This is a genomic window from Streptomyces sp. NPDC018610 (assembly GCF_044391765.1).
Classification (GTDB): domain Bacteria; phylum Actinomycetota; class Actinomycetes; order Streptomycetales; family Streptomycetaceae; genus Streptomyces.
This window is the reverse complement of the sequence record NZ_JBISAL010000010.1, coordinates 169886-284581: the sequence shown is the minus strand read 5'-3', so window position 1 is coordinate 284581 and position 114696 is coordinate 169886. Positions and strand designations below refer to the sequence as shown.

Annotated in this window: 93 protein-coding genes, 13 pseudogenes and 1 riboswitch (1 of these 107 running past the window's edge); of the genes and pseudogenes, 47 read left to right on the top strand and 59 right to left on the bottom strand. The window is 70.3% G+C overall.

Translation table 11 applies throughout. The features are described from left to right. Positions 1 to 371 (top strand): annotated as a pseudogene (locus ACH5A8_RS25885) (LysR family transcriptional regulator) (its annotated part extends 232 nt beyond the left edge of the window); the annotation flags it as partial. A 36-nt stretch (positions 372 to 407) separates the two neighbouring features. Continuing rightward, a complete protein-coding gene (locus ACH5A8_RS25880) occupies positions 408 to 833 on the top strand; it encodes a hypothetical protein (RefSeq protein ID WP_399005962.1) in 426 nt (141 codons plus the stop codon). Positions 834 to 885: 52 nt separating this feature from the next. Here ACH5A8_RS25880 and tpg read toward each other — a convergent pair whose 3' ends face one another. The 3 genes from tpg to ACH5A8_RS25865 are packed head-to-tail and all read right to left on the bottom strand — an operon-like array spanning position 886 to position 4277. Further along, positions 886 to 1443: a telomere-protecting terminal protein Tpg gene (tpg, locus tag ACH5A8_RS25875; RefSeq protein WP_399005730.1), complete on the bottom strand. Its 558-nt coding sequence runs from the start codon at positions 1441 to 1443 to the stop codon at positions 886 to 888. Between the two features lie 21 nt (positions 1444 to 1464). Next, entirely contained in the window at positions 1465 to 3711 is a 2247-nt protein-coding gene (gene tap / locus ACH5A8_RS25870; RefSeq protein ID WP_399005728.1) for a telomere-associated protein Tap, read from the bottom strand. A gap of 38 nt (positions 3712 to 3749) precedes the next feature. Further along, the gene (locus ACH5A8_RS25865) at positions 3750 to 4277 is read right to left on the bottom strand and encodes a hypothetical protein (RefSeq protein WP_399005726.1); all 528 of its coding nucleotides are present in this window, start codon (positions 4275 to 4277) and stop codon (positions 3750 to 3752) included. Between the two features lie 537 nt (positions 4278 to 4814). Between ACH5A8_RS25865 and ACH5A8_RS25860 the strand changes: the two genes are divergently transcribed. Beyond that, positions 4815 to 6023, top strand: coding sequence for a hypothetical protein (locus ACH5A8_RS25860; RefSeq protein WP_399005725.1), 1209 nt, complete (start codon positions 4815 to 4817; stop codon positions 6021 to 6023). Positions 6024 to 6180: 157 nt separating this feature from the next. Here the strand turns inward: ACH5A8_RS25860 and ACH5A8_RS25855 are convergent, their stop codons facing one another. After that, positions 6181 to 6717 (bottom strand): DinB family protein, encoded by a 537-nt coding sequence (locus ACH5A8_RS25855; protein ID WP_399005724.1) that lies wholly within the window; start codon positions 6715 to 6717, stop codon positions 6181 to 6183. 236 nt (positions 6718 to 6953) lie between these two features. Here ACH5A8_RS25855 and ACH5A8_RS25850 point away from each other — a divergent pair, with 236 nt between their 5' ends. Next, on the top strand, positions 6954 to 7118 hold the full coding sequence (locus tag ACH5A8_RS25850) for a hypothetical protein (protein ID WP_399005722.1): 165 nt from the start codon (positions 6954 to 6956) through the stop codon (positions 7116 to 7118). A gap of 127 nt (positions 7119 to 7245) precedes the next feature. Here ACH5A8_RS25850 and ACH5A8_RS25845 read toward each other — a convergent pair whose 3' ends face one another. The 9 genes from ACH5A8_RS25845 to ACH5A8_RS25805 form a co-directional block, all read right to left on the bottom strand. Further along, entirely contained in the window at positions 7246 to 7914 is a 669-nt protein-coding gene (locus ACH5A8_RS25845; RefSeq protein WP_399005720.1) for a response regulator, read from the bottom strand. Then, positions 7911 to 9203 (bottom strand): sensor histidine kinase, encoded by a 1293-nt coding sequence (locus ACH5A8_RS25840; RefSeq protein WP_399005718.1) that lies wholly within the window; start codon positions 9201 to 9203, stop codon positions 7911 to 7913. Before ACH5A8_RS25840 ends, ACH5A8_RS25845 begins: the two co-directional genes overlap by 4 nt. A gap of 35 nt (positions 9204 to 9238) precedes the next feature. Then, positions 9239 to 10090 (bottom strand): ABC transporter permease, encoded by an 852-nt coding sequence (locus tag ACH5A8_RS25835; RefSeq protein ID WP_399005716.1) that lies wholly within the window; start codon positions 10088 to 10090, stop codon positions 9239 to 9241. Next, complete coding sequence (locus ACH5A8_RS25830; RefSeq protein ID WP_399005714.1) at positions 10087 to 11025, bottom strand: ATP-binding cassette domain-containing protein; 939 nt, start codon at positions 11023 to 11025, stop codon at positions 10087 to 10089. The genes ACH5A8_RS25835 and ACH5A8_RS25830 overlap by 4 nt, the downstream gene beginning before the upstream one ends. An 18-nt stretch (positions 11026 to 11043) precedes the next feature. Then, the gene (locus ACH5A8_RS25825) at positions 11044 to 11493 is read right to left on the bottom strand and encodes a hypothetical protein (RefSeq protein ID WP_399005942.1); all 450 of its coding nucleotides are present in this window, start codon (positions 11491 to 11493) and stop codon (positions 11044 to 11046) included. A gap of 248 nt (positions 11494 to 11741) precedes the next feature. Continuing rightward, on the bottom strand, positions 11742 to 12125 hold the full coding sequence (locus ACH5A8_RS25820) for a peptidase inhibitor family I36 protein (protein ID WP_399005712.1): 384 nt from the start codon (positions 12123 to 12125) through the stop codon (positions 11742 to 11744). Between the two features lie 710 nt (positions 12126 to 12835). Further along, the gene (locus ACH5A8_RS25815) at positions 12836 to 13228 is read right to left on the bottom strand and encodes a beta/gamma crystallin domain-containing protein (protein ID WP_399005711.1); all 393 of its coding nucleotides are present in this window, start codon (positions 13226 to 13228) and stop codon (positions 12836 to 12838) included. A gap of 670 nt (positions 13229 to 13898) precedes the next feature. Next, on the bottom strand, positions 13899 to 14696 hold the full coding sequence (fabG, locus tag ACH5A8_RS25810; RefSeq protein WP_399005709.1) for a 3-oxoacyl-ACP reductase FabG: 798 nt from the start codon (positions 14694 to 14696) through the stop codon (positions 13899 to 13901). A gap of 103 nt (positions 14697 to 14799) precedes the next feature. Continuing rightward, positions 14800 to 16140 carry a cation:proton antiporter gene (locus ACH5A8_RS25805; RefSeq protein ID WP_399005707.1) on the bottom strand — a complete coding sequence of 447 codons (1341 nt, stop codon included), beginning with the start codon at positions 16138 to 16140 and terminating at the stop codon, positions 14800 to 14802. A 563-nt stretch (positions 16141 to 16703) separates the two neighbouring features. Between ACH5A8_RS25805 and ACH5A8_RS25800 the strand changes: the two genes are divergently transcribed. The 5 genes from ACH5A8_RS25800 to ACH5A8_RS25780 all read left to right on the top strand — a co-directional run bounded on the left by ACH5A8_RS25800 (position 16704) and on the right by ACH5A8_RS25780 (position 22086). Beyond that, a complete protein-coding gene (locus tag ACH5A8_RS25800) occupies positions 16704 to 17528 on the top strand; it encodes a BTAD domain-containing putative transcriptional regulator (RefSeq protein WP_399005706.1) in 825 nt (274 codons plus the stop codon). Continuing rightward, positions 17480 to 18754, top strand: a complete 1275-nt coding sequence (locus ACH5A8_RS25795) for an MFS transporter (protein ID WP_399005704.1) — start codon at positions 17480 to 17482, stop codon at positions 18752 to 18754. Before ACH5A8_RS25800 ends, ACH5A8_RS25795 begins: the two co-directional genes overlap by 49 nt. Before the next feature lie 113 nt (positions 18755 to 18867). Further along, positions 18868 to 19530: a 4'-phosphopantetheinyl transferase family protein gene (locus tag ACH5A8_RS25790; protein ID WP_399005702.1), complete on the top strand. Its 663-nt coding sequence runs from the start codon at positions 18868 to 18870 to the stop codon at positions 19528 to 19530. Positions 19531 to 19565: 35 nt separating this feature from the next. Then, positions 19566 to 21584, top strand: a complete 2019-nt coding sequence (locus ACH5A8_RS25785) for an acetoacetate--CoA ligase (protein WP_399005700.1) — start codon at positions 19566 to 19568, stop codon at positions 21582 to 21584. Positions 21585 to 21594: 10 nt separating this feature from the next. After that, on the top strand, positions 21595 to 22086 hold the full coding sequence (locus tag ACH5A8_RS25780; RefSeq protein ID WP_399005698.1) for a MaoC family dehydratase: 492 nt from the start codon (positions 21595 to 21597) through the stop codon (positions 22084 to 22086). A gap of 29 nt (positions 22087 to 22115) precedes the next feature. On the opposite strand, the gene ACH5A8_RS25775 is transcribed toward ACH5A8_RS25780, so the two are convergent. From ACH5A8_RS25775 to ACH5A8_RS25760, 4 genes are read right to left on the bottom strand one after another with little or no spacing between them, the layout of a single operon-like run. Next, the gene (locus ACH5A8_RS25775; RefSeq protein ID WP_399005696.1) at positions 22116 to 23132 is read right to left on the bottom strand and encodes a zinc-binding dehydrogenase; all 1017 of its coding nucleotides are present in this window, start codon (positions 23130 to 23132) and stop codon (positions 22116 to 22118) included. 21 nt (positions 23133 to 23153) lie between these two features. Further along, a complete protein-coding gene (locus ACH5A8_RS25770) occupies positions 23154 to 23960 on the bottom strand; it encodes an alpha/beta fold hydrolase (RefSeq protein ID WP_399005694.1) in 807 nt (268 codons plus the stop codon). A gap of 3 nt (positions 23961 to 23963) precedes the next feature. Beyond that, a complete protein-coding gene (locus tag ACH5A8_RS25765; protein WP_399005692.1) occupies positions 23964 to 24245 on the bottom strand; it encodes a phosphopantetheine-binding protein in 282 nt (93 codons plus the stop codon). Positions 24246 to 24305: 60 nt separating this feature from the next. Continuing rightward, positions 24306 to 25748, bottom strand: coding sequence for an NAD(P)/FAD-dependent oxidoreductase (locus ACH5A8_RS25760; protein WP_399005691.1), 1443 nt, complete (start codon positions 25746 to 25748; stop codon positions 24306 to 24308). 200 nt (positions 25749 to 25948) lie between these two features. Here ACH5A8_RS25760 and ACH5A8_RS25755 point away from each other — a divergent pair. Next, positions 25949 to 26262, top strand: a pseudogene (locus ACH5A8_RS25755) (hypothetical protein); the annotation flags it as partial. 705 nt (positions 26263 to 26967) lie between these two features. Continuing rightward, positions 26968 to 27065 (top strand): annotated as a pseudogene (locus tag ACH5A8_RS25750) (IS5/IS1182 family transposase); the annotation flags it as partial. Between the two features lie 7 nt (positions 27066 to 27072). Here the strand turns inward: ACH5A8_RS25750 and ACH5A8_RS25745 are convergent. Both ACH5A8_RS25745 and ACH5A8_RS25740 read right to left on the bottom strand, forming a co-directional pair. Continuing rightward, on the bottom strand, positions 27073 to 27948 hold the full coding sequence (locus ACH5A8_RS25745) for an SDR family oxidoreductase (RefSeq protein ID WP_399005689.1): 876 nt from the start codon (positions 27946 to 27948) through the stop codon (positions 27073 to 27075). Positions 27949 to 28327: 379 nt separating this feature from the next. Next, positions 28328 to 29077 (bottom strand): SDR family NAD(P)-dependent oxidoreductase, encoded by a 750-nt coding sequence (locus ACH5A8_RS25740; RefSeq protein WP_399005687.1) that lies wholly within the window; start codon positions 29075 to 29077, stop codon positions 28328 to 28330. A gap of 123 nt (positions 29078 to 29200) precedes the next feature. On the opposite strand from ACH5A8_RS25740, the gene ACH5A8_RS25735 reads away from it, so the two are divergent. After that, positions 29201 to 29635 (top strand): Rrf2 family transcriptional regulator, encoded by a 435-nt coding sequence (locus ACH5A8_RS25735; protein WP_399005685.1) that lies wholly within the window; start codon positions 29201 to 29203, stop codon positions 29633 to 29635. Between the two features lie 337 nt (positions 29636 to 29972). Here ACH5A8_RS25735 and ACH5A8_RS25730 read toward each other — a convergent pair whose 3' ends face one another. Genes ACH5A8_RS25730 through ACH5A8_RS25715 form a run of 4 tightly spaced genes read right to left on the bottom strand, consistent with a single transcriptional unit; the run spans position 29973 to position 32404 of the window. Beyond that, positions 29973 to 30458: a GNAT family N-acetyltransferase gene (locus ACH5A8_RS25730; RefSeq protein ID WP_399005683.1), complete on the bottom strand. Its 486-nt coding sequence runs from the start codon at positions 30456 to 30458 to the stop codon at positions 29973 to 29975. A 17-nt stretch (positions 30459 to 30475) separates the two neighbouring features. Further along, complete coding sequence (locus ACH5A8_RS25725; RefSeq protein WP_399005681.1) at positions 30476 to 30892, bottom strand: arsenate reductase ArsC; 417 nt, start codon at positions 30890 to 30892, stop codon at positions 30476 to 30478. Continuing rightward, on the bottom strand, positions 30885 to 32009 hold the full coding sequence (gene arsB, locus ACH5A8_RS25720) for an ACR3 family arsenite efflux transporter (protein ID WP_399005679.1): 1125 nt from the start codon (positions 32007 to 32009) through the stop codon (positions 30885 to 30887). Before arsB ends, ACH5A8_RS25725 begins: the two co-directional genes overlap by 8 nt. Continuing rightward, complete coding sequence (locus ACH5A8_RS25715; RefSeq protein WP_399005677.1) at positions 32006 to 32404, bottom strand: ArsR/SmtB family transcription factor; 399 nt, start codon at positions 32402 to 32404, stop codon at positions 32006 to 32008. Before ACH5A8_RS25715 ends, arsB begins: the two co-directional genes overlap by 4 nt. A gap of 80 nt (positions 32405 to 32484) precedes the next feature. On the opposite strand from ACH5A8_RS25715, the gene ACH5A8_RS25710 reads away from it, so the two are divergent. Beyond that, on the top strand, positions 32485 to 32958 hold the full coding sequence (locus ACH5A8_RS25710; protein WP_399005675.1) for an ArsI/CadI family heavy metal resistance metalloenzyme: 474 nt from the start codon (positions 32485 to 32487) through the stop codon (positions 32956 to 32958). 65 nt (positions 32959 to 33023) lie between these two features. On the opposite strand, the pseudogene ACH5A8_RS25705 reads toward ACH5A8_RS25710, so the two are convergent. From ACH5A8_RS25705 to ACH5A8_RS25670, 8 genes and pseudogenes are all read right to left on the bottom strand, one after another. Continuing rightward, positions 33024 to 33452 (bottom strand): annotated as a pseudogene (locus tag ACH5A8_RS25705) (Tn3 family transposase); the annotation flags it as partial. Positions 33453 to 33822: 370 nt separating this feature from the next. Further along, on the bottom strand, positions 33823 to 34701 hold the full coding sequence (locus ACH5A8_RS25700; protein ID WP_399005940.1) for an urease accessory protein UreD: 879 nt from the start codon (positions 34699 to 34701) through the stop codon (positions 33823 to 33825). Positions 34702 to 34760: 59 nt separating this feature from the next. Next, a complete protein-coding gene (gene ureG / locus ACH5A8_RS25695; RefSeq protein ID WP_399005673.1) occupies positions 34761 to 35468 on the bottom strand; it encodes an urease accessory protein UreG in 708 nt (235 codons plus the stop codon). 54 nt (positions 35469 to 35522) lie between these two features. Further along, positions 35523 to 36209: an urease accessory protein UreF gene (locus ACH5A8_RS25690; RefSeq protein WP_399005938.1), complete on the bottom strand. Its 687-nt coding sequence runs from the start codon at positions 36207 to 36209 to the stop codon at positions 35523 to 35525. A gap of 127 nt (positions 36210 to 36336) precedes the next feature. Beyond that, complete coding sequence (ureC, locus tag ACH5A8_RS25685; protein WP_399005671.1) at positions 36337 to 38061, bottom strand: urease subunit alpha; 1725 nt, start codon at positions 38059 to 38061, stop codon at positions 36337 to 36339. Beyond that, positions 38061 to 38489 (bottom strand): urease subunit beta, encoded by a 429-nt coding sequence (locus ACH5A8_RS25680; protein WP_399005669.1) that lies wholly within the window; start codon positions 38487 to 38489, stop codon positions 38061 to 38063. The genes ureC and ACH5A8_RS25680 overlap by 1 nt, the downstream gene beginning before the upstream one ends. 38 nt (positions 38490 to 38527) lie before the next feature. Continuing rightward, on the bottom strand, positions 38528 to 38833 hold the full coding sequence (locus tag ACH5A8_RS25675; RefSeq protein ID WP_399005667.1) for an urease subunit gamma: 306 nt from the start codon (positions 38831 to 38833) through the stop codon (positions 38528 to 38530). Between the two features lie 4 nt (positions 38834 to 38837). After that, entirely contained in the window at positions 38838 to 39788 is a 951-nt protein-coding gene (locus ACH5A8_RS25670) for an urea transporter (protein ID WP_399005665.1), read from the bottom strand. 816 nt (positions 39789 to 40604) lie between these two features. Here ACH5A8_RS25670 and ACH5A8_RS25665 point away from each other — a divergent pair. Then, positions 40605 to 40763 carry a hydrophobic protein gene (locus ACH5A8_RS25665; protein WP_399005936.1) on the top strand — a complete coding sequence of 53 codons (159 nt, stop codon included), beginning with the start codon at positions 40605 to 40607 and terminating at the stop codon, positions 40761 to 40763. A 443-nt stretch (positions 40764 to 41206) separates the two neighbouring features. Here ACH5A8_RS25665 and ACH5A8_RS25660 read toward each other — a convergent pair whose 3' ends face one another. After that, positions 41207 to 41572, bottom strand: coding sequence for an ArsR/SmtB family transcription factor (locus ACH5A8_RS25660; protein WP_399005663.1), 366 nt, complete (start codon positions 41570 to 41572; stop codon positions 41207 to 41209). Positions 41573 to 41652: 80 nt separating this feature from the next. After that, positions 41653 to 41863: riboswitch (cobalamin riboswitch) on the top strand. Between the two features lie 27 nt (positions 41864 to 41890). Here ACH5A8_RS25660 and ACH5A8_RS25655 point away from each other — a divergent pair. Further along, complete coding sequence (locus tag ACH5A8_RS25655; RefSeq protein ID WP_399005661.1) at positions 41891 to 42982, top strand: HoxN/HupN/NixA family nickel/cobalt transporter; 1092 nt, start codon at positions 41891 to 41893, stop codon at positions 42980 to 42982. A 686-nt stretch (positions 42983 to 43668) separates the two neighbouring features. On the opposite strand, the gene ACH5A8_RS25650 is transcribed toward ACH5A8_RS25655, so the two are convergent. Further along, positions 43669 to 44895 (bottom strand): esterase/lipase family protein, encoded by a 1227-nt coding sequence (locus ACH5A8_RS25650; RefSeq protein WP_399005659.1) that lies wholly within the window; start codon positions 44893 to 44895, stop codon positions 43669 to 43671. A 660-nt stretch (positions 44896 to 45555) separates the two neighbouring features. Here ACH5A8_RS25650 and ACH5A8_RS25645 point away from each other — a divergent pair. Then, a complete protein-coding gene (locus ACH5A8_RS25645; RefSeq protein ID WP_399005657.1) occupies positions 45556 to 46053 on the top strand; it encodes a peptidylprolyl isomerase in 498 nt (165 codons plus the stop codon). A gap of 611 nt (positions 46054 to 46664) precedes the next feature. Here ACH5A8_RS25645 and rph read toward each other — a convergent pair. Further along, entirely contained in the window at positions 46665 to 49262 is a 2598-nt protein-coding gene (gene rph / locus ACH5A8_RS25640) for a rifamycin-inactivating phosphotransferase (protein ID WP_399005655.1), read from the bottom strand. Positions 49263 to 50011: 749 nt separating this feature from the next. Here rph and ACH5A8_RS25635 point away from each other — a divergent pair. Continuing rightward, entirely contained in the window at positions 50012 to 50722 is a 711-nt protein-coding gene (locus ACH5A8_RS25635) for a DUF4232 domain-containing protein (protein ID WP_399005654.1), read from the top strand. 859 nt (positions 50723 to 51581) lie between these two features. Beyond that, positions 51582 to 52340, top strand: coding sequence for a MerR family transcriptional regulator (locus tag ACH5A8_RS25630; protein WP_399005652.1), 759 nt, complete (start codon positions 51582 to 51584; stop codon positions 52338 to 52340). A gap of 193 nt (positions 52341 to 52533) precedes the next feature. Here the strand turns inward: ACH5A8_RS25630 and ACH5A8_RS25625 are convergent, their stop codons facing one another. Together ACH5A8_RS25625 and ACH5A8_RS25620 are read right to left on the bottom strand one after the other, a co-directional pair. Continuing rightward, entirely contained in the window at positions 52534 to 52671 is a 138-nt protein-coding gene (locus ACH5A8_RS25625) for a hypothetical protein (RefSeq protein ID WP_399005650.1), read from the bottom strand. A gap of 24 nt (positions 52672 to 52695) precedes the next feature. Beyond that, positions 52696 to 53244: a phosphatase PAP2 family protein gene (locus ACH5A8_RS25620; RefSeq protein ID WP_399005648.1), complete on the bottom strand. Its 549-nt coding sequence runs from the start codon at positions 53242 to 53244 to the stop codon at positions 52696 to 52698. 611 nt (positions 53245 to 53855) lie between these two features. Between ACH5A8_RS25620 and ACH5A8_RS25615 the strand changes: the two genes are divergently transcribed. Further along, positions 53856 to 55013 carry a M23 family metallopeptidase gene (locus ACH5A8_RS25615; protein ID WP_399005934.1) on the top strand — a complete coding sequence of 386 codons (1158 nt, stop codon included), beginning with the start codon at positions 53856 to 53858 and terminating at the stop codon, positions 55011 to 55013. Positions 55014 to 55285: 272 nt separating this feature from the next. Here the strand turns inward: ACH5A8_RS25615 and ACH5A8_RS25610 are convergent, their stop codons facing one another. From ACH5A8_RS25610 to ACH5A8_RS25600, 3 genes and pseudogenes are all read right to left on the bottom strand, one after another. Beyond that, positions 55286 to 58036: an alkaline phosphatase family protein gene (locus tag ACH5A8_RS25610; protein ID WP_399005646.1), complete on the bottom strand. Its 2751-nt coding sequence runs from the start codon at positions 58034 to 58036 to the stop codon at positions 55286 to 55288. Between the two features lie 51 nt (positions 58037 to 58087). Further along, positions 58088 to 59500 carry an ABC transporter permease gene (locus ACH5A8_RS25605; protein ID WP_399005644.1) on the bottom strand — a complete coding sequence of 471 codons (1413 nt, stop codon included), beginning with the start codon at positions 59498 to 59500 and terminating at the stop codon, positions 58088 to 58090. Positions 59501 to 59781: 281 nt separating this feature from the next. Then, positions 59782 to 60708, bottom strand: a pseudogene (locus ACH5A8_RS25600) (ABC transporter ATP-binding protein); the annotation flags it as partial. 791 nt (positions 60709 to 61499) lie between these two features. Here ACH5A8_RS25600 and ACH5A8_RS25595 point away from each other — a divergent pair. After that, a complete protein-coding gene (locus ACH5A8_RS25595) occupies positions 61500 to 61943 on the top strand; it encodes a winged helix-turn-helix transcriptional regulator (protein WP_399005643.1) in 444 nt (147 codons plus the stop codon). Positions 61944 to 62458: 515 nt separating this feature from the next. Here ACH5A8_RS25595 and ACH5A8_RS25590 read toward each other — a convergent pair. The 4 genes from ACH5A8_RS25590 to ACH5A8_RS25575 all read right to left on the bottom strand — a co-directional run bounded on the left by ACH5A8_RS25590 (position 62459) and on the right by ACH5A8_RS25575 (position 66928). Next, positions 62459 to 63331, bottom strand: a complete 873-nt coding sequence (locus ACH5A8_RS25590) for an aldo/keto reductase family oxidoreductase (protein WP_399005641.1) — start codon at positions 63329 to 63331, stop codon at positions 62459 to 62461. A gap of 953 nt (positions 63332 to 64284) precedes the next feature. Beyond that, positions 64285 to 64764 (bottom strand): MarR family winged helix-turn-helix transcriptional regulator, encoded by a 480-nt coding sequence (locus ACH5A8_RS25585; RefSeq protein ID WP_399005639.1) that lies wholly within the window; start codon positions 64762 to 64764, stop codon positions 64285 to 64287. An 8-nt stretch (positions 64765 to 64772) separates the two neighbouring features. Then, positions 64773 to 65858 carry an alkene reductase gene (locus tag ACH5A8_RS25580; protein ID WP_399005637.1) on the bottom strand — a complete coding sequence of 362 codons (1086 nt, stop codon included), beginning with the start codon at positions 65856 to 65858 and terminating at the stop codon, positions 64773 to 64775. A 155-nt stretch (positions 65859 to 66013) separates the two neighbouring features. Continuing rightward, positions 66014 to 66928 carry an NADP-dependent oxidoreductase gene (locus ACH5A8_RS25575; protein WP_399005635.1) on the bottom strand — a complete coding sequence of 305 codons (915 nt, stop codon included), beginning with the start codon at positions 66926 to 66928 and terminating at the stop codon, positions 66014 to 66016. A gap of 123 nt (positions 66929 to 67051) precedes the next feature. On the opposite strand from ACH5A8_RS25575, the pseudogene ACH5A8_RS25570 reads away from it, so the two are divergent. Further along, a pseudogene (locus ACH5A8_RS25570) lies at positions 67052 to 67453 on the top strand (hypothetical protein); the annotation flags it as partial. A gap of 165 nt (positions 67454 to 67618) precedes the next feature. On the opposite strand, the gene ACH5A8_RS25565 reads toward ACH5A8_RS25570, so the two are convergent. Next, positions 67619 to 68500, bottom strand: a complete 882-nt coding sequence (locus ACH5A8_RS25565; protein WP_399005633.1) for a LysR family transcriptional regulator — start codon at positions 68498 to 68500, stop codon at positions 67619 to 67621. Between the two features lie 69 nt (positions 68501 to 68569). On the opposite strand from ACH5A8_RS25565, the gene ACH5A8_RS25560 reads away from it, so the two are divergent. Further along, the gene (locus ACH5A8_RS25560; RefSeq protein WP_399005932.1) at positions 68570 to 68926 is read left to right on the top strand and encodes a DoxX family protein; all 357 of its coding nucleotides are present in this window, start codon (positions 68570 to 68572) and stop codon (positions 68924 to 68926) included. Between the two features lie 22 nt (positions 68927 to 68948). Further along, entirely contained in the window at positions 68949 to 69269 is a 321-nt protein-coding gene (locus ACH5A8_RS25555) for a hypothetical protein (RefSeq protein WP_399005631.1), read from the top strand. 109 nt (positions 69270 to 69378) lie between these two features. Here the strand turns inward: ACH5A8_RS25555 and ACH5A8_RS25550 are convergent, their stop codons facing one another. After that, entirely contained in the window at positions 69379 to 69969 is a 591-nt protein-coding gene (locus ACH5A8_RS25550) for a TetR/AcrR family transcriptional regulator (RefSeq protein WP_399005629.1), read from the bottom strand. A gap of 155 nt (positions 69970 to 70124) precedes the next feature. Between ACH5A8_RS25550 and ACH5A8_RS25545 the strand changes: the two genes are divergently transcribed. Continuing rightward, positions 70125 to 71627: an aldehyde dehydrogenase family protein gene (locus ACH5A8_RS25545; protein ID WP_399005627.1), complete on the top strand. Its 1503-nt coding sequence runs from the start codon at positions 70125 to 70127 to the stop codon at positions 71625 to 71627. A gap of 336 nt (positions 71628 to 71963) precedes the next feature. On the opposite strand, the gene ACH5A8_RS25540 is transcribed toward ACH5A8_RS25545, so the two are convergent. After that, positions 71964 to 72995, bottom strand: coding sequence for a hypothetical protein (locus ACH5A8_RS25540; RefSeq protein ID WP_399005626.1), 1032 nt, complete (start codon positions 72993 to 72995; stop codon positions 71964 to 71966). 340 nt (positions 72996 to 73335) lie between these two features. Here ACH5A8_RS25540 and ACH5A8_RS25535 point away from each other — a divergent pair. The 8 genes and pseudogenes from ACH5A8_RS25535 to ACH5A8_RS25500 form a co-directional block, all read left to right on the top strand. Further along, positions 73336 to 73754, top strand: a pseudogene (locus tag ACH5A8_RS25535) (transposase family protein); the annotation flags it as partial. A gap of 178 nt (positions 73755 to 73932) precedes the next feature. Next, positions 73933 to 74082 carry a hypothetical protein gene (locus ACH5A8_RS25530; protein WP_399005625.1) on the top strand — a complete coding sequence of 50 codons (150 nt, stop codon included), beginning with the start codon at positions 73933 to 73935 and terminating at the stop codon, positions 74080 to 74082. Positions 74083 to 74254: 172 nt separating this feature from the next. Beyond that, positions 74255 to 74433: pseudogene (locus tag ACH5A8_RS25525) on the top strand (IS5/IS1182 family transposase); the annotation flags it as partial. A gap of 469 nt (positions 74434 to 74902) precedes the next feature. Then, a complete protein-coding gene (locus ACH5A8_RS25520; RefSeq protein ID WP_399005624.1) occupies positions 74903 to 76795 on the top strand; it encodes a glycoside hydrolase domain-containing protein in 1893 nt (630 codons plus the stop codon). Between the two features lie 539 nt (positions 76796 to 77334). After that, on the top strand, positions 77335 to 78576 hold the full coding sequence (locus ACH5A8_RS25515; protein WP_399005622.1) for an FAD-binding oxidoreductase: 1242 nt from the start codon (positions 77335 to 77337) through the stop codon (positions 78574 to 78576). A 1209-nt stretch (positions 78577 to 79785) separates the two neighbouring features. Further along, the gene (locus tag ACH5A8_RS25510) at positions 79786 to 80226 is read left to right on the top strand and encodes a MarR family winged helix-turn-helix transcriptional regulator (RefSeq protein ID WP_399005620.1); all 441 of its coding nucleotides are present in this window, start codon (positions 79786 to 79788) and stop codon (positions 80224 to 80226) included. An 82-nt stretch (positions 80227 to 80308) separates the two neighbouring features. Beyond that, positions 80309 to 81199 (top strand): NmrA family NAD(P)-binding protein, encoded by an 891-nt coding sequence (locus tag ACH5A8_RS25505; RefSeq protein WP_399005618.1) that lies wholly within the window; start codon positions 80309 to 80311, stop codon positions 81197 to 81199. Between the two features lie 146 nt (positions 81200 to 81345). After that, positions 81346 to 81957, top strand: coding sequence for a TetR/AcrR family transcriptional regulator (locus tag ACH5A8_RS25500; RefSeq protein ID WP_399005616.1), 612 nt, complete (start codon positions 81346 to 81348; stop codon positions 81955 to 81957). Positions 81958 to 82987: 1030 nt separating this feature from the next. Here the strand turns inward: ACH5A8_RS25500 and ACH5A8_RS25495 are convergent. Beyond that, entirely contained in the window at positions 82988 to 83398 is a 411-nt protein-coding gene (locus ACH5A8_RS25495; RefSeq protein ID WP_399005614.1) for a RidA family protein, read from the bottom strand. A gap of 77 nt (positions 83399 to 83475) precedes the next feature. On the opposite strand from ACH5A8_RS25495, the gene ACH5A8_RS25490 reads away from it, so the two are divergent. From ACH5A8_RS25490 to ACH5A8_RS25480, 3 genes and pseudogenes are all read left to right on the top strand, one after another. Continuing rightward, entirely contained in the window at positions 83476 to 83835 is a 360-nt protein-coding gene (locus tag ACH5A8_RS25490) for a winged helix-turn-helix transcriptional regulator (protein WP_399005612.1), read from the top strand. A gap of 31 nt (positions 83836 to 83866) precedes the next feature. Then, positions 83867 to 84990, top strand: a pseudogene (locus ACH5A8_RS25485) (DNA-processing protein DprA). Further along, positions 84912 to 85226 (top strand): aldo/keto reductase, encoded by a 315-nt coding sequence (locus ACH5A8_RS25480; RefSeq protein WP_399005610.1) that lies wholly within the window; start codon positions 84912 to 84914, stop codon positions 85224 to 85226. Before ACH5A8_RS25485 ends, ACH5A8_RS25480 begins: the two are co-directional and overlap by 79 nt. Positions 85227 to 85426: 200 nt before the next feature. Here the strand turns inward: ACH5A8_RS25480 and ACH5A8_RS25475 are convergent, their stop codons facing one another. Continuing rightward, a complete protein-coding gene (locus ACH5A8_RS25475) occupies positions 85427 to 86809 on the bottom strand; it encodes a bifunctional folylpolyglutamate synthase/dihydrofolate synthase (RefSeq protein WP_399005608.1) in 1383 nt (460 codons plus the stop codon). 87 nt (positions 86810 to 86896) lie between these two features. Here ACH5A8_RS25475 and ACH5A8_RS25470 point away from each other — a divergent pair, with 87 nt between their 5' ends. Both ACH5A8_RS25470 and ACH5A8_RS25465 read left to right on the top strand, forming a co-directional pair. Next, a complete protein-coding gene (locus tag ACH5A8_RS25470; RefSeq protein ID WP_399005606.1) occupies positions 86897 to 87031 on the top strand; it encodes a hypothetical protein in 135 nt (44 codons plus the stop codon). A gap of 1532 nt (positions 87032 to 88563) precedes the next feature. Continuing rightward, the gene (locus ACH5A8_RS25465; protein ID WP_399005604.1) at positions 88564 to 89592 is read left to right on the top strand and encodes a hypothetical protein; all 1029 of its coding nucleotides are present in this window, start codon (positions 88564 to 88566) and stop codon (positions 89590 to 89592) included. Between the two features lie 385 nt (positions 89593 to 89977). Here ACH5A8_RS25465 and ACH5A8_RS25460 read toward each other — a convergent pair. Further along, positions 89978 to 90454, bottom strand: a pseudogene (locus ACH5A8_RS25460) (Tn3 family transposase); the annotation flags it as partial. Positions 90455 to 91022: 568 nt separating this feature from the next. Between ACH5A8_RS25460 and ACH5A8_RS25455 the strand changes: the two are divergent. After that, a complete protein-coding gene (locus tag ACH5A8_RS25455) occupies positions 91023 to 91898 on the top strand; it encodes a hypothetical protein (RefSeq protein WP_399005602.1) in 876 nt (291 codons plus the stop codon). Beyond that, positions 91895 to 96493: a hypothetical protein gene (locus ACH5A8_RS25450; RefSeq protein WP_399005600.1), complete on the top strand. Its 4599-nt coding sequence runs from the start codon at positions 91895 to 91897 to the stop codon at positions 96491 to 96493. The genes ACH5A8_RS25455 and ACH5A8_RS25450 overlap by 4 nt, the downstream gene beginning before the upstream one ends. A 153-nt stretch (positions 96494 to 96646) precedes the next feature. Here the strand turns inward: ACH5A8_RS25450 and ACH5A8_RS25445 are convergent. Next, positions 96647 to 96769: pseudogene (locus ACH5A8_RS25445) on the bottom strand (IS5/IS1182 family transposase); the annotation flags it as partial. 20 nt (positions 96770 to 96789) lie between these two features. Further along, positions 96790 to 97437 carry a dihydrofolate reductase family protein gene (locus tag ACH5A8_RS25440; RefSeq protein WP_399005598.1) on the bottom strand — a complete coding sequence of 216 codons (648 nt, stop codon included), beginning with the start codon at positions 97435 to 97437 and terminating at the stop codon, positions 96790 to 96792. A gap of 617 nt (positions 97438 to 98054) precedes the next feature. Between ACH5A8_RS25440 and ACH5A8_RS25435 the strand changes: the two genes are divergently transcribed. Further along, the gene (locus ACH5A8_RS25435; protein ID WP_399005596.1) at positions 98055 to 99662 is read left to right on the top strand and encodes an alpha-L-arabinofuranosidase B; all 1608 of its coding nucleotides are present in this window, start codon (positions 98055 to 98057) and stop codon (positions 99660 to 99662) included. Positions 99663 to 100148: 486 nt separating this feature from the next. Here the strand turns inward: ACH5A8_RS25435 and ACH5A8_RS25430 are convergent, their stop codons facing one another. Continuing rightward, positions 100149 to 101270 (bottom strand): CapA family protein, encoded by a 1122-nt coding sequence (locus tag ACH5A8_RS25430; protein WP_399005594.1) that lies wholly within the window; start codon positions 101268 to 101270, stop codon positions 100149 to 100151. Positions 101271 to 101768: 498 nt separating this feature from the next. Here ACH5A8_RS25430 and ACH5A8_RS25425 point away from each other — a divergent pair. Next, positions 101769 to 101897: pseudogene (locus ACH5A8_RS25425) on the top strand (universal stress protein); the annotation flags it as partial. A 333-nt stretch (positions 101898 to 102230) separates the two neighbouring features. Here ACH5A8_RS25425 and ACH5A8_RS25420 read toward each other — a convergent pair. After that, complete coding sequence (locus ACH5A8_RS25420) at positions 102231 to 103559, bottom strand: phosphoribosyltransferase family protein (RefSeq protein ID WP_399005592.1); 1329 nt, start codon at positions 103557 to 103559, stop codon at positions 102231 to 102233. A 727-nt stretch (positions 103560 to 104286) separates the two neighbouring features. Here ACH5A8_RS25420 and ACH5A8_RS25415 point away from each other — a divergent pair. Next, positions 104287 to 104628 (top strand): hypothetical protein, encoded by a 342-nt coding sequence (locus ACH5A8_RS25415; protein ID WP_399005590.1) that lies wholly within the window; start codon positions 104287 to 104289, stop codon positions 104626 to 104628. A gap of 340 nt (positions 104629 to 104968) precedes the next feature. Here the strand turns inward: ACH5A8_RS25415 and ACH5A8_RS25410 are convergent, their stop codons facing one another. The 3 genes from ACH5A8_RS25410 to ACH5A8_RS25400 form a co-directional block, all read right to left on the bottom strand. Beyond that, positions 104969 to 105703 (bottom strand): dienelactone hydrolase family protein, encoded by a 735-nt coding sequence (locus ACH5A8_RS25410; protein ID WP_399005588.1) that lies wholly within the window; start codon positions 105701 to 105703, stop codon positions 104969 to 104971. A 132-nt stretch (positions 105704 to 105835) separates the two neighbouring features. Then, entirely contained in the window at positions 105836 to 106222 is a 387-nt protein-coding gene (locus ACH5A8_RS25405) for a hypothetical protein (RefSeq protein ID WP_399005586.1), read from the bottom strand. Positions 106223 to 106571: 349 nt separating this feature from the next. Further along, complete coding sequence (locus ACH5A8_RS25400; RefSeq protein WP_399005584.1) at positions 106572 to 107279, bottom strand: haloacid dehalogenase type II; 708 nt, start codon at positions 107277 to 107279, stop codon at positions 106572 to 106574. Positions 107280 to 107688: 409 nt separating this feature from the next. Here ACH5A8_RS25400 and ACH5A8_RS25395 point away from each other — a divergent pair. Beyond that, positions 107689 to 107980 (top strand): annotated as a pseudogene (locus ACH5A8_RS25395) (transcriptional regulator); the annotation flags it as partial. Between the two features lie 43 nt (positions 107981 to 108023). On the opposite strand, the gene ACH5A8_RS25390 reads toward ACH5A8_RS25395, so the two are convergent. After that, complete coding sequence (locus tag ACH5A8_RS25390) at positions 108024 to 108731, bottom strand: DUF4396 domain-containing protein (protein WP_399005582.1); 708 nt, start codon at positions 108729 to 108731, stop codon at positions 108024 to 108026. A gap of 378 nt (positions 108732 to 109109) precedes the next feature. On the opposite strand from ACH5A8_RS25390, the gene ACH5A8_RS25385 reads away from it, so the two are divergent. From ACH5A8_RS25385 to ACH5A8_RS25370, 4 genes are all read left to right on the top strand, one after another. Further along, positions 109110 to 110828, top strand: a complete 1719-nt coding sequence (locus tag ACH5A8_RS25385) for a chloride channel protein (protein ID WP_399005930.1) — start codon at positions 109110 to 109112, stop codon at positions 110826 to 110828. A gap of 94 nt (positions 110829 to 110922) precedes the next feature. Continuing rightward, the gene (locus tag ACH5A8_RS25380; RefSeq protein WP_399005580.1) at positions 110923 to 111441 is read left to right on the top strand and encodes a MarR family winged helix-turn-helix transcriptional regulator; all 519 of its coding nucleotides are present in this window, start codon (positions 110923 to 110925) and stop codon (positions 111439 to 111441) included. Between the two features lie 254 nt (positions 111442 to 111695). Next, on the top strand, positions 111696 to 112784 hold the full coding sequence (locus ACH5A8_RS25375; RefSeq protein ID WP_399005579.1) for a PP2C family protein-serine/threonine phosphatase: 1089 nt from the start codon (positions 111696 to 111698) through the stop codon (positions 112782 to 112784). A 225-nt stretch (positions 112785 to 113009) separates the two neighbouring features. Next, positions 113010 to 113144, top strand: coding sequence for a hypothetical protein (locus tag ACH5A8_RS25370; RefSeq protein WP_399005577.1), 135 nt, complete (start codon positions 113010 to 113012; stop codon positions 113142 to 113144). A 242-nt stretch (positions 113145 to 113386) separates the two neighbouring features. On the opposite strand, the gene ACH5A8_RS25365 is transcribed toward ACH5A8_RS25370, so the two are convergent. Both ACH5A8_RS25365 and ACH5A8_RS25360 read right to left on the bottom strand, forming a co-directional pair. Next, a complete protein-coding gene (locus ACH5A8_RS25365; protein WP_399005575.1) occupies positions 113387 to 113770 on the bottom strand; it encodes a hypothetical protein in 384 nt (127 codons plus the stop codon). 213 nt (positions 113771 to 113983) lie between these two features. After that, positions 113984 to 114307, bottom strand: a complete 324-nt coding sequence (locus ACH5A8_RS25360) for a hypothetical protein (protein ID WP_399005573.1) — start codon at positions 114305 to 114307, stop codon at positions 113984 to 113986. Between the last annotated feature and the right edge of the window lie 389 nt (positions 114308 to 114696).

The following is a 114696-nucleotide window of genomic DNA, read 5'->3' as shown; positions in this document are numbered from 1 at the left end:
GTCCCACACGGCTCCGGTCTCGGCCCCCACCGCTGGGTCGTCGAGTGGATGATCTCCTGGCTGTACGGCTGCCGATGCCTACGCGTCCGCTGGGGACGACGCCACGACGTCCACGAAGCATTCCTCGGACTTGCCACCTGCCTCGTCACTCACCGACACGTCCAGCGACTTCGTTCAGCACGTGTCCGGACCATGACGAACCGCATCGCCGGCCTCCCCCTCCTGCATATGCTGCTGAAGAGCAGTTGGAATGGAGACATCTCCAAGCTGTCTGTCGGACAGCGGAAGCGGGCAGTCCCGGGCGTGCGGCGGCCCTGCTCGGGGTGTCCCAGCCGGGCCTGTCCGCGCAGCTCCGACGGATCGAACGCGTTACGGGCGGAGAACTGTTCGTCCGTAGCCAACACGGTGTGGAGCCGACGCAACTGGGCCAGTTCGTACTGTCGAAGGCGCGCCGGGTGCTCGGCGAGATGGACGCTCTCGCGGCAGGCGTCCGGGCCGCCGCCCCGCATCCGACCTTGCGGCTCGGCTCCATCCAGCTCGTCCTGACCGACCAGCTGTTCGGGCACCTGGAGCAGGAACTGTCCGGCCACCAGATCGGGGTCAGCGTCGAGCACTCGGTGACCGCCCTCACCCGCACGCTCGGCGACGGACGATACGACGCGATCATGTACCGAGAGGTCGCCGACCATGAGGCACCGCTCCTCGACGGCGCGGCGGCCCACACCACACCCTCATACCCAAGGAGCCGGCTTGCGTGCGCCTGTCGGCCGCCCATCCGCCGGCCGGGCGGGACCAGATCAATCTCGCCGACCTGGCGGAAGAAACCTGGCTGACGATCGTCGAGGACGATGACGGGGGCCCAGAGGCCATGATGCCTCGGACCGGTTACAGCTCGAAGTCGAGGTCGATCAGGTCGGTGAGTTCGACTTCGAGGCCGTGGGCGCGGCGGCCGTTGTCGCGGAAGTAGACCTCCCCCAGGGCCTCCGCCGCGATCTGGCGAAGCCGGTCCTCGGTGAGGCCGGCCTCCTGGGCCTGGAAGAGGCGTGCGGCGTGCTCGGGGGGCAGAGCGAGAGTGAGGTGGCGCGTGCGGGCGTCGTCGGTGCTGCCGGGGGCGGCGGTGTAGCCGAACCGGGCCTGCACATCGATCATGATGCCGCCGGTGGTGGCCGCCGCCTGCTTGGCCTTCGCTCTGATCTGCGGCTGCCAGCGCACGCGTACCTCACGCTCGAGACGGTCGGCGAGCTCCGGCCGTGGCTTCTTGATCTGGTTTTTCACATAGCGTTCGACGGTGCGCTGGCTGATGCCGAGCAGCTCGGCCACCCGCCGGGTGCTGCGCTGGTGCCGGCGGACCAGGTAACGCATCTGTGCCCCGGCGGTCTTCGGGATCGGGCGCGTGAACGCGCCCTGCACCGCCTTGTCGAGTTCTTCGCCGACCGTGACCATCGACCCCTTGCCCCCTTCCTTCTACTCTCCGGTGTCCCTGGCGGTGACCTCGCCGCTCTTGATGTAACGGGCGAGGTTGGCGACATGGCCGTCACCGGCGAGCTTTTCGAGGACGTCGGCTCCCCACAGCACGCTCTGGGTGCCCTCGTGCTTGACCATGCCCGGCGAGACGCCCAGCCGGAACGAGCCCGGCACCGTCTTGCCGTCGGCGTCATAGGGCAACACGTCCAGCGGGCTGGGCCCGTCCGCCGCGTACACGGCGCAGTCCGAGAGGACCGCGACGGGATAACGGCCGGTGGCTGCCGCCAGGTGGAGCATCTTGCGGTGCATGTTGATACGGGCCCGGGAGATGACGGTCGCGCGGATGTCCGGCCGCCATGTCGGGCGGGCGAGCGCGGGCCATGCCTGCCCCGGCTTCCAGCCGCCGCCGCGTGCCTTCTCCTGCAGCTTGCCGATGCCGCCCTTGACGGTCATCTTGATGGCGTCGACGACGATTCCCGCCTTCGCGTCACGGCCCTTGTAGCCGTCCATCGCGGTCAGGAACTCGTCCGGGGGCAACTTCTCGCTCACGCCCAGGTCCGCCATGGTGGCGACGTAGGCGTCGCGCAGCCGCTTGTACCAGCCGTCCAGGAACCGGCCGCTCTCGGAGCGCACCCATGCCTCCGCCGGGGTGACGTCGTAGCCGAGTTCGACGGCGTAGGCCACGGTGGGGGTGGCGTACCAGGCGGGTCCTTCGGGGCGCTGGCCGGTCGGCGTGAACGGGCTGGGCAGGAGGTCGCCGTCGAGGTCGCGCCACTGCTTGCCGACCTTCACCCGGTTCAGGTCGACGTGGGAGAGGTCGACCAGCCACGAGCCGGGCAGCGCCGCATCGAAGGGAGGGTCGGTGACGTGCACGGGCGGCGACGCCAGGCCGACGACGGCGCCGTTGGCGGCCGCACCGAAGGCGAGGTTGACGTCGATGCCGACCAGGTGGCGCTTCATGCACTCCTCGTCGGTGAGATCCCGTGCCCAGTCGTAGGCTTCCTCGAAGAGCCGCTCGCCGGGGCCGCGCACATGGAATCGCGGAAGGTCGGCGAGGACGGGGTGTCCGTCGGTCGCCTCGCACGGCGCCGGATCCATCGGTTCCGTGCCCAGCGAGCCGGGCCGGTGCTCGGAGTGCCGCCTGCCGTCGGCGTCCGGGGCGCCGGCGCGGGTGGGCGGGTTCAGCGCGGTCATCAGCTGCAGTCCGGTGACGGCCGTGGACCCCACCGGTGTCATCACGCGCGTCGCGTACACACCCAGCACCTGCGCCAGCTCCGCCGGCTCCAGCTGCGCGGCATGCCCCCACGCGCGGCCGTCGAGAGCGCGCCAGGAAGGGATGCACAGCTGCACGCACTGCCGCCGCCCGCCGTGGGCGGGGCGGTAGATCCGCGCCCACGGCCCCAGACCCCGCTTGGTCAGCTTCCACTCGGCCCGCTCAAGCTGTTTGATGATCTTGTGCCCCTCCGGGAGCCGTCCGGCGAGCCGCTCCTCGTGTGACAGCTCGGCGGGCAGGCCGTAGCGTTCGCACGCCGCCTCGGTGAGCACCAGCAGCGGGTCGGCGTCCTTGCCCGAGCCGTGCAGCCGCTCCGCCCCGAGCTGCGCCTCGGTCAGCGTCCACTCGACGAGCGCGGGCAGGGACTTGGCGGGTACGTCCACGATCAGGCCGCCGATGCCGTAGCCGGTCACGTGCCGCTCGGCGTCGGCGTCGAGGACGAGCAGCGGACCGTGTGCGTACACGCCACCGGCCGCGGGCGTGTGCGCCGGGGCCGCATTCTTCACGCCCGCGCGGCGTGAGGCCGTCCCTGGCCGGGGGGCGGGCGCGGGCCGGGACGTCGCGGCCCGGGCGGGGGTAGTGGCGGGGGCAGCAGGCGCGGCGGTGTCGGACGTGGCCGGGGGCGCAGCAGCGGGCTCCGGACCGGTGGGCGCAGGCGGCGCCTTCCGCACGGTGGAGGAAGTGGCGGTCTGCGCCGCGGGAGTGTCCTCCTGCGGCGCGCCCGTGCTTTCCGCGGCCGGATAGAGCTGAGCGAGCTGCTCGAGCAGGCGCGCGTAGGCCTCCCGCTGCGGCGGTCGCGGCTCGGTCTTGCCCGACTCCCAGTCGCCGACGGTCGCGCGCCGCACGCCCAGGGCGGCGGCCACTTCGTCGAGGGTGAGCGCGTGTGCCTGGCGCAACCGCCTGCGCTCCGCCGCCGGCGGCAGCGGGGACCGCGACGCGACCAGTGCGTCCACCGCATCGAACAACTCGGACATGAAGCACCTCCGCCCCCACTCTAACGCAAAAACCGAACTCAATCCGGACTTCTTGCGTGCCAAAACCGTGCATTTTGCGTACGAAGGCAAGTTGACCCGTGCCTCAGTGTTGGAGGCCGGTCTCCCTGAAGGACGTGGCAGGCCGGCTCACCCAGCCGGGCCATCAGCGCGTTGTCGATGATCTTCTCGTCGGCCTCCGGCAGTTCGTCCCCGGCACCGTCGGCGGCGGCCCAGCGGCGGGCGAACTCCAGGGCATCGAGCAGGTCCCGGTGGGTGCCGTCGAGGGTCGGCTCCGCACAGGCTGTCGGATCGGCACCGCGTTCCACGCAGAAGCCGGCCATCGTCGCCAGCATCGGGCGCGGACCGGTGGGCGGAAAGGCTGGGAGCAGAGCGGCCAACCTGGGTCCCGCCGCCACACAGTCGGTGCCCGTCGCCGACTGAAGACCACTCATCGCCGCGTTGAATGCACGCTCGGTGCGGCCACCGTCGCGAGCGGCCACTGCCTGCTCCAGTTCCGACATGACGGCCGCCAGGTCCGCGGCCCTGTGCTTTCTTCTGAAGATCACCAGCACACCTTGGGCCCGTGGTCTGACATGTCGCCGTAGAGCGCGAGGACGACGGCGACGAACAGGACCGCAACGTGTCCGTGTCAGCTGTCACGACGACGACGTCGCCCCCGAGGAAGCCGCCGCCAAAGCCGCCCACATCTTTGTGTGCGCGTGGGCGAGGCGGAAGGCGCGTTGCCGCGTGATACCCCACCCGGCCCTGCGGCTGCACCCAGATGAGCCTGGTCGGCTTCATCGCCGGCGACGTGGTCGCATTCGAGAGCACCGCACGCGAGACGCACGCACGCTCCCACAAGGGCGACTCGTTCGTCGCTCCTTCCAGACCCGCGGTGGCCGACGGGAGCAGTATCTCGCCGTGGGTGGCCGCGTACGCGTGGGCCATGGCCAGGCCTTCCTCCTCGGCGGTGTCCCGCGCCGACCCCACTTTGCCGAGGCAGGTGCATCCCGGTGCCAAGCCGATCGCCGGCGTGCTCAGGCGAACTGCCCCGTGCTGTCGGAGGCTCGGGTTACCCTGCCGACCGGAGTGAAGGGGTTGTGGTGTCTGGCGAAATCGAGCTTGTCAGCGATGGCGATGGCGTCGTGGTGATCGGTCGGCGATCGGCAATTGAGAGATATCTTGACCACGCGGGGTTGCTGCCGGAGGCCGACGAGTTCGCTCTGGGAAGACTCAGCAACGTGCTCAAGGCCGGTGCCGATGTCGCGAAGACAGCATCAGGAATCGCGGAGCAGTCCGCGCGCTACCTGAAGTTGACGCCGGAGTCCGCCAAACGTCTCCGGGACGCCGGCGGACTGATGAAGACCAAGACCGAGGGCATCAGTCACGCGATGCTCGGAGAGACCGGAACCAAGTCGCTCAAGTGGCTTCAGGTCGAAGACGGACCGGCGTCTCTGCTGACGAACCCGGCGGTGCTCTCCGGTATCGGTGGCCTCATGAGTCAGTGTGCCCAGCGGCGAGAGGCACATGAGCTCAAGGCACTTCTCGTCCGCATGGACGAGAAGCTGGATGACGTGCGCAGGAGACAACGCGACGCAGTGCTCGCGAAGATGGATCGTGCGGCAGCAGCGATCGAAGACGCGATGACCATCCATCGACACGGGGGTGACCCGTCCACCCTCTGGACGAAGGTCAGCGCGGAGGCCGGGACGATCCTGGAGGTTCAGAGCGTTGCCTTGCGTGAGCTCAGTGCACTGGCCGAGAAGGTCGAAGGCAAGAGCAGGACCGGGGAGCTCAAGAGAGCCGCACAAGAAACCGAGCGTGAGACAGCCATCCAGCTTTCGATTCTGGCTCGCTGTTTCGAACTTCAAGACGAGTTTCGCGTCGTTGAGCTCGACCACGTGCTCGCCACAGCGCCGATGAACCTGGAGGGTCACCGGCTCGGTCTTGCCGAAGCACGTCAGGCACGTCACGCGGCCGTGCTCGAACGCACGCAAGGGCTTCTCCAGCAGATGAATGCCGCTGGGGGAATCGTGAACGCGAACATCGTGCTCCACGCGCGAGCGGCACGAGCCGTGATCGAATCCCTGAACTCAACAGCGGCGATCGTGGAGGACTTCCATGCCTCGCTCGGATTCCAATTCAGCCGAGGATCACTCAGTATGATCCCTTGGGGTGATGCGATACGTGACCCCCGGCAGTTGAAGAGGGCAGGAATCGAGGTCAGCCAGAAGGCCGTGGCCGGCGGCGCGGCGGCGGCGACCGTTGTGGCAATCGGGAAGTTGAGTTCGAAGATCATCCCGAAAGGATGAGTCGGTCGGTTCCTCGACGCTGCCTTCGATTGGGGCTGAAGAGGGGGCCGGTGCAGAATCCGGTGGCGACTGACAGGACCGTGACTGCCGGCGCCGCGACCTTGCGGCGCCGGCAACCGTCGACGATGAGACATGCCCCGTGGGGCGCGGCGGTAGGCTACTCGCCAGTAACTCCATCGATGGCCTCACGGAGAAGATCCGCGTGGCCGACGTGGCGGGCGTACTCCTCGATCACGTGCTCAAGGAGGAACCGCACATCGGTGTCACCGAATTCCGGGTTCGGCACGATACGCGCGAGGTCGAGGGTCACCTTCGCGAATGCCTGCCGCGACTCCTCGCACGCCTTGAGGTAGTCCTCGTAGACATCCCTTGCCGGCGTAGCGTCCGACTCGTCGTACCACTCGCCACCGTCAGCGGTGGCGTAGGTCCGATAGGGAAAGAAGCGAGGCGTCGTGCCGGCCAACGTACGCTGGAACCAGGCCCGCTCAACCCCCTGCAGATGGCGCATGAGCCCCAGTAGGGTCAACGCCGACGACCGCAGAGGACGTAGCCGCAGTTGTGCCTCCGAGAGGCCCTCGCACTTCCACAAGAAGGTCGCTCGGTGGTAGTCGAGATTCGAGGCGATCACCTTCAGCCACGAGCCCGATAGCGCGCGCTCAGGTCGGACGATCTTCTGGACCACGATGTCGCTCACGTTGGAGTCTCCTCACCAGTCGTCAAGCTTGGCCGAGTTCGCACGCGCCCACGATCCGAGGACCGACCGGCACCTCGTGAGCACGCCCGCCCAGGAAGACCCCTCTTCGTATCTGAACTCATCGCTCGATGCCGCCTCGGGAGTGCCCTCCGCGGCTGCGAGTCACACGCCCCGCACGCGACCCGGCGAGCTGCACCGCCAACGGTGACTACGACTGCGACCGCGTGTACCAGGGCATGACCATCTCGTTCGACTTCTCGATCGAGGAGATCTGGCCCATCTGGGCAGCCGGTGCGACTGCCGTCGCGGGCCTCGTGGGCCTCGCGGGCCCGGGCCGGCTGGGGGCCGACCTCGCGGACTTGCTGCCCGACTGTGCCAGCGGGTACCTGAACGCATCCTGACTGCTACCTACAGACTCCGGTCATATCGCGACCGGATGACCTCGGGGTGCGCCACCACCTCATGCATATGACATCCTCGCCCGTCGTGACTCCACCTCGATCGCAGACCGAGGCGCCTCACCACGGCTCAGGGGGCCTGGGGCCGGGCCAGGCCGTGGTCGTACGCGAAGATCACCGCCTGGATGCGGTCGCGGGCGCCGATCTTGGCCAGGACGCGGCCGACATGGGTCTTCACCGTGGACTCCGACAGCACGAAGCCCGTGGCGATCTCGCCGTTGGTCCAACCCTTGCCGATGGCGACGAGGATTTCGCGCTCGCGGTCCGTGAGACAGGCCAGGCGCGGGTCCTCGGCCCCGCCGTCGCCCGCGAGCGGCACGAGGCGGGAGAACTCCTTCAGAAGACGACGGGTGAGCGCGGGGGCGATCACCGCGTCCCCGACGGCCACCGCACGGATGCCCGCCAACAGTTCGTCGGGACGGGCGTCCTTGAGGAGGAAGCCGCTGGCTCCGGCGCGCAGCGCCGCGTACACGTACTCGTCGAGGTCGAAGGTGGTCAGCACGAGGACGCGGGAGCGGTCGCCGGCGGCGACGATCCGGCGGGTGGCCTCAATGCCGTCCATGCCCGGCATGCGGACGTCCATGAGGACGACGTCGGGCCGGAGCTCGGCGGCCTTGCGCACCGCTTCCGCACCGTGCGCGGCCTCGCCGACGACCTCCGTCCCGGGCACGGAGTCCAGGAGCATACGGAAGCCGTACCGCTGCAGCGGCTGGTCGTCCACGACGAGCACGGTGGTCACCGGGCACCGTCCTCGCGGGTGAGGTCGAGGTCGGCCCGCACCGTCCAGCCGGCGCCCGTGGGGCGCGCGCTGACGTGTCCGCCGTAGAGCGCCACTCGTTCCCGCATGCCCACCAGGCCGTGTCCTTCCTCGTTGACCGCGCGGAGACCGCTGACCGGTGCCGACGGGCCGGAGTCCTGGACGGTGACGGTCAGCCGCGTGTCCTCCGCGACGATCGCCAGGTTCGCCCGTGCTCCAGCGCCCGCGTGCTTCAAGGTGTTCGTCAGGGCCTCCTGCACGATGCGGTAGACCGTGAGCTGCACCCCGCTGTCGAGGGCGTCGATGTCCCCGGCCGTACGGTAGACGACCTCCAGGCCCGCAGCGCGCACGCCCTCGCACAGCGCGTCGATGTCCGCGAGGCCGGGCTGCGGGCTCAGCTCGGGCGCGGCGGGCGGGCCGTCCGCTTCGCGCAGCACGCCGAGCACCCGGCGCAGTTCGCCCAGGGCCTGGCGGCCGGTGTCGCCGATCAGGTGCAGTGCCTCCTTGCCACGCTCCGGGGCGGCGCCGGCGGCGTAGACGCCCGCGTCGGCGAGGGTGATGATGACGGACAGGTTGTGGCCGACGATGTCGTGCATCTCCCGGGCCACGCGAGCCCGTTCGGCGGCTATGGCGAGCCTGCCGCGCTGGTCCCGCTCGATCTCCAGCCGGGCCGCACGGTCGCGCAGCCCAGCCAGCTGGGCCCGCCGGATGCGGACCATCAGGCCTAGCGCGAGCGCCGCGGTCGCCGTGCTGAACAGGAAGAACAGCGCGTCCCAGACCGGCACCGCCGCCGACACACGCGCCGAGACCAGGCCAAGTGCCCCCGCTGTCACCGCGCAGGCCCACGGCAGCTGCCGCAGCCGTCCGTGCAGGGTCAGGCTGTACAGCGAGACGAAGAGGGCGACGTCCGCGCGGAGGGCGGCGCCCAGCGACCACTGGAGGACGAACACGGCCGTGACCGTGCCGAAGGCGGCGGCCGGAGCCCGGCGCCGCCACAGCAGCGGCAGCACCAGCCCGGCCTGTAGGGCCAGCATGCCCGCGACGGGCAGTCGGGTGAACACCAGACGGAAGCGGCGCGGGCCGTCGCCGTCCCCGCGGATCGCACCGGCCGCGTGCAGCAGGTCGGGCAGGCAGAAGAGCAGGAAGACCGCGACCACCACCGCGGTGTCCAGCACCCACGGACGGGCCCGATCGGCGTGCCGGAGCCGCTGGCCGGCCCGGCCGAGCCGGGCGACCAGCGGCCCCATTCCGCTGAGGTCTTCGGTGGTCACGGAGGTCACCGGACCATGATGCAGGTGGCTGCTGCTCAGGCGTCGCTGCGCAGCAGCCGGTACGCCGCCCCGGCCAGCGCCAGGGCCGTCCAGCCGAGGAGGACCCCGAGCCCGGCGCCCGGCGACAGGGTCGTCGAGTCGTGGGTCAGTGCGAACATGGACTCGCCGGCGTGGCTCGGCAGGTAGGGGTCGATGTCGCCCTGCCACGAGCTGGGCAGCAGGGAGATCAGTCCCGGCACGAGCATCAGGGCGGCGACGAGCACCGAGATACCACCCGCTACGGACCGCAGCAGTGCGCCCAGGGCGGTGCCCATCACGCCGACCAGGCCCAGGTAGAGCCCGGCACCCAGGAGGCTGCGGACGACACCGGCGTGGCCGAGGCCCATGGCGGCGGGCGTGCCCGAGACGATCTGGCTGCCGACGAGGAACGCGACGAACGCGCCGACGGTGGCGATGACCAGCGCGACCAGGCCGTACACAGCCGCCTTCGACCAGAGCACGGGCAGCCGGCGCGGTACCGCCGCCAGAGTCGATCGGATCATGCCGGTGGAGTACTCGCCCGCGGTGACCAGGACGCCGAGCACGCCGAGGGCGAGCTGGGCGAAGTTCGTGCCGAAGAGGGACAGGCTGGCGGCCGTCGCGGTGGCGAAGTCGCGTTCCAGGTGTCGGCCGGAGTTCAGATCGGACTTGTAGTGGCTCGCGGCGATGACGCCGAAGGCGACGAGGAAGAGCAGGCCCAGGCCCAGGGTGATCCAGGTGGAGCGCAGGGACCAGAGTTTGGCCCACTCCGAGGACAGCACGCGCCGGCCGGTCACCCGGTAGGAGGGGCGGGCAGAGGCGGCAGGGGCGGTCTCGGGGGTTCCGGGGGTTGCCGTGAGGGTGCTCATGCCGCGCTCCCGGAGGTCTCGGTGCCGGTCGTGGAGCCGTGGTATTCCACGGCGTCCCTGGTCAGTTCCATGAATGCTTCCTCCAGCGACACCGCCCTGGTGGTCAGCTCGAACAGGGGGATGCCGTGCTCGGCCGCCTTCAGCCCGATCTCGCGGGCGGACACGCCGGTGACCTGCAGCTCCTCGGAGCCGATGCGGCCGGTGATCTCCACACCGGGCCCGGCCAGCACGTCTCGCAGCCGCGCGGGGGCGTCCGTGGCCACCGTCACGGTGTCCCCGCCCGCCTCGCGGACGAGGTCCCGCACCGTGGTGTCGGCCAGCAGCCGTCCCCGGCCGACGATGATCAGGTGGTTCGCGACCAGCGACACCTCGCTCATCAGGTGCGAGGAGACGAACACCGTGCGCCCGTCGGCGGCGAGGACGGTGAGCAGGTTCCGGATCCAGAGAACGCCCTCGGGGTCCAGTCCGTTGACCGGCTCGTCCAGCATCACCGTCTGGGGGTCGCCCAGCAGGGCAGCCGCGATGCCGAGCCGCTGGCCCATGCCGAGGGAGAAAGCGCCGGCGCGCTTCTTCGCGACGCTGCCGAGACCGGCGAGCTCGATGACCTCGTCGACCCGGCGGCGCGGGATGCCGTGGGTCAGCGCGAGCGCCCGCAGGTGGTTGTAGGCCGAGCGGCCCGGGTGGATGGACTTCGCCTCCAGCAGCGCGCCCACCTCCTGCAGCGGTGCTTGATGCCGGGCGTAGCGCTGTCCGTTCACTGAGACGGAGCCGTCGGTCGGCGCGTCCAGCCCGACGATCATGCGCATCGTCGTGGACTTGCCCGCGCCGTTGGGGCCGAGGAATCCGGTCACCGTGCCCGGCTTCACGGTGAAGTCCAGGCCGTCGACGGCGGTCTTCTCGCCGTACCTCTTGGTGAGCTGCTGTGCCTCGATCATGGTCATCTCTCTCTCGCGTCAAGCACCCGGCACGCCCGGCGCCTCCTCCGCCACGCTAAGTCCGCCACCTGCCGGATCCGGTCGTACCGCGGTCGGAACAACGGCAGGCGGGTAGTACCGGAGTACTACGGCACCGGCGCCCCAGCAGGTCCACAGCACGGGGGTGGGACCCAGGCGGTGGGCGGCCAGGTGCGCGGCGGTCGACATGACGCCGTACGTGCCGCACGAGCGTCGGCTGCTGCCCCGTGCTCTCGGCGACAGTGTCGCGGGCACGGGCGAAGTCGCCGTACGGGGCGCGCGGGCCGCGCAGCAGCGGGCGGTGCGGCCGACCGTGGAGTCCGATCTCGTGGTCGCCGCGGCGATCTCGCGGACCATGCCGGGCGAGCGGTGCGCGTCACGGGCCCACAGGAAGAAGGTCGCGCGGAGTCGGTGCTCGGCGACGAGACGCAGGAAGTACGGGGTGGACATCGGGCCGGGTTTGTCGTCGGAGGCGAGGACGATGTGATCCGGGCGGCCCGGGTCGGAGAGACGAGGCATGGCACGGTTGCGCGCGGCGGGCCGAAGGGGGGACGACGGGCGCGGCAGGGCCTCTGAGCCGCATCAGCCCGGTGCTTCCTGCCGACAGGAAGCACCGGGCTGTATGGAAAGGAGGCTTCCGATCGAGAAGACACCATCAGCGGAATCGCTGTCTGGTTCGTCCTGCTGAGCCAGCCGGCTCAGCCCCCGCAGCCACCGAACCCGAGGGCGCTCACCGCGTTGTCGTAGGCGAACAGGAGTTCCTGCTTCGCGCCCGGCGGGATGCTGAACCAGTAGCCGTAATAGTCGGCATCGGTCCAGATACAGGCGAACTGGTCGCTGCGGTTCCACACCGAACTGGCCCGATCGTTCCACGCCCAGCCGATGTTGGGGATGTCCACCGGATCGAGCTGCAGGACGTCCCCGGTATTGTCGTGGCCGTCAAAGAGGCAGACTTTACCTTCTGAACAGCGGGGCACGCCCCCATCTTTGGGGTCGTCAGCCGATGCGGTTCCCGGAGCCATCAGTACGGTGGTGGAGGCGAGGACCGCCCCTATTACCGCGGTTTTGACTGACAGTTTCATGAGTACCCTTTCCGTTGTCACCCGAGGAAGCACGGCCCTGATCGCCGTGTCCAACTGTTGCTTCACGAGGGAGCTTTGGTCATAGAACGGTTGCTGCGCGCATGTGGTTCACGGAAATGACGTTGGTCGCGTTCTCCGCAAGGAATGCCCGTGGCGTTCTCACGGCTTACCGATCACTTCAGCCCGGAGAAGGTGGTGGTGCGTGTCGCAGCCGTGGCCCCGGTCGGTGCTCCCGGCGGTATCGGCGGAGCCTGCCCGTCAGGAGGCGCACTGCAGAGCTGGACACGTCGACGCCGGACGGGTGGACGAGCACACGAATCCTCCGGGGGAGACGGACTTCTTGGTCGAGAGCCCGTCTGCGAAGGATTCTTCTTCTGTCAGTTCAACTGCCCAGTCCGTCCGGCGGCAGGCTGAGGGAATCTCCGTGTCCCGGGCTCGCCGCCACTAAGGGCTGTCCCGTAATTCCTGGTGGATCAGTGCGCGGCGTCAGATGCGGTGGATCGCAAGGCGGAGGGGTGCCCGGATACTGGATGTATCCGGGCATTCCGACAACGCGGCGAGGCGCCGTAGCTGTCGTCGCGCGCCCGCCAGGGATTACGGGACAGCCCTTAGGCTCAAGGCGGGAAGCAGGTACCCTCGTGGTCCGCGATCAGGTCATTTTTGTACTACGCCGCGGACGGCATCGCCGAGGTGTCTCGCCGAACCCTGCCTCAACTCACCGGGCAGTCCACGAGGCCTCCACAGATACGCACGTTGTACACACGGGCGTGCAGGCCCCAGTCGATGGTGTAGTCCTGCCATTTGCGCAAGGTGCGCTCGGTGTAGTAGTCGTTCTCCTCGATGATGTAGCTGAATGTGACGATGTTGTTGCCCGAGTGGAAATTCCTGACGTCGTTGAAAGACACCCTCAAGTCGCCGGCGTTGGCGAAGCACATGCGGTTGCCGGTGCTCGTTTCCACCCACGCGAGATCGGTCCGCTGGGGGAGAGTGGGGTCTCCGCAAGAAGTCTCGTTGGCCGCGGAGGCGGGGGCCGTCGGCATCACGAACGTCAAGCCCGCAGCGGCCACCGCTGCGACGAGAACTCTTTTGGCCACCTGCGTCATGGTTGTTCCCCTCTACTGGATGCACATGATCAAGCGAAACTGGTCGGATCTCTTCGCCATCGGCCCGGCGCGAGCGCTGCGGCCAGGCGCAAGGCTACGGAGAGTGCGGGTCGCAGTCGTCACCACACAGAGCTAACTCGGCGTAGCTCCCACGGGGGACAGGCTCTCGGAGGCAAGGCGCAGCAGGAGGTGGATGCCGATCGCGTACAGCGGTGGCTCAACAGCCGACCTGCGCCGGCATGGGGGCGAGGAGCCTCGCTGGCCCAGAAGGAGACCGCGACGAGGCGCTCGGCATCTCGCGCGGAGACGCAGCGGGGATGGCGCCGCCGTCCAGCGGCCGGCGGACGCCGCCAGTGCGTCCGCCGGCACGCCCGCCCATGTACGAGCGGCACAACTCGTCCCACGTCGACCTCTCGTTGACCCGCAAGGACGGACACACCTACGACCGACCCGGGCACCGCGGCTCCAGCACGCCGTACGTCCCCGCGACGCCGGCGAATTCACGGCGTGAAGAGAGGGGCGTGGCAATCCTTGCCAGCGCGTTCCGCATCCACGGGTGTAGGCGACCCTTCCGTGGCCGCCCGGACGGCAATAGGAGACGTTCCGCCACTTCAGTACGTGGAGTCCGCGCTGCCGCCGCGCTCACCACGGAAGACCGTTCGCGCGTACGTCAGAGGGCGGCGCCCCCATCCACCCGGATCACCTGTCCGGTGATGTACGCCGCTCGGTCCGAGAGGAGGTAGGAGACGAGTTCCGCGACGTCCTCAGGGCGTCCGAACCGCTTGAGCGGGATGCGTTCCAGCATTTTCTCCCGCATCGGTTCGGGGATGTCCTCCATCATCTGTGTCTCCGTGATGCCCGGCGCCACCACGTTGACCCGGACGCCGTGGGCCGCGACCTCCCGCGCGAGTGACTTGCTCATACCGATGATGCCCGCCTTGCTGGCGGCGTAGTTGCTCATCGTCACGAAGCCGCTCAGACCCACGATCGAGGAAATGTTGACGCAGGTACCGGACTTGCGTCGCAGGAAGCGGTACAGGACCGACTGGCACACGTTCCACATGCCGGTGAGGTTGGTGTCGATCACGTCGTCCCAGGACTCACCGGCCAGCAGGGGCATGGGGCCGTTCCTGGTGATTCCGGCGTTGTTCACCAGGGCCGTGACGGGACCCAGCTCGCTCTCGGCGTGAGCCACCATCTCCTCGACGGCATCGCGGTCGCGTACGTCGCACTCGGTGAACAGGGTGCGGACGCCCAAGGCTTCGATCTCTTCCCGGGTCGTCCGTGCTTCCTTGCTCTCGGACCGGTAGCAGCCGATGACGTCGTACCCCTCCGTGGCGAGTTGCAGGGCGATGCTCCGGCCGATCCCTCGGGCCGCTCCCGTGACAAGGACGCGGCGCGGACTCTCCTGGCTGTCCCTCGTGCTGTGTGCGGCAAGCGGCTCGGGTCCGGCGATGTCGTTGGACAAGGTCTCTCCCCAGGTGGCTCCACTGTGGTGCCTCAGCAAAGCACCGTTCCTTAAAGGGCCGCTTAAGCCCCGGAAGGTAGCCCGCCGGCGTGTACTGCCGTGATCAGGACGTCGCGTCGGTCGCCATCTCGCGCGGCTCGGTCCGATCGTCATGGGCGACGGCAGAGGTGTCGGACGAGTGGGGCGCGAGGTGTTGCTCCGCCTGCGGCGGCAGGGCCAACCGGTAGAGCGGCACGGCTGCTGCCGTGGTCACCACGGCGACGAGGACCAGGAGCGAGAAGACGTCCTCGGAGATGATGTGCTGGCTCAGACCGATGTTGATGAAGATGAGGATCATCAGGCCCCTGGCGTTCATAAGTCCTCCCACGGCCCAGGACTCGCGCCAGGAGAAGCCTGTCACCCGCATCGCGAGCCCGCATCCGACGTACTTCCCGACGAAGCCGGCGATCAGCAGGGATGCGAAGGCGAGCAGCATGGTGGCCCCGGCTATGCCGCTGAGCTTGGTGTTGAGCCCCGAAAAAGCGAAGAATATCGGGAGCAGGAAGACACTGACGAAGTCCATCATCCTGCCGTGCAGGGCCTCCCGGAAGGCGGCGTCGCGTGGCATGGCGAGGCCGGCGATGAACCCACCGAACACGGAGTAGATCCCTATGCGGTCCGTGAACCAGCCGGCGCCGAGGACGACGAATGCCACGATGTACATTTGGCTGAGCGTAAGGCTCTTCGTCCGGGCCGCCCGTGCGCCGATGGGACGCAGTAGGCGTGCGACGCCGAAGAGCATCACGGCGGCGAAGACAGCGGCCAGCAGGATGCTCTCGAGCGCGCTCATGGGTCCTGAACCGGCATGCACGGCGGACAGCACTGCGAGGAAGCACCAGGCGGCGACGTCGTCCATGGACGCGGCTACCAGCGTCAGTTTACCCAGGGGCGAGTTCTCCAGACGCCGCTCGTACAGGATGCGGGCGAGCATGGGGAAGGCGGTGAGGGACAGCGCGCCGCCGATGAAGAAGGCGAACTCCGTGCGGGAGACGTCGTCCCTGGAGAGTCGCGAGTACCACAGCAGTCCCGCCGCGGCACCCAGTACGAGCGAGGGGACCATGCCCGAAAAGGCGAGAAACATCGCGTGCCAGCCCCGGCTCCGGCTGCCTTCTTCGCTCGCTCCTCCCGCGTGGGCCCCGTTCTTCGCGCCTTTCTCGCTGTGATCGATTCCGGCGCCCACCAGGAACATGTACAGGGTGAGCCCGAGGGTGCTCAGCACATAGAGGATGGGTTTTACGTCCGGAGGGAACAGCGATTTCTGCACTCCGGGGAGAATGAGCCCCAGAAATGTAGGTCCGAGAAGGACGCCGGCCACCATTTCTCCGAGGACGCGCGGTTGCCTGAACGCGAGGGCCAGCGACCCGCAGGCCGCCGACGCGGCAAGAACGACCAGCACCGCCGCCACTACCTTTAGGGTGAGCTCAAGATTCGGGTCGCTCGGAGAATAGAAGGCGAGAGTTTGCATGGCACCCCTTGGCTCGCTCGTCGAATAGGCCGTACGAGCTTGTCAGCCGGCGCTGAAGGATCACCTAAGCCTTGCCTAAACGACGCTGTACCAGGGCCATTGCCCTGCCATGTCACGGGGTCACGTCCCCGGAGCGAGGGGCGGGGGCACTAAAGACCTTCCTAAGTGCCGCTTAAACGCGGCGGGGTCGGCGGTCCATCGTTCAGCGGGGCGGCTCCGCTCTCCTTTGCGAAGATTTTGTCTACTGTCGAGTAGAGGTGTCCCTTTCCGAATCCCGGCCGCGATTGTGCGTCATCGCGGTGCGGGGCCCCCTCTCCGGTGTGGGCGTCGATATCGCCACATGGGCGGACTTAAGATCTGGCTGACGCTTGATCATACATCGCGCGCGGCCGGTGGGTAGGGATCGATCGCGTGATCTGGCTGCCTCTGAACGGGGTTGACGTCTGTCATGCCCGCCTCCATGATTTAATTTCGCCTGTCGCGCAGTTGTTCCACCCGGTGAAATGGCCTTCGGTATTTCGAGTGGAGGGCATGTGAGGTTCAGAGTCTTAGGTCCTGTGGACGTGGAGAACGACCTCGGTGAAAAGGTCACTCCGCAGGCACTCAAAATTCGGTCGCTCTTGGCCGTGTTCTGTATGCACGCGGGCAGCGTGGTTTCTCCGGCACGGCTCATCAGTGCGCTGTGGGGAGGAACGCCCCCACGGACCGCGTCCACGGCGCTTCAGGTCTACGTCTCCAAGCTTCGCCGGCAGTTCAGCCAGGCGGGCGCGAGCCCTTCCCTCATCACCACCACATCGTCCGGCTACCTGATGCGGCTCGACGAGCACACCCTCGACCTGGCCCTCTTCGAATCCAGCGTGGTCGAGATCCAGCAGGCCATCGACGCCGACCGCACCCAGGACGCCGCCCGGCTCCTCTCCGAATCGCTGACGCTCTGGCGGGGTACCGCACTCGCCGATGTGCGCACCACTCCCGCCTTGGACGGCTACGCGCAACAGTTGGACGAGCGGCGCAACGCTCTGCACGCCCAACGTCTCACCCTGGAGCTACGGCTCGGTCGCCACGCGGGCCTCATCGGGGAGCTCTACGGCCTCGCGCAGGAACACCCCATGTGGGAGCACGTGTACGCCTGTCTGATGATCGCTCTTTACCGCAGCGGTCGAATACCCGAGTGCCTGACCGCGTATCAGCGCATACGTCAGACGCTCCACGACGAGCTGGGCATGGAACCCTGCAACCGGCTGCGCAATCTGCACCGCGCGATCCTCGCCCGCGAGCCGTGGCTGGACGACCACGGCCGGCTGCTGTCCGCGGCGTACGCTTCGTGAACGTCACCTGGCAGCGGGGCCCGGGGAGAACGCGGACCGGCGGGCGGCACGACCGGTCCGGGCGTGGCCGTGGCCTTCCCTTCGCGTCTGCCGCATACATCCTCTTCGTGCTCACGGTCGGCACGAACATGCCGACCCCTCTGTACGCCCGGTACCAGGCCGAGTTCGGGTTCTCCCCGCTCGTGGTGACTCTCGTCTTCGCCGTGTACGCGGGGGCTCTGATCCCCACCGCCCTGTTCGGCGGAGCATTGACCGACAGCATCGGCCACCGCCGTGTGGCCGGCCCGGCCATCGCCCTGTCGGTGATCGCGGCCGTCCTGTTCTGCTGTGCCCAGGGCGTCGCCTGGCTGTTCGCGGCGCGGGCCCTGCAGGGCATCTCGGTCGGCGCGGCCTCGGGGGCGCTCACCGCCGCCCTGGTGGAGACGGAACCATCGGGAGATCGTGCGCGGGCTTCCGTGCTCGCCTCCGCCATGATCACGGGCGGCGGCGGCATCGGCCCGATCCTTGCCGGGTTCCTCGGCGAGTACGCGCCGTGGCCGCTGCGCCTGACCTACCTCGCCGAACTCACCCTGCTCGCCCTGGCGGCGGCAGCCGCCACCCAACTGCCCAAGGCGGCGCGTCGCGGTGCCTGGCGATTCAACCGGCCCCGCATCCCGGCCGCACTGCGGCGGCCCTTCGCCCTGGCATGCGCCGTGAGCGTGCTGGGGTGGGCCGTGGTCGCACTCTTCCTCGCCATGGTCCCGTCGTACGCCACGGCCATCCTGCACCGCAGCGACCTTCTGCTGGCCGGCACGGCAGGGGGCATGTTCCTGCTGTTCGCCGCGGGCACGCAGTACGCGGTGGCGCGCGTGGGCATCGCGGCCCGGCCGACCGCGGGGCTGCTTCTCCTCACCATCGGCCTCGGGACGCTGGCGGGCGCCGGAGGCACGCGCTCGCTCTGGCTCCTCCTCGCGGCCGCCGCCTGCGGCGGGGCGGGCCAAGGCATCACGTTCAAGGCCGCACTGACCAAGGTGAACGAGACGGCGCCCCAGGAGTCCCGCGCCGAGGTCCTTTCCGCCTTTTACATGATCACGTACTTCGGGGTCGGGCTACCGGTCATCGGCGTCGGCCTCCTGGCCGCGGTCACCGACCTGCTCACCGCCGTCGTCACCTTCTCGGCGGTGACGGCACCGGCCTGCCTGGTTGTCGCGGTCAAGGTTCGCACTACGTGGACCGACGCCGTTTAAGGGGAGGTAAGGACCCTTTTAGCGGGCGTCGTTAAGGTCCGTCCAACACACCGACTGGTCCCCGCGCGGCCCGCCGTGCGGCGGGACGCATCAGCCGAACGAGGCGAACGCCCGTGGACACCATCAGCCACGACCCACAACTGCTCGGCGAGTACCAGCCCTTCGGCCGTCCACTGCACGTATGGGCCGCGCGAGCCCCGCTGCCGGACGACGAGCGCTTCACCGCGTACACGTCGGAACTGGCCGAGGGCGAACGCGCGCAGCTCGCGCGTATCGTCACCGGCGCCGCGCGCGCCCAGTTCGTGACCGGACGTGCGCTGGCCCGGGAAGTCCTCGCCCGCGAGCTGCGGACGACGAGGTCGCGCATTCGCTTCGCGGCCGACGCATCAGGCCGGCCCTGCCTGGCCGAACCTCTCGGCACTGGAATCGACTTCAACCTCTCGCACTCAGGGCGGCTCACGCTGCTCGCTGTGACGCGGGGGAGCCGAGTGGGCGTCGACGTCGAGCAGACGGCGGTGGAGCGGGACTTCTCCGGGGTGGCGATGGGCTTCTTCTCCCCGGCCGAGTACGAGCAGTGGTCCCTGGCCGACACAGCGGACAGGAGAAGCCTGTGGTACCGCATCTGGACCCGCCGTGAGGCATATGTGAAGGCCACCGGCCTCGGGTTGCGCGACATCGGCGACGACCATCACGGCCGCGGCTCGGCCTGGGTCGACATCGCCTTGGAGCCCGCACCAGGTCATGTCGGCTGCGCCGTGCTCCTCAACCGCCCCTGACCGCCCGGAACCCCACTTTGTTCGAGGTGAACCAGATGACGTCCGACACTCCTCTGTGGTCCCCGCCGCGCGACGTTCTCGACCGCTCCCGCATCGGCGACTACCTGCGTTGGCTGGCGAGTCACCGCGGGCTGCGGTTCGACGGTTACACGGACCTGTGGCGCTGGTCGGTGTCCGACCTGGACGGCTTCTGGTCGTCGGTGTGGGAATACTTCGAGATCACGCCGGAGACGCCGGCTCCCGCTTTCGTCGACGCTCCTGCCATGGCGGACGTCCGGTGGTTCCCCGGGGCGCGTCTCAACTACGCCCAACGTGTCCTGAGCATGCCGGGTGTCGAAGGCTCGACCCCCATGGTGATCGGGCACTCGCAGACGAGAGAGGCTGTCGTGCTCACCGCCGACGAGCTCCGCGACCAGGTCGCGCGTGCACAGCGCGGCCTTCGCGGTCTGGGGGTCGGGCGGGGTGACCGGGTGGCCGCCTACCTGCCGAACATTCCCGAGGCCGTGGTGCTCCTGCTCGCCTGCGCGGGCCTGGGCGCCGTCTTCTCCTCGTGCGCTCCGGAGTTCGGCGCCCGCTCCGTACAGGACCGATGGAGCCAGATAGCCCCGAAGGTACTGGTGACCGTCACGGGTTACCGCTCCGGCGACCGGCTCGTCGACCGCGCGCCGGAGGTGGAGGCGATCCGCGCCGCTCTGCCGAGCCTGCGGCACACCGTGACCGTCCCGTACGCGGGTTCCGACGTGGACTGCGACATGACCTGGGAGGAACTGCTCGCCGACACCGGTGAACTCGTCTTCGACCCAGTCGAGTTCCGCCATCCCCTGTACGTCCTGTACTCGTCGGGGACGACAGGACTGCCCAAGCCCATTGTGCACGGTCACGGCGGCATCCTCCTGGAACATCTGAAGATGCTGGCGCTCCACCACGACCTGGGCCCCGGGGACCGATTCCTGTGGTTCAGCACCACGGGCTGGATGATGTGGAACTACCTCGTCTCCGGGCTCGCAGTGGGCAGCGCCGTAGTCCTCTTCGACGGCAACCCGACGCATCCCGACCTCGGAGCCCTGTGGCGTCTGGTCGAGGAAACCGGGACGACGTATTTCGGGACGTCGGCCCCGTATCTGATGGCCTGCCGCAAGGCCGGGATCACCCCGTGGCGGGACCTGGACCTCTCCCGCTTGCGAGGCATCGGATCGACAGGGGCCCCGCTGCCCGCCGAGGGCTTCCGCTGGGTGTACGACGCGGCAGCCGACAGCGGGGCACCCGCGCCTTTGCTCACGTCGTTGTCGGGCGGCACCGACGTGTGCACCGGATTCGTCGGCGGAGTCCCCTTGCTCCCCGTCATCGAGGGCGAGATCAGCTGCCGCTGTCTCGGAGCGAGGATCGAGGCCTACGACCCCGCCGGCCGGCCCGTCACCGGGCGGACCGGGGAGCTCGTGGTGACCCGGCCGATGCCGAGCATGCCCGTGGCGCTGTGGGGCGACGCTGACGGATCGCGGCGCCACGCGTCCTACTTCGCACGCTTTCCCGGAGTGTGGCACCACGGCGACTGGATCAGCATCACCGAGCAGGGCGCCTGCGTGATCAGCGGTCGTTCGGACGCGACGCTGAAGCGCGGGGGAGTGCGCCTGGGCACCGCCGAGTTCTACACGGTGGTGGAGGAGCTCGACGAGATCGCCGACTCCCTGGTCGTGCACGTGGAGAACTCCGGGACGGGCACCGACAAGCTGATGCTCTTCGTCGAGCTGCGCGGCGGAGGCGCCGTGGACGGCCGGCTGCGCGAGCGGATCAGCCATGCGCTGCGCACCGAGCTGTCCGAGCACCATGTTCCGGACCACATCGTCCAGGTTCCCGCTGTTCCCCGCACGCTGTCCGGGAAGAAGCTGGAGATCCCGGTGAAGCAGATCCTCGCCGGTGCCGAACCCGAGCTCGTCGTGGCCCGGGGCGCTCTGGCCGATCCCGGTGCACTCGCGGCCTTCCAGGACGCGGCGATCCGCTACCGTACGCGTGATCGTGTACAACGGATACCTGAGTCGGGCCGCCAGACCGCGTGAGAGGGCACCCATGACGATGACCACGCCGACCGCGACGGACAACTTCACCGCGCCCATCGAGGACCGGTACTTCGAGGACTATGTACCCGGCACGGAGCACGTGTTCGGCAGCATCACCCTCACCGAGGAGGAGATCCTCGACTTCGCCCGGCGCTTCGACACCCAGAGTATTCACACCGATCCCGCGGCGGCGCAGGCCGGTCCGTTCCAAGGCCTGATCGCGAGCGGCTGGCACACCACGGCCGTGATGATGCGTCTGTACGCGGATCACTACCTCAGCAAGGTCGCATCGCTCGCGTCCCCCGGTGTCGACGAGGTGCGCTGGAAGCGTCCGGTGCGGCCGGACGACACGCTGTCGGTCCGCGCCACGGTGACCGAGGCACGCGTCTCTCGCTCCAAGCCGGACCGCGGCCTGGTGCACACGGACGTGGAAGTGCTCAACCAGCACGGCGAGACCGTCCTGACGATGACCATCATGAACATGCTTCGGCGCAGGCCGTAGCAGTCACCACGGCCCGCGCCGATCTGCCGTCACGCGAATGTCAGCACGATCTTCCCGATGTGCCGGCCGCTGATCATCCTGCGGAAGGCGAGACCGGCCCGCGACACCGGGAACGGTGTGTAGGGCAGTGGCGCCAGGCTGCCCGTGGCGAACAACGGCGCAAGCTCCGTGAAGAGTCCACCGATGACTTCCGGACAGCGTTCGACCAGCAGTCTGAGATCCACGCTGTGCATGCTGAGGCTGTTGCGGAAAGGGCCGAGCCCGAGCGCGGCGTCGGCCATGATGTCACGCGTGCCGATCTCGATGAACCGGCCACGGATCCGCAGCAGTTCCAGGCTTCTGCGCAGCAGCTCTCCCGTGAGGGAGTTGAGGACGACGTCGACACCCTCGCCGCCCGTGGCGGCGAGGACCCCGTCGCCGAACTCCACGCTGTGGGAGTCCATGACGTGCTCGACTCCGCGCTCGCGCAGATACGCTCGCTTCTCCGGGGTTCCGACGGTCGCGAACACCTCTGCACCTCGGAGTTCCGCTATGGCCAGAGCCGCCGTACCCACTCCGCCGGCCGCTGAGTGGATCAGAACCCTCTCCCCGCTACGGAGGCCGGCCAGGTGCACCAACCCGTACCAGGCGGTGAGGAACGCGACGGGCAAGGTGGCGGCCTGCGCGAAATCCAGATGGTCGGGCAGGGCCATGACCACTGTCGCCGGCACGTTGAGCTCGGAGGCGAAGGTTCCCTCCGCCACCGCCGCGACCCGGTCGCCGACCCGGAAGGCGGCCACGTCCGCTCCGACCGCGGTGATGACTCCGGCGCACTCCAGGCCAGGCCGCGGCACGTCCTGGAAGTACGCCGCGGAGAGGCCCATCGCCGTCAGAACATCACGGAAATTCAGTCCGGCCGCGAACACCTGGATGGTCACCTCGCCCGGACGCGGCGGTTCCGGCTCGGTCGCGACCAGCTCGAATCGCAGCTCGCCGAGGCTCGGCTGACGCAGTTCCACACGGGCGGCCCGGCGGCCGTCGGCCGCGGTCGAAGGCAGGTGCTCCATGAACTCTCCTGGGAATCGGCGTCACACGGTCGTGCGGAAGAAATCGACGAGGATGCGGTTGACCTCCGCGGGTCGCTCCAGGAACCCGAAGTGCCCGCACTCTTCCAGCAGCTCGAAACGGCAGTCCGGGATGGCCTCGGCCACCGCGCGGCCCATGGCGGGCGGCATGACGATGTCGTGGGCGAAGGCGACGACGAGCGACGGACAGCGGATGTCACGCAGTCCCGGCAGCCGGTCGCCGGTGACAGTGGCCTCGTACTGGGCGGCGAACCCCTCCCCCCGCTGCGGGAACAGGGAGAGGGTCGTCAACCAGTCATCGGCGAATCTGTCGTCGGCCAGCGTCCTGGGAGCGAACAGCTGGCTCATCGTGGCCACGGCCGAGTACGCGACGGGGACCGCGTCCCCGGCCCTCATGGCGCTCGCGACGCCCTGCGACAGCGCGTCATGGAAGACGTCCGACCGCCCCCGGGTCGCCAGCAGCGCCACCGCACCGACCAGGCCGGAATGCCCCCTGGCCAGCTCCTGGGCGATCATCGCGCCGAGGGACACCCCCGCCACGAGGCAGGGGGAGACGCCCAGGTGGCGGATCAGCTCCGCGGTGTCACCGACGAGCTCGTCGAGGGTGTAGGGGCCCGGCGGGGCGTCCGAAGGGGCACACCCCCGCAGGTCGAAGGTGATGACCTGGAACCCGGCGCGTACGAGATCGGGGACCTGGTACCTGTCCCAGACCGCCGCCGGTGACGCCGCGGGGCCGATCAGGAGCAGAGGGACGCCCTCACCGTGGACGCGGTAGGAGATCCGGACCCCGTTGGCAGTGGCGATGGGCACGGCTCACCCGGTCCCGGTGGTGGCCGACGCCGTGTCTGATCCGTCGGACGCGGACTCGGCGAAGTACTTCTCCTGGATCGTGCGCAGCGTCCGGAAGTCGTCGGTCTTGATCTGCCGTCGGTCGATGACCTGCCCACTGGCCCTCTCGATGACGACGACGAATTCGATCAGCGAGAGGGAGTTGACCAGGCGCGTGTCGAACAGATCGAGGTCGGGATCGACCTCCTCGACGTCCGGGTTCTGCTCGTGGAACCACGACATCACTTCGGGTGGCAGTGCGGACATGTGCTCGTTCTCCTTGCCTCTCGACGGGCTCGGGTAGGGCGATGGTCTGGGCCTGCAGCCTCAGCGACCGGTCTGTGCACGGTCACTCACGGGCTCGGCAGCCGGCCGTGCGCGTTTGACACCGAGAGTCGGGTGCGTGACCAGATACAGGCCTGAGGCCTCGTCGTAGAGGTCGCTGGGCTCGATGCGCAGCGCGCTGAGATTGGCGGTCTGTCCCTCCGGGGCGTTCTCGTCGGCACGCTGCCGCGCCTGGTCCGCCTCCTCGATCAGCTCGGGCATGGCGCTCGTGCCTCGCGAATCGGCGGCGTCCCTGAGGTCGCTGAGCCCCGCGGAGATCTCGGCGAAAGCTCCGTTCGGCCGGTTGTACCGCTCCTTCTCCCGGACCAGGCGCTGGGCCAGCCAGAAGTAGCTCTCGGTGCCCTTGTACTGCTCGTACACTCCGGACACCAGCACGATGAGACGGGCGTACGAGTTGCGGAAGAGGGACTCGTAGAACCCCTGCGCCTCACGCTCGGTGATCTGACCGCTGTCCGTGCCGATCACGGACGCCGCGGCGAGTACCGCACTGTACATCGCCAGGTGCACGCCGGTGGACAACAGGGGGTCGAGGAAGCATGCCGCGTCCCCGACCAGGAAGTAGCCCGGGCCGCAGAAACTGTCCGCCACGTAGGAGTAGTCCTGCTCGACGCGCGTGGGACCGATGAACTCGGCGCCCGCCAACTGCTTGCGCACGGTCTCGGATTCTTGGACCAGTGTTCGGAGCATGTCGTCGTCGGACGCGAATTCCTTCCGTCGCTCGACGAAGCGCGTCTTGTGCGTCACGAAGCCGATGCTGAACCGCCCCTCGCGCAGAGGGATGACCCAGAACCAACCATCGGGCGTGGAGACGACGTTGAGGCCGCCCGGCGGCGTTCCCTCCAGCAACTCGCCGCCGTCCCAGTAGCCCCAGATCGCCACGTTGCGGAAGATCTCATGGGCCCGGCGATTGCGGAAGTGCTGCGAGGCGAGCACGCCGGCACGGCCGGAGGCGTCTACGAGAAAGTCGAACTCGGTGATCCGCTGGGCGTTGTCGTGCTTCGTGTCCACCCACTCCGCGGCCACCGGACGGTCTCCGTCGAAGACGACCTTCTTCACGTGGGCGCCCTCGACCACCTCGACGCCCAGTTCCTGCGCGTGCCGCAGCAGGATCTCGTCGAACTCCGCGCGCTCCACCTGCCAGCCGCGCACGTCCGGGCCGAACAGCTCCGCCCAGTCGATGGTCCAGTCCTCGGCGCCCCACCTCAGCAGAGCCCCTCGCCGACTGGTGAATCCGGCGGCGTCCACCTTCTCCAGTACGCCTGCGATATCCATCATCACGCGGCAGGAGGAGGTGAGCGACTCGCCGACGTGATACCGGGGAAAGGTCTCCCGCTCCAGCAAGGTGACGTCGATCCCCGCCCGAGCCAGCAACATCGCCGTCAGCGACCCTCCCGGCCCGCCGCCTATCACCAGAACGTTGGACATGACTGATCCCCTCACTTCGCGTGACATTCGGGAACGGCCCTCCAGAAAGGTGCCGACGCCACGTAACCACACGGCAGTTAACCGGCAGGATCACGACCGCTAAAGCACCCCCTAACCGCGTCCGTGCGAAGTGGCCTGGCGGCCCTCGCAGCGGGGAAGGGGCAGCCATCGACGCATGTCGAAACACGCGAGGAGTCGCCGTGAACGCGCCCGCCACCACCGAGCTGCCCGTCATCGTGATCGAGCCCCTGGTCCTGGAAGCCGGCCCCACCGCCGGTGCCGCGGTGCGCGAGTGGTCGCACGTGCGCCTGTTCTCCACCACGGCCCCGAGGAACGCGTCTTCGCCCGCGCCGTCATCGACGCCTCCGGCACCTGGACCACCCCCAGCTCGACCGGCGGCAGCGGATTGCCCGCCCTCGGCGAGAAGGCCGCCGCGGACCGGATCACCTACCGCGTCCCGGACCTGAAGAATCCACGGGTTCCCCTCGTTCCCGCACACCGCCGGTTGCGCATCCCGTCTGACAAGCGGCGACAGCCTTTCGCAGGCTGCCAAGCAGTTGTCGGCAGCGGTGACGCGGGTCGGCGGAGCGCGGTGGAGGTGACGGGGACGCGCAACTCTGCACCGGTGCGCAGAATCGCATCGAACACCGATCGTCTGAAACGATCGATGGGTGAGACGATAGAACTGCGACACCTGCGCTATTCCCCGCCGCCACGCAGCGCATCGTTCTGCCCGGCCTCACCTACCGGCCCCTGCACGGAGCGCCGCCGGGACCGGACCTGGTGGTCCTCAGCCGATACGACGAGACGTCGGGAGGGGTCCGCGCCTACCTCGACGGCGTTCCCGCGCCATGATCCCGCCGTCGTCAGGTTGTTCGCTTGCCACGCCCGACGGCGACCCCGACCCCGCCCTGGCCACGGGGCCGTACGGTCACGCCCGGACGAAGTCGCGGTGCCAGGACCAGCATGAAACTCCAGCGGCTCGACGCCTCACAGTGTTGTCCATGACCCTGAGCCGGATACAGGGGGCGGCCGCATCCTCCGGCAGGCCAGTGCGGTGGACGGGCCCTCCCCGCGAGGGTGAGGAAGGTTTCCCCTGGTCCGTGCTGGTCGGCGCGCGGCGGCATGAGTTGCTGCCGTTGGGCGGCCGGGCGGGACGAGGCGCTCATCTAGTCGTCCCAGGAGCCGTGCTTTTGCGGTAGCGGCCGTCGGGGACAAGGACGCGGTCCGCAAGGGCCGGCTGTGGACTCTGCCGTTGGAGGGCCGGACATCGCCGGCCGCTGCGTACTGGAAACAAACCTGATTACGCGTCAGTTGGTCATGGTCATTGTTCTCCTACGGTGGGCGTCACGGGTGCGGCGTGTTCGCCCGGGTGCTCGGCGGGGTCGTGGAGGAAGGCGTGTGCGGCCGCCAACTCGGCGCGGGCCGCGGCCTCGACCGCTTCCAGGAAGTCGTAGGCGTCCTCGCCGATCGGTACGCGCAGTGGTGCCGTGGGCGACGCCACCAGGCGCAGGACGTGGTGGGCGAAGACTTCGGGCCGGCTCAGTGCGAGGTTGCCGGGCATGCCTCGCAAGCCTGCCTCGACGTCTCCCGTGATCTGCGCGTAGGCCTGGATGCGGCCGGCGGCCTCGGCCAGCGAGGTGCCGTAGTGGGTGGCGAAGCCGCCGGGTTCGACGGCGTGCACCCGGATGCCGAAGGGCGCGACCTCCGCCGCCAGAGCCTGACTCATCCCTTCCAGCGCGTATTTGCCTGTCACATAGGCGGACAGGCCCGGCAGCCCCATCCGTCCGGCGATCGAGGAGACGTTGACGACGTGCCCGAAGCGCTGACGGCGCATCAGAGGGAGCACCAGGCGGGTGAGCCGCCACGGCGCGACAGTCAACACCTCCAACTGGGCGCGTAGTTCGTCGTCGGACACCTCTTCGACCGCGCCGAACAGTCCTGCGCCGGCGTTGTTCACCAGCACGTCGACGCCGCCGAAGCGATCGACCGCGTGGGCGACCACCGCCTCGCACTGCTCGGCGTCGCACACGTCCAAAGTCACCGCCGAGATCCGGTCCGGGTACCGGTCAGTCAGGTCCTGCATTGTGGCGGGCCTGCGGGCGGTGGCGACCACCAGGTCGCCGGCCTCCGCGGCGGCCCCTGCCAACGCCCGCCCGAGCCCTGAAGAGCATCCTGTCACCAGCCATCGCCGCGTCATGCGTCCCCCGTCGCCGTGTCCGTGGCCGCGGCCGTGAGCCGCCGCAGGGCGATGGTGGCAGCTTCGTGCTCCGGCCCGTAGGGGCGCGCGGGAGCACAGGCGTCGCGCAGCCGGCCTCGTCGCAGGGCCCCGCGGGCCGTGACGTGCGCCGACGCGGTGGTCAGGGCGACGAGGGCGCAGGTCGCGACGGTCGCCCCTGTCTGGGCCCGTTCCGCTGGGCTGTAGAAGCGGGGAGTGGGGCCGAGGCCGGCGCGGCAACCGCGGTTCGGTGTCGGAGGTGCTCCGGGCTTCTTGGGGCGTGTCCACGCACACGCTGTTCGTCGGCAGTGCGCGCCCCGAAGGAACGATGTCCTTCGGGGCGCGCGGCAGGGGTTCGGGTTCAGGCGTTGTAGCCGCCGTGGGCGTCCAGTACCGCGCCCGTGACGTACGACGCGGTGGGGCTCGCCAGGAAGGCGATCGCTGCGGCGATCTCGTCGGGATGCCCCATGCGTTGCAGGGACAGCGAGCTGACCAAGGCCTTGAGGGTCTCGGGGTCCGGCGGTTGCATGCCGCCCTCCATCAGTCCGGCCTCTACGACGTTGGCAGTGATGTTGCGGGACCCGAGGTCGCGTGCGACACCCATGGTGTACCTCTCGATCCCGGCCTTGGTCGCCGCGTAGTCGGCAAGGCCGGGGGCTCCGACCCGGGAGCCCAGTCCGGAACTCACCGTGATGATGCGGCCGCCCGTGCGCAGCACTCGGGAGGCGGCCCGGATGACGGCGATCACGCCGAGGTAATTGGTGGCGTGCATCCGGTCCAGTGCGGCGGTGTCGGCGTCCGGGTCGTCCACCGTGCCGGCCACGGAGATCGCCGCGTTGTTGACGAGGATGTCCAGGCCGCCGAAGTGCGCGACCACGTCGTCGATCAGCGCCGGCGCCCGGCTCGTGTCCGCCTGGTCGGACCGGAAGGCGACGGCCTTGGCTCCCTTGCCGTGCACCTCGTCGACGACGGCCTGTGCCTGTTTCTCTGAGCTGACGTAGGTGAAGGCGACGTCGGCGCCCTGCTCGGCCAGCAGTCGTACGGTCGCGGCCCCCAGTCCGCGCGACCCCCCGGTGACCAGGGCGACCTTGCCCGTGAGTGGCTTGTTCATTCTTCTCACCTCGTTGATTGACCTTCTGGTCGTAACGTTAAGTGTTACGACGCCCAGTTGCAACCGCCGCTGTTACGACTGTGCTGTCGTAACATGAAGCGTTGCGGCCGGGAGGAGGAGTCCATGAGCGCCAACAGCAGGCTGACCATCGCCGCCCACGCGCTGGCCTGGATCGGCCTCTACCAGCGCCAGGGTCATGAGGTCGCCACCTCCGAGCAGATCGCGACCAGCGCGAACACCAACCCAGTGGTGATCAGACGGCTGCTCGGCGAGCTGCGCAGGGCCGGGCTCGTGGAGTCCCGGCGGGGCGTGGGCGCGGGCTGGTCGCTGGCACGCGAGCTGGAGTCGATGACCCTGCTCGACGTGTACGAGGCAGTGGAACCCGGCCCGCTGTTCGCAATGCACCGCACCACACCCGACCAGGGATGCGTGGTGGGTCACGGCATCCAGCCGGCAATGCAGAGCATCTACGAGGGCATCGAGGAGACCCTGAGACACGAGCTGGCCCGCGTCACACTCGAGGACGTACTCCGCGACGTACTCGCGGTACCTCGCTAGGGCGTGTTTCGAGAGTCCCGCCTGCCCCGCGACGCCTGGCACGCGCGCTCGCCGCGTTGTCGGGATCGTCCACGTACGCGCGGTACGAGGACGACCCTCCACCTTGCGATCACACGCACCAGACGCCGCGGGGCCCGCCCTTCGGGCGGACAGCGCCACTTTCGAAACACGCCCTAGTGCTGTGACCGGAGCTGAGCCCGCTGCATTCGCGCAGGTTGTCCGTGCCGCGCTGACGGCTCGCCCCGATGCAGGTAGCGCAGGACGTTACGGGTGCGGCGGTCTGCCACTCTCGCAACTGGTCATTTTCGACAATGACCGTCCGGGGTGGCCGTCATGCTCAGTTCACGCTTGGACTGCGGCGCTCGACGAGGATGACGTCGCGCCATGCCCCGTGGTGACGGCCGATCCGTTCGCGGGTGCCGATGGCGCGGAACCCGGCGCGCTGGTGCAGGGCGAGACTGGCGGTGTTCTCCGGGAAGATGCCGGACTGCACCGTCCAGATGCCGGCGGCGTCGGTGGAGGCGAGCAGGGCGGTCAGTAGGGCCAGGCCCACCCCGCGGCCGCGGGCGTCGGGGTGGACGTAGACGGAGTGCTCGACGACGCCGGCGTACGCGCACCGGTCGGAGACCGGCACCACGGCGGCCCAGCCCAGCACCCGGCCGCCGTCCAGGGCGACCAGGCGATGGTCGGGCAGTTTGGCGCTGTCGAACGCCTCCCAGGTCGGGGCTGTGGTCTCGAAGGTGGCATTCCCCTCGTCGATGCCCAGCTGGTAGATCGCCAGGACCTGCTCGCCGTGCTCCGGCCGCAGCGGTGCGATGCGCACGCCCGTCCCGGTGGCCGTCACGCCGCGGGCTCGATGCCGAGTTCGGCGAGCAGGCCGCGGACGCGCTGCTCGATCTCGTCGCGGATCGGCCGGACGGCCGCAACGCCCTGCCCGGCCGGATCGTCGAGCTGCCAGTCCAGGTACCGCTTGCCGGGGAAGTAGGGGCAAGCGTCGCCGCAGCCCATGGTGATCACGACGTCGGATGCCTGCACCGCCTCGGTGGTGAGGATTTTCGGGGCCTCGGCCGAGATGTCGATGCCCGACTCCCGCATCGCCTCGACCACGGCCGGGTTCACCGTGCTCGCGGGGGCGGACCCGGCTGAGCGGACCTGGACCCGGTCTGTGCCGAGGTGGGTGAGGAAGGCGGCGGCCATCTGGGAGCGGCCTGCGTTGTGGACGCACACGAACAGCACGGATGGCTTGGTCTCAGACACGGGCGGAGCCTTCCGGAGAGACGACCGGCCCGGCCACCGGGGCGGTCTGGGGGAAGAAGCGACGGGCGGCGAGGGCGACGTAGACGAGGCCGATGAGGACGGGGACCTCGATGAGGGGGCCGACGACTCCGGCGAGGGCCTGGCCGGAGGTGGCGCCGAAGGTGGCGATGGCGACCGCGATGGCCAGCTCGAAGTTGTTGCCCGCGGCGGTGAACGCCAGCGTCGTGGTCTTCGGGTAGTCCAGTCCGACCGCGCGTCCGGCGGCCATGGACCCGGCCCACATGACGGCGAAGTACACCAGCAGCGGCAGCGCGATCCGGGCGACGTCGAGCGGCTGGGAGGTGATGGCGTCGCCCTGGAGGGCGAACAGCACGACGATCGTGAACAGCAGTCCGTACAGGGCGAACGGCCCGATGCGGGGGATCAGCTTCGTCTCGTACCAGGTGCGGCCCTTGGCCTTCTCGCCCAGGCGGCGGGTGAGGAACCCGGCCAGCAGCGGGACGCCGAGGAAGATCAGCACGCTGCGGGCGATCTCCCGGACGGACACCTCCAGCGCGGTCCGCTCCAAGCCGAGCCAGCCGGGGAGTACGGAGAGGTAGAACCAGCCGAGCAGGCTGAACGCGAGGACCTGGAAGACGGAGTTCAGGGCGACGAGGACGGCGGCGGCTTCGCGGTCGCCGCAGGCGAGGTCGTTCCAGATGATGACCATGGCGATGCAGCGGGCGAGGCCGACGATGATCAGGCCGGTGCGGTACTCAGGCAGGTCCGGCAGGAAGATCCAGGCCAGGGCGAACATCAGGGCCGGTCCGACGATCCAGTTCAGGACCAGGGACGGGATCAGCAGTCGCCGGTCGCGGGTGACGGTCTCCAGGCGGTCGTAGCGGACCTTGGCGAGCACCGGGTACATCATCACGAGCAGGCCGAGCGCGATCGGCAGTGAGACGCCGGTGACGGTGACCTTCGCGAGGGCGTCCCCGAGGCCGGGAACGAGGCGGCCAAGGCCGAGGCCGGCGGCCATCGCGATCAGAATCCACACGGCGAGGAACCGGTCCAGGAACGACAGCCGCCCGGCGACCGGCCCCGCGGGCCCCACTGTGGTGGTGGATTCGGCGCTCACGAGGCGGCCCCGGCAGCTGTCCCGGTCGGGGGCTGTCCGGCGGGGCGGGTGAGGATCGCCGCGAGACGGTCGGTCATCTGCGGGAGCAGCCGGTAGTACACCCACGTCCCGCGCCGCTCGGAGTCGATGAGCCCGGCCTGCTTGAGCAGTTTGAGGTGGTGGGAGATCGTCGGCTGGGACACCTCGAAGGCAGGGGTGAGGTCACAGACGCAGACCTCCCCGCCCGCACGGGAGGCGATCATCGACAGCAGCCTCAGCCGGACCGGGTCGCCCAGGGCTTTGAACACCTTCGCCAGCGTCTCGGCCCGGCCTTCGTCCAGCGGGGCGGTCAGCAAGGCGGGACAGCATCCTTCGGTGCCGTCCTGGCCCACCACGACAAGCTCTTGTTTCGACATGCTTCTATGTTGACGTTTTTCGATTCACGGCACAAGGTTGCATCGACAGGAATCGATACGATCGAAGCGGGGAGACCGCCATGTCCCGTGCCCAGCTCGCTCTCAACGTCGCCGACCTCGAAGCGTCGGTGACCTTCTACTCCAAGCTCTTCGGCGTCGAACCCGCCAAGCGGCGCCCCGGTTACGCCAACTTCGCGATTGCGACCCCGCCGCTCAAGCTCGTCCTCATCGAGGGCGAGCCGGGCCAGGAAACCCGCCTGGACCACCTCGGCGTCGAGGTGGAGAGCACCGACGAGGTCACCGCCGCCACCGATCGCCTCAAGGAGGCGGGGCTCGCCACGTTCGAGGAGAACGACACCTCCTGCTGCTACGCCCTCCAGGACAAGGTCTGGGTGACCGGCCCGGGCAAGGAGCCGTGGGAGGTCTACGTCGTCAAGGCAGACGCCGACCAGCTGGGCAAGAGCCCCGTCGCCGGCGGGGACGCCTGCTGCTCCGGCCAGGATTCGAGCACCGAGGCCGTGCCGGCGGCTTCGGGCTGCGCCTGCGGCAGCTGAACGGCGACGCTCACCCTTCTTCCGGCTCCTCCTGCGCGGCCTCAGGGTCGCGCAGGGGGCGCAGCCCCTGGCCGGGGCCGCTGGATCTGGCCGCGGCCGCCGTGGCGGATCGCGCGGGCGAGCCGGTGGCGGGACTCCTGCACGGTGAGCTGCCGGTTCATCAGCCGGCGGTAGGTGTCGTCGACCGGGTCGAACAGGGCGAGCAGGGCATGGTCTTGTCGATCCGCCCGTATTCGGCGAACGCCGTCCCCAGCGGGGTCGGGTGCCCTTCACGGCCGAGCATCCGCAGCAGGTCGTAGGCCCGCATCTGGTTGGGGATGAGGGATCCCGCGACCCGGAGCATGTCGGGCCAGTGCGTGGCGCTCTTCTTCAGGTTGACCTTGTCGCAGGCGACGTCCTCCAGCGGCCCGTACCCGCCGCCCTCGGGCAGGTCGGCCCGCCAGAACCGCTGGTCGGCCAGGTCCCCGAAGCGCGGGGGCGAAGCGGAAGCCGAGCATCTTGTACAGGCGGTGGACCGGGCGGGGGGATGCGGACGACCGTGCCGTGGACGGCCGGCGGCCCTTGAGGCCTGTTGGCCCCCGGGCCGGTGTCGGGGAACCTCACCGAGCGCCGGATCATCACGGCCGGAATGCCCGCCCGCTCGGCGGCGGGTGTCGTCGACCGAGGCATCGGCGACGGCGGTGCCCGCGGTGGCTGCGATCCCGGCCGCGGCGAGGGCGCCGGCGGTGCCCGCGGTGGCTGCGATTCCGGCCGCGGCGAGGGCGTCCGGCGGTGCCCGCGGTGGCTGCGATTCCGGCCGCGGCGAGGGCGTCCGGCGGTGGACCCGTACGGGACGAGCCGCAGGCCACCGGAGGGCACCTCGCGTCAGGTCTTGCGGAGGTCGGGGGCGGGGACCCCGATGAGCAGGCCGCGCAGCGCGTCCCAGGCGGCGCGCATGGCGCGGGCCACGGTGGGGGAGTCGCTGCCCATGATCCGGGCCCAGGCTCCGCAGTCGTCGGGCAGCACGCTGACCCCGAACACCGTACCGGTGGCGAGCAGCGCCTCGTGCAGGGTGTCGGCGACCTGCACCGCTGGTGCGAGCCCCGTGACCGCGTAGAGCGTGGCCATCAGGTCGTGGCCGGCGAAGACCGCCGGTCCGCTCACCGATCCGGCCTCCTGCGGATCCAGGCGGACGGTGTCCACCACGAGCGGACGGCCGTCGGGACGCGCGATCTCCAGATCGCTGAACAGCATGCGGTAGGAGTGCCGTTCACCGCGGGCCAGTCGGCCGGCCGCGATCGTCTCGCCCAGCAGGACGGTGGCCGTGGGGTCGACGGTCACCCGGGTCTGCTGGTAGAAACGCGCGTCCCGGTAGGGGATCAGCGGGTCGGGCAAGTACTCGACGTAGCTGCCGGCCTCGGCGGTGAGACGGACGACCTGGGTGGCGTGGTCGAACTCCATGCGGTGCAGTTTCGTGGCGGCCTGGGTCGTCAGGTGCACCGCCGTGTCGGGGCCGCACTGGATGTCGACGCGGTTGCGGTCGGCCTGGACGATGCCGCCGCCGGTGGACATCAGATAGGTCACCGGCATGTCGGGCCGCCCCGGGTCCACGTACAGCGGCCGCATGATCTGCAACGGCGACTTCTGGTAGCGGTCGACGAGTTCGGTGCGCTCGCCCACCCGCGCGTAGCGCAGTTCGAGCAGGCCGACCTTGCCGGGGCGCCCGGCGGCCAGAGTGTCCGCGGCGCCGGTGAGCTCCAGCATCCGGGCCGGTACCCGCCGGGGTTCGTAGTGGGCGGGATCCAGCCGCGCGGGCGCCCGGCTCACGCGGACGCCGCCTGGGTGCCGGGCCGCTGGGCGGCGTGGTGGGCGAGGAGGAAGTCGGCGATCGTGTCCAGGCCCTCGCCGGTCAGGGAGTTGGTGAGTACCACCGGCCGCCCCTGCCGGACCTGGTGGGCGTCGGACTCCATCCGGGCCAGGTCGCACCGTACGTACTGGGCGATGTCCACCTTGTTGATCACGAGCAGTTCGCACTCGGTGATCCCGGGGCCCCGCTTGCGGGGCATCTTGTCGCCCTCGGCGGTGTCCAGCACGAACAGGAAGAGGTCGACGAGCGCCGGGCTGAAGGTGAGGGTCAGGTTGTCGCCGCCGCTCTCGAACAGCAGCGTGTCCACCTCGGGGTGGCGCTCCAGGATCTCGTCGGCCGCTGCCTGGTTCATCGTCGGGTCGTCCCGCACCGCGGTGTGCGGGCACGCCCCGGTCTCGACGCCGACGATGCGGTCCGCGGCCAGGATGCCGTCGAGGGTCCGCCGCACGTGGGCGGCGTCCTCCGAGGTGTAGATGTCGTTGGTGATCACGGCGGGGGTGCGGCCGCGCTCGATCAGCACGGGGACGAGCGCCTCGATCAGCGCGGTCTTGCCGGAGCCGACCGGCCCGGCGACGCCGACGCGCAGCACGCCGTCGGCGGGACGCCGGGTGAAGTCGTCGTGGTCGTGGTGGTGGGAGCCGCGGACCTGCGTGGGGTCGTGCATGGTGATCCTTGTCGTGAGTAGGGGGGTGTCATGGCGGTGGTGGGCGCCGCGGCGTCAGCTCGCGAACAGCCGGGCCTCGGCGCGCTCGTGCCGGCCGGCCATGACGTCGGCCACGGGCACGCACCCGCCGAGGTCGGCCAGGTCCCGGTGCAGGGCCGCCGTCACGGTCTCCTCGATGACCGGTGCGGCGCCGTGCAGGACGACTTGAGCCCGGCGGTGGTCGGTGAGCCGCAGCCGCAGGGCGGCCCCGACGAAGCTGGCCGCGAAGGCGAACAGCTCGCAGGTGACCGCCTGCCGCGCGGTGAGGCCGTTGCCCGCGTGGACGACGCCGGCGACCACCGGTTGGCAGCCGCGCACCGCGCCGTCCCGGTACAGCGCCCGGTAGCGCTCGATCGGCGCGGTGCCGTACACCTCACCGGCCAGGTCGAGCAACTGCCGTCCGGTGCGCACGACGGCCTGCCGGGCCTCCCGGCCCAGCTTGGTGGCGTGCAGCCGGCGCTCCACGGCCACCACCTCGTCCCAGTCGCCCGCGCTCACCGCGCGGTGGGTGAGGGCGAGTGCGGTGGCGTCGGAGGGCCCCGCGCTGTGGCGGAGCAGGTCTTGCAGGAGCACGGGCAGAGTGCGCGGAGTGACCGCGCGGGCCTGCTGGAACCCTTCCAGCCCGTGGGAGAGGGTGTAGTAGCCGCTGGGGAAGGCCGAGTCGGTGAGCTGGAGGCCGGTCAGCAGCGCCGGGATCGGCATCGGGTCGTTCACGCCGGGTGTCCGTTCCTGCGGGCGGCCGTCCGTCGCCGGTCGGCCGCCGAGGACCGCAGGGCCCGCGCACAGGGCGCCCTGCGGACCGTCATGGGGGTGGGGTGTCGGGGATGCGTCAGACGATGTAGAAGAGCTGGTTGAGCGGGAGACGCTCGGCCGGCTCGATGGTGGCGGGCTCGCCGTCGACGGTGACCTTGTACGTTTCCGGGTCCACCTCGATGCGCGGCAGCGCGTCGTTGCGGACCATGTGCTGCTTGCCGACGGACCGGCAGCGCTGCACCGGCTCGATACGCCGCGCGAGGCCCAGCTCGCCGGGGACGCCGGCGGCGATGGACGCCTGGGACATGAAGGTGACCGAGGTACGCTGCCGGGCCCGGCCGTGACTGCCGAACATCGGCCGGTAGTAGACCGGCTGGGGCGTCGGCAGGGAGGCGTTGGGGTCACCCATGAGCGCCCAGTTCACCATGCCGCCCTTGATGATCAGCTTGGGCTTGGCGGCGAACGAGTGGATCGGCCACAGCACGATGTCGGCGAGCTTCCCGGGCTCCAGCGAGCCGATCACGTCGGCGGCGCCCACCGCGATCGCCGGGTTGATGGTGAGCTTCGCCAGGTAGCGCAGCACCCGCGCGTTGTCGTTGCGGGAGCTGTCCTCGGCCAGCGGGCCCCGCATCTCCTTGCAGTGGTGCGCCGTCTGGAACGCACGCGAGAAGGACTCGCCGACGCGGCCCATCGCCTGGGAGTCGGAGGAGAAGATGCTGATCACGCCGAGGTCGTGCATCACCGTCTCGGCCGCGATGGTCTCGGCGCGCACACGGCTGTCGGCGAACGACACGTCCTCGGGAATGTCGCGGGACAGGTGGTGGCAGACCATCACCATGTCCAGCAGCTCGTCCACCGAGTTGATGGTGTAGGGCAGGGTCGGGTTGGTGGACGAGGGCAGCACGTTCGGCTCGCCCGCGACCCGCATGATGTCGGGGGCGTGGCCGCCGCCCGCACCCTCGGTGTGGAAGGTGTGGATGGTCCGGCCGTCGATCGCCGACAGGGTGTCCTCGAAGAAGCCGCCCTCGTTGAGGGTGTCGGTGTGGATGGCGAGCTGCACGTCGTGTTCGTCGGCGACGCGCAGCGCGTTGTCGATGGCGGCGGGGGTGGCGCCCCAGTCCTCGTGCACCTTCAGACCGGCCACACCCGCATCGACCTGCTCGCGCAGCGCCTCGGGCAGGCTGCCGTTGCCCTTGCCGAGCAGGCCGACGTTCACCGGCAGGTCCTCGACGGCCTCCAGCATCCGGTGGATGTTCCACGGGCCGGGGGTGCAGGTGGTGCCGTTGCTGCCGTCGGTCGGCCCGGTGCCGCCACCGAAGAAGGTGGTGATGCCGTTGGACAGACCCTCCTGGGCCTGCTGCGGCGAGATGAAGTGGATGTGCGTGTCGACGCCGCCCGCGGTGGCGATCAGATGCTCGCCGGAGATCACCTCGGTGCCGGGGCCGATGACCAGCTTGGGGTCCACGCCGTTCTGCACGTGCGGGTTGCCGGCCTTGCCGACGCCGACGATCAGGCCGTCCCGGACGCCGATGTCGCCCTTGACGACGCCCAGCACCGGATCGAGCACCACCACATTGGTGATCACCAGGTCCAGTGCGCCCTCGCGGTTGAGGGCGGCCGGGTCCTGGGCCATGCCGTCGCGGATCGCCTTGCCGCCGCCGTAGACCGCCTCGTCGCCGTAGGAACCGGCGTTGTGGTCGTACTCGACCTCGACCACCAGGTTGGTGTCGGCGAGGTGGAACCGATCGCCCACGGTGGGTCCGAACAGGTCCGTGTACTGCTTGCGCGGAATGATCGCCATCAGTGGTCCGCCCCTTCATTCTCGGTGCCGGCGCCGGCGCCGGTGTGGTCGGCGGTGTCGGTGGTGGCGAATCCGAGCTGCCTGGCGCGGCGCAGCGCGGTGCGGCGGGTGTCGTCGGCGTTCAGGCCGCCGTTGACGAGTCCGGCGAAGCCGACGAGCCGCCGGGTCCCGCCGAAGGCGACCAGCTCCACCTCGCGGGTGTCACCGGGCTCGAAGCGCACGGCGGTGCCGGACGGGATGTCCAGGTGCATGCCGTACGCGGCCTCGCGGTCGAACCGCAGCGAGCGGTTGACCTCGAAGAAGTGGTAGTGCGAGCCGATCTGCACGGCGCGGTCACCGGTGTTGGCGACGGTCAGAGCGGCCCTGGCCCGGCCGGAGTTGATCTCCACGGGGTCGTCCCCGTAGAGGTAGTGAGCTCCACCCGACATCGTTGTCTCCTTGTCTCAGGCGGTGGTTCCGGCGGTGGTCAGGCGCTGATGGGGTCGTGGCAGGTGACCAGCTTCGTCCCGTCGACGAACGCGGTCTCCACCTGCAGGACGGTGAGCATCTCGCGGACCCCCGGCATGACGTCGTCGGAGGTGACGACCTTGCGGCCCAGTTCCATGCACTCGGCCACGGTGTGGCCGTCACGAGCGGCTTCCAGGACGGCCTCGGTGATCAGCGCCGCGGCTTCGGAGTAGTTGAGCTTGGTGCCCCGGGCCCTGCGACGGCGGGCCAGGTCGGCCACCACGTACACGTGGAGTTTGTCGATTTCGCGCGGTGCGAGGTTCATGGCGTCACTTCGCTTTCTCGAACGAGATGCCGGGCCGGTCCAGGGCTGGAGCGGCCGCGAGGAAGAGCCAGGTCGTCACGACGAACGGCCAGGTGAAGGGGGAACCGCCGGAGGGCTGGACGAAGGCCTGCCAGGCGGCGGTGAAGGGGACCGAGGCGACGGCGGCGAGCGTGGCGTACCCGGCGGTCCACGGGGTGAGGGTCAGGAAGGTGGCGGCCAGCGCGATCGCGACGAGCACCGCGTTGTAGCCGTACAGGCCCGCGCCGATCCGGTCGGCGGGCAGACCCATGGCACAGGCGGTCAGGACCGCGAGGGCGCTGCCGCAGGCGGCGGCGACGGCCGCGCTCCGGGAGGCGACCAGCAGTCCGGCAAGCAGGATCAGGCCCGCGTACCACTTGTCGAGGAAGAAGACCTGACCGATGCCGTCGCAGAAGGCGTGGCCGAGCTGCGTGGCCGACAAGGTGGTGAAACCGTGCGCGGAGACGGGCGGCGCGGCGGGCGCAGCGGTCGGCAGGGCGATCGCCAGTACTCCGGCGACCAGGCAGAAGGGCGCCGTCAGCGGGGGCAGTCCGGCCCGGCCCAGCAGGCGGCCGGCCGCGGCACCCACCACCGCGCAGACCGTGGCGGCGGCGACGGCGAGCAGTGCGGTCCGCCACGAGGCGCCGAGCCGGACGACGACGGCGATGGCGGTCAGGCAGCCGCAGTAGCCCTCCAGCCCGCCCGTCAGCCCCTCCCGGTCGGCGCCCAGGACTGCCGCGGCCAGAGCGGACGTCGCCGTACCGAGCATTCCGTACACGCCGATCCGCCAGTCGTCCGCGAACAGGCCTGCGGTGAAGAGCAGTCCGGTCCACGGACTCGGGCTGAGGGCGACCTGCGCGATGCCTAGTAGCTGTATCCGCCCGATCCTGGCGGGAATTCGGCGGCCTTGCCGTTCCCCCCGCCCTTCTGCAGGCATGCGTGCTCCTCGTTCAGGAAGGCCTCTGGGTGCGCCAACGTCCGCTGTTGCGCCACGAGATGACAAGAATTCAACAACTTGTTGAAGGCTACGTCCGCTTCGGGTGCCAGGAGCCCGCCCGCCGCCTGTGACCACTGCGTCACGCGATGGAATCACCGCAGGTGTCCGGTGGTGCAGGGTGGCCGGGCAGGGGAAGATCTTGATCTTGAATCCGAAATCTTGGTGCGGTCTTGGACTTTTCGAGGTGAAAAGACGACCAAAGAGTTGAAGACCGGGCCGCTCGGCGGGGCGCCGTCCGAGGTCGATGGCTGGTGTTCCGAGAACCACACGCAGGACTTCGCCGGTGCCCGCGCGCGCGGCGTCATCGCCCACGGCATCGGCGACGGCGGATCGCCACCGCCCCGCGCGAGGACTTCGCCGAAGCCGCCGTCGTCGTCCCGTCCACGCCCGGCCACGAGGGCAGGGCGTCCGAACTCCCCGGCGGCGTGGGCTGGTCCTTCGAGGAGTTCGCCGCCACCGCGGCCGAGGTGCTCGGCAAGCCGGTGCGCTGCCAGGCGCTGGCCTCCGAGCAGGAGCGCGAGCAACTCCTCGCGGCCGGCCTGGACGAGAGCACCGCCGCCTTCCTCGTCCCGCTCAACGCCGACATGCGCGACGGCGCCATGGCCCCGCCTCCGGGGGCCTGGGCCGCCGGGCACGAGGAGTGGTGTGCGCGGCAGGTCCCACGGTGCGTGAGGACAGCCCCGAAGCAGCCCCCGGGTGAGGGGCTGCTCCACCACACGCCCGCCCGGCCCGGCAACGGCCGGGCCGGGCAGACGGCTGGGTCGGCTCAGGCGGGGGCGACCAGGCCGCGGTGCCGGCTTCGCCCTGAAGATCCTGTGGCGGGTGGCGCTGATCGTCCTGGTGGTGTGGCTGCTCGGCTTCGTGATGCGCTCCACCAACGCAGGCGGCGGCCGCGGCCGCTGGTACCGATGGTGACCTGACATCGAACACATCCCCCCGGTAGGGCCCAGTCGGCAACGGCTGGGCCCTGTCGGCTTGTCCGACGAATGGCCGGCGGCCGCATCGGGCGAACGCGTCCGGAAGGGATTTCGGGGTAGGTGTGGTGCAGTCGGGGGCGGGGCGGACACGCGCGCCAGGAACCCGCGCAGCCTCCATGTCGCGTTCCGCCCCCGACCTCACTCGAACCGGGACGCCCGCGGTGAGGGCGCGCCGACACGCACGGGATGCCGAACCCGACGAAGCGACAGGCGAGGAAGGCGGCCATGGGTTCGCGGTTTAAGTCGCCCAGGAACACTGGTCTGATGTCGCTGAAGGCGGCACGCCCTGAGAGGACCTGGGTGCCGCGAGATCCCTCAGCTCGCCGAAGCGGCGCGATGCCGACGGCGTGGAGGCGAGCACCGGCTGAGCTCCTCGGGCGGTCAGATTGCCCGGCCAAGTGGCTTGCAGCGTTCCAGCAGGTCGGAAGTGATCGGGTCGACGATCCGGTAGCGCACCACACGTCCCTCCTTCTCGCCCGCCACGACACCGGCGGCGCGCAGCAGGCGCAGGGCCTGGGAGACGGCGGGATCGTTCATGCCGGTCGCGATCGCGAGGTCCGACACCGCGAGCGGGCCGGTTCGGTGCAGAGCCATGAGCAGGGCGAGGCGTCCGGGGTCGGAGAGCAGGGAGAACCGCTCGGCCCAGGCGTGGACGTGGCCGGGCTCACCGATGGCGGCGATGGCGTCGCAGACCCGATGGCCGTCGATGCTGCGTCGGCCGGCGCGCTCTGAAGGGACCAGGTGCATGGGGCCATCTTCGCAGGCGGACGATTGTGATCTTGCGCACCTGCACGGCTGCGCAGCTATGCAGCAATGAGCGGAGCCTCCTATCGTGTCCGGGCCGTGGTGCTCGGGAAGACCGGTGACGGTCCCTCGCTGGTGCAGGGATCCAGACCGGAGCGGCCCTCGCCACTGTGATCGGGGAGTTTCCGTCCCAGCAGCGCACGGTCACTGTCCGCCGCCCGGCGGATGGGAAGACCGGGACGGACACGCGCGCACCCGTAAGCCAGGAGACCGGCCACGGCACTTCACGAAGTGATCCACGAGGTGCTGGAGCGTGACCGCATGACCCTGCCCACCGGGCCGACCCCTTTCCGCTGGCGGCGTGAGGACACCGTCCGAACCGCCGGACTCCTGACGGTGATCGCCGCGCTGCACGTCGTGGCGTTCGGCGTCCTGTTCCTGCTCGTCGTGCCGGGGCACTACGAGACAGGTTCCAAGGCGTTCGGGATCGGCCTCGGCGTGACCGCCTACACGCTGGGCATGCGACACGCTTTCGACGCCGACCACATCGCCGCCATCGACAACACCACCCGCAAACTGATGGCCGACGGCAAGCGGCCGATCTCGGTCGGCTTCTGGTTCGCCCTCGGCCACTCCAGCGTAGTGATCGCCATGGCCGCCCTGGTCGCCGGAGGCGCGCACGTCGCCGGCACCCTGCTCGACAACGACTCCCGCACCCACCAGACGCTCGGCGTGGTCGGCACGACCGTCTCCGGGACCTTCCTCTACCTCATCGCGGCGCTCAACCTCGTCGCGCTCGCCGGCATCCTGCGGGTCTTTCGGGCGATGCGATCGGGTACGTATGACGAGGACGCCCTCGAACAGCACCTGGACTCCCGGGGCTTCATGAACCGTGTCCTGGGCCGTTTCACCAAGTCGATCACGCGCCCCGGGCAGATGTACCCGCTGGGCTTCCTGTTCGGCCTCGGCTTCGACACCGCCACCGAGGTCACCCTGATGGTGATGGCGGGCAGCGGTGCCGCGGCCGGACTGCCGTGGTACGCGATCCTGTGCCTGCCGCTGCTGTTCGCCGCGGGCATGAGCCTGTTCGACACGCTGGACGGCACCTTCATGAACTTCGCCTACCAGTGGGCGTTCTCCAACCCGGTGCGCAAGGTGTTCTACAACCTCACCATCACCGGCCTGTCCATCGCGGTTGCCTTCCTGATCGGGACCATCGAACTGGTCGGGGTGCTGCACGAGAAGCTCGATCTGAGCGATGCGGTGACCGGCTGGATCGCCGACCTGGACCTGGACAACGTCGGGTACATCATCGTCGGCCTGTTCGTGGTCGTGTGGGCGGCCGCGCTGGGGTACTGGCGACTGGCCAAGGTGGAGCAGAAGTGGGCCGCCCGTCTCGCCGACGGCGGCTGACGACCGGCGGGGTGTGATCCCGGGGAACGGGCCGCGGCGGATGACGCAGAAGCGGGCGATTCCGATCCGTGGCCGCCCGGTCGTTCCACCAGCCGTGCACCACAGCCCGGAGGCGGACACGAGCTGCGACCGATCACCCGTCTGTGCCCGGAGTCGTAGGCTGAGACCGCCGTCTTGTGCAGAGCCGTGCAGCGGCTGCTGAAGGCGCGCCGTCAGCCGGTGAGGCTCACCGCTTCCACGCCGGCGAAATGGCGCAGGTGAGCGTGTGGCCGCAACCCTCGCAGTAGCACCGCGGTGGGCTATCCGTCATCACGGACACCTGCATAGGGGCGTCTGGCCGCTGCTGGAGCGGAGCCATCGCCGGCCGATGCCGCCGCCGGGCACCGCCGGCGGCAGCATCGGCCGGCGACGGTCCACCGGGCCACGGGCCGCCGCCCCCACCCTGGTCCTCAGTCCCGCTGCCTGACCCGGCCGACGCCCCACCGGCGCGGCCCGGCATCGCGACTGCCGGGGCCCGGGCCCTTGTGTGCCCGTGCGTTCCGGTGGCGACGAGCGTTTCGAAGGGACTACCTGGAACGGGTTGTGTCGGTGGCCTGGGTGAGCTGGGCGTCATGAGCGGGGCCGGACACAGTGTCCTGTGTCCGGCCCGGCTGCTTTTTCCGTGATCTGCTCGGTGCCCGGTTCGGTCAGTTGGGCAGGCGGTCCAAAAGCCAGCTGCAGAGTTCCTCGGTGACCTTGGTGTGGCGTTCGTTCTGCGTCGCGCAGAGGTAGTCGTCGACCCGCGCCTCGTCCGGGTCGAGGGAGTCGATGTCCGTGTACAGGTCTTCGTGGGTGTCAAGGCCGCAGAGGGCGACCGCGCTGACGGCCGGGACGAAGCAGTGGTCCTTGACCGGGTTGTCGACGCCGAGACCGATGACCTTGTTGAGGGCGTCGGCGAGGATCTGGAAGCTTTCGAGGGTGCCGCCGGGGGCGCCGTCGATGTCCGGGAGGTCCTCGATGAACACGTCGTTCTTCTGCTGTGTGACGACGCGGAGCGTCGCGGCGAGGGTGTCGCCGCCGGTCGGTGTCGTGCGCAGGTCGGTACCGGTGATGCCCAGGCCCTTGCCCTTGACCGCGGTCGTGCCGGGCTGGATGCCGTTGCCCGTGCCGTCGCCGGCGCCGTTGGCGACCGCGAGAAGCCGCGGGATCCGCGGCCAGCCGCCGACCTTCTCCAGTTCGTCGAGGAACTGGGTGCGCAGCGGGCTGACGCCGGGCTTGTCCGACCAGTTCTCGATGTGACGCCACAGCAGCTGCCGCGCGGCGGGACTGTTCATCTGGTCGGAGAAGCGGCCGTCCAGCTTGCGGATGTAGTGCGCGAACGCCTGGAGGGAGAGGGGGATGTGGGCGCCGTTGTGCGGGCTGTCGTAGGAGAAGTACACGCCGGTCTGGTGGTCGATCCGCTGATTCTCCATCTTGGCGAGCGCGTAGCGGGTCACCAGTCCGCCCATGCTGAAGCCGCCGACCATCAGGCGGGTGTCGCCCATCCGCTCGGCGATGGCACGCAGGATCGCCGCCGTGGCCGTTTCCGCGTTGTCGAGGATGGAGGCGCTGCGCTCGTCGTAGCCGATCAGCACGACATCCCGTCCCCGGCGGCGCAGTTCGCTGATCAGCGGGTACGCGGAGTCCTCCAGGCCTGCCCAGAGGTCGTCCAGTGAACTCGGGCCGCTGTTGAAGCCATCGGCCATGAGCACCGGGCGGGCCAGGCCCCGGTTGCCCTCGCCGTAGTACACCCAGGCCGTGCCGCCCGGGAGCGGCCATGTGACGTCGGGCGGGGGCGCGGGGGCCACCTGCTCCTTGGGTGGTGTGGCGGCCAGCGCGATCGGCGCGGCGGCCTTGAACGCGTCGGTGACTTCACGCTCGGTGGGTTCGGGCATGCGTTTTCCCCTGACGTGCAGTGGAGCTCGGTTGCGGCGCCGTCTCGCGGCACCGCAATCATCCTGAGTCAACTCATCAGCGGCATGTCGATCTTCGCCCGGCGATCACCCCTTTGGGCGCGTTGGCGCATTCACCAGACGTGATCCGCACCCCGCGGGAGACGTGCAGCCCATGACCTGTTCGCCTGCACGCTGCGGCTCCGATCGAGCGAGTCCACACACCACAGCTGCCGACTGAAGCGCCCCACCCCTCGTGCCGCCGCTCACCCGGTAGGAGGAATCTGCCCATGACCGCACCCACGGCCATCCGGCGCCCGTACCGTGGGGGAAGGACCCGTTGGGAGGACCGGACGAGCGCGTATCCCGACGTCCTCTCTTTCACACGCGTGGTGGATTTCTCCACGACCGGGCCACCGCCATCCAGGCCGCCGTCTCAGCGCGGCTCCAACCGGCGTTCTCCGGCAGTGCGATCGACCATGCGAGGGCGGGGGTCCGATGGGTCAGGAACTGGAGCGTCTGGACATGGACGACGCGTGGGGGAGGGACGCCATCGCGCGCGACATGGGTCGACCCTGTCACCCACGGACCCCTCGTGATCGCACCCCCGCGACGAGCCAGGCCTCGCGCGACGCGAGAAGGGGCCGTGACAGGATGGCCCTCATGTCTTCCAATGTTTTCTTCGACATCACCATCGACGGCAAGGACTCCGGGCGCATCGTCTTCAAGCTGTACGACGACATCGTCCCGAAGACCGCCCGCAACTTCCGCGAGCTGGCCACCGGCGAGCACGGCTTCGGCTACGAGGGCTCTGGCTTCCACCGTGTCATCCCCGCCTTCATGCTTCAGGGCGGCGACTTCACCAACCACGACGGCACCGGTGGCAAGAGCATCTACGGCGAGAAGTTCGCGGACGAGAACTTCCAGGTGAGGCACTCCCGCCCTGGCCTGCTCTCCATGGCGAACGCCGGCCGCAACACCAACGGTTCCCAGTTCTTCATCACTACGGTCAACACCCCGTGGCTGGACGGCAAGCACGTCGTCTTCGGCGAGGTCGTCGAGGGCATGGAGCTCGTGAAGCAGATCGAAGCCCTGGGCTCGCAGTCCGGTGCCACCCGCGCCGACATCAAGATCGCGAAGTCGGGCACCGTCGCCGCCTGATCACCGCATCGACCGTGACTCCGGGCGGGCCATCCCACGGCCCGCCCGGAGTCACACCCGGGGCTGTGCCGGGGCATCCAACGTGGCGACATCCGCCCCGGACGCCGGCATCCACCGGCTGCTCGACATGCTCGGCGCCACCGCGGTGCTGTTCGGTCACCTGCCGCTCACGCCCACTCTCGCCGAAGAGGTCGTCCAGGTCGTCGCCGCCGGTGTCGCCACACCGCAGTGGCGCCGCCGCCAAAGCTGGCCTGTCACACTGCCGTCCACGGCACGCCGTCCCAGGGCTGCCCGCCGAGGTCGGTCTCACCGAGCCTGCGTGTTCCCGCCGGCCCCGCCTCGGGTGCGTCAGCCCGGTCCGGGAGGGCCGGGCCGACGGCCGTGACCGGTTCTGAGCAGCTTCCGTGGATGTTCGGCAGTTCGGGCCGCGGCCATTGGTGGGTCCGGCCGTGACGGAGTTCGGCGCCCTGGCGAGTCGTTCGATGGCGAACGCTGTCACCGGCCACAGCCACTCTGAGAATGGCGTAGGTGCGTGCCCAGCGTGTGTCGACCCGAAGTCAAGGTGGCGAGGCCGCGGTCTCGCGCACCGATGGACCGCGCGGGGCGGCCGGTCACGACAGGACCTCGACGTACCCGTCGGATCCGTGCACGCGGATGCGCTGCCCGTCACGGATCAGCCGGGTGGCCCGCTCCACGCCCACGACGGCCGGCAGGCCGTACTCCCGGGCGATGACCGCGCCATGGGTCATCAGGCCGCCCACCTCCGTCACCAGACCCGCGATCCCGACGAACAGCGGCGACCAGCTGGGATCCGTGAACGTCGTGACCAGGATGTCGCCCGCCTCCAGGTCGGCCTCGGCGACGTCCAGCACCACGCGCGCCCTTCCCTCGACGGTCCCGGCGGAGACCGGCAGACCGGCCAGGGCGCCGTCCGGCACGCCGTCCCGCCGGTACGCGCCGGTGAGGGCCTCGCCGTCCGAGGTGAGGACCCGGGGCGGTGTCAGCGCCTGGAACGACCGGAACGCGTCCTCGCGTCGCCGGACGAGCCGGTGATCCACCCGCTGGGAGCGCACGACCTCGCGAAGTTCCTGGAACGTGAGGTAGAAGGCGTCCTCCTTCTCACGGAGCACACCGGCCCGCGTGAGGCGCTCGGCTTCCCTCAGCAGGGCCTGCTTGTAGACGAAATACCGGCTGACGATGCCGTACTTCGGGTACTCGCGGTACCCGATGAAGGTCCGGACCCGGTCGATCATCCGCTTGGTCTCGTCGGCCTTGTGCTCCCCGTCCGGCAGGGCCCGCAGACGCGACAGCACATCCTGCTCCTTCTCCCTCGCCCTGCGCAGCCCTTCCTCGAAGCGCCGTGCGGCGGCGCCCGTCGCGAAGTTCCTGACGTTGTCGAGGATCGCGGGCACGAGCGTGAGGGGGCGCTCGCGCCACCGCGGCCTGGTGATGTCGATCTCGCCGACGCAGCGCATGCCGTAGCGGTCGAGATAGGCCTCGATGGCCTCGCGCGCCTCGGTCCCGCCCGCGAGCCCTGCCAGCCCGTCGAGGAAGTCCTCGTCCTCGACCTCCCGCAGGAAGGCGACCACCTCCGGGTACGGGCGGATGACGTCCGCGACGTCGAGCAGCGCCAGGCCCATCTCCGAGGTGACGTTGCCGGGGGCGGACAGCGTGAGCGTGTCCGCCGCGTTCGTCTCGCCCAGCCACTCCCGCAGTTTGTCGTTGAGCCACCAGGTGGCCTCCATCCCCGCCATGATCACCTGGATGCTCAGCGGGTCGCCGAGGACGCGCTTGTGCTCCTCGAAGGCCTCCAGCAGGAAGTCGAACAGCGCCGGACCGGTCTTCGTCCGGATGCCGCGCTCCAGGGCGGCGAGGGACGCCCGGTTGCGCTCGATCAGCTCGGCGACGACAGCGGGGTCGGTCTCCACCGGGGCGGGCGCGCCGCCGGCCGGGGGCCTGCCGGGATCCGCGTCCGGGAGGGACGGGACGAAGCCGTCGCGGTCGAGGACGGTCTCCAAGGCGTTCCTGACCAGCGGATCACCCCTCCCCATGAGGTCCAGGAGACCGGCGCGGCTCGCGGGCGAGGCCAGGCGCCGGGTGACGTCGACGAACAGCCTGCCGCCGGCCTCGTGCATCGGCGCCATGGCCGTCAGCCGCCACATGGAGAGTCCCAGCGGCTTCATGGGGTCGGTCATCATCTGCTGATGACCCACGGAGACGTAGACGTGATTCTCCCGGTCGCCGGTCTCCGGTACGGGGAACAGTGTCGTGATCGGCCGGCTCTGCACGATGTGGAAGCCGTCGTCGGCCAGGCACCATTCGATGTCCTGAGGACCGCCGAGCCGCGCCTCGATCCGCCGCCCGAGTCCCACGAGCCGCACCACCTGCGCATCCGTCAGCGCCGGCTGCCCCCGCCGCCGCGAGTCGAGCACCACCTCGCGTGAACCGTCGGACGGCAGGGCGTGGGCGGCATGCCGTCTCGCGGCGATCGTCCTGGCGACGACCTCGCCGTCCCGCACCTTGAAGACGTCGGGGTTCACCAGGCCGGACACCAGCGCCTCACCGAGACCGGGACCGGCGTCCACGGTGGCGACCTTCCGGTCGCCCGTGAGGGGGTCCGCGGTGAACAGGACGCCGGCCGCCTGCGGAAAGACCATCCGCTGCACGACCACGGCCATGCGGACCGTACGGTGATCGACGCCGTTGCGCTGACGGTAGGTCACGGCCCGCTCGGTGAACAGGGAGGCCCAGCACCGGCTGATGTGCCGGAGGGCCGCCGCCGGCCCCACGACGTCCAGGTACGTGTCGTGCTGCCCGGCGAAGGAGGCGGTGGGCAGGTCCTCCGCCGTCGCACTGGACCGGACGGCGCAGGCGACGTCCTCGCCGAGCCGGGCGAGCGCGCGGGTGATCGCCGCCACGAGATCGCCCGGGAGGACGGTTTCCTCGATGGTCCGGCGGATCTGCTCACTGAGGGTGCGGATCGAGTCCCGGTCGTCCGGGCTCGAGCGCGACAGCTGATCGAGCAGTTCGTCGATCGACGGCGTCCGGTCCATGATCCGCCGGAAGGCGTCCGTCGTCACACAGAAGCCGCGGGGCACGCGGATACCGTCGATTCTCGCCAACGCGCCCAGCTGCGCGGCCTTGCCGCCGACGGCCGCGACCTCACTCGCGTCGATCTTCCGCAGGTCCCGCACGTACTGCTCGATCACCGTGACACCTCCGCGACACCCGCGCTCCGTCGTGCCGCGCCGGCCGCTGGACCGTTCGGCCTCCGCTCGGCCCGGCCTCCTGCCGCGCAGAGCGATGTCCGCGGCCGCCCTCCCGACGGCACCGCGTGTCCCCTCGCCGGTGCGACGCCCTCGCGCCCCTCGTACGTCCACAACGCATCACGCATGTCGTTCCCCCGTCTCCCCAGGTCGTGGTCAAGCTCGCCGATTCTGCGTCACGCCCGGGGTCTTGCCGCAAGCCCCCCGGTGCGCTATAAGTTGATAGTGGCGAGGAGATGGTGCTCCTTGCCTTTTTCTTTTGCGGACATTCGCCCTCCAGCGATCCGGTGTCGGTGGTGAGGTCGTCGTAAGCGTGTTCCCGCCGCGGCTCCCGACCGCGTCCGCATTCAGAGCGCCTACCTCCACACCCACGAACGGGCCCTGCTCACCCGGGACGCCGAGCCCGTCACCGTCGACGGCGACGAGGTCCACGGGATCACGCCCGAGAACAGCACGGCCCAGGCCATGCTCAGGATGATCACCGCCGGAAAGAAGACGCCGAACGCGCAGCCCTGCGGGGTGGGTGGGCCGCGTCCGCGCCTGGTCGCCTTGTTACCGAATGCGGACAGACCGGAGTGAACGACGCTCACCCCGGTGTCATCTCATGGGGTGTAGCGACAACAGCCGATGCGGCCAGTCGCCCTGCGGAGCAGGGAGGCGCCGCGTCTCACAGACCATGGGGGAACGTCATCATGACCACGCACCGTGCGCAGCGTACCGCCCGTTCCGTGACGCTGACCGCCGTCACCGCCGCGCTGGCCCTGGGCCTGACCGCCTGCGGCGGCACCGACGGCGGCTCGAAGGCGGCGGGCGCAGACCAGACCGTCGGCAATGCCCAGAGCCGGGCCGCGTCCGACGGGAACGGCAAGGGCAGCCCGCAGCGGTCCGACAGCGCCGGCGCCCCCCAGCGGGGGGTGCGCCCGGCGACCGCCTTGGGCGGGACGAAGAGCGTCGGGAGCGGGAACACGACCGCCGGCGCCCAGCAGTGCCGTGGCGACGAACTGCTGGTCACCGCGGTGCACCGGTTCGCCGGTCAGCAGGGCGACCACCTGCTGATCACGGCGGTGAACGAGGGCGCCAAGCCCTGCTGGGTCACCTCGTACCCGGCCGTGGTACTCGACTCGAACGTCGACGACGCCGCACTGCCGCACTCGAAGAAGGACAACCCGGGCGGCGGCAAGCAGATCACCCTCCGGCCCGGAGCCAAGGTCTACAGCGCGGTGAACCTCTTCGACTACGGCTCGAACCACCGTACGGCGCGGTCGCTCGCCCTCGCGCTGCGCGCCGCGGACGGTCGTCACGGCCCCTTCTACTCCGTCGTCATGAAGGGCCAGAAGCAGCAGTTCAGCTGGAACGAGGCCGACGTGCTGAACTGGAACACCACGAAGCCCTATGACTTCTGACGACACGTGCCACCGCATTCCGGCGCGTCCACGTTCTAGCGGCTCCCGTCAACTGGGCGTGCGGGGCAGCTCGCAGACCACCGAGACGACTTCGTCCACCTCGGGCGGTGGCTGGACGTAGCGAACCCTGTGCCCCACCGAGCCGTCCCGCGGTCGCGAACAGTGTCCTCTCCCGACGGCCTGACCGTGCGCCGCCATACGGGCCTCCTGCGGGCCGTGAGGCGGCGCGGGTCCGCCGCAGCCGGGCAGCGCGGGGGCGAGCCCCACGGGGAAGCGGCTCATGGCGTGCCGCGCGTGCCGCGCGTGTACGAGCACGGCGAAATGTGTGCGCGCCGACGCTCCTCCAGCCGGAACCCGTGAGCCCTGATGGGTGCCGGCACAGCGCCGGCCGCTGCCTTGTCCGACGACCGCTGTTCGCCAGGACGGGCGGAGCATGCCGCTCAATCGCCTGCCAGACCTCCGCGAACGCCGCGGCGTACTCGCCGCGTGCAACGGGTACCCGTCGATCCGGATCCGCTCCCTGAGTTCTTGCAGGTGCGGGCTCGGCATGCCGCCCACCAGTCCCCGCTCAGGACGGCCAGCACCTCCAGCAGCCTCGAGACGTCGGCCTGCCGCACCTCCCCGCTTTGTCGGTGGACAGGTGCGTTTCCAGGAGAGTTCATGAGGCACTGGGGGTTCTGGCCAGGGTTCGCATGCTCATGAGCGGCGGGCGGAGTCCGTTCCGCTCGGGGTGGAGACCGTGCCTGTTCGGCAGCGAGGGCATCGGCCTCGGGGTTGAAGTTGCCGTTGCGGCAGCTTCTACCGTCCTGGACAGGGCCGGAGTAACCGGCCCGGCGACACATGTGCGAGGGAGACGGTGATGGACTGGCCGATTGCGGAGGTCGCACGGATGTCCGGCGTGACTGCCCGGACCCTGCGCCACTACGACGAGATCGGCCTGCTCCCGCCGGCCCGAGTCGGCACCAACGGCCACCGCTACTACGAGGAGCTCCAGCTGCTGCGGCTGCAGCAGATCCTCGTCCTTCGGGCCCTGGGCCTGGGGCTGCCCGAGATCGGCCGGGTCCTGGCCGAGCAGGTCGACGAGGTGGAAGCGCTGCGCGGCCACCACCGGCGGCTGCTCGCCGAACGCGACCGCCTCGACGCCCTGGCCGGCACCGTCTCGCGCACGATCGCCGAACTGGAACAGTCCAGGAAGGACGGCAGACCCATGACCATCAACCGACCGGAGAACCTGTTCGAGGGAGTGACGCCCGCCCAGTACCAGGAGACCCTGCGCGACTTCCCCGAGCACGCCCAAGCGGTAGCCCGCCGGGTCGCCCGGATGAGCCCGCAGGACGTCGAGGCCGGGCAGCGCGAGCGCACGGCACAGATGGTCCGGCTGGCCGAACTCATGGCCGCCGAACACCCTGTCGACGCCGAGCCGGTGCAGTCCGAGATCGACGCCCAGTACCAGACCCTGACCGCGCTGCGCGCCGTGACCGTCGACGAGTACCGGGCCATGGGCCGCTCCTGCGTGGACAACGACGCCTGGCGCGCCGCGTACGAAGCGATCGCCCCGGGTCTGGCCGCATACCAGCGCGACGCCATCGAGGTCTACGCCACCACCCGGCTGAACTGAACACCGGCGCGACCGCCATCTCGGGACAGGCCCGCGATGGCGGTTGCCCTGTGGCACGGTGGCCGGCCATGTTCGAACCCGAGGGCCGACCACGGTCACCTGGTCCATCACTGCTGGAGCTGGCACAGACGGCCCGGGCAGCGGGCGAGACGGTCACCACACGACCGGGCCGCCCTGGCCGGCGTATCAGCCGTCAGCGTATGCCGAGCGCAGTCCACGCCGCGCGCTGCTCGTTGCTCGGGGCGGCCGAGCGACGGCGGGTGTCGTCGAGCGCAGTGCCCGGCTTCACCTCGGTGCCGTCGGGCAGCATCTCCACCACCTTCCCGGGCATCCGCAGGGGGTCGTCGCGCTCGTGTCAGCGCCATCTGCGCAGTACCTGCTGCGGAAGGCGCCTGGCCAGCCAGGCGCTGACTAGGCCGATGGCGGCACCGGCGGCGACGTCGCTGGGGTAGTGGGCGCCGGACTGTACCCGCTCCACGGACACCAGGGCGGCCGGCACCGCGCAGACCGCCCCGGCCAGGGGCCACGACGGGGCGACCGCTGCGGCGAAGGCCACCGCCGCCGCGGTGTGCCCGGACGGGAACGACGAGGAATCGGGCCGGTCCTCGACCTCGTCGTGAGGGATCCATTCCTTGGGCGGCCGCGGACGGTCACTCACCTGCTTGCACACGCCGTTGGACACCAGCTGCGCCAAGGTGAGAGCCGTCAGGCCGGCCACCGCCGCCTTACGGCCCTTCCAACCGCCGGCCCAGACCATCACCGCGGCGGCACCCCACCACAACTTGGTGCCTTCGGCCATTTCCTCCACCGCCGACAGCGTGTGGTGAAGCCCGGGCTCCCGCCGGGAGGCCATCCGCTTGGTCAGACGGCAGTCCATCTCGCGCACAGTGGTCGGCAACCTCATGACCTGCTGGTATCCCGCGCTCACCAGATCACGCGCGTGCGGGCCCAGGTCCTGCGAGGAGGCTCCCGCAGTGGATCATCACACAGAACCACTTCGAGGAGGCTCCTACTCAGCCTGAGGCATCGGACGTCTCCGGCCGCGCACGAACGCCTGCAACAGGCCATCGCGCAATGCTGCCAGGCACCCCCGTCACACACAGGCGACGAGGCCGTGGGTGCTGCGCCGGTCCAGGTGGCGTCGCGCTGGTCGACCGCTGAGGTGTCGTCATCGGCTGGTCCGGCGCTCGCACAGGATCGCGTCGGATCTTTCGTCCTGCGAGACACCGATCTCGCTGTCGTGCGGACCAGCCTGACGCGTGGCGCGTTCGTCGGGCCGCCGCTTCCCGTGGGCAGCCGGCTCTCCGACCTGAGGCACGCTGCCGATGCCGCCGGCGCGGAAGCGGGATCGCGGGCCGCTGCCGCGCGGGCATCCTCTGTGCCTCACAGGGCAGTCCACCATGTCCTTGTGGCCGGTGACAGCATGTCAACGGCCCGTTAGCGTCAGACTGTGAGCCGATACATCCCGCCTGCATCACGATTCGCTGTGGCATCCTCATGGAAACGGCCCAGCAGGTGACCAAGGACTGGGAGCACACGACTTACCCCGCCGCGACGGAGCCGGCCGCCGCTGAGGCCGCGCCTCCACCGGTGAAGGACTCGGCGCCTGCTGGGGAACGCGGTGTTCGCGAACCCGCGCGCCGTCGGCGGGGCCCAGGTCCCTTCGCCCTCATCGTGCTGCCCGGACTGGTGACGTTCACCGGGGTCGTCGCTTTCCTCACCCTGACCGGCGGCCTCGGCACGGAGTCGACACCGGACCCGAAGCCGGGCCAGTCGGACGTCAGCAACGTGGACGCCTCCTACGTGCCCTGGCTGCGCAGGGCGACCGCCCACTGCGCCGGCGTCACGCCCGCACTCCTCGCCGCGCACATCGATCAGCTCTCCGAGTGGCAGGACGACAGCGCGAGCCTCTCCGAGCGGGGCATCGCCCGTTTCACGGAGGCCGACTGGAGAATCTGGGGCAGGGACGACGACGGCAACGGCAGCTCCTCGCCGCATGACACGGTGGACGCGATCATGGCGCTGGGGCGGCGGGACTGCTCCTTGGCGCAGAAGGTGACCGCACTGCGGACGAAGGGCGTCGTCAACGGCGACGTCGCCGACCTCACGCTCGCCGCGTACACGGCCGGGGTGGACGAGGTGAGCAAGGCCGGCAAGGTCCCCGTCCCGGCCCGCGCCTTCGTCTCGGAGGTCAAGAAGCGGCTGCCGCGTTACGACGCCTTGGTCCGGCAGAATCCCGATCAGGACAGCGGCCGGATCTCCGGCGCGCTGTTGAGGCCGCCCGTCACCACGCTCACGGTCACCTCGCCGTTCGGTTCACGCACACACCCGCTGACCAAGGTCACCAAGCTCCATACAGGCGTCGACTTCGGTGCGCCGCGAGGGGCCCAGGTGTCCGCGGCGCGGGAGGGACGGGTGGAGTTCTCCGGCATGACCTCGGCCTACGGTTACCGGGTGGTGATCGACCACGGCACGATCGGCGGGAAGCGGCTGCAGACCACCTACAGCCATCTGTCCGTCCTCCAGGTGAGCGCCGGCCAGAACGTGAGCACCGGTGACCCCGTCGGACTCGTCGGATCGACGGGTCTGTCCACCGGCCCGCATCTCCACTTCGAGGTTCTTCTCGACGGCCAGTACACGGACCCGGTGCCCTGGCTCACCGACGGCGGCTGAGCGGGGTCCGGCGGCAGCCGCAGCGCGAGGGCACACCCCTGGACCGCCGCACGGTCGCGCGCCGATGTGTGACCAACCGGCCGCGGGCGACGCTGATCGACCGGCGTCCGTGTCTGCCCAGCTCCTGGACCGACGACCGGGAAAGGCGCCGCCGGGCCGGCGCCGACGACGAGGTCGTTCCCGTGACCGAGGTGGCCATGACCGGGCGATGGTCCGCCCGGAGAAAGCCCTGGCGGTCGCCGAGTCCGCCAGGGGCACGGGTGGGGTGTACGTCAGCCGTCGGACTCCGCCGAGGGGATGAACGCGCCGGGCACGTCGTTCGGGGCGTAGATCTTCTTCTCGCCGGGGTACGGACGGGCCCAGTTGTGCGTCTGGTACCAGGTGAGGTGGTTCATCTGGGCCGGGTTGGCGTAGTCGGGGACGGCGTGCGGGCCGGTCAGGCGCTGCTCGGTCTTCCAGGCGTCCCACGCGGCGGCGAGGGACTTCTTGTCCGCCGGCACCTTCGTGGGCGGAACGACCGCCGCCTTCGGGTCCTGCGCGGCGGGGACGTCCACACCGCAGGACGGCGGGGTCTTCAAACCGTCGGTCAGCGAGGTGCGGTTGGGCAGGGCGGTGAACGGCGCGTAGTCGGGCCGGCGGGTGAACGCGCCCCGCATGGGGGTGGCCGCGCTGTCCTTCTGGTTCATCGGGTGGATCCCGAGGATCTGCTCGATGGTGCGGATCATCGTGATCTGCGAGTAGTAGTGGCTGTCGACGGTGCCGTGCTGCGCCCAGGGGCTGATGATCTGGACCGGGGCGCGGTGGCCGTCGACGTGGTCGAGACCGGCCTGGGAGTCGTCCTCGACGACGAAGATCGCCGAGTCCTTCCAGTACCTGCTGTGCGAGATCTCGTCGATGATCCTGCCGGTGGCGAGGTCGTTGTCGGCGACCTGGGCGGCCGGGCCGGCCGGGCCGCCGGTGTGGTCGCTGGAGAGCCAGAACATGTTCAGGTTCGCCGGACCGTTCTTCTCGAAGTCCTGCTTCCAGATCTCGTACCGATACAGGTCCGGGACACTGGTGTCGAACTTCGGGAAGCCGGGCACCGAGACGTCGTTGAGCGACGGGATCGGCGACGAGGAGTTCAGCGGGTACGCGGTGGCCTGGCCGGTCGCGTCCATGTTCTTGGCGTCGCAGTACAGGTTCTGCCAGCTCGCGCCGGACGGCTTGGTCAGGAACTGCTGGAACTCGCCGAAGTCCCGCACGCTCTTGCCGGCCGCCTGCGCGCCCGTCCACAGGAAGCCGGTCTTCTGGTGGCCGAGGGCGTCGTCCTCGGTGTCGTAGCTGCGCTTGTACTCGCCGGCCGAGGACTCGGTGTACTCGGGGTTGTCGGCCTGCATGAGCCAGTTGTGGCCCTCGGCGGAGTTGGTGCCGATGTCGTAGGTGTTGTCGTAGAGCCCGAACTGCTTCGCCAGCGCGTGCTGGTTCGGCGTCACGTTCTCGCCGAACTGCGTCAGCGACGGGTCGCCGTTGCCCTCGGGGACGTCGCCGAGGATCTGGTCGTAGGTGCGGTTCTCCTTGACGATCAGGAAGACGTGCTTGATCGTCGACGGGTCGCCGATGCGCGTCGGGACCGGCTGCGGCTTGGCCTTGCCGTGTCCCTCGGCCGACCGGACCGCGTGGGCGCTCCAGCCGTTCTGCTGGAACACCTTGGCGGTCTGGGAGCGGATGGCACGGTCGCCGGGCAGGGTGAACTGCGTCAGGCTGGAGGTCGTGTCGTGGGTGCCGTGGCCGGTGGCGGCGGGGCGGCGCGCGTCGATGCCGCGGGTGTTGGAGACGACGACCTTCCTGCCCACGGTGGCGATCTCGGCGGGGAAGTAGTCCGTCGGGAGGAGGCCGACGTAACCGACCGGCTCCTGCGGGGAGGTGTAGCGGTAGACGGCGACGGCGTTGGCGCGGCCGAGCGTCACCAGCAGGCGGCCGTCGTCGGTGAGGGTCACCGCGTCGGGCTCGTAGCCGACGGAAGCCTCCGGCCACGGCTGGGTGGAGATGGTCTGGACGACCTTGTCCTTGGCGGTGTCGATGACCGACACGTCGTTGTCGGCGGTGTTGGTGACGAACACCGCGCCCCGCCGGGCGTACACGGCGGTCGGGTGCAGGCCGACGTCGATGGTCCGAACGGCTGCGGAGGGGGAGGCCAGGTCGATGACGCTGACCGTGCCGGTGGTGGCGGCGCCGGTCTTCGGGTCGGCCGGCACCTGGGTGCCGTAGGAGTTGAGCGTGGAGTCGCCCGCCTTCGCGGGCCGGCCGCCCTCGTTGCTGACGTAGAGCTTGTCGCCGACGCGGGCCATGCCGCGCGGGGCGTTGCCCACCGCCCAGTTCTGCTTGACGGCGCCGGTCGCCGCGTCGATCGCGACCACCCGGTTCTGACCGTTGACCGCGGCGTACACGGTGGAGCCGTCGGCGGAGAACACGGCCGCGGCGGCCAGGGCCTGCTTGCTGCCGTCGGCGGGGATCTTGACGGTCACCGGGTCGGCGAGGGTTCCGTCCGCGTTCACGGTGAACTTGGTGTAGCCGTCGAGCTGGCCCAGCCAGAGCTGCTTGCCGTCGGGCGAGTAGGCGGGCCCCTCCTGGCCGACGGCGTTGCTGCCGATGCGCAGGTCGTCGGCGGCGTTGGTGCCGACGCGCTGCTTGATCCGGCCGGTCGTGAGGTCCACGACGACCAGCGAGGCGTCGCCGTCGGCGACCGAGGCGGCGAGGTGACCGCCGTCGGGGCTGACCGTCGACGACATGATCTTGCCGTCGTCGATGACGAGGCGGTCGCCGTACGGGGCGATGTACTGGTCGGCGGAGACGACCTGGCCCCGGTCGGTGACCTCGCCGACCTGGTCGGTGCCGAACTGGCGGGTCTCGGCGACGGCGGTGCCGGTGGCCAGGGCGGCCGTGGTGATGCAGGCCGTGACCAGCGTGGCCCGGCGGCTGACTCGTCTGCCCAGCAGGTCGTAGTGCTTCTTCTCGGCCTGCCGGCGGCGGCGTGCTGTCTGCATGTCATTCCTTAGGGAATCCGGAGAGCTGAGGGGGGTGGCCGGAGAGGAGATTCAGGGGGTCGGGGAGTTCGGGGAAGCGGAGAGCAGGTCGACGTCGCCGTCGAACTGCCACAGCGGGTTCGGTGCGTCTCCCGCCGAAGTACGCACCAGGAAGTAGCCGTTGACCTCCTTCGGTCCGTCGCCGTCCGCGACGAACCGTCCGTCCGCCGTGATGTCGAGCTGATAGACGGCCGACCCGGTGGCCGTGACGCCCGGCAGGTGCCAGGAGACGACGCACCGCCAGTCGTTGCCCGGGCCCCGGGCGTCGTCCTGGACGCCCCCCTTGGCACACGCCGCCGAGGTCCTCAACTGCACCTCGGTGACGGCGGGCCGGCGGAGCTGTCCGGTCTGCAAGCGGTACAGGTGCGCGAACTCGGTGGCGAGCGCGCCTTCCACCTTCGCCTGCTCGATCCCGGAGCCCGCGGCCGTGGTCGTCCCCGCCACGACCGCGACCGTCACGCCGAGCAGCGCGGCGAGCGGCAGTGCGGCCGTGGTGACCGCACGGCGCGCCGAGACGTCGTCGGCGGGGTTGGTGAAGTCGCGCCGCAGGAAGAGGACGTACGCCAGCGCCGTCGCGGTCACGGCCCACAGGAGACTGACAACGATGCCGATGAGGAGCGGGGTGAGCTGCGCCGGGGCGGTGAACAGGCCGTTCCAGGTGAGGAACGCGTCGCCGGGCAGGGCCAGGCGCACAGCGACCGGCAACGGCAGCATCTGGGCGAGTTGCATCGCCAGCGCGACGAGTGCGGGCAGCAGCAGCCCCATCGGGGAGCGCCCGAGGACAACCGACCCGAGGAACCCGATTCCGGCGAGGGCCAAAGTGGGGGCGAGTACGCAGATCCACGCGAGCAGGACCGTGCGGGCGGCGTTCCCCGGCGCGAGCAGGTGCCCGTCGAGGCCGACCAGCGGCTGGTCACCGATGGCCAGCAGGCCGCCGGCCGTGCTGGAGGCGGCCAGCCCGGCCACGAGCAGGAGGACGACGGTGAGGCCGGCCGAGGCCTTCGCCGCGAAGATCCGCCGGGGCGAGCGCACGGCGACGAGCAGGTGGCGCCAGGTGCCGAGCCGGTCCTCCGAGGCGAACACGTCCCCGGCGACGACGGAGGTGAGCAGCGGCAGCGCCCAGGTGCCGGCGAAACCGAGCGTCACCAGCGGCCCGGCCCACCCGGTGGCGTGCATCCAGCGCCCGAACAGGGTGTCCGTGGGCAGCGTGCTCTGCGCGCTCACCCCGGCCACGAAGAGCGCGGGCGCGACCCAGCAGGCGAGGAGCAGCAGGCGGACACGCCACTGGGAGAGGAGCTTGACGACTTCGAAGCGGTAGCTCCGGGCAACCGTCACACGGCCTGACGCGGGGCTGTGCGCAGGAGGTACGGCGGTGAGGGCGCGGCCCGCGGCCGGGTGCTCGGTCGGGCTCGCGGTAGCGGTCATCGACCGGCCTCCTGCCGCTGGACGTCGGTCTTCCGGGATGCGACTGCCTCACGCTGCGGCGCGGAGCCGGTCCTCTGTGGGGCGACCGCGTCGCACGGTGGCGCGGAGCCGGTCCTCTGCGGGACCTCCGCCTCACTCTGCCGCCCAGCGTCCGTCTCGCCGGGGTGCCGGGCGCCGATCGACTGCCGGGCGTCGGCGTCGGCGTCGGCGTCGTGGCGAGGTGTCTCGGCGTCATGGCCCCGCCGGGCGTCCGCGTCGTCCCGCTGCTGCGGCTCGGTGGGCCGTTGTCGGGTGAGGGTCAGGAACGCCGCCTCCAACGGGGAGACCACGGGGGCCAGTCCGCGCAGGGCGATGCCCTCGTGGACGAGCCGTACCACCAGGTCGTCGAGGGCGGCCTCCTGCGCACGCAGCACCAGAGCCTCCCCGTTCCCGTGGCCCCCGGTGTCGTCGGCCAGTCGGATCCCCGGCGCGCCGGCGGCCAGTGCGCGGGCGCGCTCCGGGTCGGACGTGAGGAGCCGGTAGTCGAGTTCGCGGTTCTCGCAGGCCAGGTCGCCCAGCGGTCCGCAGAAGACGGTCTGTCCGGTCGCGAGGATGGTGACCTCGGAGCACAGGGCCTCCAGGTCGTCCATGCGGTGGCTGGAGAGCACCACGCCCGTCCCCTCCCGCGCGAGCCGGGTGAGGACGCCGTGGACGTGCTTCTTCCCGGCCGGGTCGAGCCCGTTGGCGGGTTCGTCCAGGACGAGCAGCCGCGGCCTCGCGAGCAGCGCGGCGGCGAGGCCGAGCCGTTGGCGCATGCCCAGGGAGAAGCCACGGGTGCGGTCGTCGGCGACGTCCGTGAGCCCGACCTGTTCGAGCGCGTCGTCGATCCCCGCCGAGGCCGTGTCGTCGCCCCGCAGAGCGGCGAGCGCGGCCAGGTTCTGCCGGGCGGTCAGCGAGGGGTACAGCCCGGGCCCGTCCACGAACCCGGCGACGCCGCCCGGGGCCTCGAACGCCCGGCCCACCGGCGCGCCGAGGATCTCCAGGCTTCCGCTGTCGGCCACGGCCAGGCCGAGGAGGAGGCCGAGCAGCGTCGTCTTGCCGGCGCCGTTCGGACCGACCAGGCCGTGGATGCGGCCCTGAGCCACGTCCAGGTCGACGCCGTCGAGCGCGACGACGTCGCCGAAGCACTTCGTGATGCCGCGCGCCCGGACGGCGAGCTGTGAGTCCATGAGCCCCTTCTTTCGGAGAGCCTCATGGACCCTAGGGAGCACACACGACCCTGACAGGGAGCACCGGTTGAACGCTCAGGGAACGGAATCCCAAAGGGGAGTGCGCTCGGCGGCGCCGGTGATGGTCTCGCCGTCGCGTTTCCGGGAGTGAAGAGTGAGATCCTGGAGATCACCTACCGGCCCTTCGTCGCATCCGAAGTCGACGCGCTGGTGCGCTTCCTGGCGCGGACACCCGGCCGTCCCACGCCTTACGCACCGTCAGCACGGACAAGGTGAACGAGTGGGCTGCGGAGGGTGTGTCCGACGGCGAGGGGACTCGCACCTTCCGGATCCTTGTGGACGGCGATATCGCCGGCCTGACAGGCTCATGGACCTGGCTGACGACACTCCCTTGCCCGACGTCAGGTCCCCTCGCGTCACCGAGGCACGGGTGTGGGCTCTCACGCTCGCGCCTGGCTCACGCGGTACCTGTTCACCGAGTCCCCTGGGGCGCGACGGATCGAGGGGACGACTCGCCAGGACAACGGGGCCGTGCGGCGGACGTTCCGAGGATGCGGCTGGAACCGTCGTCCTCACCGGGAGAAGACATGTCCGACAGATGCCGGGCATGAGGGCGGTCTGCACCATGCTCCCCGGTGACCCGCGGGGCACGCGCCCCTCACCTCTCCTCGTCCCACCGAGTCGGAGGTGGTTCCTGCAAGCGCCTTGCCCCATCATCGGGAAGCAGCTTCCTGACAGGAAGAGAGCACTTCGCGGGGGCCGAGGAGGCCCACCAGAGTGAGGAGCGACAGATGGTGACGATGACGGCGGCGCAGCAGAGAGCGCGGGCCAAGCTGGACTACGACGCCTTCGTGGCGGCCTGCCCGAGCCGCAAACTGCTCGACCGGATCTCCAACAAGTGGGTGACGCTGATCCTGGCCGCACTCGGAAGCGGCGGCCCGCACGAGCCGGGCGCCGACTGTTCCGGCGAGCCCCGGTCGATGCGCTACTCGGAGCTGGCGCGCCTGCTGGCGGGCGTCAGCCAGAAGATGCTCACACAGACGCTGCGCTCACTGGAGCGCGACGGGCTGGTGACCCGCACCGTGGTGCCGACCGTGCCCGTCACCGTGTCCTACGAGCTGACCGGTCTCGGCCTGTCGCTGTACGAGATGATGGGTGGCCTCAAGGCCTGGGCCGAGGTGCACATGGACGAAGTGCTCTCCAACCGGGAGACCTACGACACCCGCGCCGTCTGAGGAACCATCGTGCCGCGTGGTGCCCTCCTGTGTTCCTGGCGGGGTTGTTGACGACGCGGCAGCCGGCCCCGGTACTCGGTCTTCCGGCCCTCGCAGTGGCCGGGTTCCTGGTGCTCATGGCGGCGTGGGTGCTGTTCGGCGACGGCTGACGGTCCTTTCCCACCGCCAGGTCAAGGCCCGTGCGGGGCTGGAGCGCGGACGATCGAGTGACCGCCCCCGCCGTGCCGTTGCGCTTCCCCTGGGACTCGCCCGCCCCACCACTTCCCGGACGTTCGACGGTGTGTCCTCGGGGCCGCGCACAGGGGGCGGCGAGCCCCGGCGGCCTGTGGCGGCCGGCCCGGGCGGGCCGCTGCCGGGCAGGCCCGTGCGGGGCAGGCCCGTGCGGGGCGGCGCGGCAGGGGTCGGGCTGCCGGGGCGGGGCTGCCGAGCACTGTCGCCGGTGGCCCGGTGCTGCACTGCCGGGAGGTTCCCGGGGGGCGTCCGGTGTGGTGGCGGGCGAGTCCTCGGGCGCCGTGTCAGCGGCCGATCTTGTCGAGTTCCGCGAGATCGTCGTCGGTGAGGGGGAGATCCGCGCCGCTGACGTTCTCGCGCAGGTGGGCGACGGAGGAGGTGCCGGGGATGAGCAGGATGTTGGGGGAACGCCGCAGGAGCCAGGTCAGGGCGACGGACATCGGTGTCGCGTTCAGTCGGCCGGCGACGGCGCTGAGTGCTGAGGACTGCAGCGGGGTGAATCCGCCGAGCGGGAAGAAGGGCACGTAGGCGATGTTCTGCTCGGCCAGCTCGTCGATCAGGTCGTCGTCCTGGCGGTGGGCGAGGTTGTACAGGTTCTGCACGCACACGATCGGCGCGATCGAGCGTGCCTGGGCGACCTGTTCCGCGGTCGCGTTGCTCACGCCGAGGTGCCGGATCAGGCCCTCCTGCTGGAGTTCGACGAGGGTTTCGAACGCCTCGGCGATGGATCCGGGCCGGGGGCCCTGGGCGTCGCCGAGGCGGAGGTTGACGACGTCCAGTGTCTCGAGGCCGAGCCCGCCCAGGTTGTGGTGGACGGCCCGGCGCAGGTCGTCGGGCGTGCGGGCGGGGGGCCAGCCTCCCTTCTCGTCCCGGTGGGCGCCGACCTTGGTCACGATGTGCAGCGAGTCGGGGTAGGGGTGCAGGGCTTCGCGGATCAGCTGGTTGGTGATGTGCGGGCCGTAGGCGTCGGCGGTGTCGATGTGGGTGATACCGAGGCTGACGGTCTCGCGCAGGACGGCGAGGGCGCCGTCGCGGTCGGCGGGCGGGCCCATGACGTAGGGGCCAGTCAGCTGCATGGCGCCGTAGCCGACCCGGGTGACGGTCAAGTCACCCAGGGTCCAGGTGCCGCCGGGAAGCGATGCGGGGGACGTGCTCATGGCGTGATGCCCTTTCCTGCCGGGTCGAGAGGTGGTGGCGCCCGGGAGCGCCTCGCACCATGATCGAGACCCGGCCTCCCGCCAGGAAGAAGCCACTCAGGAGTGGGTAAGGCACTCCGGGGTGCGTGAGGCATGTGATGCGAACGCAGATGGCGAACTTCGTCACCGGATGTCTGGCCTCAGGAGCACGTCAGGTAGCCGGCCGGAGGGCGTCCTCAACGCCGCCGACCGACCGACGCGCACGCCCGCTCCGTTGACCGCCTCGCACCCGTATGCGCGTCGTCCCTCGGAAGCTTCGGCCGGGCAGGCCGCTACGAAGGCGCCGTAGCCCATCTGGCCCTGTGACCGAGTGCGTCGCGGCGCGGAACGAGAGCGCCGGGGCGAACTTCTGCCGTACCGGCGGCGTTGACGTCGCCGGTTCCCTCTCCCGGGGCCGGCTTCCCGAAGGACACACGTGTTCCTGACGGCGGCCACCGCACAGCGGCCTCATCCTGGCGGCCTTCGGCCGAATTGCTCGCTCCGGGCCGGCGCGGAGCGAACGTGGACCCGCTCTCCCCCGGCGCCCCTTCGGCGTGACGCATCACGGCGACCTTCGCCGGTCGACGACCGTGCCCGGTGGACTCGGCAGCGGACCGTCGCGCGCAAGCGCGCCGGCTCCCAGGAAACCGTCGCAGGTCATGTGCCGTTCGAGGTCGGCGGCGGCCCGCAGTGACCCGCGGCCGGTCCCGGCCGCGGGTCACTGCGGGCCGGGCGCCGGAGGGCCGGCCCTCGGGACGCGCCCGCGCCCGCCGGCGGGTCAGCGCCTCCGGCGCCGCCTTCGACGCGCCGTAGGCGGCACCGACCGGCGCGACCGAAGTGGCGGCGGTCGAGCCGGTGTCCGGCGCGGTGCGCCACACGGCGCAGGGCCGCCCCGTGCTCGGCGTAAGCGGACGAGCCCGAAAGCGCCCGGTGGGCTACGCGTCCGACGGGGACTGACCGCCGAGGTCCCTGACGGACCGCTCGATCGCGTACGCGGTCGTCGTGAACGCCTCGATCTGCTCTGCCGTCAGATTCCGGGCCGAGATCTCCTCCAGGCTGCGCCACATGTCCGCGATGGGTTCCCGCATGGCGCGGCCCTTGTCGGTGAGGTGGACGACCATGACCCGCCGATCGTGTTCGGCCGGCTCCCGGGTGAGCAGTCCGGCGTCCTGCATCCGGCGCAGCGACTTCGACACCGTGGAGTGGTCCAGGCCCACGCTCTCCAGGAGTTCGGACTGGGTCTGGCCGTCGCGGTCGAAGAGCTGCATCAGCAGCAGTTCCTGTCCCGGGTGCAGGTTCATGCCGCGGAGCATGGCGCCGGCGTGGCCGCGGTGGGCGCGGGCGAGCTGGAAGATGGCGTAGCTGAGGCGCCCTTCGCGTGCCGTGCCGGGGGTCCTGAACGCGGAATCGGTCATCGTGTTCCTCATACGTCGCCGTGGACGGGGTAGTCGGTGTAGCCGCTCTCGCCGCCGCCGTAGAAGGTGGCCGGGTCGGGAGTGTTCAGCGGCGCTCCGGAGCGTATCCGGTCGACGAGGTCGGGGTTGGCCAGCGCCATCGTGCCGACGCTGACGACGTCGGCCCGGCCGTCGGCGATGTCCTCGGCGCGGGCAGCCAGGTCGGCGCCGGCACGGTTGAGTACGAGCGTCCCCGGCCACAGCGACCGCAGCGTGCCGAGAAGTTCCTCGTCGCGGGCGTGGATCAGGTGCAGGTAGGCGAGGTTCAGCGGGGCGAGGGCGCGGACCAGTGCGGGGTACAGCTCCCGCGTGTCCTCCTCGCGGATGTCGTTGTAGGGGTTGCCGGGCGACAGACGGATGCCGGTGCGTCCGGCGCCGATCTCGTCGGCGACGGCGGTGGCGACCTCGACGGTGAAGCGGATGCGGCCGTCGAGGGAACCGCCGTAGCGGTCGGTGCGCCGGTTGGCGTTGCCGGACAGGAACTGGTGGAGGAGGTAACCGTTGGCGCCGTGGATCTCCACGCCGTCCGCGCCCGCCTCGACGGCGTTCGCGGCGGCGCGGCGGAAGTCGTCGACGGTCGAGGCCACTTCGCCGGTGGACAGCGCACGGGGCTCGGGCATCTCCCTTGGCCCGGCCGCGGTGAAGATCACGCCGGCGGGCTGGACGGGGGAGGGCGCCACCGGCAGCCGTCCGTGCGGGGTGTTGTCGGGGTGTGCGATGCGTCCGGTGTGCATGAGCTGTACGACGATCCGGCCACCGGCGGCGTGCACGGCGTCGGTGACCTCGCGCCAGCCGGCCACCTGCTCGGGGGTGTGAATGCCGGGCGTGAGCAGGTACCCCTGACCGTCGGGGGAGGGCTGGGTGCCCTCGGTGATGATGAGCGCGGTCGAGGCGCGCTGGGCGTAGTACTCGGCGTTCAGTTCGGTCGGTACGCCCTCGGGGGTGGACCGGTCGCGGGTCATCGGCGCCATGACCAGGCGGTGCGGCAGTCGGATGTCTCCGGCGCGGGCGGGCTTCCAGAGCGGGTTGAGGACAGTGGTGTCGGGGGTGGGCATGGGGTTCTCCTGTGGTGAGGGAGGGGCGGTGGCTGGATGGATGCGCCTCGGGCGCGTGGAGCTGCGGCAGGCCGGGAGGGCACGGCGTCAGGCATCGGCGCCGACGGAGCGGGCGGCCGGCCCGCTGGGCCAGGGCCGGCCGCCCGCGTGGGGGGTCAGTCGACGGTGAGGACGAGCTTTCCGCGGCTGTGGCCGGCGTCGCTGGCCTGCTGCGCCTTGGCCGCGTCGGAGAGCGGGTGGGTCGCGCCGACCGTGGTCACCAGTGCGCCCTCGGTCGCCTGCCGGGCGAGTTCGGCCAGCCGGGCGGCGGAACGGCGCTGGGGTCCTTCGGAGAAGACGATGCCGAGTTCGCGGGCGCGGAAGTCGGCCGTGGTGACGATCCGGTCGGTGCCGCCGCGCAGGGTGATGGAGTCTTCCAGTGCGCCCTTGCCGGCGGCGTCGAGCACGGCGTCGACACCGTTCGGGGCGAGGGCGCGGACCCTCTCCACCAGGTTGTCCCCGTAGACGAGTGCGGTGGCCCCCAGGGAGGTCATGTACTCCTGGTTGGCGGGGCCGGCGGTGCCGAGGACGCGGGCGCCGCGGGCGACGGCGAGCTGGACGGCGATGGTGCCGAGCGCCCCGGAGGCGCCGTGGATCAGCACGGTCTCGCCGGCCTTGACGTCGAGCAGGTCCAGGGCCCGGTCGGCGCCGTCACCCGCCACCGGGAGCGCGACGGCGTGCGTCCAGGCGAGGCCGGCCGGTTTGAGGGCGAGATGGTCCGCGCCGGCCAGTGCGTACTGGGCGTATGCGCCGGTGTCGGACCAGCCCAGCACCTCGTCACCCACCTTCAGCCGGTCGACACCCTGGCCGAGGGCGTCGACGATCCCGGCGATCTCACCGCCGGGGACGGCGGGCAACGGGGTGGGGAAGACGGCCTCCATGGTTCCGGAGCGGATCTTCCCGTCCACCGGGTTGACGCCGACCGCCCGGACGCGGACACGGACCTGGCCGGGACCGGGCTGCGGGATTTCGGTGTCCACCTCGTGCAGGACCTCGGTGCCGCCGAACGTGTCGAAAACGATGGCCTTCATGACTGCTGTCTCCTACGGAAGCCGGGTACCGGACCAAATATGTGGCCGGACACGTAAAACGTAACACCGAATAGGTGGCTAGCCAAGTATCTGAGATCGGCGATGCTGGAGGCGGGGCTTCCCCGGTTCACGGTGATGTGGGGCCTGACCGGGGTCGGGGGCTGGCCGCAGACCCGGCGGGCGCCCGGCGGGGGCGTGGCGATGCTGCGCCAGGACCAGCTGTTCGTCGCTGAGGACGGCACCCCGTGGGTGCGCACCGATCCGGCGCCGGACCTGCCGGACGACGACATCCGCCGGCATCGCGTCCCGCGCCGGGAGTACGACCGGCTGGCGGACGATGGTTTCCTGGGGGTCAGCGGCGCGCCGACCGCCGCGCGTGAGTGCGGTTCGGTCGAGGGGGTGTGGTGGGCGGCCGGCGGGCTTGCCGTCGGGGTCGCGGGGACGCTGCTCGCGCGCGCCGCAGCGGCCGGGCGTGGTGGCGAACCGCCGCGGAACGAACCTCGTCAGGAGCTGATCGATCTCTGAGCGGATCCGAGAACAGCGCAAGGACGCGCTGCCGGAGCGCATGGCCGCCCGCCGGCGCGGTGAGGGCGGAGGCCCAGCTGCCCTCAGAGCCTGTTCAACGCGACTGCCGCCGGGAGCGGCGCCGATCGGGCCGGGCAGCGTGCCGGCGGGCTGCCGGCCCCGTCGTCAGCTCCGGCTCAGCCGCCGCGCGGTGGCCTCGAGCAGCTCATCCAGCGCCGCCTCGCGTGTCCGGTCCCTTGGTCGGGCCAGCCCTACTCGGCTCGGTGAGACCCCGCGGACTGGACGGAACACCACGTCCGGGTGGGAGTAGAAACGGGCCGTCGACGCCGGGGCCAGTGCTACGCAGCCGGCAGCCACCGCTACGAGCCACTCGTCGGGCCGACTGGTGACGGCGCCGACCCGCACCGGGTGCCCTTCCCGCTCCTCCGCCGCCAGCCAGTGCTCCCTCCAGGCTCCGGTCTCGGCTCCGGCAGCGACGAAGGGCTCGTCCCACAGCTCCCGGAACTCCACCGTCCCGCTGTTCGCCAGCGGATGTCGAGCCGGCAGCAGCACCCCACGCTCCTCGACGAACAACTCCCGTACATCCAGCCTCTCCTGCCCTGGAAACGGCAAACGCACCACTGCCGCGTTCACTTCGCCGCGGGCCAGGCCGGCACTCGGGTCCGACCAGTCGAACTGACGCAGTTCCACCCGCCACTCCGGGTGCGCCTGACGAAACTCGGCGATGACCTCGTGGACGGCGCCCACGGCGCCCGCGTCCAGGAAGCCCAGGCGCAGCAGCCGCGCCGCCCGGCCGGCTGCCTGTACCGCCTCGTCCCAGTCGTCCAGCAGTGCGGGCACCCGCGCGGCGAATTCTCGACCGGCCTCGGTCAGCGCCATACCGGACCGCGAACGCGTGAAGAGCGGTGACCCGAGCTCGTCCTCCAAGCGCCGGATCTGCTTGGTCAGCGCGGGCTGCGAGACGAACAGTCTTTGCGCCGCCCCGGTCAGGCTGCCCTCCTCCGCCACTGCGGCGAAGTACCGAAGCAGGCGTGTGTCCACGTCCATGCCGTCAGGTTATAGAAGCGGGTATTGGACGGTGCCGAAGCGCCTGCGGATCCTGAAGGCGTGATCGGTATCCAGCTCGCATTCCTTGTCGTCACCTTGTTCACCGCTGCGGTCAACGTCGGTATCGCCGCAGCCGATCTCGCCGGGGCGCGCTTCGTGCTGGCCAACTCGGCGCAGGTGGGTGTGCCCCGATCCTGGCTGCCCTGGCTGGCCGCTCTCAAGCTGGCTGGTGCCGCGGGCCTCCTCCTCGGCCTCATCGACGGGGCACTGCGCCCCCTCGGTGCCGCTGCGGCCTGCGGTCTCGTCCTGCTCTATCTGGGCGCGCTCGCCTTCCATCTGCGCGCCCGTGTGTTCTACAACCTCGCTTTCCCCGGTTTCTACTTCGCCATCGCCGTCGCCTCGTTGGCGTTGACCGTGTCCTCCTGATGGCGACACTGCTCGACGTTCGATGAGTGTCGTCTGCCACGAGAACGTCAGTCGCTCCGCCACGGGAAGTGGGGGCGGCACGGTGCGTGGTCCCGCGGTTCCACTCCGAACAGGGCCCGCCTCCGGTTCCGGCACGACCCGACCGGCGCACGCCGTCGCCGCCGCGACGAGGGCCGCCGACACGGCGAGGGAGCGCGCCGCGCGGTACCTGCTGGCGGCGCGGCTGGAGCGGCTGCGCGAGCGGACCGCGGCCCGGACCGGGAAGACCACGCCGTGGACGGAGCGGCTGCCCTGCCTCGCCGCGCGCACGCTGAACGACGACGCCACTGGGACGGTGGTCTAGGCGGCGGAGAAGAACGGTGCCACCCGCGGCGGTGCAGGTAGGCGTGGGTCTCACGGGGAGACGAACGTCAGTCACCCGCTCACTCTTGCGGCCGTTGGGACGCCCCGCCTTAACCGGCAGTCGGCGATCCGCCCATGGTGTCCGGATTCGGGTGCAGGCCGTTGAGCAGGACGCGGATCAGGGCGCCGGGGAAGTCCGGGTCGTTGTCGATGCCGGCGAGCGCGACCAGGCCGTCGAGGATCTGTCCGAGAGAGACGTCGCTGCGTACTTCTCCGCTGCGTTGCGCGGCGCGGAAGAGGGGCTCGCCTGCGGCGATCGTGCGGGAGCGGCTGGCGCGGAGGATGGGGGTGCCATGGGCGGATTCGGCGAGGAGGACGGAGGCGAGAGGTCCTTTGCGGGTGCCGATGGCGTGGAAGTGCATGAGCCAGGCGAAGAAGGCCTCGCCAGGCGTGTCGCCGCTGACGGATTCGGCGGCTTGGCACATGTCGTCGACGGTGTGACGGAAGAGTTCCTCGACCAGTTCGAGTCTGCCGGGGAAGTTGCGGTAGAGCGTGGCCATGCCGACGCCGGCACGTCGGGCGATCTCGGCCATCGACGGTGCGGCGCCGGGTGCGGCGAAGGCCTCGCGGGCCACCGCGATGATCTTCGACCGGTTGCGTTCGGCGTCGGCGCGTCGGGCAGGGGCGGGCTCAGCGCTCACGGCGGATGCTTCCTTCCTTCGATGTCCCAGGTCCCAGCTTACCGGATAGCCTTCTCACTTCCTCTTGTAACCGGATAGCCTGTCCGGTACGTTAAATGGACAGGCAATCCGTTTAGGACGGATCTGCTGATCATGACTTCAGGAGAGGAATGACCATGACTTCGACTGTGAGCGTCCCGCCCGTCGCCGACGCCGCCCGCGGTGACGTCCCCGCGTTCGTGCGGGCCGGAGAGCGGATGATGTGGATCGGAGGCCGTCAGGTCGCCGCAGCCTCCGGACGGACGCTGCCGAACACCGACCCGGCCACCGAGGAGGCGCTGGCCGGTGTGCCGCGCGGCGAGGCAGCCGACATCGACGCCGCGGTCAGGGCCGCGCACGCGGCGTTCACCGATCCCGCCTGGGCGGACATGACCCCCGACCGGCGCGGCCGGATCCTGCACCAGATCGCCGACGTCATCGAGGAGCACGCCGACGAACTGGCCACCATAGACTCGGTCAACATGGGCGCACCCCGCATGCTGACCGCCCACATGCTCGCCGAGGCGAGCGAGGTCTTCCGCTACTACGCGGGCTGGCCCACCAAGCTGTCCGGCGTGAGTGTCCCCGCAGGCAAGGACCGCATGGCCTACACCCGCAAGGAGCCCCTCGGCGTCGTCGGCGTCATCTGGGGCTGGAACGGTCCGATGGGCCAGCTGCCCGGCAAGCTCGCCCCCGCCCTGGCCGCCGGCAACACCGTCGTCCTCAAGCCGGCCGAGACCGCCTCGCTGAGCACGCTGCGCCTGGCCGAACTGCTGGCCGGCACCGACCTGCCGGCAGGTGTCGTGAACGTCGTCACCGGCCTGGGCTCCGAGGCGGGCCAGGCGCTGGTCGCGCACCCCGGCGTCGCGAAGATCGCCTTCACCGGGTCGACCGCGACCGGCAAACTGGTCCAGCGCCAGGCCACCGACACGCTCAAGCGCGTCACTCTCGAACTCGGCGGCAAGTCGCCGTCGGTCGTCTTCGCCGACGCCGACCTTGACATGGCGGTGCGTGGCGTGGCGGCCGGTTTCCTGGGTAACGCGGGCCAGGTCTGCGTCGCCGGATCGAGGGTGTTCGTCCAGGAGAGCATCCGCGAGGAGTTCGTCGAGAAGTTGTTGAAGACGATGGAGATGTTCACCCCGGGCGACCCGCTGGCCCAGGGCACGCTGGTGGGACCGCTCTCCACCAAGGCGCAGTTCGACCGCGTCAGCTCCTACCTCGACATCGCCCGTGAGGAGGGCGCGAACGTGGTGACCGGTGGCGGGCGCTTCGGTGACCACGGATACTTCTTCGCCCCCACCCTCCTCGACGACGTCCGCCCTGACATGCGCGTCGTGCGCGAGGAGATCTTCGGCCCGGTCGGCGTGATCACCACCTTCACCGACATCGACGACGCCATCGCCCAGGCCAACGACACCGACTACGGACTGGCCGCCTCCGTGTGGACCACCGACCTCACCACCGCACACCGCATGGCCGCAGCCATCGAGGCCGGCACCGTCTGGATCAACACCTGGGCGGAGATGAGCACCGGCAACCTCCCCTTCGGCGGTTACAAGCAGTCCGGCCTGGGCCGCGAAGGCGGCCTGGAAGGACTCGACACCTACACCCAGGTCAAGACCGTCCGCATCGCACTGTGAACACAACCACCTCAGGTGTCTGACCGGATGCCTGTCACGCGGAGGCCCGTCGCCCGACGGGCCCCCGCCCCTTGCCGGCCTGCCCTGGGCCGCCATCACCCTCATGACCAGGCGCATCACCTGCCGAAGGGGGGAGCCGGCCTCCCGTGTAGCGCCGTGGGACTGTTCGTGCTCAGAAGCAGGGGCATCACCGTTGGCCTTGACCCGGCGAAAATCGCGGGCCGGCCCGTGCGGGCCGGTCCTGGAGCCTGCCGCTTCAGGACCGGCCCTGCTGGTCGCGGCGCACTGGGGCATCAACTCACTGCATGCGGCTGAGGTGGGATGACCTTCGCCGCTTCACCGGCCAGCGGGCACCACGACAGGTGATCGGTGCGCCGTGCGTACCACAAGGCCGGAGGTGCCCGCGGTGCGGGAGGTACCGGTGCCCGTGCCGCGGCAGTCCTTCGGGAGCGCCGGGAACGCTGTGACCGCCTCCGGCGCGCCCGTGCCGCCCTCGACACGTGTGACCAGCTTGGGCGCCGCCGTGTTCGCACCCGTGATCCGGGCCACGATGCCGGCGTCCGTGGGCAGCGAGGGGTGGGTCTTGTCCAGCGGCATCAGCACCGGCCGCTCTGTGCCGTCGTCGTAGATGGACGTGAAGGAGACCCGGGGGCCGCTGGGGCGGTTGCTCAGGTGCGCCAGGATGCCCGCCCCGATGGACTGCACGCGGGTCGCGGTGCACTTGTCCGCCGGGGGCTCACCGCTCGTGGCGGCTTGCGGGTCGAAGGAGGTGATGGTGCCGTCCGCGCTCAGGACGACGTAGATCGCCTTGCCGCCCGGGTCGACGATCTCCTCCCCGGCGTAGATGTGGGACAGTGTGCCGTGGCCGTCGTCGACCGCGTGCGTCTGGAGGGTCACGAACGCGCCGCCCGCGGGCCGCTTCAGTTCGGCCTGCCACTGGTTGCTGCCGGTCTGCTCGACGACCGCGGTGTAGCCGCGGGCGATGGTGAACGTACCGGGCCCGCGGAACTGGTTCTTGCCCGGGACGGCGATCCAGGACCCGAAGTGCCCCTGCGGGGTGAGGAACGTGTACTCGCCGTTGTCCTGGAGCGCCACTGTCTCACCGTTCGCGTCGATGATGCTGGTGCCGTGGTAGCTGATGATCCGGCCCCGGTAGTGGGAGGCCGAGACACGGTAGATCTCCACGAATCCGCCACCGGAGGCGAGCTGCTCGGTACGGACCACGGGGCCGCCCGGGTTCTGCGCGGCCACGACACCCTGGTGTGTGGTGGCGAACGCGGCGGGCGCCGGGGCGAGGAGGACGGCGGCGACGACGGCGGTGGCAGCGAGGACCACGCGCGGACGACGACGCTTGACGGTTGACGACATGCCTGCTCCAACATGTTTGTCTTGCACGGGTGACGTGTGCGACCAGCTCCTGCTGCCCCTGTGGGGTGGAGCCACCGAACCGGGCAGGGAGGCTGTGAAGAACCCTAGGGACTCCTGTTCACCGCGACGTCGGTCTTACGTCATGGCCACGTGACGAGACCTCAACTCCCTCCGCTTCGTTCACATCCCGCTGACCTGCAGCTTCCGCGTACGAGTGACCCTTCTGCACCAAATCTGTAAGAATTTCCTTTCATTACACAACCATTCGGCTGAAAAACTCGTCAAGCCCCCTGCACCACAAAGCGCCTGCCAATCACCCGCCGCCTCCCCCCCCCACAGCACTCTGCGCGAGCACGACCCGGACTACGTAACGCTGGACGGCACCCTCGGCGAGTGCGACCGCCTGGGCGACGGACGCGCCGACTACTCCCACAAGCACAAGCACCGGTGCCACGGCGTGAACGGCACGCATCCACCGCATCATCCGAATCTGCGAACGTCAGGGCGTCCCCATCGTCGCCGACCGCGCCTACATCGGCGCCGGCTCCTGGACCACCACCGCCATCCGCCGCCCGCCCAACGGCGAACTCACGCCGACCGAACGGATGCTGAACCCCGCATTCGCCCAGAACCCGCGCTCCCGTCGAACGAGGCGTCACCCGCCTGAAGTCCTGGCGGATCTTCCGCCGGAGCCGCTGCGGCCCGAGCTGTCTGACAGCCATCACCGCCGCGGCCCTCACCCTGGAGAGGCGACGCTGAAAGGGCGCAATGAGCGGTGTGCATCATGAAGTCGTAGGTCACGGGGCTGGTGTGAATGGCGATTCGGGTACTCATGCCGGCCGGCGGCCGGTGGCCATGGTGTAGATCATCGGGCAGGTCTGGCTCCGGCGGGATGCCGGGTTCGGCTGCGCCCGCGACCAGCCCCCGCCTACGATCCGTGAGCAGGTCGGCACGCCGCGAGAAGGCGGGAGGGCGCGGGATGCAGGAGCGGCACTGGATCACCGTCCGTCGGAGCGAACTGGAAGCCATCGTCGAGGAGTTGGCGAAGCGAGCTCAGGAGGTCCAGCCGAGCGGGATGAACTGGTGATCGAGGAACGAGTGTCGAACCGTCTGGCCGAGCAGACCCGGGCCGACGCCGGGCCTGTCGCTCCGGTACCGGCGAAGGTGGCCGGGCGGGCAGTCCTGCTCCATCCCGCACCGCAGCGACGCGGCCGACGAGGGCGCGCTGCGGCGGCTGCCGCAGGATCCTGGCGATCGTGCGGGAGGCTGCCCTGACCCGGGAGCAGACGGCACTGGCAGCCGTCCGGGCGCCGGTCGAGCACGGCTTCGCCCATCTCGCGAACTGGCGCGTCCTCGGCAAGGTTCGCACCGACCCGAAGTGGGCGACCGCCCTGGTCGGGCCCTGCTGGTCCTCACGAACCGCGAAGTCGCACGATGACCGACGATCTTCACGAAAGTCACGCCTCAGCGACCAGCACGAGCACCCCGATGCCCACGCACACCACCCCCGTGACCAGCAATTTCAGCTTGCACACCTCTCAACGGTGGCCTCAGTCCGGCCGAAAAGACGCGCCGACCGGCTGCGTTTGCGATCGGCCGCAGTCGTGCCACGCTAGAAAAAGAGGGAGCTGGAGCAAGGGTTCACCGTGCCCTTCGACTTCAACGTCGACGTCCGGCTGACGGATAGGAACGATTCGGACAACGTGCAGTCCAGCAACATGATCGTCGCCTCAGTCCCGGCCGGCGCTGACCGAACCCTGTGCGACTGGTAAGACGCCGTTGTCTTCCTTCCCTCCGCCTCCGGCGAGTTCGAATGGGGCGGTCGCCCCGGACAACGGTGCGTCTTCGCGTTCGACGGGTCTTCAGCCGACGGCCGTCCTGGCGGGGCGGCCGGGAAGGGTCACCTCATGCTCTACGCCGGAATGGACACGGGCAAGTATCCGGGGAAGCCCGTTATGGGCGCGATCTCGGATCTCTCGAACATCTACTGGACGGGCATGTATCTCGATTCGCCGGCGCCAGCCGTCGGCGAGATCCCGGTCACGAAGCCGCTGAACGGCCACAACCGGATGGGCGGTATCGGCGCCCACCCCGTGGGCGGTTGGATGAACGGGTGGTCCGACCTGCGTCCGGTGTGGGGGCTCCTGCCGATCTACTGGGGACAGCAGGACCCGGGCAACGCGGACGGGCCGATCGATGTCCGCGTGCAGATCGCCGTGGCGAACGCCGAGGACGCCGCCGTGAAGGCGACGAGCGCGGGCCTCCCGCAGGGCTCGGTGATCTACCTGGACTGGGAGAGGGGCGGCCCGCCGGCGGACGCGGGCAAGAAGTACTGCTCGGCGTGGTTCCACCGACTCGCCGAACTCGGCTACCGGCCCGGCGTGTACTGCCACCCCCCATCCTCTCTCGCCTTCCGCAAGGAATACCCGGGCCTGTACGTGTGGAACGTCAACCTGCTTCCGGCGACCGCCGGCGGCATCACGGTCGTGGGCGGCAAGGTGGAGCTCGCGACACCGCCCATCAACGTCACGGGCGGCGAAGCACCGGACCGGGACGCGATAGCCCGGCAGTGGCGGTTCGGGATCGGACAGCCCGCCGGAGGCCCCATCGCCGGATTCCCGGACATCGACGCCGATGTCGCCGTCGTCCGCAACCCCGCCTTCCCCGAGAGCGGCAACCAGCCGGACGAGATACGCGGTGGGCCCGTTGTCGGCGCGCCCGGCACGGCCGACGGGCTCGGGGCGTTCGCGGTGCGCCGGGGCAAGGCCACGCGGGTGACCTGGTCGCCGGGCGCAGCCACGCTGGACGCCGATCTCGACGGGCAGGTCTCGACGGCCTCCCTTAACCCCTTCGCGCCGATGTCGGCGCTGACCGACTGGCTTGCCGGGCTCGCCCTGTGGGACAGCGGCGACGACCGCACCTGGCACGTCCACACCTTCCGGCACGCCGCCTCCGGGGCCTGGCAGGAGTGCAGCGTGCCCGAGAGCGACACGGTGGTGATCGACCCGCTCGCGGGCGTCGTGATCGCCCAGCGCAAGGACGGGGCGCCCGAGGTGTTCGCCCACGACCGGCAGGCCGACAACATCGTGGGCAGCCGGTGGGAGGAGGCCACGCAGTCCTGGACGGCCCCCGGTCACCTCCAGGCCCCCGCGGGGCCCGTCGCGCCCTCCGTGCTCCGAACCAACGGCCTTGCCGCGTTGAGCCGCAAGACCGGCCAACTGGACCTGTTCTGGGTGGGCAGCGACTCCGTGCCGCGTACGTCCTTCTCACTCGGACCCGGGAACTGGGCCGAATCCTCGGCCATCGGCGACCCCGTCGTCCGCGCACACACGATGACGAATCTCGCGGCGTGCAGCCCCGGCCCCGATCTCATCGAGGTCCCGTTCATCGGGCGCCGCGACGGCGATCCCAAGCTCCGGCTCTACAGCACCCCGTGGACCACGGCATCGTTCTGGGGCACCACGCGCGAGATCGGCGGCGGAGCCGTACCCCTGGAACCCTCGTCCCGGATCGCCGCGACGAGCCGCTCGTCTGCGTTCCTCGACGTGTTCGTCATCGGCCTCGACGGCATGCTCTACAACACGTCCCTGACGACGGCGACAGGCGTCTGGACCGCGCTCCGGCAGATCGGCGGGACACCGCCGAAACTCGCCCACGTCGTCACCGCGTGCTGCCAGGGAACCGGCGATGTCGAGGTCCTCGCCATGGGGCGCGACGGCTCGGTGTGGGCGACCCACTGGGACTCCGCCCTACCCGACTACGTGCCGATGGAACGGCTTTCCCCGCTCGACCTCGCCTGACACTGAGCGTGGTGGCCCTCCCGGCGAAGTCTGAGCCTCCGCCTGACTGACGTCTCGACCGTCCGGTCTGGAATCGTCGCTCGCCGGTGATCAGCACGCACGCGGCCGGACGGACGCTTGTGACTTGGTAGGACCTTGGCCCAGAAGCCCGTCACTGTCTTGTCCACCCCCGCCCGACCGGCGCGTGCCCGCCCTCGCCACGCCTGCGCAAGGACGGACATGACCAGCATGGTGCATGAAGCTGCAGTACGCCGCCGGGCCAGTCGGTGAGTGTGCCGCACCGTCAGCGGGAAACCGCGGCGACAAATGGAGAGGCTGGTCGCACCGTGTTAGCGTGGATGCATCCCCCACCACCCATAACCTCGGACTCCGCGGAGGAGATGGTGAGCATGGCGCGGGAATCTATGCTCCACGCGTCTCGGGCCGCGCAGCCAGTCACGGATTCATCGGGCGCCCAGGTGGACTGGGAAGAGCTGAGTCGGCGGCTGCACGGAGCGTTGCTACGGCCGGGAAATCCAGGTTTCGAAGATGCCCGGAAGTTGTTCAACCCGCTCCATGACGATCATGTACCGGCCGCAGTGGCGCAGTGCGAGTCGGCGTTGGACGTCAGCAGTGCGGTATCGATGGCCGCGAATCGGGTTCCACTGGCCGCCCGCAGCGGCGGGCACTCCTATCCCGGTTACTCGGCGCCGCACGGCGGGCTTGTCGTGGATCTGCGGCGCATGTCGACCGTGAGCGTTCAAGCGGACGGGACTGTGACCGTTGGCGCCGGCGCGACGATACGGGACATTTATAGCGTACTTGGACAGGCGAACCGATGCCTACCTGCCGGATCCTGTTTCACCGTCGGCGTCGCCGGGGTGACCCTGGGCGGCGGAATCGGCGTACTGCAGCGCAAGTTCGGGCTCACCTGCGATCACCTTGTGGCCGCGGAGATCGTCACTGCAGACGGGCGAAGGCTTACGGCCTCCGCCGCACGCACCCCGGACCTGTTCTGGGGACTGCGTGGAGGTGGCGGCGGCAATTTCGGGATCGTCACGGAGTTCACCTTCGCGACCGATCCGGCGCCGGCGCTGACCGTATTTGTGGTGGGTTTCCCGGAGGGGAAGGTGACCGAGGTGCTAAGCGCCTGGCAGCCGTGGATCTCCTCCGCTCCGCGGGAGTTGTGGGGAAACCTCAACATTTCGGGTGGTGATCCGCCGAGCTGCCGGGTCGCTGGTTGCTTTGTTGGGCCGAGCAGCGTTTGTGCTCCTCTTTTGGACGATCTCGTCTCCCGTTGCGGTGTATTGCCCAATCGCAGGACCGTGCAAGACCGTGACTACTTCAATGCCATGCGTTTCTTCGCCGGTCGCCCCGATCGGGAGTCGTTCGTCGCCTCGTCGCGCGTTCTTGGCGCTCCCGCCACCGACCCCACCGCCGTGACCACTTTGCTCACCGGACGCACGGGCCTAGCGCTTATCCTGGACCCTCTCGGGGGCGCGGTGGCCGATGTGGATGTCCAGCAGACCGCGTTCCCGCACCGGAAGGCGTTCGCTACCGCGCAGGTCTACGCTACTGCCACGGCAGCATCCGAAGCCGAGACTACGCACAGCGTTGCCGAGGTGGTGGCTGGCCTGGCGGCCCTGGGTATCGGAGGCGGCTACATCAACTACATTGATCCCGCCCTGCCCGATTGGCCGGAGTCTTACTACGGACCGAATCTGGGGAGACTGCGCTCCATCGCGCACGACTATGACCCGGACAAGGTGTTCGACTTCGCACAGGGGCTCAGGCGGGTTTGACGTGGTGCGCCTTTCGAACAAGCTCTGGATGGGTCGTTGGCCTGACCGACGGGTGAAGCGTGATGCGGTGGGTGCGGGTTGATGAACCACTCGTACTTCAGGAGGCACGGGATCTCGCGGACCCTGTCGCCTGTGTCGCCGCGGCTCACGACCACGTTCCACGCCCAGCTGTACCCGGCGTACATGCCCTCGTAGTTCTCCGAGGTGTGGTACTCCGGGTCGGAGCATGACGCCGCCGCGGAGCGGACCCCGGCGTGCGTTGCGGGCGCGGCGTGGGCAGGAGCGACGAGTACCAGACCCCCGAGGGCGGCGCTGCTCAGGGCCAGTCCGGTGGTGAAGCGCTTCAGCACGAATATCTCCGTTGTGGTGCGGCTGTCGGATGCCGGCAGACCCGTTACCGAGTCCGCCGGGGTTCGGCAGGCACCCCGTCCGACCGCGTTCGGAAGCGGCCAGGCCCTCTCCGGGCAGAGGGGAAGGCGGGACAGCAAGAAGTGTGACCTGCGGGGACGCTGCCGGAGGTGACACATCCGGGGACGCGGGACGGCCGTTTGATCTCGCACCCGGAAGAGGCAGGCCTCCTCCGTCAGCGCTATGCCGGACCGCGGTCGCAGGAACTGATCCCGAGTGGGCCTGGGAGGACGCCGAGCCCGCGCACGAGTCCGAGCCGCGGCCGGTACGGAACTCAAGTCTTCCCAGGCACCCTCGACTCTCGGAGTGACTGGCCGTTCTCCATCCGCTCGTGCGCTCGGTCTGGTTCGAACGGCGCCCTGGATCGGGTGACTTGTCGGCCGGCGTCCCGCAGCCCGGCCGTCATCTCCACGGTCCGGACCCCGGTGGGCGGGGCGGGCCGCGCTCGACTACGGACGCGCCCTGCCACGTCCACGTCCGCAACAACGAGGGCGACATCGATTCCGACCGGCAGGCGAGAACGACACCTGCATCGTCGGCACCGGCCGCCCCTGCACGACCTCCTGAACCCCAACCGCACGGATCCTGGACCCTGTCCGGACAGCCGGGGCCGGGCGCGGGCAGAGTGAGCGCGGAAGTTGGCGAGCCCGCCGAGTAGAGCGCTCGGTCACAGCGCGGGGGAGAATATTCGGTTTCCGCGCGCTGCAGCGAGGCTCGGAGTTGAGCGAGGGCCTGAGCCGGCGTGGTCGGCCGGCCGCGACGAGTAGGCTGGTCGTTCGTCATCGGACCTGGGAGGCTGGCGTGGACTATGGCGACAAGCTCTTCTGGCTCTCGGTTGTGATTCAGCGCAAGTACGCGCAGATATGCGCCGAGTTCGATCTGACCCCCTCGCAGGCCACGCTGCTCTGCGCGGTCAGGGACGAGCCGCGGCAGATGGCTGACCTCGCCGCGTCGTTGGGTATGACCAAGAACGCGTTGAGCCAGCTGGTCGATCGCACCGCGCGGCGCGAGTTGGTCGGCCGGGCAAGCTCGGCGCAGGACCGGCGGGTCGTCATGCTCAGTGCGACGCCCACGGGGAAGGTGCTCGCCGAGGCCGTTTACGCCGAGGTCGCCAAGCGCCTGCCCGAGATCGCGAGGAACCTCGACGCCGACGACCAGCGCGACTTCGAGCGCGTGGCCACCGCCATCGTGGACACCTCGGACCTGTCTTCGCCCACCTCGGACCAACCCATCACACCGTGAGGTCCCGCTGCACCGCACCTTGACGATGTTCATGCCGTGAACTAATTTCGTTCATGCCATGAACTACTTAAGGGTGGAAGCGATGAGCACACAGACGACCGGCACGATCGCGGTCTTCGGCGCGACGGGGCAACAGGGCGGGGCGGTGGTCGACGCGTTGCTGGACCACAAGGCGCGGGTGCGGGCTCTGGTCCGCAATCCGCAGTCCGTCCGGGCTCGGGCGCTGGCCGCCCGCGGCGTCGAGTTGGCGGCCATCCGGGCCGACGACCCGGCGTCGCTGGCCGCCGCGCTGGCGACGGTCGAGGGGTTCTCTTTCATGACCCCGGAGGCGAACAGCCTCGAAGAGGTCGAGGCGGAGATCCGCATCGGTACCGCGCTCGTCGACGCGGCGGTCGAGGCGGGCGTTCCGCACGTCGTGTTCAACTCGGTCTTCGGAGCGGACCGGGAGTCGGGTGTGCCGCACCACGACTCGAAGCACTGGATCGAGGAGCACCTGAGAAAGTCCGGCCTGAGGGCCGTGATGGTTCGCGCGACCGCCTTCATGGAGAACTTCGCGAGCGTGATGGCACCGAGCCTGGAGCAGGGGGAGATCGTGCTGAGGCTGCCGCTGCCGGAGGACGTCGCCCTGAAGATGATCTCGGTCAGGGACATCGGCCGGGTCACCGCCGCGCTCCTGCTCGACACCGCGAAGGCGTCCGGCGGAGCCGTCGAACTCGTCGGCGACGAGCTGACGGGCCCGCAGATCGCCGCGGCGTTCGGCGCGCGCGCCGGGCTCCCGGCACGGTACGAGACCCTCCCGTTGAGCGTCCTTCCCAACGACCTCGACAAGGCGATGTTCCGCGAGTTCGCGCAGGCGGCGCAATACCCTTCGGACCTCGCGGCGGTGCGCTCGATCGAGCCGGCCACCCTGGACCTGGTCGAGTGGATCCGAGCTACCGGCTGGACCGCGCCCACAAACTCGGCTGGTTCCTGAGCCTCCGTCCGCGATGAACGCCCCGCGATCGTGCCCACGGTCCCGGCGCTCCACATCCGCCGACGGTCAGCCGAGTGTGGGGAAGGTGGGCGGAGTGAGTACTCACTCATTGACGGAGTGAGTACTCACTCCGTACTCTTGCGGTCATGACAGCACAGAAGGAGAACCAGACCGCCCGCCGCCGCGCCCCCGCCATGTCGCCGGAGCAGCGCCGTGAAATGATCATTCAGACCGCGATTCCGCTGATCACCGAGTACGGCTCCGCCGTGACGACCGCGAAGATCGCCCGCGCCGCGGGCATCGGCGAGGGCACGATCTTCCGCGTCTTCACCGACAAGGACGAACTGCTGCAAGCCTGCATGGCCGAGGCGCTCTCCCCCGAGCACGCGGTCCGCGAGCTCGACGCGATCGACGTATCTCAGCCGCTGCCCGGCCGGCTCGCGGAGGCGGCCGAGGCGCTGCAGGCACACATGGACAGGATGGGCGCGATCCTCGGCTCGCTGGGGCATCGCGGCGGGAAGCATCCCGGCACGGTGCGCGGCGCCGGCCGCGGCGAGTCGACGACCCGTATCCGCGTGGCCCTCGCTGAGCTGCTGGAGCCCGACACGGCTGACCTGCGCCTGCCGCCGGAGCAGATCGCGGCCCTCTTCATCGGGCTGCTCTTCACCCAGCCGCGTACGGAGGACGAGCCCGAGCTGACCCCGCAGGAGCTGGTGGAGGTCTTCCTGCACGGGGCGCTCTCGGGAGGCGCCGAGTGAACGCGCGCAGAAGGCGCCTGGGAGTTGCGGCCCTGGCCGTCCTGGCCCCCGTCCTGGTGTGGCTGGTCGCGGACCCACTACTGGGGCACCGGCTGCGGATCGCCGACGGCGAACAGACACTCGACATCGGCGCCGTGCCCGTGGCGGGACAGGCGCGTCCTCACTGTCCTCGCCATCGACCCGCACACCCTTGGAGACGGCGCCGGACGTCCCACCACGCCACTCCGGCTCCCAGGCCCGGATCCACCCGCTCTCGCCGGAGCGTCGGTGCTGCTCGTCGTGCGGCGCCCCGGCCGTCGCGACCCGCCGCCCGGACGTGCCGGGCCTTGGGCTGCGGTGGGTGGATGCCTGCCGTGACTGCATGATCGCCGCGTGGACCCAGCGCCCCCCGCTCCCGGCCGTTTCCACCTGACCGCGTACTCCGCCGGCCGGCCGGTCGTGCACGGCTGGCGGAACGACCGGTCGGCCGCAGACCGGAAGCTCGCCGACTGGGTGGGCGAGTACGGAGCCCTGCGGGTCCCCGGTCTCCTCGTGGACGAGGAGACCGGGCAGGAACTGCGTCGGATGGAGCCAGGACATGACGTCGCGCGAGAAGTGGACCGTGGACGGACTCCACGTAGCGCTGCCGCACAGTGCGCTGCGCCGGCAGCTGCTCCAGGACGTCAACCTGACCCCCTCGAAGACCTGCCCGCCCGGCTGGAAGGGTGGGCGACGGCCGCCCAGACGCTCGAGGCCGCGCGGCCCCGCATCGAAGCGGTACGCGCCTACCCGGAACACGGCGCGGGACCCACTCGAGGGCGGCTGTGTTCCCGGGCCGTGCGGAAACCCGCCCCGGGTGCGGCTCACGCCTTCGCCCGAGGCGGTGAACGCCTCCTCGACGAGTCGCGATCCGCGATCGGCCGACGGGCGCCGGCCGGGCCGATCCTCCGCAACGGCTGATCCGTCCGTCCGGCCGGTGGCCTCGGTCCGGGCATCGACACCGCCTTCACCCGGCTGTGGCGAGGCCGCCGGAAAGACCCGGCCCGAGGGATCAGTCCAGGATCGCGGTCGCCTCGACCTCGACGAGCACGTCCGGCTCGAAGAGATAGTCGACGCCGATGAGAGAGGCCGGAGGCATGGGCGCCGGGAGGTCGATCTCCTCGGCGACGGCCTCCACTCCGGCCATGAAGTCGCCGATCTTCTCCGGCGCCCACCGGGTCACATAGAACGTCAGGCGCAGCACGTCTCGGAACGTCGCACCCGCGCCTGCGAGTCCGACGGCGGTGTTGCGCAATGCCTGGGCGACCTGCCCGGCCAGATCACCGGGCGCGACCGGCGCCCCGTCGGCCCGACGCGCGACCTGTCCGCTGACGTGGACGTGCTTCGACCCGGTGCCCACGGCGACGTGATGGTAGGGGACCGGACGCAGCATGCCTTCCGGTGTCAAGTGCTGAACCGTCATGGGTCTCTCTCCTTCGAAGTAGGTATCTTGAAGCTACCTAGTAGAAGAAAGACACTTCAACGAGACCAGGTTTCGCCATGGATACCGCCGACGAACTCCGCATCGACGCCCCGCATCGCGAACTGCTCGACCAGATCCTCGACAAGTGGTCGCTCAGCGTCCTCAACGAACTCTGCGAGCGCCCGTGCCGCTTCAACGAACTGCGTCGGGCCATCCCCCAGGTCACCCAGAAGTCGCTGACCGCGACGCTCCGGCGCCTGGAACGCAACGGCGTCATCGAGCGCGAGGTCGTCTCCACCCGCCCCGTGGCGGTCAGGTACCGGATCACACCGCTCGGCAAGACCCTTCGGCATCCCATCGACGTGCTGCTGGCCTGGGCCTCGCAGAACATGCCCGCCATCGAACGCGCACGCGACAATTTCGACGAGCGCGAGTAAGGAGCCGGTCTCTGACACGTTGCTGATCCCGGTGTCCGGGCCGGAAGGGGCGAAGGACACGGCGAGGCGCCTTCGGGCGCTGGTGCGAGGTGTCCCGTCGGCAGGCGCGGGAGTGAAGGACAGTTCGACGAGGCCGGGGTCGGCCAGGAAGCCGCAGGGGGAGAGAGCGGGTACGCGCCCAGGTCCGGCCAGTGGCCGGCCTCCGTCCGTCCAGCGCGCTTCGGGCCACCGGGTACCACGGGCCGACGGTCAGGGCGCTCAGTCCGAAGAAGACGGCACGAGCCGGCGGGGCTTCTCCCGTGCCAGGACTCGTTCCCGCGTCGACGACGAGCTCGCCGCCGCCGACAAGGCCGGCGCGCGCCTGGTCACCGTCCTGGACGAGAACTGCCCGGCGAACCCGCGCGAGATCGGCAACCTGCCGCCGTTCCTTTTCCACTGCGGCGAGCTCGAACAGCGCGACGCCCGCTCCACCGCCATCGTCGGCACCCGCCAGGCATCCGGGGACGGGCTGCGCCGGGCGTCACGGATGGCCCGCGAGCTCGTGGACCATGACGTCGTGATCGCCAGCGGTCTCGCCGAGGGCGTCGACGCAGCCGCGCATCAGGCAACGCTCGCCGCAGGCGGCCGGACCTTCGCCGTCATGGGCACCGGCATCGCCGCCCCGATCTACCCGGCCGAGAACCGTCCGCTCGCGAAGGCGATCCTCAGCGCTGGGGGAGCGCTGCTGAGCCAGTTCTGGCCCACGAGCCCCCGGCGAAGTACACCTTTCTCCGCCGCAACGTCGTCACGTCCGGTACCACGCTGGGCAGCGTCGTCATCGAGGCCTCGAGCACGTCAGGCGCCAAGACGCAGGCCCGCCCGGCCGCCGAGCACGGCAAGCTCGTCTTCCTGATCCGTCACCTCGCCGACACTCGGCCAGGTGAGCACACCCGAACAGATCCAGAATGCAGCCCTTCTCTGGCAGGAACACCGCGATGCCGAGTTCCCCGCCGACCTACGAGGCGTCGAGTCCGAAGCCATCACGAATCCATCGGCATGGTGATGCTCGATGCGGACACCGCAGGATGCGCCTCCACATGGATCGGCAACGGCGGCACCCTCGATCCACCGTCGAACAGCTCGCTGTCCTGGCGGAGAAGGCCGGCATCTTCCTGATCGAACTCGCCGTCGCCTTCGTCGTCGACCACCCCGGTGTCACCTCGGCGATCATCGGACCTCGCACCATGGACCAACAGGAGGAGTTCCTGCCCGCTGCCGACACCACCCTGTCCTCCGACGTCCTCGACGCCGTCGAGGCCATCGACGAGATCGTCGCCCCGGGCGTCACGGTCAACCCGATCGGCAACAGCTACGGAGACTTCGAGCTGCGGGCCGACCAGCGGCGCCGCTGACATCAGCCGGCTCGGCCGGTCACCGTCGGCCGATCGGAGCACCAGCGCGTGCACCGGCGAACAGTCGCCCCGGGTGCCGCGCCGGAACATCGTCTTCCCATACGAGTGCGACCTTCCTCAGTGCTGCTTGGAGCCGGGCTGTACGCCTCGCCGTACAGGCGGCTGGCGAAAGTCCGAGCCGAAGTCAGTGCAGAACAGGCTTACCCGGGCGGCAGGCCGAGGGCATTTCGGGTTTCGCCGACCAGCCGCAGGGAGCCGAAGACGACGATCAGACCGCCAGGGCCGGCGAGTTCGGCGGCCCGGTGCAGCGCCGTGGGGGCGTTCTCGGCTGTCAGGCACGGTCCGGTGCGGCCCGGGGAGAGCCTGCGGTGCAAGGCGGCGGGGGCCGCGGCCCGGTGTGAGTCGGTGCGGGTGAGGACGAGCGGCCAGTGGGACGGCAGCGGGACGAGCATGCCGGGAGCGTCCTTGTCGTCCATCGCGGCGAAGACCAGCACGGGCGGGCCCGAAGCGCCGCCGACATGCGCTCGATCCTGGTCCTGGTCCTGGGCTGGTGCTTGGGCTAGACGCAGGATTTCCGGGGCAACGGTCGTCACGCCTTGCGGGTTGGTGGCGCCCTCCAGCAGGACGCGGCCGCTCCAGCCGTCCAATTGCGCGCCGCGGATGAGTTCGAGGCGGCCGGGCCAGCGAGTGGCCGCCAGCCGAGCGCGCAACTGTCCGGCGTCGGGCGGGCCGATGTGGCCGCGGTCGGTCAGCGCGTCGACGGCGGCGATGGCGGTGGCGAGGTTGCGGTGCTGGTGCGCTCCCGCCAGAGGGCAGGGCAGGTCGCGGTGCACGCCCCGCGGGGTGACGACGTCCACCAGTGTCATCGGACCAGCGGCGCCGGGGGTGGTTCGCGCGGTGTAACGGACCTCATGGCCCACGCGCCACACGGACAGTCCGTTGCGCTCGTCGCAGATCTCCTGCGCGGTGGCTGCGGCTTCGGGCTCCAGCGGTCCGAGGACGACATGATCCCCGTCCCGTACGGCCTCGATCTTGGCCCGGGCGATCTTGGCCAGGGAGTCGCCGAGCAGGCGGGTGTGGTCGAGCCCGACACTGGTGACGACTTTCACGTCCATGCCGAGCTCCGCCGCCGCGGCCCGGCTCCCGCCGATACTCGCCTCGGCCACCGCCAGACCGACGCCGGCTCGCTGGAAGTGCACGGCCGCCGAGGCCGCGAAGACCCCCTGGGAGAGAACGGGCAGGCCATGCCGCTCGATCGCGTCCCAGACCTCGGCGAAGGCCGACGCGTATTCACCGCGTGTGACCGGAATGCCGTCGACCCGGATCCGTTCCCTGGGCTCCTGCAGGTGCGGGCTGGGCATGCTGCCCACCCGCCCACCGGCAGCGGCCACGGCCGACACCGCGAACGCGCACGTCGACCCCTTGCCGTTCGTCCCCACCACCAGCATCCCCCGCAGGTCCCGCTCGGGATGGCCCAGCGCCTCGAGCAACTTGGAGACGTTGGCCTGGCGTACCCCGCGGGGAATCCTGCCGGGATTCTCGTGCATCGTGGTGAGGAGGTGCGTGCACTGTTGGTAATCCACGCGCCCGATGATGCCACTCTGGGTGAGTGACCGACCACGGTGAGAAAGCGTCTCCGTTGTCCCTCGCTTCCGCAGGGACTGGGGCACGTGGGCGTCTGCGTCAGCGCGGGCAACGGTTGGGCCGCGGGACTGACCGCAGGCGCCTTCGCGCCGGACTGGGACGGAATGCGCGACCACTGCATGACCGGCTACCTGGCCGGGCTGGAGCCGCACCTGTCCTGACATTCGATCAGCGGCCCGAAGGTGGTGCGGGCCCGGCTGAACTTTCTGCTCGCCCCCCCCACGGCTCGCTCCGGCCGCCGGCCCGCTTGCTCCGACCGGCCATCGCTGCCATGTCGTGCGACGAATGGACAGGGCTCAAGATCACCCGAATGCCGTAACACCGACGAGTGGCGATCGTGGAGGCGGAAGCCTGGGCACCGGGCGGAAAGCCGCTGCCGCGCGTCTCTGATGCCTGACGTGGCGGCGGCGCCTCCGTCGCCGGCGTACCCGCCGGTGGCCGTTGCCGGCGACGGAGGTGATGGTCCCGTCGGGTGCCACCTTGCGCACGCGGTGTCCGCTCGGGCCGGACCGAGGGTGAGGTGTGACGAGAAGATGTCGTCTGAGGGGAAGAACCGTCTTCGCCGTCGCCGCCGATGTCACTGAGATCACCGTCGACGAGTGACTGGGCCTCGGCGGCATCGACGACGCCCTCAAGCCCTACCTCGTCCACCATCACACCCTCGGCTGACACTCGCCGTACCATGACCCGGTCCCGGCAGTGCGGGAATCGGACCATCCCGCCGACCGCGCTCCATCGTCCGCGCTCACCAGCACTCCGCGGCCACCGGTTGAAAAACGGCGACCGGTGGTGGGGGCCGGCTCCGTCCGGGGCCGCACCCGAGGACGACCAAGACCCCTCCGCCGGAGGACAGGAGGCCTGGACGCCGTGCTGGCTGTCGCGGATGCGGAAACCCAGGATCTCCTCAGCCTGCTTCAGGACGGCGAGAGCGATGACGGCGCTCCTCGAGAAGGGAACCCGGAAGCAAAGGCCAAGTCTGCAGGGTTGCGGACGCCCCGTCAGGGACGGGCGAGCGGTGTGGGGCGAGGCCGGTGATGGACTCGGTGATCCTCGACGAACCAGAACTGGAGTTCGGCGGAGCGGCCCGGCACATCGATCCACGGTTCGGGACCACGAACTACGGCACGCCGATCTCGGCGCGGCCCTGCTCCACCGGTTCAAACGCCGGGGGCGGCTGCTGATCGCCCGCGTATTGCGGTCGCTGAAGACCCTCGTAGCTGTCCATCGTCCAAGTATCGGGGAGGTGCGCAGCCCCATCAGCGGTCCAGCCTCCGAGAGCACAGGATCGTGTCACAAGCTCTCAGGGCTTTGTTGAGGCGTGAAGCAGCCCATCGGTTGAGACCGGCACTACGGGCTGTCCCGTAATCCCTGGCGGGCGCGCGACGACAGCCACGGCGCCTCGCCGCGTTGTCGGAATGCCCGGATACATCCAGTATCCGGGCACCCCTCCGCCTTGCGATCCACCGCATCTGACGCCGCGCACTGATCCACCAGGAATTATGGGACAGCCCTTAGCAAGACCGAGAACCAATTGGCGAGATCCAGATCGGGTCCGAGGCTACGGCACGCGCACGTTGGTCGGTGCCAGGCCCCTTCGACACGGCAGCGGCTCCCGTTGCAGGTGTGGCGACTGCTTTCGACACTGGAAGTGAGCAGAAAAATCCCCTGACTTCTGGTTGAAAGGGGAACAGACATGGCTGACTCAGCGAACAGGAGAGTGAGACCGCTCAATGTCGTGCTGCGTCCCGAGTCGCCGGTCTCCCAGGCCTACGCGAAGGAGCGGGCACCTGCGGCGGTCACGACGGAGGCGGTGACGTCCGAGGGATTCCGCGAGATCCCGGCGTGGGACCTGACGGACCACGGCGGCAGGAAGATCACGGACCTCGTCTTCGTCAACCGCTACCTCGGCGGGCAGGACGCCTGGGACACGGACGACATCAAGGAGATCGATGCAGCGCTCGAGGCCGCGATGACGGACCCCCGGCTGCAATCGGTGATCGCCCAGTACTACCCGGGCGAGATCTCGTCCAGAATGCTGGACTCCGACGTGCTGGCGGAACCGGCGCCGAAGAGGTTCTTCAAGGACCAGGCGGAGACACTCGCCGCACGGCTGTTCCAGGACGGGGCGCTCGGTGACAGCGACCCCGGCGAGAGCGTCATCAACCTCATGCTTCCGCGCGGCGTCGTCCTCGTCGACGGGTTCTCACCGCAGTTCCGGCCTCCGGCCGGCGAGGAAGAGGAACACGAACGCCGCCAGCAGGCGCTGATCAAACTCGATGACGACTCCGACTCCGACTCGGCGAACGGACTCGCCGGTTTCCATGGGTCGGTGCACCTGAGGCACAACGGCCGGAACGTCACGGTCTACTACGCGGTCGGGGTCTTCTCCCAGGTGGTCAACGGAGTGAGGAACGGCATACCGGTGTTCAACGGACCGGACGCCTGGAAGAACGTGGTGGCCACCTTCTACCACGAGCTCAACGAAGCGCGGACCGACCCCGATGTCGAGGACGCCGCCCGGTCGAACGACTTCTCGAAGCTCGGGTGGTACTCCCTGAACGGCCGGGGTGAGATCGGGGATCTCCCCATCAACGAACTCGAGGCCCAAGGCCGCGACATCAAGACGGTCTTCAAGGAGGTGCCCCTCACCGACGGGGTCGGCAAGGTTCCGGTCCAGCTCCAGTGGTCGAACGCGGTACACGCTCCCGCCTCGTCACTGTGAAGGGGACGGCGGCCCGGGTGGGCACCGAGCCGCCGTCGGCCGAGCAACCGTCAGCAGGCTGGTCGCGGCGGGAAACGCCGGGCAGACCACCGCGCCTCCCTGCTCGGCGAAGTGGCTGGCGCCGCCGACGCTGTCGTAGGCCGGCTGGCCGCAGATGCCGCACTGGGCCCATACCGCCTGACGACGTCACCGCCTCCCCCGCTCGGAGAACCCTGCCCAGGGCAATCGGCGCCACGCTCCGCGGGGCCAGGACTTCGGTGAACTCGGAAGGTCCAGCGCCTGTGACGGCCGCCGGCACGGCTTCCGTGATCATGGAGTTCTTGACGCACCGTAGTCCGGCTGGAAGGGGACGTGCGGCCTGATGCCGCTGACGACGCAGCACCGTTCACCCCTCGTCGATGCCGTCCTGGTCGCGCAAGGGCCGCAGGCCACCGGGCAGGTCGGGAAGCTGGAAGGAGTACCGGCCCAGCACGTCGATGTGGTGGCGCACGAACGGCGACAGCCGGGCGACGTCCTCGTCACGGACAGCGAAACCGTTTTCGCGGAGCTGAGCCACGGCGGCGTCCATGTACCGGGTGTTGAAGAGTACCGGGGCGTTGAGTACCAGGCCGAGGGCACCGATCTGGTCCTCCATTCCGTCCTGGTAGCGCTGGTAGAGCTGCCCCGAGCGGCCGTGGAAGACCTTCCGCGCGAGCGCGTGGCGGCCCTCCTGGGGGTCGGCCTGTACCTTGATCTGGCGGCGGTAGCCGGGCTCGTCGGCCAAGCGCAGGATGTGCAGCGTCTTCGCGATCCGCCCGTAGTGCGTGATCGCGTCCCCCAGCCGCGTGGGCCGTCCGTCGCGGGACAGCATCCGGATGACGTCAGGTCACCACGCCGTTCGGCCACGGTCGGCCTGCTGACATCCCCGTTGCGGCTGCTCTGCCCATGTCCCTTGGGTGCAGTGAGAGAGCAAGGGACGGGCGGGACGGGCGGCGCGGCCGGGGTTCGGGGCGCGCTCAGCCGGTTGTGCGTCGGCCGGGGCCCGCGCGCGTGCCGCCGTCGCGCGGCGAAGCGGTCAGGCGTGGAACGTCGGTCAGGGAGAGAGGTTGGGGTGGGCGCGGTGCCGGCGCGCAGGACGGCGCCACCGGCAGGAGGCATCACGGCGACATCGACGCCGACTTCCACCACCAGCGCGGGCTCGACCGACGTGACGTTCAGTTGCTCCCGGCTGCCCCATCGGGTGGATTCCCTTGACTAGACTGGCGCAACGACGCGGCAGGCGGTGGCGCCCTCCTCACAACTCCCGGAGGTTCTGAGGCAGTTGTGTCGGGCACCCGTCGATGACCGTGCCGTCTCTAGGGTGTGTCGTGGTTGGGGGCCGGCGCGGGACGGGGGTAGTGATGGCGCACGTTGTGGTCGTCCACGGAGTGGGGCAGGAGTACCTGGGACGCTTGAGTCTCCAAGGACCCGTCGCGGCTGCCCTCGCGGACGGCGTGGAGGTGGCCGAGCGGGCCGGGGCGCTCCCTTCGGGCTCTGTGCCCGGCGTCGAGGACATCGACGTCGCCTTCTACGGCGATGTCTTCCGTGCCCCGGGAGCGAAGGGCAGCCGGTCCGGCCCACGCTCCGCCGCCGAGGTGACGGACCCCTACGAGGTGGACCTCCTCCTGGCGTGGGCTGCCGCAGCGGGCGGTCCGCAGGAACAGTACGGGACCAAGGCGCCCACGCCCCGGACGCTGCAGCGGGCCATGAACGCCCTGCTGCGCTCGCCCTTCCTTCCGGGGCCCGTGGCAGAGCGGTTCCTGCTCGGCGTGCTGCGTCAGGTGCGCCGCTACTTCGGCGAGGACGTGGTGCGAGAGCGGGCCATGGAAGCGGTCGCGGCCCGCGTCGGGCCGGACACGACCGTACTCGTCGGCCACTCCTTGGGGTCCGTCGTCGCGTACGAGGCCCTGTGCGCCCATCCCGAGTGGCCCGTCCGGACCCTCGTGACGCTCGGATCCCCGCTCGGCATGCCCTCGCTGGTCTTCGACCGGCTGCGCCCCGCGCCCCGTTACGGGCGGGGCCACTGGCCCGGCGGCCTGGCCCACTGGACGAACCTCGCCGACAAGCACGACGTGGTGGCCTCGGTCAAGCAGCTCGCCGATCTCTTCCCCCCGGTCGGCGCACCGGCCGGGAACACTCCGGACGCTGCGGGAACGCCTCCAGAGGCACAGGCGGGCGTCCTGCGCGACGTGCGGGTGGACAACGGATGGAGAGTCCACGACCTGCTGCGGCATCTGACCGCCCGGGAAACGGGTGCGGCGATCGGTGAGGGTCTGCAACCGGGATGACTGACGACGTGGAGCCATCGCGGCGCTATGTGCTGGCCTTCGGCGCCGCGCGGTACGCGCATGAGGAACTGCCCGATCTTCCGGGTGTTGCTGACGACCTGCCGAGCGTGCTCGGCTCGTTCGCCGCCGTGGGCTACACGCCGGTGCCTGTCTTCCCCGAGGGCAGCCTGGACCCAGCCCGCCCCGAGGATGTCCTGGGGCCCCTATTGCGGTGGATCCCGGAAGGCTTCGACGACGGCGACACCCTGCTCCTCTACTACAGCGGACACGGGCAGGCGGACGGCGATGAACACTTCCTGATGTGTTCGAGGTCCGATCCCGGGGCGGCTGAGGTCAGGCTCAGCGCCGTGAGCACCCGCCACCTCGTGGAACTCCCCGCGCTCAAAGGCGTCCGGCGAATCCTGCTTGTGATAGACGCCTGCTACGCGGGCCGGGGCGCGGTCGACGCGGTGACTTGGGCCGTCCGCGCCAAACACGCGGTCGCCCACGCACCGGGCGCCGACCACCGATTCTTGAAGTCCTTCGGCGTGCTCAGCGCCGCGCGGATCACGGAGGAAGCGAAAGACGGCGAATTCAGCGCGGCACTCTCGCACGTGCTCGGCGACGAGACCTGGATCGGCAACCGCGCTAGTCACATCTCCCTGCCGGACCTCGTCGGCGCGCTCAACGCGGAGTTCCGGCGGCGCGGCGTGGACCACCACGCGGACTGGGCGCAGCTGTGCGACGACACCGTGCGAGGGGACCCTGCCACCGGGTTCTTCCCCAACCCCTTCCACGTCCCCGAGCTGCTCATGGTCGACCGTGACCTCGACGTCGCCGAGCAGCGGCACTTCGTGCGATGGCTCGGCGCGGCGTCCGGTTACGGCGCCGCCGAACAGCAGCGTCGTAACCGGGAGTTGGTAGAACATTTCTCGCCCCGTGGAGCGGGCCGGCAGACCGCCCGGGAGGCCGGCCACTACTTCACCGGTCGGGTCGACGTGCTGAGGCGGCTGGCCGGATGGATGCGGGGCGAGAACGACCGCGACGCCCGCGTCTTCGTGGTGACCGGTCCGCCGGGCGTGGGCAAGTCCGCGGTTCTGGGCCGCCTCGTCACACTCGCCGACGACGACGCGCGCGACGCCATTCCTGCCGAGGCCGTCGCCCCCGGTACGCTGCCGCCGAGGGGCTCCGTCACCGTAGCCGTGCACGCCCGCGCCCTGGCCCTGCCGCAGATCGTCTCAGCCCTTGCCGCGGCGTTCGACTGCCACGAGCCGACCGAGGCGGCGCTGCGGGAACGCTTGGGCGCGCTCGACAGCATCACCACCATCGTCGTCGACGCGCTCGACGAGTCGGGCATGGCCCATGACGAGGAGCGCCGCATAGCCCGCTTCCTGGCCGACCTGGCGGGCGCGACGCCCCGGTTGCGGCTGCTCATCGGGACCCGCCCCCACCTCGCGGACGCGGTGGCGGACAAGGCGCCCTACGCCCGGGTCGTCGACCTCGCGGCTCCCGAATGGAACGAACCCGACGACCTCGTGCGGTACTGCGAGCTCATCCTTCGTACGCCGCTAGGACCCCACAGCGGGACCAGCTTGCCCCACGCCCTCATCTCCTCGGCCGCCAACGAGATCGCCCGGGCGGCACACGCCATCTACCTCGTGGCCCGACTGATGGCCCGCTCCGTCGCCAGCTCCGGAATCCCACCGACGCGCTCGGCGCTGGAGCTGCCGGAGTACGATCCGGCGTCCGGGTCCTCGGCACTGGTCGACCGCGCCTTCCGCTGGGCCCTGGCGCGGCAGTTGACCCCGGAGCGGGCGGCAGAGGCAAGGGCGCTCCTCCTGCCGCTCGCCTACGGGGAGGGCCACGGCATGCCCCTCCACCAGATCTGGGCGACACTCGCGGCCGACCACCCGGACCAGGTGGCGCCCACCGCCGAGCGGTTGACCCGCCTGCTGCGAAACGACGCCCTCGGACCGTACCTGGTCGAGACCCTCGACGAGGACGGCCGCTCGGTCTACCGCCTGTACCACCAAGCGCTGGCCGACGAGTTGCGGCGGAACGAGGCTCCGCCCGACGCCGAGACCCGGTGGTACGAACGGCTCCGGGAGATGGTGCCCCGGGCAGCCGACGGCAGGCCGCGATGGCAGGAAGCCGACCCGTACGTCCTGCGCCACCTGCCGGCGATGGCCGCAGCGGCGGGCCGCCTCGACGAACTCGTCACGGACGGCGAATTCCTCGTCCACGTCCGGCCCACCGGACTCGTCCCGTGGCTTCGCGGCCTCTCGACCGAGCGGGGGCGGCTGGCCGCCGCCGTGTACCGCGCCCATCTGGACGTCCACCACGAGATGTCATCGCAGGACCGCCGGCACGTCCTGGCCTGCGACGCTGCCCGCCATCAGCACACCGCGTTGCTGGCCGGCCTCGACCGCAGCATGGGGGAGAGCCGTTGGCGGCCTGTGTGGGCCGCCTCGGGCAGCGTGCCGGCCACACTGTCGGTGCATCGCCTGGCCGACGGCGGCGGGCCGGTCGACTCGGTGACCTGCGTCGGCCTCGCCGGACGGGACACCATCGTCACCGTCGGCCGCGGATCCCTCCAGGCCTGGGACATGGCGACCGGCCGCTCGATGGAACTGCCGGACGCGGTGGCCGACCTGAACGCCACCGCCGTGACCGCTGCTGCACTGCCGGACCACGACCTGCTGGTTGTCGGCACGGACACGGGTGCCGTCCACATCTACGACCTCACCTCGGGGCGGATCCGCACCCTCGCCCCGACGGAGGGGGACGCCGCGCCGACGACCGCACTCGTAACCCTCGAACTGGCGGGGAAGAAAGCCGTGGTGAGCGCATCGGCAAGCGGCGAGCTGCGCGCCTGGGACCTCGCCGACGCGACGGCGCTGCCCTGGAGGATCCGGCTAGCGAACGGTAGCCTCGGCAGCCTGGCGACGGCCACCGTGGACGCGGACCCCGAGGCGAGCAACGAGATTCTGCGGCGCGGCTGGGACATCGTGGTCGCCGGTGGTCCACAGGGCGTCCTGTACGTCTGGGACCCGCTGCGCGGGAAGCTCACGCCGACCGCGGCGGAACCGGGACGCCCGGCCATCCGCTCGATCGGCTGCGCCCTCGTCAACACCACTCCCCTCGCCGTGACGACCGACGGCGCCACCGTGCGAGTCTGGTCGCTGCGCAGGCCGCGCGCACCGCGCGAGGTGGACACCGTGACGTTGCCGTCGCCGGCCGTCGCAGTGTCCTGCACCAACCTGGGCGGTCGCCCCATGGCGATCCTGGCCTGCGAGGACGGCACCGTGCGGCTGCTTGACCTGGAGACCCGCGAGCTGACCGCCTCCTCGTCGGTGTGGCGGCCGCCGATCACCGTCACGGCCCCCAGTCCCTCCGAGCCAGCCTCGTTCTCCGCCGTACACCTGCACGTCTCTGCCGGTCAGGCCGTCACCGCCATACTCGGAACGGCCGACGGGTCGACCCACGTCTGTGACCTGGTCGCGCCGACCCGTGCGCCGAGCGACGGTCATACCCGGGCCGTCGTCGGCGCGGCCGTCACCGGTGGCGGGTACCGGCGGCGGTACGTGGTGAGCGCGGGCCGTGACTCGACGGTGCGCACGTGGCGCATGGACTCGGGGGTGCCGGCCCTGCCTGCCGTCACCGACGGGGTCTCGGCGTTCACCGGTGTCGTCGCGGCTGTGGTCGACGGCCGACTGCTGGCCCTCTCCCGGTCCGCCAACCGCCCGGTGGAAGTGTGGGACCTCGCGACGGGCACCACGATGGACCGGCGTCGGCCGCGGTGGACCGTGGCGGCGGCGATCGGCTACGAAAGGGGCCGCCCGATCGCCGTCACCGCCGACTTCACCCACCGCGTCGAGGTGTGGGACCTGATCAGCGGTGTCGCGCTGCACCGGCTGGAGAAATGCGGCAGCCGGGTGACCGCGCTCGCCTGCGCTCCCGCGGACGGCGACCTCGCCATCGCCGTCGCCCTGGCGAACGGCTCGGTGGTGCTCTGGAAGCGCAGCGGCGCCGACATCACGAGACATCGGCTGCGGGAGAGATGGCAGACGACGAAGGTCGTCTGCGTTCGCGTGCAGGGGTGCCCCGTCGCCGTCATCGCCTGCGACGACGGGACGATCCGGGCATGGGACGGCAACGACGCCGTCGTCCTCGCGCGCTGGGATCTCGGCGGGACCGGTCTCGACCGGCCGTCCATGTCCGGACCTGACCGGGGCGGCGCGAAGTCAGAGGGAGACGGTACGCAGGTGGCCGTCGACTCTCGACCCGCGCCCGGTGAGCCATCTCCGGGTACGTCGCACCGGGCGGCGACCACGGGTGTGCGGCAGAGCCGCGTGGTGTCTCTCGCGGGACGCGTCGTCGACGGCGGCCTACTGCTGGCGACGGGCGACGCCGTCGGACGGGTGACGGTCTGGGAGACGCCCGGCGGCACGTGGCCGCCGCCGTTCTGTGACGCCGTCTCCGATATGTTCACGGTGCCCGGCGACGCTCCCATTACCTCCTTGGAGTTCACCCCTGACGGACGCCTCGCCCTCTGCGCCGACATGGACGTCTACCTCTTCGGCAGGCCCGAGGACAGGCCGGTTCGAGGCCGGTGAGGGGTCGCTGATGGCTCAGGCCGGTGTGGATCAGGGGGGAGGCGATACCGATGTGGCCTCCTGACGGTGAACGCCGATGGCCGGGGCGCGCAGGCCGGCCATGAGGCGGGGCAGGTGCCGGGGCGCTCGCAGATGTTTGCACATCGAGCCTTTTCAGCGTTGCCTCTCCAGGGTGAGGGCCGCGGCGGTGATGGCTGTCATGCGGTTCGGGCTGCAGCGGCTCCAGCTGAAGATCCGCCAGGACTTCAGGCGGGTGACGCGTTCGACGCGATGGCGATGGCCCGCCGTCCTTCGTGTCACTTTCGCCAGAACAGGTGGTGCGTCACGCCGCTCGGGCTGGGCACGACCTCCAGGTGGAACCGGTCGAGCAGCTCATCGGGGGAGTCCCACAGCCGCAGACCGGATCCGAGCCTCACCGGTGAGACCGCCACATGCAGGGTGTCGACGAGGTCGGCGTCGAGGAACTGCCGGACGGTGGTGACCCCGCCGCCGAGTCGGACGTCCTTGCCCTGAGCCGCCTCCCGCGCCCGCTCAAGGACCGTGGCCGGGTCGCCGTCGACGAAATGGAACGTGGTGTCGGAGAGCGTGAACGAAGGGCGCTTGTGGTGGGTCATGACGAACACCGGAGTGCGGAACGGGGGCTCGTCACCCCACCAGCCGCACCACTCATGGTCCTGCCAGGGCCCGCGCTGGGGCCCGAACTTGTTGCGGCCCATGATCTCGGCGCCGATATTGCGTGCGTAGTCCCGCGTCAAGTAGTCGTCGAGGCCCCGGCTGCCCCCGGGGTCACTGCGCATGGGCCAGCTAGCCGTGGCACCGGCCCACGCGAACAGCCTCGCCGGATCGACGCCGTGGCCGAACGGATTCTCGAAGCTCTGCTCCTCACCGGCACCGATGCCGTCACTTGAGACGTTGAAGTTCTGGACTCTCAGTAGCTGGGCCACGTGTTTCCTCCTGCGCTGTCGATGACGGTGATGAGACCCTCCAGGCCGCGAGAACTCATCGCTGTGTCCAAGACCGGCCAGGATTCCGCCGTTGGGCACCCGACAACTCAACTCGGCCACTTCGACCGCCCGTCGGTCTCATCGACCGCATAGTCCCTCCGCCGAGCCTTTCACGGTCTTGCTGACCGCCGGGTGGAGCCAGATCGACTTCCCACGCCGGCGGGGCCCATCGGGATCCGCGTGGTGGGGCCCGATGAGGTTCCCATGGACGAGGAAGCCTCCCTGGTGCCGACAGTGCGGGGCACGTCTGCCGGACGGGTGCGGGACGAGCCGGCGTTACCGCACGGCCGCGTGCCGGACGCGGGCCTGGGCGAAGGGATGTGCCGTGCGCGGAATATTGACATGCTCGCGCCGCCCCCTACCATCAACGTCTGTCCGGTGAGTCGCTCAATGTCCGAGATATCGAACGACCTGCTGGTCGAGGTAAGCCAGGGACAAGCCGAGAGCGGGGGCCAGGAGAGCACCTGGTCCTCGATCCCGCCCGTAACCGCATGCACGCACGCCACCGACAACTCCATGCCCGTGACATCTCCCTACCCCTCCCAGGAGGAGAGATCATGTCGTTACTCTTGAGCCGCGCACGGCGGGGAAAAACGTTCGCCGTCCTGGCGTCGGGACTGGCCCTGACCGCGGCCCTGTTCGGGGGCCAGGCGGCCGCCACGGGGGCAGGCGCGCCATCCGCGGGACACCCGGCCGGCGCCGGGACTGCCCCTGCGGCAGCGTCCGCCCAGCCTTGCGACCTCTATGCCGCGGGCGGAACGCCCTGTGCGGCGGCGCACAGCACGACTCGCGCCCTGTACGCCTCCTACAACGGTCCCCTGTACCAGGTGAGGCGTACCTCGGACAACACCATCAGGGACATCGGCGTACTCAGCACTGGGGGATACGCCAACGCCGCGGCACAGGACGCCTTCTGCGCCGGGACGACCTGTCTGATCACGGTGATCTACGACCAGTCGGGCCGCGGCAACCACCTCACCCAGGCGCCGCCGGGAGGGTTCTCCGGACCGGCGGCGGGCGGATACGACAACCTGGCCGACGCCACCGCCGCGCCGGTCACCGTGGGAGGACACAAGGCGTACGGCGTCTTCGTGGCGCCGGGGACCGGCTACCGGAACAACCACACCAACGGCATCGCGACGGGAGATCAGCCCGAAGGGATGTACGCGGTCCTCGACGGCACCCACTACAACGGCGGCTGCTGCTTCGACTACGGCAACGCCGAGACCAACAGCCGGGACAACGGCAACGGCACCATGGAGGCCATCTACTTCGGCAACATCAAGGTCTGGGGCTACGGCACCGGCAACGGCCCCTGGGTCATGGCGGATCTGGAGAACGGGCTGTTCTCGGGGATCAACGCGGGCTACAACGCGGGCGATCCCAGCGTCAACCCCCGATTCCTCACGGCCGTCGTCAAGGGGGAGCCGAACCACTGGGCGATCCGCGCCGGCAACGCCCAGTCCGGCGGCCTGTCCACCTACTACAACGGGCCGCGCCCCAACGTCTCGGGCTACAACCCGATGAAGAAGGAAGGAGCCATCATCCTCGGCATCGGCGGCGACAACAGCCACGGCGCGGCCGGCACCTTCTATGAAGGTGTCATGACCTCCGGCTATCCCTCGGACGCCACCGAGAACGCCGTGCAGGCCAATATCGACGCGGCCGGCTACACGACGTCGACGGGCGCCGGTGGGCTCACGCCAGGCTCCAGGGTCTCGCTGCGGGCGACCACCGCGTGCTGTACCGCTGACTACATCGTGCACGACGACGCCGACGTCGTCATCGCGCCGGTCTCCGCCTCCAGCAGCTCCACCACCAAGGCCGCCGCCACCTGGACCGTTCGAGCCGGACTGGCCAACTCCTCGTGCCTCTCCTTCGAATCCACCGACAGGCCAGGCCAGTACCTGCGCCACTCGGACTTCCGACTGCACCTGGGCACCGGCGACGGCACCTCGCAGTTCGCTCAGGACGCCACCTTCTGTCCTGAAGCCGGTCACAACGGCCAGGGGTACTCCTTGCGCTCGGTCAACTATCCGAGCGACTACGTGCGCCACTTCAACTACGCCGTCTACATCGCCGGACAGGGCGGCTCCCACACGTGGGACAGCGCCACCTCCTTCACCGACGACACCAGCTGGGCCGTGGGCCAGCCCTGGGCCTGAACCCCCGCGCCACCGCACGTCCACAGCGACGCCGCGCCGACGGACCCGTCGGCGCGGCCGCGCCCACGAAGGTTTTCTGCCGGACTCTCCTTGTGCGGCAGGAGCCCGAGACATCCGCGCGACCCGTACGCCGGCCGTCGGCCGCACTTCGCTGATCTCGCGGGTGGCCCCGTCGACCGGGTACAGGTGCGTCGTGGACAGGCCGGTGGGGGGCTGGCCGTACTGCTCGTGCACGGCGACGGCATCGTCCGGGATGGCGTCGAAGAAGTCACCCGCCAGTACCACCGCTGTCCCTTCGGCAGCGGCCCGTCCCGGGTGATCTGTGGGCGGGTCCTGATACGTCTCGGTGTCCGCGGCCCGCGCCCGGGCGACGCGTCTTCGCGGGAGGCGAAGACCCGCAGCGAGCAGGAGCGGCCGGACCTGCCGACACGCCGGTCCGGAGCGCCGGCAGGGGCGGCCGCCGGGCAGAGCCCCGGCCGGCGTCGATCAGGACGCGCGCGAAGGCCGCAGCGCGAGCGTGCCGTCGGGACCGCCGCCGACGCGGGTGCCGAACCGCCGGCTGTGCCTGTCGAGAACCTCACGAAGCCACTCGGTGTCCTTGGACGAGGCATGCTCCAGCCGCATCCTGCGCGCACGCAGGGGCACCATCCTCGCCTCGGCCAGTCGGCCGGTGTCCGCCTCCACCGACACGAGGTGGAGCAACCGCAGGTCGTCCCGGTAGTTCTCGTGCCCCCTGATGCCCTCGTAGTCGTCGACGAGGTCGCCGCAGCCGTACAGGACGAGTCGCTCTCTGTGCACCGCCATCGGGCGCGGGTGGTGCGAGGAGTGTCCGTGCACGACGTCCACGCCGGCGTCGAGGAGTGCGTGGGCGAAGCCGACCTCGGCGCCGGTGACGGCGTAACCCCAGTTGGGGCCCCAGTGGACCGAGGCGACCGCGATGTCTCCTCGCCTGCGGACCTGCCGGAGACGGTCGGCGAAGGCGGAGGCGGCGGCTGCCGAGGGCTGCGCGATGACGTCGACGCCGGCCCGCTGCCCGGTGGCGGCCCAGTCCTCGGGAATCCCGCTGGACGGCATCCCGAAGGAGAACACCAGCAGCCGTCCGCCACTGCCCAGGGGGACGATCGCCGGCCGTCTCGCCCGTACCTCGTCCCGGCCCGCGCCCGCCGTTCGCAGCCCTGCCTCCGACAGGGAGTCGAGCGTCTCGTGGAGGCCGCGCGGGCCGAAGTCGAGCACGTGGTTGTTGGCCAGCGCGCAGACGTCCGGGCGGACCTCGGCCAGGCACGGCAGGTTCGCCGGGTTCATCCGGTAGTGGACGCCCTTGCCGGGCGTGAAGTCCCCGTCACCGGTGACCGAGGTCTCCAGGTTGACCACTCGCGCGTCGGGCGCGGCAGCGTTCAGGACGTCCAGCGCCTCGCCCCATGGCCAGCGGAAGTCGACCGGCCGGGGAATCGGCCCGTTGGCGGCTTCGGCCAGGTCGACGTAGGCACGGGCGTCGCGGATGTACGCCTCGCGCAGCGCCGGGTCACCGGGGTGCGGGAGGATCTGATCGACGCCCCGGCCGAGCATCACGTCCCCGCCGAGGAACAGGGTGATCACGCCCTCGTGCACGCACCCATGCTAATGCCGTCGCGTCAGGCGCGCGGGCACCGGGAGCGGCGACGTCGTGCGGGGGCACGTGCGCGACGCGCGGAGACGCGCGGTCGGTGAACCTGCTGCAGGGCGACGCACGGCGGCGGCGGTGACGAAGCCGCCGGCACCGGTGGCCGTCTCGTCATCGCCTGACGTCGTGCCCCCGCCGGCGACGCCGGGACAGACCTCGGAGGACCGCCGGCGCAGTGGCGTCACGCCGAAGCGCCGCTCCGGCGAAGGTGCGGTCCGTCGGCGTGCCGCCTCGATCCGGACCGGGCTTCGCCGGCTCATGCCGGCGAGAAGTGCTGGGCGGCGGAGCCGTCGCGGTCCCGGCCCCGCGGGCGGGTGCCGCTCGCGGGGCCCCGGTGATGGGTCGATGCGCCGGCGGGTGGTCGGATCGGACGTCGAGCCGGGCGTCGGGGACCGGACCGTCGTGCACCAGGGCGGGACCGAGGAGCGTCGGCGGTCCGGTTCGCAGAGGCCGACCTGCTGGTCGTCGGGGCCCGGCGCCGTCCGGGGCACTTCGGACTCCAGCTCGGCCGGGTCGCCCACACCGTCCTGCACCACTCGCCCTGTCCGGTCGCAGTGGTGCCCGAACGGGCCTGAAGCCGCGGCAGGGAGGTGACCACAGACCTGCCGCACGATCGGGAACACAGGTCCGCGGACCGCCTTGCGGACGCCCGGGCCCGCGAGCGGCCGGCACCGGGTTCATCGCGGCCGGCCCCAGCAGACCGGCCGCCCCGTAGGCCACGGAGGACCGGCCAGGATGCGAGTGGGGGAGCATGCCCTGGGCCAGGGCGGCGGGGAGCAGGCTGATGATGACGAGCACACACCGATGCGGGCCCACCCGGACACCGGCGATCCGAGCCAGGGGCAGGATCCGCGATACGGGCTGACGTGGGTGCGGCCTGTGCTCGGCACGGTCCTCCCCGGACGTGGTCATGGCGCCCCCTGCAGTGCGTGTGTGTCCACCCTGGCGAGGTGGCTGATGAACCAGTCACGGGTCAGTTCCGCGACGGTGTCGAGTGCGCCCGGCTCGATGAACAGATGGCCGGTGTCGGGGATGACATCGACGCGGTGGTCGCAGCGCATCCAGTCCGCGGCCAGGCGGGAGCAGCCGAGCTGACGTGTGTCCAGCGCGCCCACGAGGAAGAGTGAGGGGGCATGGACGCGGGCCAGTGCCGCGGGGCCCGCCAACTCGGGGCGGCCGCCGACGCAGACGACGGCGCGGATGTCGTCGTCGGCCGCGGCCGCTGCCAGAGCGGCGCCGGCGCCGGTGTCCGTGGCGCAGTAGCTCACGGGCAGACCGGTTTCCCGGCGGAGCCACGCGGAGGCGGCGTGCAGGCGCCGGGCGAGCATCGTGATGTCGAAGACGTTGTGCCGGTTGTGCTCCTCGTCCTCCGTCAGCAGATCGAGCTGCAGGGTCCCGAGACCGGCCCGGGAGAGCGCGGAGGCGAGGTGGCGGTCGCGTGGATCGTTTTGGCCGCCGCTACCGGCGTGGGCGAAGGCCACCACCGTCCGGGCGGCCGGGGGCAGCGTGAGCAGGGCGGCCATCGGCGCGTAGCGAGTCGGCACGGCCACCGGTCGGCCGGGGGCCGGGTGCGCCGGTGAAAGGCCGTGTGCGGAACCAGGGACCGGAGCGGCTTCGGCCAGCAGCGCGGCGATGTCCGCGTCGGTGATCGGGGCGAAGTCCTCGTACCAGGCGTCGGCGGAGCCGATGTGGCGCAGGGCCTGGGGACATACGATGTCGTCCGCAACCGCCCGCAGGTGCGCCAGGGACTCCTCCTGCCCGACCGGTGCGGCCAGGATCACACGGGCCGCACCACGCGTGCGGGCCACCCGACAGGCGGCCTCGGCGGCGGCACCGGTCGACACCGCGTCGTGCAGGACCACTGCGCTGTGACCGGTCAGGGGCAACGGCGCACGGTCGTTCCGCCAGCAGCGCACCTGCTCTTCCAGCTCCGCCGACCCGGCCTGCTCGAGTCTCTCCCGTTCGGTGGCAGACAGTCCGCTCTCTCGCACGATGTCCTGGTTGAGGACGCGCACGCCGTGCTCGCCGAGGGCGCCGAAACCCAGCTCCGGCTGCCACGGCACGCGCAGCTTGCGCACGACGGCGAGATCGAGCGGGGCGTCGAGGTGCCGGGCGACTTCGTAAGCCACCGGGACCCCTCCCCGGGGCACCCCCAGTACCACCACGCGCGTGTCGCGCAGGTGCTCGAGGTTCCGGGCCAGGCGCCGTCCCGCGTCCGCGCGGTTCTCGTAGCGCATGTGACCTCCTGTGGGTGTTTCCGGCGACGCGGCGTCGCCGGACGGTGCAGGAGCGTCGGTGCTCTCTCGGCTGCGGTGGCGGCCGGGAGCCCGCGCCCTGGTCCGCCGGATCCGCTCATCGCCGTCACCTTGCCTTCCCGTACTCGTGAGGATGGCAGGGGTGGAGGGAGGGCCACATGGGCCGGACAGGTTGCGCCCGAGGGCCGACCGGACCCGTCTCGGGGGTGGCGGAGGGCCGAACAGCCTCGTGCCGCCGGCGCCACCTGAAACAGCGGTCACTGGACGGCCGCCGTCGGTGCACTTGGTGACGTCGGCGCGCGCTCAGCCATCTGCGCCACCCTTGGCGGCGGTCCCCGGGGCCTTTCTCGGCGGGGGAGTCCGGCAGCCGACTGCCATGACAGAGCGGTCGGCGGGAGGGTGGGAGTCGGCGTGCGAGCGCCGGTCTCAGGGGCAGGGGGATCGCGGCGGCGGGCACGGCGGTGCCCGGCTGTCATCGGGTCAGCGTTGCCCGCTGGGGTTTGCGCTTGCCCGCCCTTGGTTGAAAGCCTCAGTAGCCACTCGCGGATGTCGTCCATCACCGTCACAGCAAGACGTATGCCTGTCAGTACGGGTCCACCGACCAGAGTGCACGCATCAAGCTCGGCGACACGCTCCCTCACAACGGACGAAGTCGGCGGGCGGGGTGGACATGGGCTTCAGCCGCGAGCCCGGGGGCACGTTGAACTCCATGTCGACCGGGAACAAGATCTACTACCACCTCACCGACGCGATCGGCTCGGTGATCGGCCTGGTCGACAGGGACGGAAACAAGGTCGACACCTACACCTACAGCCCCCGCGGCGTTGCCTGCTCGCCCAGTCCAGCGAGCCGGTCGCCCAGCCCTGCCGCTTCGTCGGCAACCACCAGGACCCCACCGGCCTGCATCGCCTCCAGGCCCGTTATGACGACGCCGGCATCGGCCGCTTCACCCAGCCCGACCCCTCGGCCAGGAACACAACCCCTACAGAACTGGCTGGGCGATGCCAAGGAGGTGAAGGATCTCGTCAAGACCGGCCTGAAGGCGCTGTGACAACTGGATGTCCGGGGCGGCTCCCCGAGCCGCCCGGGACGCGATCCCAGGAGGCTGAGTGAACGGTATGAGATCTGAACAAATGGCTCGCGGGGCGCTGGCGGGAGCCCTTCCCGCGTGGCTTCTGGTGGTGATCGTCGTACCGCTGCTGGTGGTGATCGTCCTCCGCTTCCGCAACAAGTAGATGACCCTTTTCAGCGTGGCCACTGATCGGGTGATGACCTTGGTGGCCGCAACGGACAGGGCTCCTGTGCCATTGGGTGAGGTGTTCGAAGTCTCAGCCTGTCGGTCCAGAAGCCCTTAGGCGTGTGCTTTCCGGCTTGACTCCCGGGCCGGATCGTCAGTTCTTGATCAGGGTGCGGTCGAGAAGCGGCAACAGGCGGTCCCAATGATGCTGCAGTGCGGCGGGGCTGAAGGCATCGGTGTCGGACATGGTGAAGCCGTGGACGGTGCCAGGGTAGATCTCGGAGGTGTAGCCGACGCCCGCCGCGTCAAGGGCCTGGTTCAGCTCACCGAGGGCCTTGGGCGTCAAGTCGCTTTCGGCGTGGCCGAAATGAACCTCGGCGGTGAGCCTGGAGAGGCTGTCGGGTCCGTCGACTCCCACTGGGCCGTGGAATGCGGCGAGGGCGGCCACCTGGCCGGGGTGGGCCGCGGCGGTGCGCGTCGCGAGGAGGCCGCCGATGCAGTAACCGGTCACCGCGACCGGTCCAGCGCTGACCTCGGGCTGAGCGGTGAGGAACTGGAGATAGGCGTCGGCGTCGCTCAGGACACGTTCGGGGGTGTGCGCCTCGATCAAGGGCATCAGCTGGGCGAAGATTGCGGGCCGGGCCTTTTCTCCGATGTGCTCGGGAAGGTCGATCACCGGTGCCGGGCCGTGCCGATAGAGGAAGTTGGGGACGAGCACGTAGTACCCGTGCCCGGCCAGTTCGCCGGCCATCTCCCGCAGCACGGGCCGGATGCCGAAGCCGTCCGCGTACATCAGCACCCCCGGGTGCCGCCCGCCGCCTTCGGGGAAGGCGGCGAACGCGTCAGCCCGGCCGTCCGCGGTGGGAATCCGCAGCATCTTGGTGGGCATGAATTCTCCTGTCGTGGTTGACGTGTCGAGCTTTGATCAACACGACGGAGGCGGAGCCCGCGCAGCAGCGCGAGATCCTCGATTCGACAGCGGGCCGGCACCGGCCCGTACGGCGCTCAGAAGAGCACCGGGTCACCAATCCGTGTGTGGCGCAATGCCGTCCCGGTAGTCATAGCTGCACAACGTAGCCCACCGGATGAAACCGATGCCAGCCCACCAGTCCGCCACAGTGCTGTTCGCGAGAATGATCTCGGTCGACATGTCGGGATCCTGAACTCGATCACCGCGCTGCCCATGGCGGGGATACCCGTCCTGCGGCGGCGACGAGGTAGAGGGCGAAGAAGCCCTCGCACGCGCCAGTTCCTCGCCGAGACCGGCGCCGACGCGGACCGGCCGGCCCTGACCGGTCCCGCCGGCGCGGATGCCGAAGCGCGGCTCGCCGAGCTCACCCGCTTCACGATCTCCGACGGCCAGGTCGGCACCGACGAGGCCCGCCTGCGCCGTAACGTGGCTCGCCACGACCCGCACATGTACCCGGGGACGTTCGTCACCTGCGTCCACAACCCTGACCGTGCCCTGTGCCGCGGCTCCTCTGGTCCTGCCGAGCAGCCCGTCGTGGCCGCTGTCCCGGTCATGACCCGGCCCGTCGGGCCGCCGACGCACGAGTACGGGTTGCTGCGCGTAGACGTGACGGTGCGGCCTGACTCCTCCGGTCACGCCGATGCTCGCCGAAGCCCGGCGGCAGCTGCCGTCGGATGAAGCACTGCCGCGGAGCTGGGCCGCTGAGCAGAGATCGGACAGGTGTGTGGGCTGTCCGTTGTCCAGCCGCAGATGAGTCTGAGCCGGTCATTTCGGCACTCGGCCGGCTCTACATGGTGGGTGCGGTGGTCCGTCGCTCGGAGGTCAACACATCTGCAAGCTCCCGCAGATCTCGCGCACCGTATCTGGGTGGGGTCATCGTCTTCGGGTACACCGACGCCCCGCGTCGCAGCCACGCACCGTGCAGTCCGGCCCGGCGCGCCCCGTCGGTGTCCCAAGGGTGTGCGGCGATCAACAGTGCCTGGTCGGGCCGTACGCCAGCCCGTTCGACGGCGTACCGGTAGGCGGCCGGGGCCGGTTTCCAGCGGCGGGGGCCGCTCACGTCCCAGAGGGACTCGAAGCGGTCCAGGACTCCGGCCTTGTCCAGCAGCCGCTCGGTCAGGGTGACGCTGCCGTTGGTCATTGCCGTCAGCCGGTATCCAGCCTCGCTCAACTGCCGTACACCGTCCGGAACATCGGGGTGCACGTCCAGGTCGGCGAAGCCGTCCAGTATGTGTCGCGCTGCGGCCTCGTCGTCTCCCGCCCAGCCCTCCAGCCCGGACAGCAGTGCCCGCACTCCGTCGTGTGCGACGTCCGCGAAGTCCGCGTATGCACCCGCTGCCGTCAGGGCGAAGCCGTCCCGCAGTACTCCGGCGAACCACGTCGGCAGCAGGTGCCCAGGCGCACCGATGTCCTCGAAGCGGCCGCGCAGCGGCGTGAGGTCGCTGAGCGTCTCGTTGACGTCGAAGACGAGGACCGGAGGCTGGTCGGCGGGCATGGCGCCTCCTCCTGGCGTGCGCGGAGCACTTCGGATGAGTGGTTCATCAGGCTGCGAGTACCCGCCCTGAGTGCGGCTGCCGCAGCGTCCTGGGCTCTTCGTCCGCTTCGGCGTGCTGCCGGGGTATGGGCAGGCGGAGTATGCGGAGGGTACGGGTTACCAGTCGTACGGCGGCATCGCGGCTGCGGCCGTGTTCCAGCGGACGGACCAGGGCCTGTCGGATGCGGCTGGCCGGTTCGTCGATGCAGATACGTTCCTCCGCGCAGGCGCGGACGAGGGGGTGGAGCCGGAAGCGGCCGGCCGCGGTGCACTCGACCAGGTGCGCTGCCGTCAGGGCGGCGGGAGGCTGCTCGGCAGCGGCGCTCGGTTCGTCGAAGCGCGGCGGCCGTGGCGGTGTCGATCTTCTGCGATGGATGGAGGGCCAGCAGGCGCAGCAGCCGTCGGGCGCTCTTCGGCAAAGGGTCACGAAGCCGTCGCCCGCCAGTCGGACGCCCTCGCCGGCCACCGCAGCCACCGCCCGCCGCGGGCTGCTCGCCCGGCACTACCTCACCGCAGCGACCGGGCGCGGGAGGCCGGCCTGACCGTCACCGATCGCACCCTCAGGAACTGGCTCGAGAGGGCCGTCGTTCTCCCTCGCGCGCCAACCCGACAGCACTGAGCGCGCTTACCGGGCGGTGCGTCGGGAGAACGTCGCCCGTTACCGTCCAGCGGCTGGGCCTGCGCGGGTCCAGCCGTGCCGGTGGGTCACATCTTCTCCTTCCAGCCGATCCTGACGAGCCAGGCGTTGACCGGCATTGCTGTGAAGAACCCGAGGATCATGGAGAGTTGCATCATCATCCAGTAGGTGGCCGTGGTCTTCGGCAGGCCGGGCGAGAAGATCAGCTCCTGGTACACCCACATGCCGAGGAACAGCCCGAGCTGGAAGGCGAGGATGGACAGGGTGTCGGCCTTGACGGCCGCCCAGATGCCCTTCGCCTTGCCGATGTCGCGCATGGGCACGATGGTGAAGTACTGGAACACGATGCCCAGCACCCAGGCGAAGGCGAAGTCGAGGGCGAAGTCGGCGAACAGGGCCTTGCCCGCGATCGTCAGAGCGAGGGCGTACACCAGCCATTCCGCGCCTATGTCGCCGAGGGTGCAGCCCGCCCCACAGTGACTGACCGCTTTCGACTGGACGTTCCACCCGGGAAGCCGGTCCGGGTCCGGCATGCCTCCCTCCTGGCCCATCACTGGCAGTGATGTGCGTCGACCGTGGCGGAAGTAGAACCAGAGAGCCACCGGACCCCAGTACAGGGCGGTGATGGGATAGACGAGGTTCATGATCCACATCTTCTGGCGATAGCCGCGCGCGAAGATGTCGAACAGGATGACCAGTGCGCAGGCGAAGGCGACGGACAGGCTGAGCCAGCCGATGGCCTCGAGCCAGTCCGGCGGGTGGTAGTGCGGCTCCATGCAGGCACCTGACAATCGCGTCGACGGCAGAAATGGCACCCGGGTAGCCCAGCGGAGCCAACGGCACACTTCGCCAGATGTCTGCGTCCCGTCTCGCCGTCCGTCCTGCCCCGCTGGACCGTGTCAGCAGTCGACGAGCCGGCTACCACAGCGGTCTGTGACATCGAGCACACCCTTCCGTCATGTGGGATGGGCTTTCCGTTTCCGGTCCTGCGCATGGCACCCTTGACACGCTTTGCATAATGCAAATGTGAGGAAGGGGAATGAGTGACTGGCAGCAAGGACGTCAGGGACGACGGGCGGGCGCGGGTCCCGGCCGGAGCGCGTGCCAAGCCGTCCGCCACCCTGGCGCGCCGACGGTCGGCGTCGTGGGTTCCGATGGTGCTCGCTGTGGTGATCGGAGCGGGAGCCGGCGCCGGGTCGATCGTCTTCCGCTGGTGCATCACCACCTTCACCCACCTGTTCTCCGGGCACGCCGACTACGCGGCGGACCCCGGGTCCGGGAACCCGCATGTGCCATGGCTCGGCCCCAGCTTCGTGATCCTCGCCCCGGTGATCGGCGGACTGCTCTACGGCCCGCTGGTACAGCGGTTCGCCAAGGAGGCCCGAGGGCACGGAGTGCCCGAGGTGATGCTGGCGGTCGCCCAGCGCGGCGGGCGCATCAGCCCCAAGGTCGCCGTCGTCAAGACGCTCGCCTCCGCCCTGACCATCGGCTCGGGCGGCTCGGTCGGCCGGGAGGGGCCGATCGTGCAGATCGGCTCGGCGCTCGGCTCCACGCTCGGCCGCCTGACGAAGGTGACCGAGGAGCGGATGAGGCTGCTGGTCGCCTGCGGCGCCGCGGGCGGGATCGCCGCCACGTTCAACGCGCCGCTGGCCGGTGTGTTCTTCGCGATGGAGCTGATCCTCCGGACCTTCAGCGCGGAGACGTTCGGCGCGACGGTCCTGGCCAGCGTCACGGCGAGCGTGATCGGCCGCGCCGCCTTCGGCGACACCGCCTTCCTCACCCTGCCGGACTTCCACGTCGACCACCTCGCGCAGTACGGCCTGTTCGCCCTGCTCGGAATCATCGCGGCCGTGGTCGGCGTGGGCTTCTCCAGGGTCCTGTACCTGATCGAGGACGCCTGCGACTGGGCCTGGCGAGGTCCTGAGTGGCTGCGCCCCGCGGCCGGCGGGCTGCTGCTGGGCCTGGTGCTGCTGGTCCTGCCGCAGATGTACGGCGTCGGCTATCCGGTGCTGCAGAGGGCGACCGAGGGCGGTTACGCCGTCGGTTTCCTGCTCCTGCTGATGCTGGGCAAGATGCTCGCGACCAGCCTGACCATCGGCATCGGCGGCTCGGGCGGGGTATTCGCTCCCAGCCTCTTCATCGGTGCGATGCTCGGCTCCGCCTACGGCATCGGGGTCCACCGTCTCCTGCCCGCATCCGCGGGAGCCGTCGGGGCCTACGCACTGGTCGCCATGGGCGCGGTGTTCGCCGGGGCGGCCCGTGCCCCGATCACCGCGGTCGTGATCCTCTTCGAGCTGACCGGCGAGTACTCGATCATTCTGCCGCTGATGCTGGCCATCGTGCTCGCCACTGCGACCGGCCGGCTGCTGACGCGTGACACGATCTACACCCTCAAGCTCCGCCGCCGTGGCATCGATCTCGACGGGCCGGCCTCCGGCGCCGCGATCGGGGGGCAGCCGGTGAACACCGTGATGGAGCCGCTCCCCTCGGCGCTGGCCGCCTCCACCTCGCTGGAGGACGCGACCGACCTGCTGACCTTGTCCGGTCACGGCGCCCTGCCGGTCGTCGACGACGCGGGGGAGTACGTCGGCGTCGTCACCGCGCAGGCGCTGGCCGAGGCCCTCGCGGAGCAGCCGCAGGCGGCACCGGAACGGGTAGGCCGGCTCGCCGAGCCGCCCGCGACCGTGACCGCGGACCAGCCACTCGCCCAGGCCCTGCACGCCCTGCTGTCGGCAGCCGGCACCGGCCTGCCGGTCCTGGACGAACCGAACGGCAAGCCGGTCGGCTGGCTCAGCCACCAGAGCGCCCTGCGCGCTGTGCACACGAGCCGGCCGGGACCCGCTCGCAGCCCGTCACGAGCGGTTCGGGCGTGAAGGTGCCGGTGCTGAACGGCTGGTTGCCGGCGCTCCTGTTCGCGCTGGGGTTCTCGGTGACCTGGTGGTCGTAGCGGCGCGGTAGAAAAGAGGCATGGCAGAGCGCGAAGTCCCCGCGGGGGCGATGGAAGACGTCGACCTGGTCACCCGGGAGGTGCTGACCGCCTCCAGGTTGTTGGTGGCGGTCTCGGCCCGCTCTCTGGCGGAGGTCGAGGACAAGGTGACCCTGCCGCAGTTCCGGATGCTGGTCGTGCTGTTCACCCGGGGCGCCACCAAGCTGGTCACGCTCGCCGAACTGCTCCAGGTGGCGCCCTCGACGGCGATGCGCATGGTGGACCGGTTGATCGCCGCCGGTCTGGCCGACCGGCAGACCAAGCCGGGCAACCGTCGTGAGACGCTGTTGCGGCTCACCGAGGAAGGACGGCAGACCGTGGAGGACGTCACGGCCCGGCGCCGAGGCGAGATCGCCCGCATCGTGGAGCGTCTGAGCCCGACGCAGCGGCTGGCCCTCATCGAAGCGCTGGCCGCCTTCAATCGGGCCGGGGGAGAGCCTCGGGCCCAGTCGGGGGCCGGGGAAGAGACCATGCCTCTGGGCTGGGCCGACTGGCGCTGACCGCCGCGGGCGGCGGCCCGCGGCGCCCCCGGACGGCACACGTGCTTCGACGCACGGCGCGTCGCATGGCTGGGCACGGCCCCAGCCGGCGGCCGGCTTACGGCAGGGGACAGGAACGTCGACATCCGGCCTCGATTCGATAAAGGCCGAGGGGCGAGCGGTCATCCCTGTGCAACTTTTGCATAGGCTAAAGGTCAGGGACGTGCCCGGTCCGCAGCGCGGCCCTGAGTTGTCGTCGATCACTGGAGCACCGCATGACCGACAGTAGGACGCCCACCACACCGCGAGTGCTGGCCTGGATGCCGGCCGCAGTGATGGTGGTCGTGGCGGTCGCGGACCTTGTGGCGGGGCCGGGAATCGGGTTCCTGCCGCTCGTGTCGCTGGGGCCCGCCTTCGCGGGCCTCGTCGGAGGGTGGCGTCGGACGGCGCTGTTCGGGGCAGCGGCACTCGTCCTGTGCGTCGCACTGGGGCTGTATGACGGTCTGTTCGAGGAGCGGCGGGGGTTCACCGCGATGGTCTCTGTCGCGGGTGTGACCGGCGTGGGAATCGCGGCGGCTGTCATGCGGGGCCGCAGGGAGGCGGAGCTGGCCAGCGTACGGTCGATCGCGGAGGTCGCCCAGCGGGTACTGCTCCGGCCGGTGCCGCTGACCGTGGGGCCGCTGCGGGCCGCCGTGTCCTACATCGCCGCCGTCGCGGAGGCGCGCATCGGCGGGGACCTGTACGAGCTGGTTGCCTCGCCGCACGGTATCCGAGTGATCATCGGCGACGTCCAGGGCAAGGGCCTCGCGGCGGTGGAGACGGCCGCGGTCGTGCTCGGCGCCTTCCGTGAGGCCGCCCACGAGGAACCGAACCTGCTGGGCGTGGGCGAGCGCCTGGAACGGAGCATGGAGCGCGAGGTGGGCGACGAGAAGTTCGTGACCGCGGTCCTCGCGCAGATCGGCGCCGACGACGAGGTGGTCCTCCTCAACTACGGTCACCCGGCGCCCATGCTCGTACGCCGCGACGGCAGCGCCCACTTCCCGCAGCCGCCCGCCTACGCGCTTCCCTTAGGGCTCGGCGCACACGAAGGGGATGCGCCGGAGCCCTACCGTGTCCCGTTCGCCCCGGGCGATCAGCTCCTGATGTACACGGACGGTGTCACCGAGGCGCGCGATGAGCGTGGCTCCTTCTATCCGCTGGCCGACCGTGCCGGCCTTCTCACGGAGGACGATGTCCACCGCTCGCTTGAGGCGCTGCGCCAAGACCTCCTCCGGCATACGGCGGGGCCGCCGCACGACGATGCCGCGATGCTCCTGCTGCGGTATCGCGGTCACGGGAAGAGGCCCTTCCCCGCCACCGAGTGACGACGGGGAGGGCGAGGCGGGAATCTCTCCCTACGACATGAGAGGAACAGGAACGTGACATCCCGGCCCGTGCCGCACTGCGAGGACACGACCACCCCCGGGCCCGCCCCGTGGTGTTGTCCGCGACCACCGGGGAGGGGGGAAAGGGCGGCGACCGTCGTCGTGCACACACCTACCGGGGACGACGGCCGCCGGGTCTCCGTCCGGGACGAGGTGGTGGGGACGGTGCGTAATTCGGATGACGTCGTACGCCTGGTCCGTCGCCTTGGAGTCGATCTGGACATCGAGGAGATCGGCCGTACGCCTTTGATCGAATGGCGCGGTGGTGGCCCTTGCGTCTGGCGGATCGTCGGCGCCTGAAGACAGCCGGCGGGCCCTTTCTCCGTACGAGAGACGAAGATGATCCACGCGCGGCGAACTCATCCTCCCCCCCCCCGTACCGTCCCCCCGTACCGTCCCGCCCGTGCCGCGCCGGTCCCGGCCGGTCCGAGCGCCGTGCCGTTCCGTGGCCGCCCTGCCCCGCCCGCCATCCGAGCCGCTGCGCCGTCGCCGCTCGGCCGGCTGTCAGCCCACGAACCGTCCTTCCACCGCGAGATGGCGGGTCACACGGTGGTGAGGGAGATGGTTCCCGAGATGGTTGTGAGGCCCTGGGGGGTCAGGCAGGCGGTGAGGTCGGTGCTTGCGAGGACGATGGCGTTGATCAGGGTGGAGCCCTGGTAGTCACCTGAGGTGACGTGTCCGGTGAGGACGAGCACGGTCACTCCGTCGGGGCGCAGGGAGATCCCTCCGGTGAAGGTGAAGCGGGACGGCGTGGTGCCCGGGTTGGACCACGTCACCTTTCCCGTGCCGGTGGAGTCGCCGCCGAGACAGTTCAGGGGGCAGCTGACCAGGTCGACGGCCGGGCGGGCGGCGGCGGACGTGGCGGGCAGGGCGGCGCACGCAGCGAGTGCTGCGGCGACCACCAGGGCACGGATTGTGCGCGGCATTCCGGCCTCCAGAAGGGCATGCGGTACGGGCGGCTCGGCAACCGGTGGTGCCGCACGCTCGCGGCGTCGGCTGACCTTTGGCCCGACTCGGTCGGGACTGACGCCCGGTGTGGAGGTTGACCCCGCGCCGCCGGACGGGGACGGGAGCGGGGGCGGGGGCGGCCCCTGCGATCGGCCGACGCGTCGCTCCGGCCGATCCGGGGCCGTGGGCCGTCAGCTGGCGGTGAAACGGTACGACTTGAAGAGGAAGGTGACGGTGCTGCCGGGAGAGACAGGGTTGGCGAGGAGCGCACAGCTCGTGTCGGTGTAGAGCACCACGGTCGCGTCGGTCTGGTTGCTGACGCTGGTGCCGAGTATGGAGACGAGTTTGCAGGTGTTCAGCTCGGGGTTCACGACCTGCTGGTTACCGCCCAGGAGGTCGGTGTAGTAAAAGGTGCCGGAAGCGTTGCTCGTGGTCGCGAGTGCTTGCCCGGTGAAGAAGGACATGGCGGCCACGGCGGCCGCGGCCGTTACTGCCGTGCGGCGGAGGTGTAACACGAGGGGGGCCTTCCTTTCGATGACGCCGGCGCCCAGTTGCGTCCGAGCGGGTGCGTGTTGCGGCGGCTGCTTCGTGAGGAACCGCCTCACTGACCGACAGCGTTCACCGGTCCTCCACCATCCGCCATGGCTCGAACGGGGCAGCGCGCACACCCCCCTGGCCGCGCACACACCGTGTGAGCGGCACGCGCCGGGGTGAAAGCGTGGCGGGTCGCACGAGCTGCGGGGCCGCGGGCCAGGGCCGCGCGGGCGGGGACTGTCATCGGCACCCAGCCGGTCCAGGACCACGTACACGCCGTCCTGGATCACCTTGCTGGAACAGCGCACACTCGTGAGGCAGGCAAGCTTGTCCGGCGCATGCGGTCCCGATCGCCCGGGCGTCGCGCGCC

Bases quoted from the DNA above. Each gene is read 5' to 3' on its own strand.
- ACH5A8_RS25465 (WP_399005604.1), top strand. From the start codon at position 88,564: ATGGCTGACTCAGCGAACAGGAGAGTGAGACCGCTCAATGTCGTGCTG.
- ACH5A8_RS25480 (WP_399005610.1), top strand. From the start codon at position 84,912: ATGGATCGGCAACGGCGGCACCCTCGATCCACCGTCGAACAGCTCGCT.
- ureC (WP_399005671.1), bottom strand. From the start codon at position 38,061: ATGGCGATCATTCCGCGCAAGCAGTACACGGACCTGTTCGGACCCACC.
- ACH5A8_RS25500 (WP_399005616.1), top strand. From the start codon at position 81,346: ATGACAGCACAGAAGGAGAACCAGACCGCCCGCCGCCGCGCCCCCGCC.
- ACH5A8_RS25680 (WP_399005669.1), bottom strand. From the start codon at position 38,489: ATGTCGGGTGGAGCTCACTACCTCTACGGGGACGACCCCGTGGAGATC.
- ACH5A8_RS25690 (WP_399005938.1), bottom strand. From the start codon at position 36,209: ATGCCGATCCCGGCGCTGCTGACCGGCCTCCAGCTCACCGACTCGGCC.
- ACH5A8_RS25565 (WP_399005633.1), bottom strand. From the start codon at position 68,500: ATGGACGTGGACACACGCCTGCTTCGGTACTTCGCCGCAGTGGCGGAG.
- ACH5A8_RS25740 (WP_399005687.1), bottom strand. From the start codon at position 29,077: ATGAACAAGCCACTCACGGGCAAGGTCGCCCTGGTCACCGGGGGGTCG.
- ACH5A8_RS25830 (WP_399005714.1), bottom strand. From the start codon at position 11,025: ATGATCGAGGCACAGCAGCTCACCAAGAGGTACGGCGAGAAGACCGCC.
- ACH5A8_RS25820 (WP_399005712.1), bottom strand. From the start codon at position 12,125: ATGAAACTGTCAGTCAAAACCGCGGTAATAGGGGCGGTCCTCGCCTCC.
- ACH5A8_RS25715 (WP_399005677.1), bottom strand. From the start codon at position 32,404: ATGTCGAAACAAGAGCTTGTCGTGGTGGGCCAGGACGGCACCGAAGGA.
- ACH5A8_RS25735 (WP_399005685.1), top strand. From the start codon at position 29,201: ATGAGCGCCAACAGCAGGCTGACCATCGCCGCCCACGCGCTGGCCTGG.
- ACH5A8_RS25495 (WP_399005614.1), bottom strand. From the start codon at position 83,398: ATGACGGTTCAGCACTTGACACCGGAAGGCATGCTGCGTCCGGTCCCC.
- ACH5A8_RS25605 (WP_399005644.1), bottom strand. From the start codon at position 59,500: ATGACCGCTACCGCGAGCCCGACCGAGCACCCGGCCGCGGGCCGCGCC.
- ACH5A8_RS25420 (WP_399005592.1), bottom strand. From the start codon at position 103,559: ATGCGCTACGAGAACCGCGCGGACGCGGGACGGCGCCTGGCCCGGAAC.
- ACH5A8_RS25655 (WP_399005661.1), top strand. From the start codon at position 41,891: ATGACCCTGCCCACCGGGCCGACCCCTTTCCGCTGGCGGCGTGAGGAC.
- ACH5A8_RS25520 (WP_399005624.1), top strand. From the start codon at position 74,903: ATGCTCTACGCCGGAATGGACACGGGCAAGTATCCGGGGAAGCCCGTT.
- ACH5A8_RS25630 (WP_399005652.1), top strand. From the start codon at position 51,582: ATGGACTGGCCGATTGCGGAGGTCGCACGGATGTCCGGCGTGACTGCC.
- ACH5A8_RS25675 (WP_399005667.1), bottom strand. From the start codon at position 38,833: ATGAACCTCGCACCGCGCGAAATCGACAAACTCCACGTGTACGTGGTG.
- ACH5A8_RS25645 (WP_399005657.1), top strand. From the start codon at position 45,556: ATGTCTTCCAATGTTTTCTTCGACATCACCATCGACGGCAAGGACTCC.
- ACH5A8_RS25365 (WP_399005575.1), bottom strand. From the start codon at position 113,770: ATGCCGCGCACAATCCGTGCCCTGGTGGTCGCCGCAGCACTCGCTGCG.
- ACH5A8_RS25575 (WP_399005635.1), bottom strand. From the start codon at position 66,928: ATGAAGGCCATCGTTTTCGACACGTTCGGCGGCACCGAGGTCCTGCAC.
- ACH5A8_RS25590 (WP_399005641.1), bottom strand. From the start codon at position 63,331: ATGAGCACGTCCCCCGCATCGCTTCCCGGCGGCACCTGGACCCTGGGT.
- ACH5A8_RS25435 (WP_399005596.1), top strand. From the start codon at position 98,055: ATGTCGTTACTCTTGAGCCGCGCACGGCGGGGAAAAACGTTCGCCGTC.
- ACH5A8_RS25490 (WP_399005612.1), top strand. From the start codon at position 83,476: ATGGATACCGCCGACGAACTCCGCATCGACGCCCCGCATCGCGAACTG.
- ACH5A8_RS25555 (WP_399005631.1), top strand. From the start codon at position 68,949: ATGAGTGTCGTCTGCCACGAGAACGTCAGTCGCTCCGCCACGGGAAGT.
- ACH5A8_RS25595 (WP_399005643.1), top strand. From the start codon at position 61,500: ATGGTGACGATGACGGCGGCGCAGCAGAGAGCGCGGGCCAAGCTGGAC.
- ACH5A8_RS25850 (WP_399005722.1), top strand. From the start codon at position 6,954: ATGACCATCTCGTTCGACTTCTCGATCGAGGAGATCTGGCCCATCTGG.
- ACH5A8_RS25800 (WP_399005706.1), top strand. From the start codon at position 16,704: ATGGCCTTCGGTATTTCGAGTGGAGGGCATGTGAGGTTCAGAGTCTTA.
- ACH5A8_RS25650 (WP_399005659.1), bottom strand. From the start codon at position 44,895: ATGCCCGAACCCACCGAGCGTGAAGTCACCGACGCGTTCAAGGCCGCC.
- ACH5A8_RS25780 (WP_399005698.1), top strand. From the start codon at position 21,595: ATGACGATGACCACGCCGACCGCGACGGACAACTTCACCGCGCCCATC.
- ACH5A8_RS25825 (WP_399005942.1), bottom strand. From the start codon at position 11,493: ATGTCCACCCCGTACTTCCTGCGTCTCGTCGCCGAGCACCGACTCCGC.
- ACH5A8_RS25385 (WP_399005930.1), top strand. From the start codon at position 109,110: ATGGTGCTCGCTGTGGTGATCGGAGCGGGAGCCGGCGCCGGGTCGATC.
- tap (WP_399005728.1), bottom strand. From the start codon at position 3,711: ATGTCCGAGTTGTTCGATGCGGTGGACGCACTGGTCGCGTCGCGGTCC.
- ACH5A8_RS25410 (WP_399005588.1), bottom strand. From the start codon at position 105,703: ATGCCCACCAAGATGCTGCGGATTCCCACCGCGGACGGCCGGGCTGAC.
- ACH5A8_RS25580 (WP_399005637.1), bottom strand. From the start codon at position 65,858: ATGCCCACCCCCGACACCACTGTCCTCAACCCGCTCTGGAAGCCCGCC.
- ureG (WP_399005673.1), bottom strand. From the start codon at position 35,468: ATGCACGACCCCACGCAGGTCCGCGGCTCCCACCACCACGACCACGAC.
- ACH5A8_RS25375 (WP_399005579.1), top strand. From the start codon at position 111,696: ATGACCGACAGTAGGACGCCCACCACACCGCGAGTGCTGGCCTGGATG.
- ACH5A8_RS25620 (WP_399005648.1), bottom strand. From the start codon at position 53,244: ATGAGGTTGCCGACCACTGTGCGCGAGATGGACTGCCGTCTGACCAAG.
- ACH5A8_RS25380 (WP_399005580.1), top strand. From the start codon at position 110,923: ATGGCAGAGCGCGAAGTCCCCGCGGGGGCGATGGAAGACGTCGACCTG.
- ACH5A8_RS25835 (WP_399005716.1), bottom strand. From the start codon at position 10,090: ATGAGCACCCTCACGGCAACCCCCGGAACCCCCGAGACCGCCCCTGCC.
- ACH5A8_RS25585 (WP_399005639.1), bottom strand. From the start codon at position 64,764: ATGACCGATTCCGCGTTCAGGACCCCCGGCACGGCACGCGAAGGGCGC.
- ACH5A8_RS25545 (WP_399005627.1), top strand. From the start codon at position 70,125: ATGACTTCGACTGTGAGCGTCCCGCCCGTCGCCGACGCCGCCCGCGGT.
- ACH5A8_RS25710 (WP_399005675.1), top strand. From the start codon at position 32,485: ATGTCCCGTGCCCAGCTCGCTCTCAACGTCGCCGACCTCGAAGCGTCG.
- ACH5A8_RS25745 (WP_399005689.1), bottom strand. From the start codon at position 27,948: ATGACGCGGCGATGGCTGGTGACAGGATGCTCTTCAGGGCTCGGGCGG.
- ACH5A8_RS25700 (WP_399005940.1), bottom strand. From the start codon at position 34,701: ATGCTGGAGCTCACCGGCGCCGCGGACACTCTGGCCGCCGGGCGCCCC.
- ACH5A8_RS25815 (WP_399005711.1), bottom strand. From the start codon at position 13,228: ATGACGCAGGTGGCCAAAAGAGTTCTCGTCGCAGCGGTGGCCGCTGCG.
- ACH5A8_RS25450 (WP_399005600.1), top strand. From the start codon at position 91,895: ATGACTGACGACGTGGAGCCATCGCGGCGCTATGTGCTGGCCTTCGGC.
- ACH5A8_RS25660 (WP_399005663.1), bottom strand. From the start codon at position 41,572: ATGCACCTGGTCCCTTCAGAGCGCGCCGGCCGACGCAGCATCGACGGC.
- ACH5A8_RS25505 (WP_399005618.1), top strand. From the start codon at position 80,309: ATGAGCACACAGACGACCGGCACGATCGCGGTCTTCGGCGCGACGGGG.
- ACH5A8_RS25415 (WP_399005590.1), top strand. From the start codon at position 104,287: ATGTCGACCGGGAACAAGATCTACTACCACCTCACCGACGCGATCGGC.
- ACH5A8_RS25765 (WP_399005692.1), bottom strand. From the start codon at position 24,245: ATGTCCGCACTGCCACCCGAAGTGATGTCGTGGTTCCACGAGCAGAAC.
- tpg (WP_399005730.1), bottom strand. From the start codon at position 1,443: ATGGTCACGGTCGGCGAAGAACTCGACAAGGCGGTGCAGGGCGCGTTC.
- ACH5A8_RS25400 (WP_399005584.1), bottom strand. From the start codon at position 107,279: ATGCCCGCCGACCAGCCTCCGGTCCTCGTCTTCGACGTCAACGAGACG.
- ACH5A8_RS25775 (WP_399005696.1), bottom strand. From the start codon at position 23,132: ATGGAGCACCTGCCTTCGACCGCGGCCGACGGCCGCCGGGCCGCCCGT.
- ACH5A8_RS25610 (WP_399005646.1), bottom strand. From the start codon at position 58,036: ATGCAGACAGCACGCCGCCGCCGGCAGGCCGAGAAGAAGCACTACGAC.
- ACH5A8_RS25625 (WP_399005650.1), bottom strand. From the start codon at position 52,671: ATGCCCGGGAAGGTGGTGGAGATGCTGCCCGACGGCACCGAGGTGAAG.
- ACH5A8_RS25635 (WP_399005654.1), top strand. From the start codon at position 50,012: ATGACCACGCACCGTGCGCAGCGTACCGCCCGTTCCGTGACGCTGACC.
- ACH5A8_RS25540 (WP_399005626.1), bottom strand. From the start codon at position 72,995: ATGTCGTCAACCGTCAAGCGTCGTCGTCCGCGCGTGGTCCTCGCTGCC.
- ACH5A8_RS25760 (WP_399005691.1), bottom strand. From the start codon at position 25,748: ATGTCCAACGTTCTGGTGATAGGCGGCGGGCCGGGAGGGTCGCTGACG.
- ACH5A8_RS25670 (WP_399005665.1), bottom strand. From the start codon at position 39,788: ATGCCTGCAGAAGGGCGGGGGGAACGGCAAGGCCGCCGAATTCCCGCC.
- ACH5A8_RS25390 (WP_399005582.1), bottom strand. From the start codon at position 108,731: ATGGAGCCGCACTACCACCCGCCGGACTGGCTCGAGGCCATCGGCTGG.
- ACH5A8_RS25785 (WP_399005700.1), top strand. From the start codon at position 19,566: ATGACGTCCGACACTCCTCTGTGGTCCCCGCCGCGCGACGTTCTCGAC.